Below are 92,781 nucleotides of genomic sequence, written 5' to 3' on the forward strand. Positions count from 1 at the left end.
AGTAGAAAAAATGGGATTTGAAAATTTAAAAGACGCTTACACTCATATAGCGAGTTTACCATAGGCGATGAGAGGGGCGATATAATTGAATCATGATATTCCGGATCATAAGGCAACTTTTCCAATAAGTGTTGTGGAGGAATTAACTCAATTAAGCGGGAGACAGATCCGCTATTATGAAGAACAGGGCTTAATTTCACCGAAGAGAAATTTAGGAAACAGAAGGTTATTTTCATTGAATGACATTGAAAGGCTGAAGCAAATAAAAACACTTATCGATAAAGGTATAAATATTGCTGGAATAAAGGCAATGCTTAAAGACTGACTCCCTTAGTTACTTATAAAAATAGCTAAGGGAGTTTTTTACACTGCGAAAAGAATATTGCATTTATCTTTGCTTATTTGTTAAACATATCAAAAATCCCGCCAATTCCACCTTCTCCTTTATTACCGCCATTCTGTGGCAATGCTGCAAATACTTTACTAGCTAAGCGGCTGAAAGGAAGTGATTGTATCCAGACAGTTCCGGGGCCGGATAGTGTCGCGAAAAAGATACCTTCCCCTCCGAAGAGAGCTGTTTTAATTCCACCAACAAATTCAATATTGTAATCAACTGAACCTGTCATCGCTACGAGACAGCCGGTATCCACTTTTAATTTCTCACCAGGTTGCAAAGTTTTTTTATGAATCGTTCCACCTGCATGAACAAATGCCATGCCGTCCCCCTCAAGTTTTTGCATAATGAATCCTTCTCCACCGAAGAAACCTGTACCAATTTTACGCTGGAATTCTACCCCGACAGAAACTCCTTTAGCAGCTGCGAGGAAGGCGTCTTTCTGGCAGATAACTTTCCCGTTTAACTCACTCAAATCCATAGGCACTATTTTACCTGGATATGGTGAAGCAAAGGAAACGTGTTTCTTGCCAATTCCGGTGTTCGTAAAAGTTGTCATAAACAAGCTTTCTCCTGTAATGACTCTTTTTCCTGCGCCTAATAATTTTCCGACTAATCCACCTTGACTTGAGGAGCCATCACCGAAGATTGTTTCCATCTTGATTTCTCCATCCATCATCATTAGACTTCCTGCTTCCGCAATAACGGTTTCCTGTGGGTCCAGCTCTACTTCAACAAACTGCATATCATCCCCGTATAACTTGTAATCGATTTCGTGATTATTCATCTCGTCAACTCCTCATATTATTTACTTACTAATTATACGATATATAACATATGAAGTTTCATTTTTTCAGAAGAATCAGAAAATTCTTGAATATTTATTCATCATATTAAAAAAGAAAAAGCGATTTTTCTTTTTGAAAATCCAATCAAATGAAGAGTATTTAAGTATAATATAGAGAATCAAAAAGAATTTAAAAGAATTTCATAAAATATATTTACAAATTAATAAAATATGATAGTATATACTTGAATTCATTAATAAATGGAGAAATTTAAACATGAAAGGGGATAGTTGACTATGGTAACTTCTTTATACATGGTAACTTTGACTATTCTGCTTACTTTTCTAGTTTTATCTGTCGTGGAAAAAATCTCTTCACGTCGTAAAAAACTAAAAGTAAAGATGAACTTAGATACAAACAGCCAAGTACAACCGGCTATCGTTGAACACCAGTAATTTAATTTGTCGTTAACTAGTCATATGGACGAAGAAAGAGACTAGATTAAATAAACAAACCTCCTGCGCCGCCAGGAGGTTTTTTGTATTAAGTAATAGGTGATTTAGCATTTAAACTTCCAGTACTCCATAATGGAATAAGGCTGTTTTGCGTTTGTATTGAACGAAGCCCAGTTCGTTAAACCGTTCACTTTTCCAGTGATCCTTTAAGACAATCCGTTCTCTGGCAACCCTGCTTGCCTCTTCGATTACATTTATATTCAATGTGTTTTTCACAGTACGGGTCCTGATGGAATTAATACCGTCGGAAGTATTAATTTCTGTACTGAACATTGGATCAAAATAAACGACGTCCACTGAATTAGTGCCGGCATTTCTCAAATAGGCGTAATGCTCTGCTTTTATAACATTAATTCTTCTCATCGCCTGATCAAACCTTTGGATGCCGCTTGAGAATGTAGCTAAACCTTCCTTTGCTAAAAGATATATTAAGGAGCTTCCTTCTATGCCGGAAACAGATCCGGCTGATCCGACTGCTAAGCTTGCGATAATACTGTCAGAAGCCAATCCTAGGGTACAATCAAGCATTGACATGCCTTCCTTTAATTGAGCTGTTTCAATAAAGGGGTCTGTTTCATTTCGTAACATTCTCTTTGCGCGAATCATTGCAAGGTTCGGATGGAAAAAAAGTTTATTATCAGAATTGTCTGGTATTGCCGTCAGTCTCCCCTTTTCAACAATGATCACGTCTTCTTTATACTTATTTCTTAAAGCATTAATGGAAAGTCCACTTCTCTCCATAAAACGAATATTATATGTATTAGCAATATTTTTCGCCCTTGTTATCAACTGGCTGTTAACCCGACCTGCAGTTGTTATAATCAATATTCTCAAATCCTGTCATGGTAATGTATATTCACCTCTATTTTAGCATGGGAAAAGGGTGCAGAATAATGAATAGTGCAAAATAGTGAAAAAGAAGAGAATGGCCGACTGCCATTCTCTTCTTTAATATAGAACCAAAAGTCTCGCTTTAAGCGGCTTTTTCATTTGCAAGTTCATTCTTTTTTGTTTTTAAGAAGAATGATAAGACAAGGCCGACGATTGAAAGAATCGTCGCAAGCCAGAATACGGTAGTATACCCGCTGATTGCCGCATTCCCTGCGACTTGGGCCATTGCCTCCTGTTCGGTTAAGCCCTCCAGTTGTGTCTGATCTGGTTGATAGTTTGCTACAGTAGTTGTCATTAATGAAATTAAAATGGCTGTACCAATTGATGCAGATACCTGTTGCATCGTATTAGCCATGGCAGTTCCGTGCGGATGCCATTCAACAGGTAACTGATTAAGTCCGGCTGTCATGACAGGCATCATAACTAAAGATAAACCAAACATACGGATTGCGTAAATAATAACAAGGTAGCTGAAGGCTGTATCCAGTGAAAGGTTTGTAAAAAGGAACGTAGTAGCTGTTACGATGGTTAATCCGCTTGCAGCCAGCCATTTTGCACCAAATTTATCAAACAGCATACCGGTAATCGGTGACATGATTCCCATAACGATTGCTCCAGGTAATAACATTAATCCGGAATCGAGAGGGCTGAAATCTCTCGTGTTCTGCATATAAAGTGGTAAAATCGTTTCGGCACCGATTAAGGCCATTAGTACAATTGCAGTTATTATAAGTGATAATGAGTAGATTGGATATTTAAACACACGGAATTCCAACATGGGCTTATTCATTTTCATCTGGCGGATAATAAAGAGTGTTAAAATAATTGCTCCAATGATTATAATCGTTAAAGCAGTTCCATTGATCCCGCTTGATACTTCGCCGGGCCCGTGTCCGCCGATACTGCTGAAACCATATAACAATCCTCCGAAACCAAAGGAAGATAGTAAAATGGACAGAATATCAATTTTCGGGAAGGTTTGTTTCGTCACGTTTTTAACATAAATTGCAGCGACGATAATAGCAATAATAACGATTGGAAGTACGACATAGAATAAGCCTCTCCATGAGAAGAATTCTAGTAACCATCCGGAAAGAGTTGGTCCTATAGCTGGTGCAAAGGAAATAACAATACCTGCCATCCCCATAGCGGCACCGCGTTTTTCTACAGGGAAGATCGCAAGCATTACTGTCATCATCAGTGGCAGCATAATTCCGGAACCCGCTGCCTGGATTACTCTTGCCGCTAATAATAATTCGAAGCTGTGTGATATGGAGGCAACGAATGTACCTAAAGCAAAAATACTGAGTGCTGTAATGAATAATTGCCTTGTTGTAAAGCGTTCAATTAAAAAAGCTGAAATGGGAATCATAATTCCGTTTGTTAAAAGGAATGCAGTTGTTAACCATTGTACTTGTGTTTCCAAAATGCCAAAATCCGCCATGATACTTGGTAATGCAGTTGCAAGTAATGTTTCATTCAACAGCCCTACAAAAGCCCCGATTAACATGACTGCAACCATTGGTGCCCGTTTGACTTCTTCAAGATTACTAGTTTGCTGATTCATAGCCTTTCCCCCTGTAACAGCAATTGTTCTAATTGCCATATTTTTATTTTGAGATCTTTGTTTTGCTTTAGAAAATGTAATAATGCCTCGATTAATGTCAGATTAAGATCCTTTTTCTTCCACTCTGATTCTATTAAAGAGATTGTTTCATTATACTTTGTTTTTTCACTGGAATTGCCAATCCTTTTAATCAGTTCTTTGATGTCTTGAAGCAGTTCAGGAATACTTTCTTGTTTTCTGTATTGTATTAAAGGCTCTTCTTCATCAATATGCTGAATGACTGAGTGTAAATGATGGCTGATCCATTTTGCAATGGACGCAGATGGTATGTCTGTTTGTTTATGAATAATTAATTGGAAGATTGATTCTCTCATCATTCCCTCAAGTAAGAGAACAAGATCTGAGACATAGTTCTCTAATTTGTCTCCATATATATGAGAGAATATTTCCCTGTGGTTATTAACAGTTGTCTGATGAAGTTTTTCTATTCGTTCGGTAATCTCCAGATTGGTTTTTGGCGGGAATTCCTTAAAAAGAACATGGAAAAATGACTGGTGCTCAATCCATGCGTTAATTTCTAACTCAATATAAATAGCTAATGAATGTTTGGAGGTTTTTCTGGACCAGTCAAATTCATTCATTCGCTCGATAATTTTGTAATGATATTTTTCAATTAAATCCAGCATTAACGCTAATTTAGAAGAAAAATATTTATAGAAACTTCCTTTAGAGATCTGCACGGCATCCGCTATTTCCTGAACAGATGTTTCATTAAAACCTTGCTCAGCAAACAACTCTAAAGCTGCTTTTGTAATTTCTGTCTTTTTGTGCAAACTTTCACCCCTTCTGACCAATGCGTGCAAAAAAATGACTTATTGGTCATCTGGTTATTTTAAGCTAGTCACAAGTCAATGTCAATACCTTCCAAGGTAAAGATTTTATTAAGATAAAAAATAAAGAGAGTTGCCTGTTTTGGCAACCCTCTATGTTAAATTACAGATTTTTCGAACGAGAAAGCCCATGAAGGGCGTAGTCCGTCCTTAGACATTGGAGTCTCAATTCTTAGTTTGTAATTCAGCAATTTTTATTATTGTATTGACTGCTTTTAACATATTATCGACAGAGATATATTCATACTTACCATGGAAGTTTTCCCCGCCGGTAAAAATATTAGGTGTAGGCAAACCCATGAAGGAAAGCTGTGAACCATCCGTGCCACCTCGGATCGGTTTTACTTCTGGCGTGACACCTGCTTCCTCCATTGCTTCATATGCTAAATCTACAATATGCTTAACTGGTTCAATTTTTTCTGCCATATTGTAGTACTGGTCTTTCATTTCAACTTTTACTATATCGCCATACGAGTTATTGACATCCTCAACAACAGATTTTAAATATTGTTTCTTTTGATCAAACTTTTCTCTGCTGTGGTCACGAATAATGTAATATAATTTTGCTTGCTCGACATCACCTTCCAATGACAAAAGATGATAGAAGCCTTCGTATTCTTCTGTGAGTTCCGGTGCTTGTTGTTCCGGTAACTGTCCGTGTATTTTCATTGCTAATTTAATAGCATGAACCATTTTACCCTTGGCAGTTCCGGGATGAACGTTAGTTCCTTTTATGGTTATTTTTGCTGCTGCAGCATTAAAGCTTTCATATTGCAGTTCACCTAGCGGGCCGCCATCTATTGTATAGGCGAAATCTGCATTAAATGCAGCTACATTGAATTTATGGGGACCGCGGCCTATTTCCTCATCTGGTGTGAAGGCTACCCGAATGTTCCCGTGTGGAATGTCAGGGTTTTGGATTAAATAATCCATTGCTGTTATGATTTCTGCGATTCCAGCCTTATTATCTGCACCAAGTAATGTTGTACCATCTGTTGTAATCAATGTATGGCCGGTGTAGTTAGCTAATTCAGGAAAATCCTTTGGAGACAAAGTGATTTGTCCAGTTTTATTCAGGTTAATGTCACCACCATCGTAATTTTCAACGATTTGGGGGTTCACCCCTTCTCCGGTAAAATCAGTTGCCGTATCTAAGTGGGCTAAAAATCCGATTGTTGGTAATTCCATTTCCGTATTATTTGGCAATGTTGCCATGACATAGGCATTCTCATCAATGGTCACATTTTCCATGCCAATTTGTTTTAGTTCTTCCACTAATAAATGAGCTAATTCCCATTGCCCTTCCGTTGAAGGACACTCGAGGTTTTCTTCATTTGACTGTGTATTGATTTTTACGTAACGAGTGAATCGTTCTATTATTTTTTCCTTCATTATTACTCATTCCTTTATATTATGATGGAAATTACTTATTATAAATAGTATCACATATATTCGAGTTAATACTAAGAGATAGGATAAGGAGATAATCATGACAGATTCTATTCACAGAAGAAAGAGTGAACATATTGAACTCAGCTTATCAGACGAAGCCTTAGGAAAAGGGGTAACCAATGGTTTTGATCATTATCGGTTCTGGCATAATGCACTGCCGGAAATCAGCTTTGAACAAATTGATATCTCTACAACTTTTCTAGATTATAACCTGAAAACTCCATACCTTATAAGTTCGATGACTGGCGGAGCGGAACAGGCAGAAACGATCAACCGTAATTTAGCGATAGCTGCAGCGCAGCAGGGATGGTGTTTTGCCCTTGGATCGACAAGAGTAATGGTAGAAAGTGAGAAATACCGGTCTTCTTTTCAAATAAAGCGTCTGGCACCATCCGTTCCGGTAATAGCTAATATTGGTGCAGTACAGTTAAACTACGGCCTGACAACAGACCAATGTTTGCGTATATTAGAGTGGACAGAAGCAGATGCGTTTGTGTTACATTTAAATACACTTCAGGAGGTGATTCAACCTGAGGGCGATACGGACTTTGCCGATATCCTGCCGAAGATAGAGGAACTTATAAAAGTACTGCCAGTACCTGTTGGAGTGAAAGAGGTCGGTTTTGGTATTGATGGTTCCGTTGCGAAAATGTTAACAAATGCGGGAGCGCGGTTTATTGATGTAGCAGGTGCGGGTGGCACTTCCTGGAGCCAAATTGAAAAGCTGAGATCTAATGAAAAAATAAAAAAGCAAGCTGCAGAAGCTTTTGCCGGTTGGGGAAATCCAACAGCTGATTGCTTAGTTGATGTGAAAAAGGTATTGCCAAATCAACACCTGCTCGCAAGCGGAGGTATAAGAACAGGGATGGACGCAGCCAAAGCAATTGCCCTTGGTGCGAATCATGTCGGGTTTGCACGGGGTGTATTAAAGGATGCAACTAATTCAGCGGAGGCAGTAGTTGAATGGATGAAAATAAGGGAATTGGAACTGAGAATGGCGATGTTCGGAATTGGGGCGAAAGATGTGCCGGCATTGCAAAAAACAAACCGTTTACAAAAAATCTAGACAAAGGATGAGAATAATGGGGGAAAAGTTTGATATAGCAATTATTGGCGGCGGAACTACTGGTCTTTTTGCCGCTTACTATGCAACAATGCGTCAGTTGAAAGTGGTTATAGTGGAAGCTCAGGAACAATTGGGAGGAAAGGTAATGCAGTTCCTGCCCGAAAAGAAGATTTATGATGTTGGAGGGTATCCCGAAATATCAGGAGAAGATTTAGTGAGGCAAATGATACAGCAGGCAGCAAGACATGAACCGAAAATACTAACAGGTGAGTCTGTTAAACAGATAGACAGAGAAAATAATCAATTTCATCTAGTAACAGAAAAAGGGAAGGAGATATTATCGAACACTGTATTACTGGCAACAGGAACGGGTACATTTCATACGAAGAGACCTGAAGAATGGAAGGAGCTTCCTGACTCGGAATTCAAAACGAGTGTTCCTACAACGTTAATGGACAAGGAAGACTATATAGATAAAAAAGTGATTGTAGCATCGAATAGTAAAGTTGGGGTGAACTGGGCTTTGTATCTGAGTGAATTGGCAGAAAGTGTAGCAATAATCAATTCAGAACATTCTTTTTCGCAGGTGAAACAAGAGGAACTCGATCAATTAAGTGATGCAAATATAGATGTTCACTATAATGCTAAGCTGACTGATTTTATGATGGATGATAAGGATCGATTAAAGCAGGTTGCTTTCCTTAATGAAAATGAGGACAAAGTAACAGTACCTGCAGAAAAGCTCCTTACATATTATGGACTCGAATTAGAAGCAGCCCCTTTCGATAAATGGGGGATAGAAACAAGAAAAGGAAGGATTGTGGTTACTCCGGTTATGGCGACAAATGTGGAAGGGATTTTTGCTGCAGGGGATATTGTGCAATATGAGGGGAAAACGACATTAATTGCCACAGGTTATACAGAGGCAATTACTGCCGTTAATCACGCCCATCTATTCATCGATCCAGCGGCAACCGAACAGTTGTATAGTACGGTAATTTATCGATAACATCTTCAGGCCGTTTTCCCATTTGTAATTCCCGGATACTTAAACCAAAATCCATTTGAAGGTGGGGGTAATCTTTAAATTGGGTAAAATCTCCTCCCCAGCTGAAACCGAGTGATTTAGCAATGGATACAACTTCCATCCAGTCACTTTCCCCATTATTATTCCCATCGTATTCCAAATCCCAAATTGCTTCACCGGGGTTTGGCTGGATTGCGAAGTCAATTGCTAGTCCGTAATTGTGATAAGATTCTCCGCCTTTAGCATTGGTAACAACAGTTCCTCCCTCAGATCGACCTCTTGCATAAATTGCATTTTGTTCCTCGACTGACCGGAAGTCATCTGTAATTAGTATGGGGATCCCTTTCTCTTCCGATTTATTAACAAGCTGTTCCATTGCATCCTCAACAACCGGGTGAAGGTCAGTGGGCATCGGTCTATTCGAATATTCCTGATAAGTATTATATAGATGGAGTGTCATACTACCAACCGCAATAATAACTATCAGTATGAAAATTGTCCGAATTTTCATAAATTACTCCTTTGATTTGTAATTGATTCATTTCGTATTCGAAAAATGTATGATAATATTACATTATTGGGGATGTAGCAGCAGAATTTCTCGAAATTTGATACAACCTATTATATATTGTAACACTTTTGGGAAAGAATGAGCGATGCTTCAATTCTTTCAAAAAATAGTTGGGAGGCAAAGTGGAATGGGGAGAGACTTACGTATCAAAAGTCATGTATTTGATGACTCGAAACGTGCACCGAACCGTGCTATGCTTCGTGCAGTAGGTGTAACAGACGAAGATTTTAAAAAACCAATGATTGGGATTGCCAGTACGTGGAGTGAGGTAACACCATGTAACATCCATCTGGATGATCTGGCAATTAACGCAAAAGATGGTGCAAAAGCTGCTGGCGGTGTACCAATGATTTTTAATACGATCACTGTATCGGATGGTATTTCAATGGGTACGTCAGGTATGCGATATTCTTTACCGAGTCGTGACGTCATTGCAGACTCCATTGAAACGGTCGTTGGAGCGGAGAATCTGGATGCATATGTAGCAATTGGCGGCTGTGATAAAAATATACCTGGTTGCCTGATTTCAATAGCTAGATCTGATGTTCCAGCCGTTTTTGTTTATGGCGGAACAATCGCACCAGGTTACCGAAATGGTCAGAAATTGGACATTGTGTCTGTTTTTGAAGGTGTAGGTAAACATAACAATGGGGATATTGATGATGAAGAACTAAGAGGGATAGAGTGCGCAGCATGTCCTGGTGCTGGTTCCTGTGGCGGCATGTACACGGCAAATACGATGGCAACTGCTGTAGAAGCACTTGGTATGAGCTTGCCAGGCAGCTCTTCTAATCCTGCAGAGTCCCCGGAGAAAATTGAAGATTGCCGTAAAGCGGGAGAAGCCGTTTATAAATTATTAGAAGAAGGTATCTATCCAAAAGATATCTTAACAAAAAAAGCATTTGAGAATGCGATCACAGTAGTAATGGCATTAGGTGGTTCCACAAATGCTGTTCTCCATCTGTTAGCAATTGCAAATGCTGCGCAAGTTGATATAACAATGGATGATTTCAATCGCCTGCAGGAAAAAGTTCCTCACTTAGCTGATTTGAAACCAAGTGGCCGATATGTAATGGAAGACTTATTTAAAATTGGCGGTGTTCCTGCCGTGATGCGTTTATTACTTGAAAATGGCTATCTGCATGGAGACTGTTTAACTGTGACAGGTAAAACTATTGCAGAAAATTATGCTGACGCACCTGTATTGGGAGAAGAACAGGATATCATTCGCCCATTCAGTAACCCATATCGTGAAAACGGTCCGCTTGTTGTCCTGAAAGGAAATCTGTCACCAAGTGGTGCTGTTGCGAAAGTGTCTGGTGTGAAAGTAAAACGTCATACAGGCCCTGCGCGAGTATTTAATACAGAAGAAGAAGCGACAGAAGCGGTTATGAACAATGAAATTAAAGAAGGCGATGTGCTTGTAATCCGCTATGTAGGGCCTAAAGGTGGGCCGGGAATGCCGGAAATGCTATCGATCTCTGCCATCCTTGTAGGAAAAGGCTTAGGACAAAAAGTTGCATTGCTCACTGATGGACGTTTCTCCGGAGGTACGCATGGACTGGTTGTTGGACATATTTCGCCGGAAGCACAAGTTGGCGGACCTATCGCACTGTTACAAGAGGGCGATATAGTTACGATCGATTCAGACTTGAAAGAAATTACTATGGATGTTCCGGATGAGGAATTAGAAAAGCGTCGGAAAAACTGGACAGCCCCAGAATTATATAAACGGGGAATCCTTGGTAAATATGCGCATAACGTATCCTGCTCATCCCAGGGTGCGGTAACTGATTTTATTAATCGAAAAGATTTATAAGGAACACTTAGGAAAAGGTTGTCACTTTCGCTCAGAAGACAGCCTTTTCTTTCTTTAATAAAGAAGATGGAAATTACAAATTTTAGGTAATATGAACCATGGTAAAACTAATTCAGATATACAGCAGGAAACGGGCTAAATTGGTACCGGGCGTGGATAACCGAGTATTTCCATCAATGAAAGTCATAAGAAAGTATACCTATCAAACTAAAGCTATGCTATAATGTAACATAGCTTTAATTTGATATTTCAGAAAATTGGGGGAGACAAATAATGAAAAGAAATAGGTTATGGCTATTATTAGCAGCATTTCTTAGTGCAGCAGTTCTTACTGCGTGTGGAACTGGCGAAGAGAACGCGGATGACAGCTCATCATCTGAGGAAAATGCCGGGGGAGAACAAAGTGCAGGAGAAGAAGAAGCTGATTCTGATCAAGTGTATACAATTGGAGCAACACAAATTGAGGAACACCCTTCATTAGATGCAGCATATGAAGGATTTCAGGCGGCAATTAATGATTCTGGGCTAGAAGTTGAATTCAAGTATGAAAGCGCACAGGGTGACCAAAATAATGCAATTACAATTGCGAATAATTTTGTTGCTGACGGTGTTGATCTAATTTTCGCAAACTCAACACCAAGTGCTCAAAGCGCGTTGCAAGCAACGAGTGATATTCCAATTCTATTTACATCTGTAACAGATGCAGTTGAAGCAGGTTTAGTGGAAGCAAATGACCAGCCTGGTGAAAATATTACAGGGGTACTTGATTTACACCCTGATGCAATTACAAGTACGGTTGCATTCATCGAAGAGAATTATCCAGGTGCAACTGTAGGATTGATTTACGATGCAGGTGAAGCAAACTCTGTGGCGCAAATCAATGCAGTAAATGCAGCTATCGAAGGCACTGATTTAAGTACTGCAGAAGCTACAGTTGGGAATTCATCAGAAGTACAGCAAGCAGCTACATCACTTGTAGGTGAAGCGGATGTTATCTATATCGTTACAGATAATACAGTAGTTTCTGCACTGGAATCAGTTATTGGAGTAGCAGAAGAGCAAAGTATCCCGTTAATTGTTGGTGAACCGGACTCAGTGAAACGTGGTGGTTTTGCAGCATATGGCTTCTCATATTATGATATAGGCTACCGCACCGGGGAAATGGCTGTAGAGATATTAAAAGGTGAAAAAACAACAGCAGATTTCCCTGTAGAGATTCCGCCAAATCTAGACTTATACCTAAATAAAGCCGCAGCAGAAGCTCAAGGTGTGGAGTGGAATGATGCCTGGGATGAGGAAGCGGAGCTAGTCGAAACAGAAGAATAAGAGATACAGCCTCGACATTGCTAGATTGGAATGATGTCGAGGTTTTCTCAAAATATGATACTATACTAGAGAAATATAGATTGTAAAAGCCAAGTTTTTTCGAACAGGACAGAAAGGAAGAGAGACATGTGGTTTATTTCCGTATTCGGCGCTTTTGAGGCTGGAATTATATATGCGCTGATGGCTTTAGGGGTCTATCTTTCATTTCGTATTTTAGATTTTCCTGATTTAACAGTAGATGGAAGTTTTGTTACTGGTGGTGCAGTTGCCGCCATTTCAATTGTTAATGGGGTTCCACCAGTTTTAGCTACTTTTTATGCGTTTGTAGCTGGTTTTATAGCTGGTTCGATAACAGGTATTTTGAATACGAAAGGAAAGATCAATCCGCTTTTATCAGGTATATTAATGATGATTGCATTATACTCGATTAATATAAGAATAATGGGTAAATCGAATGTTGCGTTACTAAATGAACCAACAATCTTTAAACAAATAGAAGGATTTTGGGGATCATTAGGTATTGATACTGTGTTAAATAATATGGTTTCAGCTTTAGGAGCAGACAATTTACCTGGAACATGGTCTGTTGTCATTATTATGATTATTATTACATTAGTGATTAAATTTTTAACAGACTATTTCTTAAAAACAGAGGTAGGCCTTGCATTAAGAGCAACAGGAGATAATGAGAAAATGATTCGCAGTTTCTCAGCTAACACTGATATCTTAACCATCATTGGTTTAGGTATTTCTAATGCATTGGTTGCCTTATCCGGCGCACTTATCGCTCAATATGGCGGTTTTACGGATATAGGTATGGGTATTGGTATGATTGTAATTGGTTTAGCATCCGTAATTATTGGGGAAGCACTTTTTGGTACAAAAACGATTGCAAGGACAACTCTCGCTGTAATTGGTGGTGCAATTGTTTATCGAATTGTCTTAGTTCTGGCTCTTAAAGTTGACTTTTTAGAATCCAGTGACACTAAGTTAATTACGGCGGTAATTGTTATTGCAGCACTTATTACACCTAAAATTATCACAGCAAGAAAAGAATCTGTACGCAAGAAAAAGAAGCGGGCAATGCTAGCCAGAGGAGAGGGGGCTAACAATGCTTAACATGAAAGATATTTCAGTCACATTTAATGAAGGTACATTAGATGAGAAGAAAGCATTGCAAAATGTAAATCTGCATCTCGAGAAAGGTGACTTTGTCACTGTTATAGGTAGTAATGGTGCAGGAAAATCTACTTTAATGAATATGATATCCGGATCTCTTAAGCCTGATATCGGTTCTGTTTCTATTAATAATAAAGATGTAACTATTCTGCCAGAGTATAAGCGGTCACGTTACATCGGTCGTGTGTTCCAGGATCCGATGGCAGGAACTGCTCCGACAATGACTATTGAGGAAAATTTAGCAATGGCATATGCGAGAAACAAAAAGCGCACATTAAAAATTGGAGTGAGTAAGAAAAGAAAGGCGACTTTTAAGAACCATCTCGAGACACTTCATCTAGGATTAGAAAACCGGTTAAATGCGAAAGTTGGTTTACTATCAGGTGGGGAGCGTCAGGCATTATCCTTACTAATGGCGACTTTCACGGAACCGAATATTTTGTTATTGGATGAGCATACAGCAGCATTAGACCCTTCAAGAGCAGAACTGATTACTAACTTAACTGGTGAAGTAGTTAATCAATTTGGCTTAACTACATTGATGGTTACCCATAATATGCAGCAGGCGCTGGACTTAGGTAACCGCCTGATTATGATGGATAAAGGGCAAATTATTCTGGAGGTTTCCGGGGAAGAGAAGAAATCTTTAACGATAGAAAAATTGCTTCAGGAATTTCAACGTATTCGTGGACAGCAAATGGATAGTGATAGAGCCGTACTCGGTTGACAGGTGAGACAGTTACTTATTCATAGTAACTGTCTTTTATAAAAGGAAAATAGATAAATGAAATAAAAAGATTCAGAATTTTTCGAATATAATCTAAGGGGATGACAGAAGTGAAATATGGCTTTTCAGAAAGAGTAAAATTTATGAAATCATCTGCTGTTCGGGATATTTTAAAAGTTATTAATCAGGGTAATATCATTTCTTTTGCAGGAGGTTTGCCTGAAGAAAGTTTATTTCCTGTTAAAGCTGTAGACGCAGCATTCCATAAGGCGGTAACAACAAATAATAAAGCTTTGCAATATGGAGAAACAGAAGGTGTAGCTGCATTGAGAGCTGCTTTAGCTGAAAGAATGAGAAAGAAAGGATTGATTAGAGATCCTGATAATATTCTTATTACATCCGGAAGTCAGCAAGCAATTGATCTATTTTCCAGAGTAATGTTTAACAAAGGGGATATCATTCTTACAGAGAATCCAACATACTTAGCAGCACTGCAGGTATTTGAATCATATGAAACAAGAGTAGTTGCAGTTGATTCAGATGATGATGGAATGGTTATCGCTGACTTAGAAGAAAAAATTACGAGACTAAAACCAAAATGCATTTATGTTGTTCCGACATATTCTAACCCTACCGGGAAAGTATGGTCATTAGATCGCCGGGAAAAATTATTAGAGCTTGCTAATAAATATCATGTAGTAATCTTTGAAGATGATCCTTATGGAGAACTTCAATTTGATAAGGAAGCAGCTCCTCCGTCTATTGCTTCACTTGATGAGAATGGTTTAGTGTTGTATACGAGTACTTTTTCTAAAACTGTTGTGCCTGCAATGAGAATTGGCTGGATTGTCGGTCCGCACCAGATAATCCGCATCATGGCACAGGCCAAACAGGCAACAGATTTACACACAAATTCGATTAGTCAGCATGCACTGGTTCATCTTCTGCGAGACTTTGATATTGATGAGCATATTCAAACAATTAGAGATACGTATTATGAGAGAATGCAGGTAATGAAAGAATTACTAGATACAGTAAATCTGGAAGGACTCGAATATATTGAACCAAAGGGTGGAATGTTCTTCTGGGTTACTCTTCCTGAAGAGATAAATGCGACAAAATTACTGGATGAAGCAGTGAAAGCAGGAGTTGCATATGTACCAGGTGCACCATTTTACGTATCGGATGCTGAACAAAACACGATGCGCCTCAATTTTACAAATTCATCACCAGCATTGATAAGAGAGGGAATGGAAAAGTTAGTAAAAGTATTAGAAAAATCAAGATTACAAGTATAAGGGGAAACGAAGAGAGATCTCTCTTCGTTTTCTTTATCCGCCAAATAGCTTTTGCCAGAAATTTTTCTTCTTAGGTTCGCTCTCTGCTGGCTGTTCTTCTTTCAGGAAGATATCTTTTTTATCAACAGCATGGTCCATAGTTAAAACAAGACCGTAATCAGTAGTAGATTCACGATCTGTAACTGAAGTATAGGATACATTTAAACGGTTAGCGAGCTCGCGGTATGGTTTGAAAAAGCGGAAATTCATATCGCCATTCATCAGCATTTGTGCTGTTGGGTATTGGTTGATTGCCCGTTCTAGCTCTGACAATCCTTTTGCTCCGCGGACATCTGATTGCTTTAACACAAGAATTACTCTTTCCCGCAGTGAGCCGAGAAAAGCTCTCCGTTCATCTGGATTGGTTTGCTTTGGACCGTAAATGCCCTCTTGTATATAATCATCTAGTTTATTATTACCCATTCAAGCCACCTCTTTTAATATACTCTCTTTTAGTATATGCCAAAATAAAAAACTCCCCAAGAAAAAAGGGAGTTTTTTGGATAAGAAATGTTATGTCAAACTAAGGGATGGGGGATCCCTTAAATTTACTAATTAATCTTCATCTACTGGATATACACCATTTTCATCATGAACTTCATTACCTGTTAAAGGCGGGTTGAACACACAAACCATACGCATATCTGTTTTTGCGCGTAATAAATGTTCATCATTTTTATCTAATGCATAAAGCGTGTCCTTTGTAATTGGCCACACTTTGTTATCGCTAAGTGTCACTACTTCACCTTCACCTTCAATACAATAAACAGTTTCCAGGTGATTTTTATACCAGATATGTGTTTCAGTACCTGCTTTAATAATAGTATCGTTAACAGAGTACCCCATACCAACATCTTTGTTAATTAGACGGCGGCTGACCCAGTTACCTCCATCTACGTCATGCTCTGTACCTAAAATATCTTGTAATTTTACTACTTTCATGAAATATGTCCTCCTATAGTATGTTTATTATATTAAACTCTAGTTAGATTAGCTGTGTCTAATTAATTAGCAACAGGATCTTTTACTAGATGTTTTACACTTTCTTCAATAATATCCAAGCCTTTCACCAGATCTTCTTTTGGAATATTAAGTGCAGGGAATAGTTTAAATACTTCATCATTTGGTCCAGCAGTTTCCATAATCAGGCCTAATTCAAAGCATTTTGCTGCTACGTTTGCAGCTAAGCCTTCTACTTCTGAAGCAATCCCAACCATAAATCCTCGGCCGCGCACTTCTCCTTTAATTTCCGGATAGTCTGCAACGATTTTTTCAAGTCTGCTGTACATAATTTCAGATTTTTCATGAATTTGTTTCTCAAAAGAATCGTCTTTCCAATAATCGAGAGCTGCAGTTGCTGTTACGAATGCATGGTTATTTCCACGGAAAGTACCATTATGCTCGCCTGGCTTCCAGATATCCAGTTCTGGTTTAATTAATGTTACTGCAAGTGGCAGACCATAGCCGCTTAGTGATTTAGACAGACATACGATATCAGGTTTAATTCCAGCAGCTTCAAAACTGAAGAATGTACCTGTTCGTCCAATACCTGCCTGAACATCATCAATAATTAGTAAAATACCCCAACGGCGACAGATTTCTTCGATTTTTCGCAGCCATTCGAAGCGAGCAGCATTTATACCACCTTCACCTTGTACTGTTTCTACAATCATCGCAGCTGGTATAGCTACACCACTTCCGTTATCTTCTAAGAAACGCTCAAGATAAACGAGTGTATCATGATCGACATAGTTATCATAGGCCATTGTTACAGTATTTTGCAGTGGAATACCTGCACCTTGACGTTTCATAGAGTTACCTGTAACGGAAAGTGAACCAATTGTCATACCATGAAATCCGCCGGTGAAGCTGATTATATCGGTACGTCCAGTTACTTTACGAGCTAGTTTTAGTGCGCTTTCTACAGTATTTGTACCAGTTGGACCAGGGAACATTACTTTATAATCCAATTCACGAGGGTTTAAAATAACATCCTGGAACTTCTGTAAAAATTCTGCTTTTGCAGTAGAGGCCATATCCAGTGAGTGGGTGATTCCATCACTCATGATATAATCTGCAAGCTTCTGTTTCATATGGTCATCATTGTGGCCATAGTTCAGTGCACCTGCTCCAGAAAAGAAGTCCAAATATTCTTTCCCATTTTCATCCCACATTTTATGTTTCTTTGCTTTCGTGAAAACTGTAGGGAAGTTACGGATATAACTTCTTACTACAGACTCGTGCTTATTAATAATATCAATATTTTTAGACATTCAATTTCCTCCTAAATATATAGAAATAATAAGAATTATAACCATCGTTAATTTTCTGTTTCTTATACGGTAAGTTTCAGAATATTCTGACTTCCTAGTGTGCAATAGGGCCAACTATGAACTTTAACTCTTGTTCATGACCTTCACCAGGAAACAAATCTTCTGTGAAGAATTCAGTTGACTGTATTTCAGTATCGAAATCACGTGCCAATTTTTGAAATAATGATTGTGAAGCACGATTAGATGGTGTGATGGTTGCTTCGACGAACGTAACTTCCTGACATGCCTTACTTTCTAAGAGAAAGTGAAGCATTTTAGAAGCAATGCCTTTCCCTCGTTGTGAAGCATCCACTCCCACTTGCCAAATGAAAATGGCATCTTCGTTTTTCGGAGGGATAAACGCGGTGATAAAACCAACCACTTGGTTATTTTGTTTTGCTACAACACAGGTTTCGTTAAAATATTCACTCATCAAAATGTATTTGTAAGAAGAATTTGTATCCAATGTTGATTGGGTTACTAACTCCCACATTGCTGCTCCATCTTCTTTTGAAGGGTGGCTCAGCGTTATTTTCTGATCTGGAGTTTGTTCAAATTGTTTATTAATCACATTTTACTCCTTTCCATTCGGAAAATTTTCCGTAACACAAATAGTACATTTTATATGTTATCGGGTTATGGAGATAATCTCAAATCGCTTATACAGTGATTAAACTGTATTAATCATGGTCTGTTATCCTGAGGTGGATTCATTTAGATTACCTTTATAAATCCTTCCAAATTGTCATGTATTCTTACAAATGAGCAAAATTTGCTCATAAATTCAATCTAACAATACCCCGCTTTCACAAATTAAAAACTTACTTTTAAAAAATAAAAGAAAAAAGAGACCAGCAGAATGGCTGATCTCAAATAGAATTTTATTATTTTTTCAAGTGTGCTGGTACTTCTGTGTTTAATTTCGCAGCAATTCCTTCTGCTAGTTCCGGGTCTACTTTATAAAAGTTTTCCAACTGACGTTCAATAATTCCCTCACGAGTTACTCCACTCATATGGTCAGCAAAGTTCTGAATTAGACGCTCACGTTCTTCATCATTCATTACATCGCGGAATAGAGCGCGTGGCTGAGAATAGTGATCATCACTGTCATAAGAAACACTGTCAGCAAAGCCACTTACTTCAAATGGGCTGATCTTGTTTTCAGGTGTCTCTTTCGGTGTATCTGTAAAACTGTTTGGCTCATAATTTGGAGCACTTCCTCCGTTACCGTCAAAGCGCATTTGCCCGTCACGCTGGTTATTGTTAACAGGTGACTTTGCCTGGTTGATTGGTAATGCTTCATGGTTTGCACCAATACGGTAGCGGTGTGCATCAGAATATGCAAATAAACGTCCTTGCAGCATTTTATCCGGAGATGCTTCGATACCAGGTACAAAGTGTGCTGGTGATAAGGCAGCCTGTTCTACTTCTGCAAAGTAGTTTTCTGGATTACGGTCCAATACCATACGGCCTACTTCAATTAATGGGTAATCTGCGTGTGGCCATACTTTTGTTACATCAAACGGATCATAGCGGTATGTTTTTGCATCTTCAAATGGCATGATCTGAACTTTAAGTGTCCAAGAAGGATAGTTACCTTCCGCGATCGCATTAAATAAGTCTTCGGTATGGTAATCAGGATTTGTTCCAGCGATCTTATCAGCTACTTCCGGATCTAAACCTTGCACCCCTTGATCGGAAATAAAGTGATATTTAACCCATACGGCTTCTCCGTCTTTATTAACCCATTTAAAGGTATGGCTGCCGTAACCGTTCATATGACGAAGAGTTGCAGGGATACCGCGGTCAGAATGCAAATAAGTAATCTGGTGCAGTGATTCTGGTGACAATGACCAGAAATCCCAAACAGCATTTGTGTCTTTTAAGTTAGTTTGCGGGTTCCGTTTTTGAGTATGAATGAAATCAGGGAACTTAATCGCATCACGAATAAAGAAAATTGGCGTATTGTTACCAACTAAATCATAGTTACCTTCTTCCGTATAGAATTTTACTGCAAATCCCCTTGGGTCTCTAACTGTATCTGCTGAACCTAATTCTCCGGCAACAGTTGAGAAACGGATGAACATTGGTGTCTTTTTGCCTACTTCAGATAAGAATGCAGCTTTTGTGTATTTTGATACATCATTTGTCACTTCAAAATATCCGTGTGCACCCGCACCTTTCGCATGAACAACACGCTCTGGTACACGTTCACGGTTAAAATGTGCCAATTTCTCGAGTAAATGCACATCCTGAATTAATGTCGGTCCTCTATGACCAGCAGTTATAGAATTTTGATTATCGCCTACAGGCGCGCCTGATGCTGTAGTTAAGTATTTTTTGTCACTCATTATAAAGCACATCTCCTTCTTATGAATAATTCATATCTTATTATAATACAAATCTAATGAAAATCAATATTTATTTAAAATTATTTTAATGTAAAATTATATAAAAAAAGAGAGGCAGCTATTTTATCCTTTAATTTATGTAAAGAAGGATAAAGATAGTTGCACTCTAAGGATTGGGAAACATCCTAAAAACTTTTGTTGATTGGGGGTAACAAAAGATATGTGTAAAGGGAATGTTTCGTGCACATATGATTTTGTGCTATGCGTTTATTATAACGATAATGAGAATCATTTTCAATAGTTTTGTGAGAAAATGTTAAAAAAATCTCTGATTGAGGTGTATACTGAATAGTGAGGTGATCTTATGGTATTAAATCTGGAACAAGTCAGTCTTAAGAAAGAAGGAAAATGGATACTTAATCAGATAAATTGGAAAATAAATAAAGGTGAGCACTGGGTGTTGCTCGGCTTAAATGGTGCTGGAAAAACAGCATTATTACATATGTTATGTGCTTATTACTTCCCGACTTCAGGAAAAGTAAATGTGGTAGGTAAACAATTTGGACAAGATATATTGGGAGAGAAATTGCGACAGCAAATAGGGATCGTCTCATCCACAATTAAAGGAAAAATTTACGGTACAGATTCCGCGTATCAGGTCGTTTTAAGTGGAGCTTTTGCATCCATCGGTTTGTATGAAGAGCCAACAGATGAAATGAGAGAACAGGCACAGCAAATATTACGGGATCTGGATTGTTTTCATTATGCTAACAGATCTTTTCGCTCACTTTCGCAGGGAGAACAACAACGTGTATTGATTGGCAGGGCATTAATGGGTAACCCTCCATTGTTGATTCTGGATGAACCGACTAATGGCCTCGACTTTATTGCGAAGGAAAAATTGTTAGAGTCTATTGAACGAATTGCTTCTAATGGAGGTCCGACAATAATATATGTTACACATCATGTCGAAGAAATTTTACCAGTATTTAATAAAACTCTGCTATTGAGGGAAGGAACTGTTTTTGCGAAAGGAGATAGTAAGGAGATAATTACAAGTACCAACTTATCCGATTTCTTTGGAATGAAGGTTGAAGTGAATTGGAGTGAAGAAAGGCCTTCATTAAAAAAAGTGAAGTAATAATTATTTTAGGAGAATTACTTATATGTTAAGTCAGCTGAATCAGTTATTACAACGAATTATGCCATTTATAGCTCCGACAAGTGTGGTCATCGGTGTTATGTTTGCACCATATCTTGTTAAGTTAGAAGGATTAGTTATTTATATATTTGCTTTTATGACTTTTGCAGGTAGTCTAAGTTTGAACTTTGTTGCATTGCACCGGGTAATTGCGCATCCTCTGTCAATTATTATCGCGCTGGTTCTTCTTCATTTGGTTATGCCTTTATGGGCATGGATGATTGGGGCTATTACATTTCAAGGAGATATGTTAACAATTACCGGATTTGTGTTAGCGATGATTATTCCAACAGGTATTACCAGTTTCATTTGGGTTTCTATGAACAATGGGAACGTTGCTCTGACATTGTCCATTATACTGATTGATACTATATTGTCTCCATTTATTGTTCCTTTTGCCTTATCACTATTTGTGGGACAGGCAGTGGAACTGGAGGTTTGGGGGATGATGAAAGGGTTACTGATTATGATTGTAATCCCTTCATTGCTTGGCATGATTCTCCATGAGGTAACCAAAGGGAAAGCCCATGAGAAATGGAGTCCCAGACTTGCGCCTTTTTCCAAATTAACCTTAGCACTTGTAATTATGATTAACAGTGCAGCTGTCGGTCCGTATTTACAATCGGTTAATCTTAAGTTAGTTCAAATCGCAGTTTGTATGTTTTTCATTGCGGGAACGGGATACTTCTTAGCATGGTTTATGGCTAAATCCATGAAAAGAGACCAGTCAGATGTTATCTCTTTGACCTTTAGTGGAGGGATGAGAAACATTAGTGCTGGCGCTGTTATTGCTGTTCAGTACTTCCCTGGACCGGTAGCTGTACCTGTTGTCACCGGGATGCTTTTTCAGCAAATATTAGCATCGTTGTACAGTAAGTTTTTGCAAAAAAAGTTAAATTTGAATTAGTCATGAACAGTAGAAACAATAAATAGGATAATAGTAAAAAAGAAAGTAGGTGTTCCAATATGGTTACATGGCTTTCCTTTGTACTATTATCCCTGGCTGCTTTCCGTTTAACAAGATTAATTGTATATGATAAAATTACTGGATTTCTGCGTGCTCCTTTTTTTGAAAGGGAAGAGAAGATCTTCCCTGATGGAGCAGTAGAAGAGGTTATATCCTATAAAGGCACTGGTCTTAGACGATGGGTTGGTGAATTGCTGAGTTGTCACTGGTGTACAGGTATTTGGGTATCCATCATACTTTTTACAGGTCTGCATTTCTTTTCTGCCATTTTTACGCCGATAATTATTATCTTGGCAGTTGCCGCAGTAGCTGCCATTATAGAAGTATTAATATCATATTTTATCTAGTGCGTGCTGTGTCTTTTGTTCTTTTAAAACTGCTGCAGCTGCATGACTTTCTTCTTCTTCCTTTTCTTTGCCGATTAACAGATACATTATTTGAGTTGTCCATCCTGCTAACTCCTTCTTGTTCAATTGTAATGAGAATAGGTAATGAAAATTCAGCATTACTTGGTTTATCTTATGATATAAGCTAAAAAGCGTTCGGGGATTCTTCCATTATTAAATGCTTTTTTATGTTATAATTGGCGGTAAGATCAAGAAAGGATGGAGTAAAGTTATGTGGGTAGTAATAGTGGTATGTATCGCCATCGTCATCGCTGTTTTAGCTTTATCAATTATGACTTTAAATAAAGGTTATGGATATAAACAAACGGTTGACCCATTACCTGAAGATATAATAAATAAGACAGAAGAGGAGAAAACAAGGGACGAGTAAAACACATCCCTTGTTTTTTTCTGGGTGTTATTAGAGTGATTGCTTGTATATGGAAACAGCATCCTGTCTGTTTAGTTTTTTGAAATTTCCAAATTCCGGCCTTGCTATCACTGTTTTATCGGCCATCTCTTCAATAGAATCTTCCGTAATGTTATAGTCACTGAGTGTTGATGGAGCACCAATGCTGTTCCAGAAGTCTCTTAGCTTTTCAATTCCTTCTAATCCAATCTCTTTATCTGATTTGCCCTCTGCATCTACATTAAAGACACGGACTGCCAGTTGTTTAAACCTTGAAACATTCTCATCGATAGAATATTTCATCCAGTTCGGGAATAAAATAGCCAATCCGCCGCCGTGGGGAATGTCGTGTACAGCAGAAACGGCATGCTCTAAATTGTGTGTAGCCCAATCCCCGTGATAACCCATGTTGACCATTCCATTTAATGCCATTGTACCGTTATATAATACTGTTGCACGTAATTCTTCATTTTCCAGATCACCGACTAATTTAGGGGCTGTTTCTACCGTTGTTTGCAGGATTCCTTCAACCATCCGGTCCTGGAGTAATGTATTTTCTTCATGATGAAAATAGTGTTCTAACGCGTGTGACATAATATCCACAATACCGTAAATTGTTTGATCCTCTGGTACAGTTTTGGTAAAAGCAGGGTCAAGGATGGAGAAAGTCGGAAAAGAGTAGGGGCTGCCCCAGCCGTGCTTTTCTTTTGTTTCCCAGTTGGTAATAACAGAACCTGCATTCATTTCAGAACCGGTTGCGGCAAGTGTCAGTATAGTTCCAAACGGAAGTGCGCCAGCTGGAGAAGCTTTTTTAGTGACAATATCCCAAATATCCTCATTTGATTTTGCCCCGACAGCAATCGCTTTGGTACAGTCGATGGTGCTTCCGCCGCCTACTGCAATGATGAAGTCAATATCTTCATTTTTACAAATTTCAATTCCTTTTCTGGCTGTAGTGACACGGGGGTTTGGTTCTACTCCGCTTAATTCAAAGATTTGTTTATTTGACTCGTTTAAAATGTTGATTACTTGATTGTATAGTCCGTTTCTTTTAATACTTCCGCCACCATATACAAGCAAAATGTTCTGGCCGTAATTGTCTAATTCCTGTTTCAGATTGCTCAACTGGCCTTTGCCGAAATATAGTCTTGTGGGATTATGAAATACAAAATTCTGCATTTTGTTACCTCCTTAGAGTGATAAAAGAATTTCTGACTTTTCTTCCATTTTAATATCGCAACAAAGCTAGCTTATGTAAAGTAATTTGTTTTTACTGCTGTCCTTAATAAAAAAGGTACACCTTTTTAATGTTTAATTGTTGGTGCAAAAGGTATAGAATTGGTAGAATGTTAATAGAGACCTTAAATGGTTAAATATTTCCATGAAGGAGTGGATAGAATGAGTAATGTATTATTTACATCGAAAGCAACTGCGAAAGGCGGCCGTGAAGGTCACGTGAAATCAGATGACGGGATTATTGATGTTAATTTAGTCAACCCGGCAGGTGGTGGGGATGGTAAAGGATCCAACCCTGAGCAATTATTTGCAGCCGGTTATTCAGCTTGCTATGACGGTGCTTTAAATTTAATGGCTTCCAAACAGAACAAAGAGATTGATTCTACAATTACGGCAGAGGTAAGCTTGCTGAAGGATGAAGCAGATAATGGTTTTAAAATTGGCGTTGTCTTAAATGTAGAAATCAAAGGAGTTTCACAGGAAGAAGCAGAAGAATTAGCAAAAGCTGCACACGAATTCTGTCCGTACTCAAAAGCTACAAGAGGCAATATAGATGTAGAGTTAAAAACAAAAGCAGTTTAATTGAAAAAGAAGACGCATATCCACAAAGATGTGCGTCTTCTTTGTATTTATTTTACCCGATTTTGAAATAAATCCTGAAATGCGTGAAAGACTTCAATACCTTGATATACTGTTACAGATAATGCTGTTACGGAGAACATTGCTATCATAGCGATTCGAAACCAGATCATTGTATTCCTCCTCTCTTTATTCCTATTTAGGAGAGAGGAATGAAACTAAATAATTTGATTGATAAAATCTCGCGGACAGCTTTTGAAAGAGCTTTGGATAGTGATTGTTCAAATTGTGATAAAAAAATGCTGTAAGAATTAGTACGATAATCGGTATATATATGTCTTTGAATTTGTCAGTGCCATTAGTTGCTGGTTGTATTTCATTATCCTGTATATCTTTTGCAACAATTAATATTATTGTCTGATCTGCTGGTTTGTTATCAACATAATGTGAAGGGATGTAAACTATAAAAAATACTAGTGCTAGGGCGAGTATTTTTTTCATTTTAATGTCCCCCCGATCCAATTTTATGGAAGTGATGTTTAATTATATACCCGAAAATGATAAAAGTAAATATTATAATACATATTTATTACGGCTGGCTCCAATACCAAAGATGATCATCACAATGGTCATCATCAGGATAATTAAGATAGAGGAATTCCATTTTCCGGATAAATCAAACAAAAAGCCGATAAAGATGGGACCTGCTGATGCAAGGAGATACCCGAAAGATTGTGCCATCCCCGAAAGTTCCCCCGCTTGCCGGGCATTCTCTGTCCGCAATCCCAATAAGGCAAGTGCAAGACTGATACTTGCACCAAGCGCAATGCCGATTAAAGTTACCCAGACAGTTGTTATAATAATGGAAGGATTAAAGAAAAGTCCTGTGTATCCAATGAGTGCACATAATCCGAATCCGTAAACTACAGGTTTCTGGTCTTTTAATTTCCCTGCAATAATAGGAGTCAGGAATGTTGCGGGTAAGCTGATTAGCTGCATATATGCGACAAACCACCCGGCTGTCGCTACATCGTATCCTTTTGCTTTTAATATTTCAGCTAACCATGAAATAGTCACATAAAATAAAAAAGACTGTAATCCCATAAATAATGTAACTTGCCATGCAATTCCTGAACGTATTAACTTTTTTCCGCTTGGTTCATACAGCTTTACCTCATGCTGTGCAGGTGAGTTTTTTATTGCAATGAGCCAAATGATAATGCCAATTACTGTAATGATGCTCCAGCTGGCTAATGACAATTTCCATCCAAGGCCATAGTTCACTGTTAACGGTACAGATAAACCTGAGCCAAAGGCAGCAAAGATGGACATAGAGGTTGTGTAAAGTCCTGTCATGAGGCCGATTTTAGCTGGAAAGCTTCCTTTAATTAAACTTGGAAGAATGACATTAATAATTGCAATACCGACACCTGCTAATGTTGTCCCTATGTAAAGAAAAATTATTGGACCAGCAGACCGAATTACTATACCGGAAAGTAAAATAATTAAACCATATAAAAGTGCTCTCTCATTTCCTGCCCTATTTGCGATTCTTGGGGCTATTGGTGACATAAAAGCGAATGCCAGCAAAGGCAGGCTGGTAATTAAACCGACATTCCAATTGTCTAAATTAAGCTCATCACGAATAATGCCGATAATTGGCCCGACAGAAGTTATAGCAGGTCTGAGATTGAAAGCAAGCACAATGATCCCTGTAATGAAAATACTGTACTTCCATTTTTCATTTGTTGGCATATTTTTTGCTCCTTATTTCCTATTTTTGCTTCATCTTATTGTTTAAGATAATTTATTACCCTATACAATAGAAAATTATGTTAAAATAAGTAAGTGGACAAAAGGATGTCACAATGTTATTAAGAATAACATAATCCAACTGCAGAAGGAATATTTTAATAATTTTAGTGAGAGAAGGTTAAAGATGGATAATAAGTTTGTTGCTGAATTGTTGTCATGGTTAAAAGCCTTACTAATCGCGGTAGTCATTGTATTATTATGTCGTCACTTTTTGATTACACCGTCAATTGTTAAAGGAGAATCTATGATGCCTAACCTGGAGGATGGCGACCGTATTATTCTGAGTAAAATAAGTCAGATTGATCGCTTTGACGAGATTGCTTTTGAAGCTCCTGACTCGGAGGACAACTATGTTAAAAGAGTAATAGGCTTCCCAGGGGATACAATTGAAATGAAAGATGATCAGTTAATTATTAATGGTGAACCCCATGAAGAAGAATATCTAAGCGAATATAAAAGTAATTTAGCTGAAGGAGAAAAATTAACACCTGACTTTACTTTATATGAACTGACGGGAGAAGAGGTAGTGCCTGAGGGAACATTTTTCGTATTGGGCGATAATCGCCGAGTTAGTAAAGATAGCAGATCATTTGGTTTTATTTCTGAAGAATCAGTGATTGGTGATGTGAAAATGCGCATTTGGCCATTAGAATCTTTTGGGTTTATCAAGTGATTAACTAGACAACTTTATAAATAAATATGTAAATTTACATACGCAATATCCACTAGGGGTGCCATACTAATGGCTGAGATGAGAATGAGGTTCTCGATCCCTTTGAACCTGAACTGGTTAATACCAGCGGAGGAAAGTGGAACAGGTCGTTATGATATTAATATGTTCATAAAAGCCGTTCCATTATTAATGGGGCGGCTTTTTTTACCAGAATTTTTTCTTAGACTATTAATAGGGAGAGAGATTATATGACAATTAAAAGTGCACTTACTATAGCGGGTACGGACCCTTCAGGGGGTGCTGGAATTCAGGCAGATTTAAAAGCATTTCAGGAGCGGGAAGTATATGGGATGAGTGTGATTACATCGGTTGTTGCTCAAAACACTTTAGGGGTGCAGCAAGTAGAGCATTTATCAATTCCATTCATAGAACAACAATTTGATGCAGTGTGGAACGATATCAAACCGGACGCTGTTAAAACGGGCATGATTGCTACGATTGAAATGATGGAGCTTATCGCTGGGAAGCTAGAAAACACGGATGTTCCTTATGTGATTGATCCTGTTATGGTAGCTAAGAGCGGGCATTCTTTAATGGAAGAAAAATCTCGGGAAGTAATTCGTAATATGCTTATCCCTCTTTCAACTGTAGTTACTCCGAATGTTCCGGAAGCAGAGCTTTTGGTGGGATTTACCATTAAGACACTTGAAGATGCAGAAAAAGCTGCAAAAGTAATTGTCAAAGAGCTTGGGGCAAAGGCGGCTGTTGTGAAAGGTGGTCACCTTGAAGGTGAAGCAAAAGATGTGCTGTATGATGGAAATGACTATACATACTTGACGTCGGAGAGGTTTCCTACTCATCATACCCATGGGACGGGATGTACCTTTTCAGCAGTCATAACAGCAGAATTAGCAAAAGGCAAAACAATTAAGCAGGCTGTAGAAGCTGGCAAAAAATTTATTACAGATGCCATTAAATATTCCCTGAAATTAGGGAATGGAAACGGACCGACAAATCATTGGGGACATCGCCTGCAGGGATTGCCAAATCAGGAGGGGAAATAACATGACGCGTTTTTTAGAAAGAATCAGGACTCAAAAGCCTTTAATTCACAATATAACGAATGTAGTTGTCACTAATTTTACTGCTAATGGTCTATATGCAGCAGGTGCCTCGCCAGTAATGGCCAATGCCAAAGAAGAGGTTGAGGAAATGGCGAGCATAGCAAATGCATTAGTGTTAAATATAGGTACATTATCGTCAGAACAAGTAGAGTCCATGATAATAGCCGGCAAGGCAGCAAATAAAGCAGGAATTCCTGTTGTCCTCGACCCTGTAGGAGTTGGTGCAACTTCTTTTCGAACGGAATCTGCCAGAACTATTCTGGAGCAGGTAAATGTCAGTGCGATCAGGGGGAATGTAGGAGAAATAGCCAATCTGGCGGGGCTGTCTGCTCAAGTAAGAGGTGTCGACTCAATGGGAGAGTTTGACATGGATGAATTACTTTCAATGGCATATAAAAAAATCCAAGTACCGCTGGCTGTTACAGGAGAATTGGATTTTATTACAGACGGCAAAGAAAAAGCAGTTATATCCAATGGGCACCCTTTACTTACGAAAGTTACAGGTGCGGGGTGTTTATTATCCTCAGTTGTTGCCGCTTTTTTAGCTGTAGAAAAAGATGTTTTCCATGCAGTTACTGGTGCTGTTTGTTATTACGGAATTGCAGCAGAAGAAGCTGCTTCAAAAGCGAAGCTGCCTGGGGATTTTCAAATAGAATTGCTGAATCAGCTCTATGCAGTATCAGATGATTTAATTGCAGAAAAATCTAGAAGTGTTCTCGGTAAATTAGGAAGTGATCTTTAGGATGGATAAAGAATTACTTCGTGTCTATTTTATTATGGGAAGCAATAATACGACAAGAGACCCTTTAACGGTTCTGGAGGAAGCACTGCAAGGAGGGATCACTCTTTTCCAATTTCGTGAAAAAGGGAAAAATGCACTTAAAGGGAAGGCGAAGCTGGATCTAGCTATTAAGATGAAACGGCTTTGTCATGCATATAATATTCCTTTCATTGTAAACGATGAAGTAGATTTAGCGCTTGAAGCGAAAGCGGATGGTATTCATATCGGTCAGGATGATGAACCGTTAATTCATGTAAAGAAAAGGTGTCCGGAAAATTGGATTTATGGTGTATCGGCGACAAATGAATTAGAAGCACGTCATGCGGTGCAGGATGGAGCAGATTATATTGGCGTTGGCCCTGTATACGGTACAAATACAAAAGAAGATGCGAAGCAGCCGATTGGGCTGAAAGGAATTGCGGAAATAAGATCAATAGCTGGGGAACTCCCGATTGTAGCCATTGGCGGAATAAAATTGGGTCATGTTTTTAACATAAGAAAAGCAGGAGCTGATGGTGTGTCAGTTATATCAGGAATCAGTCATGCGGAAAAAGTAAGGCAGACTGCAGAACTTTTTTGTAATTACAGTCATTTTACAGCTTCTTATTCGAAAAACACAAAGTAATTCTGCTACACTAGAAGAAAAGGAGGTAAGTGCCTGATGCGTTTAGATGGAAAAAAAGTTATTGCATTGTTAGAAGAAGATTTTGAAGATTTGGAATTATGGTATCCTATCTTACGCCTTCGTGAAGAAGGAGCACAAGTTGATTTAGTGGCAAAGACTGCAAAACACAAGTATATTGGTAAATACGGTGTTCCTGCTGAATCGGATTTTTCCTTTACAGAGGTGAATCCGGATGATTATGATGCCATATTGGTTCCTGGAGGATGGGCTCCGGATAAACTTCGCAGGTATCGTGAAGTGCTTGATATGGTGCGTGCGATGGACAAGGCAAAGAAACCAATTGGGCAAATATGCCATGCAGGCTGGGTGTTAATATCAGCGGGTATTTTAAGAGGCAAGAAAGTAACAAGTACACCAGGTATTAAAGATGATATGACAAATGCTGGCTCATTGTGGTTTGATGAGGCTGTTGTAGTTGATGGGCATGTTGTTTCAAGCAGAAGGCCGCCTGATTTACCACAATATATGAAATCATTTGCGGACATACTGGCAGAAAATTAAAACAATTATATGGTCTTGCGGAAACGCAAGGCTTTTTCTGTTTGTAAGTACAAAAATATGATAAAATCTGGTTAAAGTATGTTTCGTTAAAAAGGAGTACATATATGGATGTTTTATGGTGGATTTTAATTATCTTGGCTTTTGTTTTATCCTTTGTAGGAATTGTTTTCCCAATTATCCCCTCCGTCCTGGTATTGTGGATCGGCTTTATAATGTATCAATTTTTACTAGCTTCAGAAAATATCGGCTGGATCTTTTGGACGGCAATGGGTATCCTCACATTGATCCTTATTGTTGCTGATATTATCGCTAACAGCTACTTTGTCAAGAAGTATGGGGGATCCAAATGGGGAGAGTGGATGGCGGCTGTTGGAGTAATCATCGGTTCGTTTATTATTCCACCTTTTGGTATTATTATTGTTCCATTTTTACTTGTCTTTTTAACAGAAATTATTCAGAAAAAAGGTGCGGATGAAGCACTGAAAGCAGCTTTTGGCTCTTTGCTAGGCTTTTTAAGCGGGACTGTTGCTAAAATAGTGATACAAATTGTCATGATCGTCTGGTTTTTCTTAGCGATAATGTTATAACATCGGGGTGTTGACGAATGGAAAGAGTTTTAACGATTGCAGGAGCGGCTGCCCAGGGTAGTGCAGGTATACAAGCGGACCTGAAGGTATTTCAGGAAAGAAATGTGTATGGGATGACTGCCATAACTGCAACTGTAGCCAATAATTCAAAAACGGAGCAAGGAATCTTTCTGCGATCCATTGAAGAAATTGAAGCCCAATTTTATGCGGCGGTTGAGATGGTGGGAATTGATGCAATAAAGACCGGAATGCTTTTCTCTAAAGAGATAATAGTAAGAGTTGTTAAGTTTTTGGAGGAATATCCGCCGCCGTTATTAGTCGTTGATCCTGTAATGATAGGGAAGATGGGGTCCCAACTTCTGGCAGATGACGCAATTGATAGCCTGATTAAGAAATTAGTACCGAAAGCGACTGTCATAACACCTAACAGGTTTGAAGCAGCCCGTATGCTGGACGATAAAATCCCAGAAACGAAAGAGGAGTTGGAAACATATGCTATAAGACTGTTTGAATTCGGATGCGGTGCGGTTTTAGTTAAAGGCGGAGTGGTTGATGGTATGGCGATTGATGTCCTTTATGATGGTGATACAGTAAATTGGTTTACAGCAGAACCGGTGGATACCATTCATACAAGTGGAGCGGGCTGCAGTTTCGCTGCATGTTTAACAGCTGAATTAGCAAAAGGGGTTATTCTGAATGATGCAGTTCGAACGAGTAAGGAATTCGTTCACCATGCGATTAAGCATAGTCTGGCTTTTGGTAAAAAAGTTGGTTCTGTTCATCACGGAGCATATCGGGAATTTACACATGATATTCATATCAATAAAAAAGAGTGACATTGCGAAGAATGTCACTAAAGTAAAGATAGAACAAATAAGATAGATAAACTTAAATTTTAGTAATGAAAAGGTAGCTGTTATGCTATCTTTTTCATTGCGTTAAAATGTTAAGTTTCATAACATGATATGTTATATTAAATATCATATAGAAAACCTTTAAGAAAATCAAGTGAAAATGAAACATTTCATTAATATTAACCGTATAGCTTATCAGAGGACCAACCATCTGTTACGATAAATAAAGCTTCCTGGACTTTAGAATTGCGTTTTATTTATTAGGATAGAGATTAAATATATTGTTAAAAGGGGTGTGTATAAATGAAACGGACAGTCGAAATTGTATTAACTTTTATAGGTAGTTTCGTTTATTTTATTGGTGCGGTATTTGGCGGTTCATTCATCGCTTTGGAAGGAAATCAGGAACTAATTAACGAAATGATTTCTCAAACGACACAAGACTTACCAGCATCGCAAGTACAGCAAATTGAAGTATTTTATTCTTTCATTGGTGTAGTTGGCTGGATTGTGCTAATCGGTTCAGTTCTTTGTATAATAATCGGGATAGTAGCGATGTTTATGCTTAGAGGGAATAAAATGCCGAAGCCAGCAGGGATTATTTTAATTACTGTAGGAACTATTTCTATATTAGTAACATTTGGTGCAGGTTTTTTTGCAGGTGTTTTTTACATTATTGCAGGAATCATGGGTATTGTCAGAAAAGAAATTCCTCAGTCGACTATTGAGCAGTACTAAAAAATCGAGCGAAATGCTCGATTTTTTCGTAAATCATTTATTTTCTGCTTTTCATACGAAAGTCAATGGTCTCTTTTCGTTCTCCTCATTTTCCTTGTGAACCAAACAATAATGGCTGAAATTATGCCTAGCAGAAATATGATCGGGGCATTACCTGCCAGAAATACAAATATCGCTGATGCGGCTGAGATTAAAATATTAATATTTTGCTTAAACTGATCTGCTGCTTTCTCCCAAGTATTAATCGTTTCCTTTTGAACGGAAGGCAGTTCTGCATATTCCTCGGATATATATATTTCAATCGTTGCATAGGATGACTGGTTTTCTAAATAATTTATTTTTCCGGTTAACTGCTCAATTTCCTCTTGTACTGCAGCTAGGTCAGCTGAAATTGTTAGTAGATCCTCCGTTTTCTCTGCATTTTCCATAAACGAGAGTAAACGTTGCTCGACAACTTTCTTTGACTTCAGTCTTGCGTTTAAATCAACATATTGTTCTGTAACATCCTTCCCTCTGACTGATTTTTCAGTTACCTCCAAATCCCCTTTTTCGAAAATTGTGAGAAAGGATTGAAAACTGGATGAAGGGATCCTAACTATATATGTTCCGTTTCGGTCATTTTCAGATTCATTTCCATAGGTTTCGGATGTGACAATATAGCCATCCGCTTTATTCGTTTCCTCTTCTATAAGTGCTGTGGTTTCTGAATAACTAGATGTTTCTAACTGTAAAGTTGCATGATAAACAATTTTCCTTTCACTTATGCTTGACTGATCATCTTCCTCCTGTGAAGTGTCTGTATATTCTGTTGTTATCTCGTTATCGGAAGTTCCTTCTCCTAAAGTATTATCTGCTGATTCCTCATTTGCTGCTTTGCTGTCTGTTGCTTCACTGGTGGAATCCTCTGTATCTTGATATGAACAAGCTCCTAATCCGGCAATGAAGATACATAATATAATAAGATATCTTTTTTTATTCATGACACTCCCCCTCCTTTTTGATTCATTAGACGTTAGTAAAGAGTTAATGTTACAAAATGGGAGATTTATATTTATTCATTTAATCGTATATTCACCATCTTACGCTTATCTACAGGGTTAAAAAGTAGGGAAATTAGCTTTCTTGAAAAAATATTTAAAAAATTTATGTATTTCTATTGAATTAATATACTGAATAGTGCATAATAATACATAATTAATTATTACAAAATGAACCATCCAATAGATAATAGACTTAAGGAGAGATTTATTAATGAGTAAAGAAAAAGTAGTTCTAGCATACTCCGGGGGACTTGATACGTCCGTAGCAATTAAATGGTTACAAGATGAATACAATTACGATGTGATAGCTGTAGGTTTAGATGTAGGGGAAGGTAAGGATTTAGAATTTGTTAAAAATAAAGCAATTGATGTTGGCGCGATTAAATCATATTCTGTTGATGCCAAACAATTATTTGCGGAAGACTTTGTGTTACCTGCACTTCAGGCAAATGTAATGTATGAAAAGAAATATCCGCTCGTGTCTGCACTTTCACGTCCATTAATTGCAAAAGTGTTAGTAGATATTGCAGAAAAAGAAGGAGCAGTTGCAGTAGCTCACGGCTGTACTGGAAAAGGTAATGATCAGGTGCGTTTTGATGTAGCATTTACTTCATTAAATCCGGATCTTAAAATTGTTGCACCAGTGCGTGAATGGAAAATGACAAGAGATGAAGAAATTAAATATGCAGAAAAGAATGGTATTCCAATTCCGATAGATCTAGACAGTCCTTACAGTGTAGATCAGAACCTTTGGGGCCGTGCAAATGAATGTGGGATTTTGGAAGACCCTTGGGCTGAAGCACCGAAAGATGCTTTTGAATTAACAGTAGATCCTGTTGATGCTCCTGATGATCCTGAAGTAATTGAAATTGAGTTCAAACAAGGAAAGCCTGTTGCGATTAATGGAGAAAAATACCCATTGCACGAATTAATTCTTGAATTAAACGAGATTGCAGGTAAGCATGGTGTCGGAAGAATTGACCATGTTGAAAACCGTCTGGTTGGTATTAAATCCCGTGAAATATATGAGGCACCTGCAGCGATTACCCTAATTAAAGCACACCAGGAAATTGAGTCACTTACTTTGCCAAGGGAAGTAACGAAATTCAAACCTGTAGTGGAACAGCAATTAGAGCAGGCAATTTATGATGGATTATGGTTTACACAATTAACTGATGCATTAAAAGCATTTATTACTGAAACGCAGAAATATGTAAATGGTGTGGCTAAAGTTCAATTATACAAAGGGCAGGCGTTTGTGGTTGGGCGTAAGTCTGACAATTCACTTTATGACTTTAATCTTGCAACATATAACAAAGGTGATGAGTTTGATCATGAAGCAGCTCTTGGTTTTATCAAACTTTGGGGATTGCCAACTAAAGTTCACTCAACAGTGAATAATGTCCATGCTGATAAAGCGAAAATTATGGAGAAAACAAAAATTGATATGAAGGAATCAGTGAAACAATGAAATTATGGGGCGGACGGTTTACAAAACCAACAAATGAACTAGTAGATGAATATACAGCATCCATCAGCTTCGACCAAAAATTAGCACAATATGATATCCAGGGCAGTCTGGCACATGTGGAAATGCTTGCGAAATGTGAGATCATACCAAGAGAAGATGCTGAGACAATTAAAAAGGGACTAAAGGTTGTCGCAGAAAAAATAGCAGCTGGTGAAGCGGAGCTTACTGAAGCAAACGAAGATATTCATATGAATGTTGAAAAACTTCTAATTGATGAGGTAGGAGCTGTTGGTGGTAAATTACACACAGGACGAAGCAGAAATGATCAAGTTGCATTAGATATGCGACTGTATTTAAGAGATTCCATCGTTACATTAGTGGAACTTTTGACAAAATTACAGGAAGCACTGATGGAACAGGCTAATCAGAATCTTGATACCATTTTACCTGGATACACACATCTGCAGAGAGCACAGCCAGTGTTGTTCGCCCATCACATGATGGCATATGTATCAATGTTCGAACGTGATACAGAGCGTCTGAAGGACAGCTTTAAACGTGTCAACCGATCTCCGCTTGGGGCAGGTGCTCTGGCGGGTACCACCTTCCCGATAGACCGTCATTTTGTTGCAGAGCAATTGAATTTTGATGGAGTCGTGGAAAATAGCTTAGATGCAGTAAGCGATCGTGACTTTGTGGTGGAGTTTTTAGCAAATGCTTCGTTAACTATTATGCACATGTCAAGACTAAGTGAAGAGCTTGTTCAATGGTCAAGTGCCGAATTTAACTTTGTGGAGCTAGATGATGCTTTTTGTACCGGCAGCAGTATGATGCCGCAGAAAAAGAATCCAGATGTCGCAGAACTTGTTCGCGGTAAGTCGGGCAGAGTTTACGGACACTTAATCGGTATGCTGACAACACTTAAAGGCCTTCCGATTGCATACAATAAAGATATGCAGGAAGACAAGGAAGGTATGTTTGATACAGTAGAAACATTAAAAGGGGCGTTAGCATTATTTGCCCCAATGATATCTACTATGGAAGTGAAGAAAGATAACATGTATGCGGCTGTTGCAGAAGATTTTTCGAATGCAACTGACTTGGCCGACTACCTTGTTAACAAGGATTTACCTTTCCGTGAAGCCCATGCTGTTGTAGGGCAGGTAGTGCTTCATTGTATTAATAAGAATAAGTATTTATTAGATTTAACGTTAGAAGAATTTAAAAATTTCTCAGAACTAATTGAAGATGATATTTATCATGTACTTTCACCGGAAACAGTAGTGAATGCAAGAGATGTGGCTGGCGGAACAGCGAAAAACCGGGTAGAAGAGCAAATTGAATTAGCAAGCAGCAGACTGGATATAAGCAAGAAATGGATAAAAGAATTTGCTGAAAAAGTAAATGTGTTAACAAAATAAGAAAGTAAATAAACTAAGTCTCTGCCTCCCGCTAGAGGCTTAGTTTTTCTACAAAGAAAATATTACTCCTGAAAAAAGTAACTTTTTTAGAATGAGTTGGAGTGTTTTTTTATCAATATAATGCATAAATATAAATAATATAGTATAATTATAGAAAATAAAGTGGAAATCACAATAAATCCACATATATAAATACAGGAAACATTCTCGGTCTGACAAGGAGGAGAAAGAATGCAACAATCAAAAGGCTATCTTGTTTTAAATACAGGAGATATATTGGAAGGAAACTGGCTAGGAACACCAAATAAAATGGAAGGTGAACTAGTTTTTAATACAGCAATGACAGGATATCAGGAGGTTATGACAGATCCGTCGTATGCAGGGCAGATTGTAACAATGACATACCCGCTGATTGGGAATTACGGCTGGAACGAAATTGACTATGAAAGTGTGAAACCTTCATTAGCCGGCTTTATTGTATCAACACCAAGTGAAAACCCGGAACATTATGAATCAAAAAATACATTAATAGAAATGCTTGAAAAATATGAGATTCCTGCACTTTCAGGGGTAGATACCCGTGCGTTAACAAGAATCATCCGTGAATATGGCGAGGTATACGGTAAGATAACGACAGATCCTGCTGATAAGCCTGTTCATACATTTGTCAATCCAGACATCGTCTCAACTGTTTCTGTAAAAGAAAAAATTGTTTATAAAACGAGTGATCCAGCTAATACACCTACACCGCATGTAGTTGTTATGGATTTCGGATATAAGCATTCGATTGCTCATTCATTATTAGATCTGGGCTGTGATGTAACTGTAGTTCCATATAATACGAGTTACCTTGAAATCCAGGCATTAAACCCTGATGGTGTTTTATTATCAAACGGACCGGGAGACCCAAAAGCACTGGCTGGTCATTCTGAAAATATTAAACACATTTCTGAAAACTTTCCAACAATGGGTATTTGTCTTGGACATCAATTAATTGCATTAGCACATGGTGCCACGACAAAACGTCTGCCATATGGACATCGTGGGAGTAACCATCCGGTTAAAGACTTACAAACAGGGAAAGTAATGATTACCTCGCAAAACCACGGATATGTAGTAGACTATGACTCTGTTAACATGAAAAACTGGTATGTTTCTCATGTGAATGTCAATGACAAATCTGTTGAAGGTTTGAAACATAAAACGAAACCATTAATGTCTGTGCAGTTTCACCCTGAAGCGCATCCGGGCCCAATTGATACACATCAGATATTCGTAGATTTTATTCAGCAGTTTATTACCAAGGGAGAGAAACAGCATGCCTAAGTTAGATCACATAAAAAAAGTACTCGTCATCGGCTCCGGACCAATTGTGATTGGTCAGGCAGCCGAATTTGACTATGCCGGAACGCAAGCATGTCTTGCACTTAAAGAAGAAGGGGTAGAAGTAATTCTTGTAAATAACAATCCCGCAACCATCATGACAGACGAAAATATTGCAGACAAAGTTTACTTAGAACCATTAACCTGTGAATCGATTACTAAAATTATTGAAAAAGAACGTCCTGATGGAATTTTACCAACACTAGGCGGGCAGACAGGATTAAATATGGCAGTTCTTTTAGATGAAGCGGGCGTTTTGGAAAAATACAGTGTCACACTTCTGGGAACTCCTCTTGAGACAATTCAAAAAGGGGAAGACCGTGAAATATTTAAATCAATGATGAAGGATATTAATGAACCAGTTGCGGAAAGTTTATCAACTTCTTCTGTGGAAGATGCTGTCGACTTCGCGACTAAAGTGGGATATCCAATGATTGTTCGGCCTGCCTATACATTAGGCGGCGCAGGTGGCGGTATAGCTGACAATGAAACAGAACTGCGCCGGATTGTAAAAAACGGACTTCATTACAGCCCGATAAATCAGGTTCTTATTGAACAGAGTGTAAAAGGCTGGAAGGAGATAGAATATGAAGTAATGCGGGATTCGAATGATACCTGTATTATCGTTTGTAATATGGAGAACTTTGATCCTGTTGGTGTACACACAGGTGACAGTATTGTAGTAGCACCGTCTCAAACATTAACAGACCGCCAGTATCAAATGCTTCGCACTTCTTCGGTTAAAGTTATCCGTGAATTAGGAGTTATCGGCGGCTGCAACATACAGTTTGCATTAAATCCGGACAATGATGATTATATTATTATTGAGGTAAACCCACGTGTCAGCCGTTCAAGTGCATTAGCATCAAAAGCGACAGGATATCCAATTGCAAGGATTGCTGCGAAAACAGCACTTGGCTATCATTTGGATGAAGTCATCAACCCGATTACAGGGGATACGTATGCAAGCTTCGAACCGGCAATTGATTATATTGCTGCCAAAATTCCACGGTGGCCATTCGACAAATTTACCCAGGCTGATCGTTTGCTAGGTACGCAAATGAAAGCGACAGGTGAAGTTATGGCGCTTGCACGTAACTTTCCTTCCGCGATTAATAAAGCAATACGGTCATTGGAGATTGGTTTAGACTCTCTCCATTTACCAGCAGCTGAGAGATTAACGGAGGAAGAACTGCACCTGGCATTAGATAAGGCGACAGACGAACGGCTATTTATCGTGGCAGAAGCATTACGGCGAGGAATGACCGTAGACCAGATCCACGAAATTACTCAAATAAATAATTATTTCTTATATGAATTGGAAGCAATGATTAAGAGCGAAAACAATATTGCCTCAAAAGACTGGGAGAAGATTGACGTACAAGACTTAAAGGCAGCAAAAGGATTCGGAATTTCTGATATTACATTAGCAAAACTTCTAAAAGTTGATGTAAGTGACATCCAGCAAAAACTGAAGGAGCATCAGCTGGCACCGTCCTATAAGATGGTGGATACATGTGCAGCTGAATTCTCTGCAGAAACACCATACTTCTATAGTTCATGGAATGAATGGGATGAAGTGGAAGCATTAAGTGGCAATAAGCGGATGATTGTTCTAGGATCAGGTCCTATACGTATTGGTCAGGGAGTAGAGTTTGACTATTGCTCTGTTCATGCCGCGAAATCCCTGCAGGGTCAAGGGATTGATGCAGTTGTAATCAATAACAATCCAGAAACAGTAAGTACAGATTTTAACACTGCCGATCACTTATATTTTGAACCTTTGACTGTGGAAGACGTGCTTCATGTGGTGGAGAAAGAAGGAGCTGAAGGAGTATTAGTCCAATTTGGCGGTCAGACAGCGATTAATTTGGCTGATGGTTTGCAAAAGGCAGGAGTGAAGATTGCTGGTACCGCGTTAGAGTCAATTGAAGCAGTGGAAGATCGGGATTTGTTCTATCAGTTATTGCAAAAACTTAATATTCCTCATATTCCTGGCGACACTGTTATGGCAGTTGAGGATGCGAAAGCTGTTGCCGAGAAAATTGGTTATCCCGTTTTATTACGCCCATCTTATGTAATTGGCGGACAGGGAATGGTTATTCTCCACAATGAGAAACAGCTTGTAGAATATTTATCGGATTTACAGGTGAAAGCTCATGATAATCGTATCTTCCCACTATTGATAGACCGGTATATTGAGGGATACGAAGTGGAGATTGACGCCATCTGTGATGGAGAAGATGTTTTAATTCCGGGAATATTTGAGCATGTGGAAAAGGCTGGTGTTCACTCCGGTGACAGTATCGCGATTTTCCCTGCACCCGGTTTAACAAACGAACATAAACAGACAATTGAAACATATGCACAACTGATTTCCAAAGCACTAAACGTAAAAGGAATCATGAATATTCAATTTGTATTAAGTGAAGACCGTCAAACAGTATATGTGTTGGAAGTGAACCCGCGTGCTTCAAGGACTGTGCCAATAGCAAGTAAGGTAACAGGTGTGCAGATGGTTGATCTGGCAACACGCGTTCAAATGGGTGAAGCTTTAAAAGATCAGGGATGGAAGCTGGGACTGCATAAAGAGGTACCATATTATGCTGTGAAAATGCCCGTATTTTCAACGAATAAATTACCTGGTGTTGATCCGGTCCTGGGACCTGAAATGAAATCAACAGGTGAAGCTATCGGTATTGGGACAACAGTAGATCAGGCGATGGCTAAAGCATTTGGCTGGAAAGAGAATAACCTGAAAGCTCTTCGTTCGAGTGATACGATATTCTTGTCCTTAATCAAGGTGGACGAAAAGCTTGTTGAAGTTTTAAAGTCAACAGAAGCCAAAATTGTTACTGATTCAAGAACAAGTGACTTACTAATAAATGCTAATATTGAGGTTCATGATGTTATCAGTGTCGCTCAGGCAGAAGAAAATTGTATGAATGAGCAGTACGCATTTATTGCGGATACAAACCGTACAGGGGAAAAGGATGAGCATGTTTCTTTAAGAGAAGCTGGCTTGAAGTCTGATACGTTATGCTTTACATCCAATGAGACATTAATTGCCTACCTGAATGCAACTAAGCAGGAACAGGAATTTCCTGCGTCCATTCAGACATACCGACGTGACCAGAATATAGAAAATGTAAAGGAGCGTGTCAAAGGGTGAGTTTTAAAGAAAAATTAAAAGGTAAAGATTTACTTACATTAGCGGATTATTCTAAAGCAGAGATCGCATATATACTGGAACTGGCAGATCAAATTAAACAGAAAAGAAAGAATGGTGAAGTTTATCAGCCATTAAAAGGTAAAACATTAGGCATGATCTTTGAAAAATCATCCACTCGTACACGTGTTTCTTTTGAAGCTGGTATATACCAGCTTGGCGGGACAGGGTTGTTTTTAAGCTCTAATGATATTCAAATAGGACGTGGAGAGCCTATCTCTGATACGGCAAAAGTACTGTCAGGTTACCTTGATGGAATTATGATTCGTACTTTTTCCCAAAAGGATGTGGAGGATTTAGCAGAGAATGCTACGATTCCTGTTATTAATGGTTTAACAGACGATTATCATCCGTGCCAGGTATTAGCTGATTTACAAACAATTAAAGAAGCAAAAGGCAAGCTGGAAGGGTTAAAGCTCGCTTATATCGGGGATGGTAATAATATGGCCCATTCATTAATGATCGGATGTGCAAAAATGGGTCTGGATGTTGCTGTTGCAGCACCTGAATCTTATCAGCCGAAACCAGAGATAACTGAACTTGCACAATCTTTTGCTGAAGGAACAGAAGTATTAGTTACAGAAGATCCAGTCGAAGCAGTAAAAAATGCAGATATTATTTATTCTGATGTATGGGCAAGTATGGGACAGGAAGCAGAACAAAAAGCACGGGAAAAAGCATTTGCTGCAACATATCAGGTGAATACAGAGCTGTTTACCCATGCCAAGGACGACGCCATTTTTATGCATTGTCTACCTGCGCACAGAGGAGAAGAAGTAACATCTGAAATTATTGATGGACCACAATCTGTTGTATTCCAGGAAGCGGAAAACAGATTGCATGCACAAAAAGCATTAATGGTTGCATTAATGGGATAATTGGGAAAGCTGGCCTCATTAAATAGAGGCTGGCTTTTTCATGTTTATTGTGAATTAGTAATCGATAAATGGTTCTCAAAACAATTTGCAGTTCATATTTCATTATTGCTATAATAAAGATTAATTGTGCAGAGGTTTTGCACAATAGAATCGTAAAGGATTGGTTACGAAATGGATAAACAACTTATTTTGGAAGAATTACAACGGCTGATCAATAGTGACCTTGTTCTCGTTGATGAATTATTAAAAAATCACACTTACACTAAACTCGGTGGGAAAGCCGATTTTTTTGTGACACCGACAACAATAAATGAAGTACAACAGGTTGTGCGTTATGCAAAAAACCGGAATGTTCCTTTTACATTACTGGGAAATGGATCAAATGTCATTGTTAGAGATGGCGGAATCCGTGGAATTGTATTAAGCTTAAAAAAGTTTAATGAAATTAGAAGAGAAGGAACAAAGGTAATAGCAGAAAGTGGTGCAAGAATAATAGATGCCTCACGTTTTGCGCTGAAAGAGATGCTGACAGGATTGGAATTTGCATGTGGGATTCCCGGAACAGTAGGGGGTGCGCTTTATATGAATGCAGGTGCCTATGGTGGTGAAATAAAAGACTGTTTGGAGTATGCGTTAGTGGTAGACCGGAATGGAGAAGTACTTCAAATTGCAGCAGAGGAGTTTGACTTAGCTTACCGGACGAGTAATATTGCAGAAAAAGGTTATATCGTGCTGGAAGCAGCTTTTCAGTTGGAAAAGGGAGACTATCATGCCATTAAAGCCGTTATGGATGACTTAACATTTAAGCGGGAATCTAAGCAGCCATTGGAATATCCGTCATGCGGCAGTGTGTTTAAGCGTCCGCCTGGTTATTTTGCAGGAAAATTAATTCAGGATAGTGAATTGCAAGGTAAAGGTGTTGGTGGAGCAGAAGTATCCACAAAGCATGCCGGTTTTATTGTGAATAAAGAAAATGCTACAGCTTCGGAATATATTGCTGTTATAGAAATGGTTCAGAAAACTGTCAAAGAAAAATTCGGCATAGAACTGGAGCGGGAAGTAAGAATTCTTGGTGAGGATTAATTATTTAACTGTTGGAAATAGACTATAAATAAAACCGTCATTCATCAAATTTTGGTGAAATGACGGTTTATGTTTTTTGAATGGGTAAAATTATGCTATTATTGTTTTTTAGAGATTAACTGTTTAAAGGCCCGTCTTTATCCTTACTAATTATTAATGTTATACTAATTCAAATAATTTCTAACAAAACAGCTAATAATATGGTTATTCATTTAGAAAAAAATTATTACCTTGTTACTTTGTTGCGTCCGTTAGTAATCATTCGTTATTTTCTATAGGAAAGGGAGAATTTGTAGTGACAGTTGGTAGAAATGATCCGTGTCCATGTGGTAGTGGGAAAAAATACAAGAAATGTTGTATGAATAAGGATCAAGTTGTAGAACTGGAAATGTTTATAGAGGAAAAGTTTTATAAGCAAAAAGAAGCATTAGTAGGGAAATTAAATGAATTTTTGCTTGCATATTTAACCATGAATATTTATGCTCCGCTTGAAGCAGAATTCAATCGGAGAACCGGACATATTTTTGAGAAAAACAGTAAAGGCTTCTTTCTGTTTTGGTTACACTTCTTTTACCGTTATGATAACGGCCTTCGGGGAATAGAATGGTTCCTGGCTGAAGAAGGAAATCGGTTAACGAGTGAAGAAAGAAAAATGACCGAGCGTTGGGCTAAGATGAAACCACAGCTGCTGCAAGTGGTTGACCAGACTGAGAAAATAGTGACTGTTATTGATTGTTATACGAAGCAGTCATTTCAGCTGCCTAAATCTAAAGGTAATATACAGGATGTCCTGCCATGGGTGAGCACGATTGGTTTATTGGAACAAGTGAATGATTCTCATTATTTTAACGGGATCAGGGCCCTTGTAAGTCCGAAAGCCTTAACGAAAGTAAAACAATTGATAGAGAATCTGACGGCAGAAAATAAGATGGATTACGAGCAGGTGATGGTGGAGTATTATCCGGAGATACTCGCTGCATTCCACTCCAATGATTTGGAAAAAAACCATAACGATAAAGAAGTAACTTTGTATCATTATAAGTATGATTTGCTTGATAAACTTTCGGTAGAGAATTATTTCGAGAATGACCCTGATTTTGTAGTGGAACAATCCAAAACAGATAAAAAAAGATTTATATGGCTGAGTGACACGAGCGTATATACTGATAACCAAGTGAATGGTGAAGTGGTTGTTGCGAGAGTAAATGCAACGATAGAAATAAAGGAAGACACTCTTTCTTACTCAAGCTATGATTCAGATATAACGGAGAAATTTCTTCATAAATTGAATACAGTTGAAGAATCTGTCAAATTGCTCGATCAGAGGAATGAGAAGAAAATATTGCCGGATAATTTTGAAATGCAGCAATTAGTTGCAAATCCAGGCAAAGGGGTTCCTGATTATTTCAGTGTATATGCACAGACAATGATCTTAATAAAACCAGATGAACCGCTTCCGGAATATAATAACCAATCATTAAGAGAGTTAGCACAGAATGATAAGGATACAGCAGAAAACTGGTTTAGAAACATGGAATATGAAGTGAACAATGTTGTAGAAGAGCATTTTGGCAATGTAGATATCAGCCCTGATTTCAACACACCTAGAAAAGAACTTGGCTTACCGCTTTCACCTTTCGTAACTGGCGGGAGTGAGAGAGTCTCCCGCATGATAAGGGTAGACATGCCTTCATCCCAAAATGAGAGAATATCTTTGAAAAAGGATTCGCCAGCATATGATATTTTAGGTTTTACCGACAGAATGGTTACCGCTTTTTATGCGGAGGACATTATCGCATTTTATGAAGATAAAACAGCCGGCAAAGCAAAAGCTACAGAACGGAAATACCGGAATACAATTAGAGATATTATTGATGTATTAGAGATTCGGGGAGTTACCAGCTGGGAGCAGTGTGACCTGAAGTTCTTTGAAAGATTGATTACAGAAGATATTGTGAGAATGTACACGTATATAACGAAATCTTATATAAAAGCCATACTGGCTACAATCAAATCACTTGCTAAATGGCTTGCAGAACATAAAAAAGTAATGCTTGAAAAAGAAATTGACCAGCTTGTCAAACAGTATGAACCAACAATGATTAAAATTGCCCAATTATGGGAGTCAGAGACTATTTTCCAGATTCCTGAAGAGACTTTTAGTAAAGAGATACTAATGGAGAAATTAGCTGAATTAGATAAAAATATTACAACACTGAAAAAAGGCCGGTACAAAGTGTTAGAGGTTGAAGGACAAGGGGTCAGTGTGGTTAATATGGACGATAATCTAGAAGAGAAGTTTTCTTTAAATGAAAGTTCTATACCATTGGTAGAAGAAGGAATGGTGTTTGTCACTTACATTGGTAAAAAAGAAACTGAGAATAAATGGGAAAGTGTTTACCTGGAGGCTTTATATTACCATGTAGACTGATATGCTTAATCAAAATAGTAACCGAACAGTGAGCGAATTTTTATTATTCCTCATAGTTCGGTTTTTTTATTTTCGTAAAATAATGTAACTTTCCTTGTGATACAATCGACATATAGAGTAGGTTAGAAAAATTGTAAGAGGAGGAAAAATTGTGCATAAAAAGGTAATCGCTTTAATTACTGCGGGGATCAGTATATCTGTTCTTGCAACGTTCTCACCGGCTGATATTTCTGCTGAAGAACAACAAAGTGACAAAGTTATGGAAGAAACGGGAGGGGAAATACAGTCAATTGACCAGCAAGAAGCTCTGCAAATAGCCGAGGAGTTTTTTGGGGTAAATTTAGCTAATGCTGAATTCTATTATGATCAAAATTGGTATCGTAATAATTTGCCTGTATGGAGTATCAGCTATGAAAAGGAAACTGCAGGAAAAGGTCTGGAATATTTTTATATTACAATTGATGCAGTTAATGGGGACATAGTTAATACAGGCTATGACGTGAATTCGGGTGAAGGTCCTTCTGTTTATCCGCCTGAAATTAGTTGGGAAGATGGAAAGGTCACGGCAGGTAAAATAGTAGATAAGTATTTTTCAAACTGGAAAGATATGATGAAACCTGACTCCTCAACTGAACCTCATAAGCCTGCTTTAAGTGACCAGGCAGTTTACACCTACCGGTATAACCGGGTAATCGATGGAGTAGAACTGCCGAACAATCATGTCGAGGTTAATGTAAGTGGCAACAATGAACTGATTTCTTTTAACAGCACGTGGGATTACCATATTGAATTAGAATCGAACCCTGTAAAGTATACAAAGCAAGAGGCACTTTCACACTTTCAGCAAAAGCTGCCTGTTGATATTCAATACAGTTCATTAAATAGATATTACCGGCCGGCAAATGATGGATCAGGGGAAATGATATTAGAGTATGCATTGAATGAAAATTACCCATATCTGGATGCTTTCACAGGTGAATGGATTAACAGGCGTGGTGAGACAACGAGCCAGGCAGAGGAAATTAATCAAGAGTCAATCGTGAAAAAGCCGCTTGAGCCTAATCGCATGATTCAAAGTATTATGACAGAAGATGAAGCAGAAAAATTCGCAAGGGATGTTGTGAATATACCTGATGATATGGTTGTTGAAAATATTCAATATTTTCAGAACGAAAGCCAGCCGGTTACCTGGGGATTAACGTTCAGCCAAGCCAATGAAGGTGGAAATAATCCTGATGTTAAACGTATAGATTTAAGGATAAATGCAACAACGGGTGAAATTTATAACTATTATGCTGGTGGAATGCAGACTATCGAAGAGATGAATTCGGAAGAGGTAAATATATCTTATGAAGAGGCGAAAAACAGAGCAGAGGAAATTGTAAAAAAATTTGCACCGGAGAAAGCACACAAAGTTTACTTAGAAAATATAGAAAATGGTTACAGGGAAGAGGCTGGGATTTATCATTTCATGTTCCAGCGAAAAGAGAATGGAATACCTGTTAAAGGGGATGCGATAGAAGTAAGAATTTCATCTTCTGATGGCACCCTGCTTGACTTTTATCAAAGCTGGCAAAATAATGTGACATTTCCTTCGTTAGAAAATGTTATTTCAAAAGAATCAGCATTTGAACGTTTTCTGGAAAGATATGAAGTTGATCTAGGCTGGAAAATGATCCAGTCAGAATTTAAGGAAGAGGAAGAAGAACATTACCGAAAGGTCTATTATCTAAATGATTTAAATGTCTTTGATCAGGCTGTATATTTAAATGCGAAAACAGGAAAATGGCACTCCCGTTTAACTGATGAAATTGTAACAGTGAATCCGGAAGCAAACGATATCACTGGATTGCCTGAAGAAGAGGCCTTGAAACTAATGATTGCTTACGGAGCCCTAACGGTAGACGAGAATGGAGATGTGCATCCGGAAAAGACTGTCACAAGAGGTGAAATGGTTAAAATGCTCATGTTAGCAAATAATCCGGATCCTGTATACTATTACGATATGGGTGCAGAATATGCCAACTCTGAAGGGAGTTTCGATGATGTGAGTGCAGGCAATGAGTATTTCTCCTATGTAGAAGAAGCCATTCGCCAGGGATTTCTGGATAAGGACGATGAGAATTTCAAACCTAATCAACTTGTGACAAGACTGGAATTAGCTGAGTTACTAGTTCATGCATTAGAGTACGACAAGATAGCTAACTATGGTGAAATGTTCCAGCATCCTTATGAGGATATTACCACAAAAGAACAATCCGGCTATGTAGCTATTGTACATTACCTTGATATTATGCCAACCGAAAGTAACAAGTTTTTACCTGATCAGCATGTTAGTCGTGCCGAGGCTGCCCAGATCTTTTATCAATATTTAACCGTAAGAGGAACATTGGATTAATTCATTCGAACTGCTGCCTGGAAAATTACCAGGTGGCAGTTTTTTTATGGAATTATTTGCGAGTTTTCTGAAAAATTACTTTATCTGTCGTAGTAAATGTGATAAAATGAGATTACTACGACAGATAAAGTATGTCAGTCGTAGTAATGAATGGGATCAACAGCTGTCTACAATGGAAGGGGGACCAGCTTTTGATAAGCAGTGATGTTATAAGAGGATACAATGATACGATTATTCTTTATTTATTGCTGGAAAAAGAGTCTTACGGCTATGAAATTTCAAAAGAAATCAAAGAATTATCAGAAGAAAAGTATGTCATCAAGGAAACCACTCTGTACTCTGCATTTAATCGACTGATGAAAAATGGCTATATTGAATCTTTTCATAAAGAACAAACTTACGGAAAAAAGCGCACATATTATAAGATTACGGAATCTGGTTTGTTATATTATCAGGAAAAGTGCCGGGAATGGGAGTTAACGAAAGAAGTGATTAATCGATTTATAAAGGAGGAGTTTCTGTAAATGAATACAATTATCAGTTATCTGGATAATATGTTTGCATCATTACCACAGACAGTACAGATGCGGCAATTAAGGGATGAACTATTGGCTAACATGGAAGATAAATACCATGAATTAAAAAGGAAGGGTAAATCAGAAAATGAGGCTATCGGGATTGTAATTTCGGAGTTTGGCAATATTGATGAAATTATCGATGAGTTTGGAATTTCCTATCCTGATGAAAGAACAGAAAAATCTTTATTAACGGAGACAGAGGCTGAAGATTATCTTCATACAACAAGAAAAACAAGCAAATTGATAGGAATGGGCACAGTCTTGTGTATTATGGGTGCTGCGATCCTTGTTCTGATTACCGGCTTGATGGAAAGTGGTTTTCTTACCGGATTAAGTATGGGAACAGGTGTGATTATCGGGTTAATACCGCTATTATTATTTGTCGCAGTTGCTGTTGGTTTGTTTATTTATGCAGGAATGAAGCTGGAAAAATATAAATATATAAGTCTGGGCGGAAATTTTGAATTATCCATTGACTTAAAGAACCAGATTGACAGGGAACAAAGCGAATATCAGCCAGCATATATGAAAGCGATGATAAGTGGGGTGGCAATGATTATCCTCTCACCAGCTGTGCTTTTTGCAATGATTGCATTTAATGGAACGTTAGCTAACTATGGTGTGTTTCTCATGCTGCTAATGGTTTCACTGGCTGTATATTTGTTTGTATATGCCGGTTCCGTTTATGATTCATATAATAAGTTATTAAAGAACAAAAAACAAAAAGCTGCAGGGGAGCAGGACAGTGAAGAGGATCGTATAATTGGTGCAGTTGCAGTGATTATTTGGCCTTTAGCTGTTATTATTTTCCTGATAAGCGGTTTAGTATATGAACAATGGCACATTAACTGGATCGTGTTCCCTATTACAGGACTGTTATTTGCTATGTTTAGCGGTGCTTATTCCATTCTTGTAAGAAAAAATGATTAAAACTCTTTCTTTGCAATTTTCACTTTCTTTCTATATACTATAAACAATTCAATACGTACATGATTCCTTTGGGGCAGGGTGAAATTCCCGACCGACGGTGAGAAAGCATAACTGCTTTTAAGTCCGTGACCCGGAACATTTGAAAAAATGTGAAGGTGGATTTGGTGAGAATCCAAAGCCGACAGTGAAAGTCTGGATGGGAAAAGGAAATGGTAAGGCTATGTTTATTTTTCATGGGGAAAATCAGCACTCGGTATTATGGTGTGCTCTTATTCTGCTATGGAAATTCATATGCTAAAATCAAGTTCTTTACTATGCGAAATATTATTTGCCCTAGGTATTTTATCCTAGGGCTTTTTTCTTTAAAAAGGTGTGGATGATTATGAGAACAAATGAAGAATGGATGGACCTTGCGTTAAACCTTGCGGAGGCAACCATTGGCCAAACGAGCCCGAATCCTTCTGTTGGGGCAGTAGTAGTCAAAAATGGGGAATTGCTTGGAGTTGGTACACATATACGGGCAGGCGGACCACATGCTGAAGTTCATGCAATAGCCCAGGCAGGTGATGAGGCTGAAGGTGCCGATATTTACGTTACATTGGAACCCTGCGCCCATTATGGCAAGACTCCACCGTGTGCCGAATTAATAGTGGAAAAAAGAATCAAAAGAGTGTTTATTGCATGTCTTGACCCTAATCCGAAGGTCGCCGGAAAAGGTGTAGCTATTCTTAAATCAGCCGGAATTGAAGTAGAAACCGGCATTCAGGAAGAGCGGGCATTAAAAATCAACGAGCACTTTTTCCATTTCATGTTGACCAACCGCCCTTTTATCACACTGAAAGCAGCAATGACCCTTGATGGGAAGACAGCAACATCCACAGGTGATAGTAAATGGATTACATCAGCAGAAGCAAGAAATGATGTTCATAAAGAAAGGCATCGTCATGATGCGATATTGGTTGGAAGAAATACGGTGGAATACGATAATCCAAACTTAACAACCCGATTGCCCCAAGGCGGAAAAAATCCAGTGCGGATTATTTTAGATACTAATCTCTCCCTGCAGAGCCATTATGCTGTTTTTAATAACGAAGCACCGACATGGGTTGTTTGCGGAAAAAATGCGGATAAAGAATTATTCAATAAAACCTGCCCGCATGTAAAAGTGCTGCAAATGATAACAAAAAATATTGTCCTTTCTGATTTAATGGAATGGCTGGCAGAGGAAAATATTCAGTCACTTTATGTAGAAGGTGGCGGAACGATTCACCAGGCATTTATTAAAGAAAAAATCTTCGATGAATGTCATTGGTATATTGCACCCAAACTATTAGGAGGACAAGATGCACGTTCTGTAGTCGGAGGCAAGTCACCATTACTAATGAAAGATGCAGAGAATATAGAATTTTCAACATTTAAGCAAATTGGGCCAGATTTAAAAATCATCGCAACAAGAAGGGTGGAACCATAATGTTTACCGGAATTGTGGAGGAGAAAGGCAAAATAGAATCAATTAAACAGTCTAATATGGCTCTGAAACTAAAGATTTTGGGCAAAAAAATGACAGAGGACGTAGCAATAGGGGATAGTATTTCTGTCAATGGTGTTTGTTTAACGGTAACCGACTTTGATTCCGACTGGTTCACTGTTGATGTCATACCGGAAACATTTCGAAGTTCTTCTTTAGCCAGACTAAGGTCCCAATCTGTAGTGAATTTAGAGCGAGCGATGCATGCAAATGGCAGATTTGGCGGCCACTTTGTTTCAGGCCATGTTGATGCAGTCGGAACTATTGAACGAACATGGACAGAAGATAATGCCAAATACTACTATATCAAAGTTCCTGAAACGAGGTATATTACTATGAAAGGATCTATCAGCGTCGATGGTACTTCTCTGACGGTTTTTGGCGTGGATGATCATGGTTTTACCATTTCGTTGATACCGGAGACACAAAAGGCAACTGTCTTGGGGGAGAAAGACCGAGGAGATATTGTAAATGTAGAATATGATATGTTAGCAAAATATATGGAAAGACTGCTGCAGACTTCTGAGAAACTGCCATCAGGATTAACAGAAGATAAATTAAAGCAGTACGGTTTTTAGGAGGTGCGGTTATGAAACATACAGTCGAGGAAGCAATTACGGCATTAAAAAATGGAGAAATCATTATTGTAGTTGATGATGAAGACCGAGAAAATGAGGGTGATTTTGTCGCCTTAGCTGATAAGGTCACACCAGAAGTAATAAATTTCATGGCAAAAGAAGGCAGGGGTCTGATTTGTGTTCCGATGTCCCGCAACTATGCAGAACGTTTCCAGCTGGGAGCAATGGTAGCACAAAATACAGACGACCACGGAACAAACTTTACGGTAAGCATTGATTACCATACAACACATACCGGTATAAGCGCACAGGAAAGAGCATTAACGATAGAGAAACTTGTGGATGATGAAACAACTGCTTTTGAATTCAAACGCCCTGGCCATGTTTTCCCTTTAGTAGCTAAAAATGCCGGTGTATTGGAGCGCACAGGCCATACAGAGGCTGCGATTGATTTAGCTCGTCTGGCGGGGGCTAAGCCTGTTTCCGTTATATGTGAAATTATGAATGAAGACGGCACAATGGCACGGCGTCCTGATTTAGAAAAAATAGCAGAAACACATGATATGCCAATGATTACAATTGGTGAATTAGTGCAATATCGCAAACGTTATGACCAGCTTATCGTGAAAGAAACAGAGATCAATATGCCAACTGCTTATGGAGATTTTAAACTGGTTGCCTATACAGAAAAGTATACAGGTAAAGAGCATGTTGCTTTGTATAAAGGCGATCTAAAGCCAGAAGAACCGACACTCGTCCGTGTGCATTCAGAGTGTTTAACTGGTGATGTCTTTGGTTCCCAACGTTGTGATTGCGGACCTCAGCTTGAAAAGGCGTTACAGGAAATTGAAAAGGCAGGAAAAGGTGTTCTTGTATATATGCGCCAGGAAGGCAGGGGCATTGGTCTTATCAACAAAATGAAAGCATATAAGCTTCAGGAAGAAGGCTATGACACGGTTGAAGCGAATCATCAGCTGGGATTCCCTGATGATTTAAGGGATTATGCAGTTAGTGTTCAGATCTTAAGAGATTTAGGTGTAGGGAAAATTGATCTGTTAACAAATAATCCACGTAAATTATCCAGTATGGAAGAGTACGGCCTTGAGCTTGTTGGGAGGAAAGAAATTGAGATACCTGCCAACAGAAATAATGAAAAATATTTACAAACAAAAGTAGAGAAATTAGATCATTTATTACAGTTGAAACATAATCGAGATGGGGGAGGAATTTAAGATGGGTAAAACATTTGAAGGCAATTTAGTAGGTACAGGGTTAAAGGTAGGAATTGTTGTAGGAAGATTTAATGAGTTTATTACAGGTAAATTATTAAGTGGTGCAGAAGACGCTTTTCGACGCCACGGGTTAGCAGAAAATGATGTGGATATCGCATGGGTACCAGGAGCATTCGAAATTCCATTAGTTGCAAAGAAAATGGCGGAGTCAGGAAAATATGATGCAGTTGTTACACTAGGGACGGTAATCAGAGGCTCTACCCCTCACTTTGACTTTGTTAGCAATGAAGTATCAAAAGGTGTTGCAAGTGTATCGATGGATGCAGGTATTCCGGTAATATTTGGTGTATTAACAACAGATACCATTGAACAGGCAATTGAACGCGCAGGAACAAAAGCTGGTAATAAAGGGGCAGAGGCAGCAGTTTCTGCTATTGAAATGGCGAACTTATTAAGAGAAATAGGATAAAGAAAAAAAGCGTGGGACATAACGACCATGTCCATCACAAAACATGTATATTAGAAAAAAATTACTGCACATAATATGGATACTGTGTAATAAAGTGGTATAACGTTATGTGCTATACTGCCGCTCCGTCCAGCCACTTCGCTTTTATCCCAAGGCATAAGTGCGTATGAAGAATTAATTTATCTTCTTTTACTTAAAAAATTAAAAATTCTCATGAACAATTCATGCTTTAAATGTTCATGAGAATTTTTATATGTTACTACATTCTTCCCTTTCTTACAATTCTTACAACCATTGTAGAGTATTATTCCAGCGTAGGCCGATTGCGGAGACTCCTATGGGAACAGGACGAGCTGAAGATCCACTTGGTGAAGTGGGTTTCTTCACCAAGTTAGCTGAAGCCGTCCCCATGGAAAGCGAAGCAATCGGACGGAGTGGCAGCATTGCACACTAAATAATTCAAGTATTTAGTATGATTGCACATAATATGCTTTTATCCCAGACCCTTTTTCTCCTTTTAATGAACTTTTAGAATCAAGTGGTTTTGAACTTTTTCACTGTATGAGATAATGTCATGCTTTCCTGCTTCATTTGTTTAATTATCTCGGTCATATTTCCTTAATTTCTTCATCCTGTAGGAAGAAGTCGAGAATTGTCCAGCCAATTTACGGAAGTGATAATGAGATAATGATTATGAAGAACAGGAGGTAACACAAAAAAAAGACGCAGTATAAAAACTCCGTCATTTTGCTTATTTATATAGCAAATTTTTAATATCTTCTTCAATATCTTTTGGTGCTGTCTTCGGTGCGTAACGTTTAATTACATTCCCTTGTTCATCAATAAGAAATTTTGTAAAGTTCCATTTCACTTGATCTGAAATGATACCAGGTGCTGCTTTAGTTAATTGTTTAAACAACGGATGGGCATCCTTCCCTCGAACATCAATTTTAGCAAACATCGGAAATGTCACCCCATAGTTTAGCCGGCAGAATTCTTCTGCTTCCACGCTGGATCCCGGTTCCTGATTCATAAATTGGTTGCTTGGAAAACCAAGAATTTGTAATCCGTCCCCACTATATTTTTCATATAGCTCCTGAAGACCATCAAATTGAGGGGTGAACCCGCACTTGCTTGCAGTATTAACAACAATCATTGCTTTAGCCCGATAATCATCAAGCTTCTTTTCTTCTCCCTTGACCGTATCAATTGTAATATCAAATATAGACATATAAATACCTCCCTTTGAGAAAAGGTTAGCATAATCCGATAAGAAAGGATCGTATTTTGCTCAACAACTGCTAGTGGCAGCGGGCAAGTCACCAGGCAATAGATTTTTTCCATTAAAAAAAGGCATGTCCTGTAACATGCCTTCTGATTTATGCTTGAGTAACTCCGTCTTCTTCTGCAATGCGAGCAAGACGTGTTTGGATTTCTTCTTCTGTTAATTCATGTTCTTTAATATATAAGTTGCGAGGATGAACACGGCATTCGTGAGAACAGCCACGCATATATTTGTGCTCATTCTCTTCTGAGCAAAGCATTTGTCTGTTACACTCGGGGTTTGCACAATTTGCATAACGTTCACAAGGCTTCCCATCGAAGTAATCCTTCCCGACAACGACATGCTCTTTTTTGTTAACAGGAACAGAAATACGTTCATCAAAAACGTACAATTGCCCGTCCCATAACTCTCCTTGTACTTCCGGATCTTTACCGTAAGTAACAATACCGCCATGGAGCTGGCCGACATCCTCAAAGCCTTTCTCTTTCATCCATCCGCCGAATTTTTCACAGCGAATCCCGCCTGTACAATACATTAAGACTTTTTTACCTTCTAGTTGTTCGCGGTTTTCTTCAATCCATTCAGGCAGTTCGCGGAAATTATCGATGTCCGGATTGATCGCACCACGGAAATGACCAAGTTCATATTCATAGTCATTTCTTGTATCTAAAATAACCGTATTTTCATCTCTCATTGCTTCATAAAATTCTTTAGGACTCAAGAAGTCAGCGTTCTTCTCGCGAGGGTCTACATTTTCCTCACCTAAACGCAGTGTCACAAGTTCAGGACGGTGACGACAGTGCATCTTTTTGAATGCATGTCCATCTGCTTCATCAATTTTGAATACCATGTCGCTGAATCTTGGGTCATTGTGCATTGTTTCCATATACTTGTTTGTTTGTTCCACTGTTCCGGAAACTGTACCGTTAATACCTTCTTCTGCTACAAGGATACGTCCTTTTAAGCCTAGCTCTTTACAAAAACTTAAGTGTTCCTGAGCATATGTTTCCGGATCGTTGACTGTGACAAACTTGTAATACAATAATACCTGATACTTTTCATTTGTTTCCATTTTTCTACCACCTATCAATTCATATTTGCAAGATATAAATGTTTTAGGTTGGTTTTATTCTTTTATATTCTTGCAAGCATTTATTTTATCATGTTTTTATTTACTTCTCAATCTATTTTGAACAACCTTATGTTAGAAAATTCATATATAATCATTCGAATTTCTGTTGATATATACAAATTTCAAGTTACCATGGGAACCTTCTCAAGACGTATGCTCTCGTTACTATACGAACTTTTTATTTTGGGAAGTTCTATTTAGCTAAGGATAAATTTACATGTATACAAACGAATGTTCTGTGGTATACTTAGAACAGGTGTTCTTGTTTGAGGAGGGTGTAACATTGGATTATTCAGTATATCCCAGACATAATGTCCTTTGTATCGATATGCGGTCATTTTATGCAAGTGTCGAGTGTGTAGATAGAGGAATAGATCCGATGAAGGCGATGCTTGCAGTAGTTGGAGATCCGAATCGGTCAGGCAGTATTGTGTTAGCAGCCTCACCAGCTTTGAAGAAAACTTACCGTGTCAGTAATGTCAGCCGTTTTTTTGAATTACCGGATGACCCTGACATTATTATTGCACCAGCACGGATGGGAATGTATTTAAAAGTCAGTCTTGCCATCACTAAGATGATAAAAACCATTGTTCCAAAAGAAGCGATTCACGTATATTCTGTAGATGAATTATGGGTAACACTTGATGGAACAGAAAGATTATATGGATCTCCCGTTGAAGCTGCTGAAATGATCCAGCAAAGAATATTGGACCAGTTTGGCATCCCTTGTGCAATAGGGATTGGAGAGAATAAATTTTTAGCAAAAGTCGTAATGGATATTCATGCCAAAAAAGCGACAAGTGGAATAGCGGAATGCCGTTATGAAGATATTGAGAAATTGTTATGGCCGATCGAAATAGGGAAAATATGGGGGGTAGGGAGCCGGTTGAGAAAACATTTAAATCGAATGGGAATATTCTCGTTAGGCCAGCTTGCTAATCACCCGCTGGAGCAATTAAAAAAACGGTTTGGAGTAATTGGAGAACAGTTATACTGGCACGCATGGGGAATTGACTTAAGTCCAGTAGAAGGGGATTTCACCAAAGCAGAACAAAAAGGATACGGGCATGGGATCACCTTGTTAAGAGACTATAAAGGAGCAGAAATTCCGACAGTGTTGCTGGAATTATGTGAAGAAGCATGCAGGCGAGCACGGAAAGACGAAATGTATGGCCGGACAATTCATCTGTCGATTGGTTATTCCAAAGAGGTAGGAGGAGGGTTTAGCCGTTCCATGTCCATTGATGCACCGACAAATATAACAATGGCGATGCATCAGGTTTGTATGCAACTGTTTCATACATTTTATGATGGGTACAGTGAAATAAGGCGTGCATCTGTATCATTAACGAATTTAAGTCGAGATGCCGGCATCCAATTATCGTTATTTGAAGACCAGCGTAAAAGTAATATCGGCTATGTAATGGATGCGATTCGTGATAAATACGGCTCGACAGCAATCTTACGGGCAAGCAGTTATACAGAGCAAGGAATCACATTAGAACGGAGTAAAAAGATAGGTGGGCATTATGCATAATGATAGAGGAAGCATTAAATGGGCATCCCTGATGCTGCCCGAGCATGTAAAGATATTAAGAGACATGTGGCAGGAAGACGAAACAGAAGCAAAGAAAGAGATTGATGAACAGCAATTGGAGGAAAATGCACAAATCCTTGCCGAATCTTTTTTCTTAAAGAAAAAAGTGGCAATTACCTACTATAATCAAAATCACTATAAAACTGACCATGTTGCCATCATTCGTATTGATCGTTATAATCAAACCATTCGCGTCGAGAACGCGGACTTAGAACGTATTACCATTCCGTTAGAAAATATTTGGACAGTAGAAAGTTAGCAGGGAAGCGCCATTCTTATAATGACGCTCCCTTTATCAATTTTGTTCAAACCATTTAATCAAAGCCTGTGTTCCGCTATCCTCTTCACCATTTTCTGCTAATTCCTCATATAATTTTAAAGACAGTTCAAGCCCCGGGGTAGTTAAGCCCATATTTTTAGCAGACTGGAGAGCGACCTTCATGTCTTTAATAAAATGTTTAATATAAAACCCTGGTGCATAATCTTTTTTAATCATCCGTGGAGCTAAATTACTTAGTGACCAGCTTCCGGCAGCGCCAGAAGAAATACTTTCCAATACACGAGCTGGATCTAAACCTGCCTTTTTGGCATACATGAGGGCTTCCGAAACACCGAGCATATTAGATGCAATCGTTATTTGATTTGCCATTTTTGTATGTTGCCCTGCACCAGCAGGACCTTGGTGGATAATATTTTCGCCCATACACTTTAAAATAGGAAGCATTTCCTGAAAGTCATCATTTGTCCCGCCAACCATGATCGAAAGCTTTCCGCTTTTTGCCCCAATGTCGCCGCCAGATACAGGGGCGTCCAGTGCCCGAAGTTGTCTTTCCTTTGCTGATTGATGGATCCTTTCTGCCAGTAGCGGATCAGAAGTTGTCATATCAATTAGAAAACTTCCAGGTCTGGCATTTTCAATAACTCCATCCGTATCGAGAAAAACCTGCTCGACATCACTTGGATAACCAACAATCGTAATAATTACTTCCGATTTCTTCGCTAATTGAGCAATACTTTCTTCCCAAATAGCGCCATGGTTTAACAGGTTATCAGCTTTTTCCTTTGTTCTCGTATGGACATGAACCTCATAACCGTGATTGATTAAGTTTTGTGCCATACTGCTGCCCATTACCCCTGTGCCAATAAATCCAATCGTTTTTGACATACACAATCACTCCTTTTAACTTACTTTAGCAAAAATAAAGAAGGGTGTCATTTTGTTTTAATTCTACCTAAATGGGAATAGAGTTGAAAAAGGAGGAAGACAAAATGGACCAAGAGATAATTGATCGATGCAGAAATATTCTTACAGAGAGAAAAGAGGAAATCATCCAAAAAAATGAGGAATCAGCACTAGCTCTTGATGAGGAAGTTGGGGAACTTACCACTTTTAATAACCATCCGGCAGATTTAGGAACAGAATTATATGAACGAGAACGAGATTTTACATTGGAAAGCTACAGGGAGCAGGAGTTAGAAGAAATAAACCGGGCATTAGAGGCAATGGATGAAGGGACATATCATTTATGTGTAGAATGTGGAAAGCAGATCGAGGAAGAACGGCTGCTGGCGGTACCGACAACAAGGTATTGTATTCAACATGCAGAAAGACGGAATTAGAGAGATGGAGATACAGGGGAGATTATTAAAAGAAGGGATGATTCCATAAGTCAACAGTCGACTGTGGAATCGTCTCTTTTATGGTTGAAAGGCTTATCGGGTTCGAATAACAAATTACCATTTTCCCTAAATTAGGAAAATAGAAAAAGTTAAAATTACCCCTATCAAATTAAGTCTGATTCAGACAAAGTTCGATAGGGGTAAAAGCTTACTCACTCACTTGATATTAGATTCCACTCTGCTCACTAAGTGTTAATGTTGTCGTTTGTTCTTCTCCGTCACGATAGAATGTAACCGTCACTTCATCGCCGATATTTGTCTGGCGATACAGATATGACTTAAGGGCAAGCATTGACTCAATCTCTTGATCATTTATTTTGGTTACAACATCATAGCGTTGCAGTCCGGCAACTTCAGCAGGAGAACCAACTTCCACATCCGCAATAACAATGCCGTTTTCAACTGATTCATCTAATCTCAATGTTTCTTGTTTGTGTCTTGCTGGAACAGTTTCCAAATCTACTGCACTAATTCCGATAAATGGGCGCTGGACTTCCTCACCTGTTTCTAATTGTTCAATAATTGGTTTAGCGTCATCGATCGGAATAGCAAAGCCAATTCCTTCAACAGCTTCCAAAGCTATTTTCATTGAGTTAATTCCGATAACTTCGCCTTTGGCATTAATTAACGCACCACCACTGTTACCAGGATTAATAGCTGCATCTGTCTGAATAACTTCTGTAGTCCAGTCAGGCATACCGTCACTATTTAAATCTACATCAACTGCGCGATCAAGCCCGCTGATGATTCCTCTTGTAACAGATCCTGCGAATTCTGTACCCAATGGATTACCGATCGCGATAGCAGTATCTCCAACAGTCAGGTTTTCGGAAGTTCCTAAATTTGCAACAGTTGTTATTTGCTCACTGGAGATGCGCAGTACAGCTAAATCGGTTAAAGCATCTGTCCCTAATACCTGTGCCTGGACATGCTCGCCATTTGTTAAGACAACCTCTACTTCCTGCGCTCCTTCTACAACGTGATTGTTTGTAACGACGTAAGCATAGTCTCCTTCTTTTTTGTAAACCACCCCAGATCCTGTTCCGGCAGCGTCAGAAGACTCCTCCCATAAATTCACTTGCTGTATATTTGAAATACCAACTACTGCATCTGATACATTGCTAATTGCCTCACTTAAAGAATTCGCTTCATCATTCACAACATTTGTTGTTGGAATTACTTCGTCGCTCGATTGAGCAACGTCCTGTGAAGTTTCTTCAGTAACTTGTTCAGTCCCTGCCGTTTGGCTATCCTCATCTAATACGGATAAGAAGATCCCCCCACTAAATAAAGCGACAACTAATCCGCCGGCAACCCCGCTTAACAGCATACCGCCGAGATGTTTATCTTTCTTCTCCTTGTTCTTTTGTTCATTGGAATTGTTGTATGATTGCATATCTCTTTCTTCATTCATTTATGTCCCCATCCTTTCGGTTGTTTATATTTCTGATCTACTTATATTGTAGTCATTACTTACGGAACAATAATGGGATAATTGTAGAAAAATTGTGTAAGATTGCATACCTTTCATTCTCTGCTTAATTTTTTTCTGGAATTATGCGAAAATAAGAATAAATGCAACAATGAAAGGTGGCATTCTATAGATGAATCAGCATATTTACTTAGTAGAAGATGATCCGAATATTCGTAATATTGTACAGGCATATTTGAAAAAGGAAGGATACCAGGTAACACTAACTGAAAGAGCGGAAGAAGCTTGGGACAATGCACAGAGCCAGCAGCCGGATATGTGGATTTTAGATATCATGTTACCAGGTATGGATGGTTATGAATTATGCAAAAAAATCAGGCAGGTAAGTGAAGTGCCGATAATCATTATTTCAGCGAAAGATGAGGAAGTGGACAAGATACTGGGCCTGGAACTTGGAAGTGATGATTATTTAACTAAACCCTTCAGTCCGAGGGAACTGGTTGCACGGGTAAAGCGACTCTTTAAAAGGGCGGAGGCACAGCCGGTCATGAGTAAAACGAAACAGGATGTGCTGGAGATCGACCAGTTAAAAATGGATCAGGCGGCGAGGCAGGTCTTTTGGAAAGATGAAGAGATTGATGTTACTACAAAAGAATTTGATATGCTGGAGATTTTCGCAAAACAGCCGAACCGTGCATTTTCAAGGGAAGAATTACTTACTATTATTTGGGGGGATGATTATTTCGGAAGTGACCGTGCGGTTGATGATTTAGTTAAACGACTGCGGAAAAAGCTTGATGGGCTTCCAGTGGAAACGGTTTGGGGATACGGCTATCGGCTTCATATTGATGAGGAGAAATCATGAAATTACAGTATCAACTAACAATAGCTTTTACAACATTACTCGTCATTATTATGATGATCTCAGGAGTAACTATTTACTCACAGATGCTGCAAATGTTAATCAAAGATGAACAAAGGCAATTGGAAGATAAAGGAGAACTAATAGTAAATTTTATTTTATCCGAAAATCTGAATGATACGTATAATGCAAAAAGGTTACTGGAAATGCTAAAGGCATACAATTTGCAAGTTTTTGCGTATGACGAGAACACAGACCAGATAATATTTACTTCCATCGACATCCAAACATTGGAAAGCTGGGTGGAACGGTATGATATGAATGCCACTAACCAGCCGTTATGGCAAGCTGGTGATGAGAAGTATGTAGTTTCTATTCTTCCTATATATTCGGGATTTTCCACACAGCATCTCGTGCTTTTAACTCCGCTCGATGACTTGCAGGAGGTACGGGAGAGCCTTATAGGCAGGTTAATGCTAATTTTCTTTATCGGCATTGCTGTTGCAGTGCTGCTAAGTCATTATTTAACAACAAAACTTGTTACACCACTTACTAAATTAAGACATCAGTTAAAGAAAATTGAGCGAAGGAAATTTGATGAAATGGAAGAAATTAAAGCAACTGGTGAAATAAAAGAGGTGGAGCAAAGTGTTGTGGAAATGGCGAATGAATTAAATAGTTTTATACAATCACAGCGCCAGTTTTTTCAAAATGCAAGCCACGAATTAAAAACACCATTAATGACCATTCAGGGGTATGCAGAAGGAATTCGGGATGGTATTTTCGAAGGCGAAGATGCAGACAGAGGATTAAATGTAATGGTGGAAGAAATTAAGCGATTGAAGAAAATCATTAATGAAATTATTTTACTGGCTAAACTGGACAGTGAAGCGAATATATATGAAGAAGAAAAAATTGAACTAAAAGAATTCCTTGATCAGGTAATGGCGAGAGCAATTCCAATTGCTAATGAAAAAGGAGTAGAAATTGAATTAAACAGACTGGAAAATCATACGCTAACATTTGATTATGAAAAAATGCTTCAAGCCGTAATGAATATTGTGGCAAATGCTATTAGACACTCACGAACTAAGGTGGAGATTTCTGTTTATGAGAAGAATAAACAGGTATATATAGAAATAAAGGATGATGGGGAAGGTATTGAGGAAGAACTCCTAACGAAATTATTTCACAGGTTTGTTAAGGGTAACAGTGGAGAAACAGGGTTAGGTTTAGCAATAGCGCGTGCCATTGTAGAGCGGTCTGGCGGAACCATTACAGCTAACAATCATGATGATGGCGGGGCAGTTTTTTGTTTGAAATTTGTTAAAAAATGAGAAAAAACTGTAGTATTAATGAACATTTGTGATATAATCAATAAGTTGTTAAACAGTACGTCTTTAAAATTAAGGAGAGAAAATACACATGACGCAATTGAGAGAAGACATCCGCAATATTGCGATTATTGCCCACGTTGACCACGGTAAAACGACACTAGTTGACCAGTTACTTCATCAATCAGGGACATTCCGTGAAAATGAACAAGTTGATGAACGAGCTATGGATTCAAATGATATTGAGAAAGAACGCGGTATTACAATTTTAGCGAAGAATACAGCGATTAACTATAAAGATAAGCATATTAATATTCTCGACACACCAGGGCACGCTGACTTTGGTGGAGAAGTTGAACGTATCATGAAAATGGTAGATGGGGTACTTTTAGTAGTTGATGCATATGAAGGATGTATGCCTCAGACACGGTTTGTATTGAAAAAAGCATTAGAACAAAAACTGCATCCTGTTGTTGTTTTGAATAAAATTGATCGGCCGAATGCACGACCAGGAGAAGTTATTGATGAAGTGCTCGATTTATTTATCGAATTAGGTGCAGATGATGACCAGTTAGAATTCCCGGTTGTTTATGCTTCTGCGTTAAATGGTACATCAAGCTATGAACCGGAAACCCAAGAGGAAACAATGGAACCGATCTTCGAAACGATTATCGAACATATTCCTGCACCTGTTGATAATCAAGAAGAGCCGTTGCAATTTCAAGTCACATTACTTGATTACAATGACTATTTAGGACGTATTGGTGTTGGACGTGTTTTCAGAGGAACAATTAAAGTAGGTCAGCAAGTCTCTTTAATGAAAACCGACGGGTCTGTTAAAAATTTCCGTGTTTCTAAATTATTCGGTTTTATTGGATTGAAACGTGTGGAAATTCAAGAGGCAAAAGCAGGTGACATTATTGCTGTTGCCGGTATGGAGGACATTAACGTTGGTGAAACAGTCTGTCCGACAGAACACCAGGAAGCTTTACCGATTTTACGTATTGATGAACCGACACTTCAAATGACATTTGTTGTAAACAACAGTCCATTTGCCGGAAGAGAAGGAAAGCATATTACATCACGTAAAATTGAAGAGCGTTTGCTATCTCAATTAGAGACAGATGTAAGTTTACGTGTTGATCCAACTTCTTCACCAGATGCATGGATTGTTTCTGGTCGTGGAGAGCTTCACCTTTCTATTTTAGTTGAAAACATGCGCCGTGAAGGATATGAGATTCAATTATCCAAACCGGAAGTAATCATAAAAGAAATTGATGGTGTGAAATGTGAACCTGTTGAACGCGTTCAGATTGATGTGCCTGAAGATTACACAGGTCCTGTTATGGAATCACTTGGTGCTCGTAAAGGTGAAATGATTGATATGGTGAATCACGGAAATGGCCAGGTAAGAATGGAGTTCAAGGTTCCTTCCCGGGGATTAATTGGATATGCGACAGAATTTATGACACAAACAAGAGGGTATGGCATCATTAACCATACATTTGAAGAATATGCACCATTTGCAAAAGGACAAGTTGGCGGTAGACGAGAAGGTGTTCTTGTTTCACTGGAGAATGGGAAAGCTTCCACATATGGAATTATGAACTTAGAAGATCGCGGGATCATTTTCGTCGATCCAGGTACTGAAGTATATGCCGGAATGATTGTTGGCGAGCATAACCGTGAAAATGATTTAACGGTTAATATTACGAAAGAAAAACACCTAACAAACGTAAGGTCAGCAAACAAGGACCAGACATCTACTATTCGTAAAACGCGCAAAATGTCACTGGAAGAAGCGATCCAATATTTAAATGAAGATGAATATTGTGAGGTAACGCCGGAATCCATCCGTTTGCGTAAGAAAATCCTTAACAAAAATGAACGTGAAAAAGCAGCTAAGAAGAAACCAAATTAATATTTACATTTTAAAAACCAGCGGATACTCACACATACCGCTGGTTTTTTCTATCATATTCAAGGGTATTTCTTTAGTATCAGAATGAAAGAAAATAGTCGAAATGAGGAATGTAAATGCGATTTTGGCGACGTTTAAAATTCATCTTTAAATTTCATAAATCAATTCCTTTCTTCAAAGAATTTTTCTTTTCAAAAGATGTAACAATATCGAAAAAATTAGCATCCGTTTTATTGATTGCGGCATATGCTATCTTCCCGTTTGATGCTATTCCGGATTTCCTGCTGTTTTTTGGTATTCTTGATGATATTATGTTAGCAACAATTATTTTGCAACAGATCGTAAAAATGGCTCCACCGTCCATTAAAGATAAATATGATATCAATATAAAATAATGGAAAAGGAGATTTAAGTTATGTTCATTTTAACACTCGGCTTTTCTCTTGCGGTTATTATATTAGTGTTAACGGGTGCTTATAAAGTGTTTGTTCAAAAGAAAAATGTCACACCATTCTATACACCTTTTGAAGAAATAACAGGACAAACAGAGATTGAATTTCATGAAGAACAGGAAGTAATCGCAGAAGATGAGGATCAAGGGGTTAAGAAATAAAGCATTAAGGGGAAAATTATTTTGAAAATCCGAAGACTAGAGCATAATGAAGAGATCCCGTTTGAACTGCTTCTACTGGCAGACCCATCAAAAGATAATGTAATGAATTATGTCCAGCAGGGAGATTGTTATATTACAGAAGCCGATGATCAAATAATTGGTATCTATGTTTTATCAGCAGCTAAACAGGGATCAGTGGAACTGATGAATATTGCAGTTAAAGAAGAAATGCAAGGAAGAGGAATTGGAAAACGATTAGTATTCGATGCTATTAAGAGGGCGAGAAATCAAGGATACAGAAAAATAGAAGTGGGAACAGGAAATTCCAGTATCATGCAACTATATTTCTATCAGAAGGTTGGTTTTCGTATCACAGGCATTGAAAAAGACTTTTTCCTGAGAAATTATGAAGAAGACATCTTTGAAAATGGGATTCAATGTACTGACATGATACGGTTATCGAAAGAATTGAAATAGATGTGTGTGTTTGAAAATTTAAGCATTAATAAAGTGTTTGTCGAATTGATAAAAAATAGTAAGGGTGAATAATGATGATACGAATCGGCTGTCTTCATGCCCATCATTCCAATATTGAGTACATAGAGGGCGAGTTAACTCCATACAACGTCAAAATGGTTCATTTTGTCGATCCAGGATTAATGTATCATATGGATTCCGGTCCGAATGTTCATATAGCAGAAAAAGTGGAACAGCAACTGAATTGGATAGAATCCTGTCAGGTAGATGCAATATTAATTACCTGTACAAATTATATAGCATTATTAGATGAGACAGACTACGAAACAGCAACCCCAATTATTAAAATAGATGAACCATTTTTTGAGCAGATTTGTAAAAATTCTGAACCACAAACATTACTTTTTAGTAATCCTGCAACGGTTAGCGGCACAATGAACAGACTTTTCCAATATGCGGATAAATGGAGCAGAACAGTTAAGGTTGAGGCACGGTTAATCGAAAATAGTTTTCAATTCATTATGAATGGAGAAAAGGATGCTTATAATCATGCGATTGTGAGCTATCTGGAGAAATACAGTGACAGTGAGCATATTTCTGTTGCCCAATTATCCATGGTAAATGGTGCCCGAAAATCCGGAAAAGATGTTTTTCACCCGCTGGATGCATTGATAAAACATGTTGTTCAGCATTTTGAGTTAGACAAACAAGCATAGAAAGTCTTCCTTCCCATGCTTGCATATCTGAATTTATATTTTAAAAAAGGGGTAATCTCTTTACGAATTCTAACAAGAAAAGTTTCAAATAATTTAGATTTCACGCCGCATCGTTTTCAGGACATCAATTTGTGTAGCGCGTCCTGCCGGTTTCAATCCGGAGAGAATGGTAACAATTAAACATATTACTGTTGATATAACAACAAGTGACAATGGTATCGAAGAATACTGAAATCTTTCCGGAAGCTCTTCACCAAGTGCACCACTAATAATTCTAATATACTGATGAATCAAATAGCAAAACTACTTCATCTTTTTTTGAAAGTTAATAATACACTTATGGTAAAATATAATAGATTTATAAATTTTATAGAAAAACAGAAAGGGTATGACGACTGTGCGTATCCGGCTTTTAATTAGTTGCTTGATTGTTTTACTGATCACAGGCTGTTCAAATGAAGTGCCTAATGAAGCTGATCATCAGCTAAAGCAAATTAATGGGGATGAGAAAAATGAAACGGGCAATTTAATCGAATCACTTACACAGGAAATACATTCTATTCACATTGCTGCAGTAGGGGACCTGTTGATTCATGACAGAGTGTATAATGAAGCAAAAACAGATAAAGGATACAATTTTTTGCCAATGTTGGAAGAAGTTCAGCAATATTTAGAGGAACCGGCGATCACTATAGCCAATCAGGAAACAATAACAGGGGGATCAGCTATAGGTTTGTCAAGTTACCCTAAGTTTAACAGCCCGTTGGAATTAGCGGATAATTTAAAAGACGCAGGGATAGATGTTTTAACACTGGCAAATAACCATACATTAGATCGTGGGGAAGTTGCGATTCAAAATGCGATAAGTTATTATGAAAAGATCGGAATGGAATATACAGGGAGTTATAAGAGTAAGGAAGATAAAGAACGAATACGGGTAATTGAAACGGATGAGCAGATATCTGTTGCATTTTTAAGTTACACTTATGGAACGAATGGAATGGAGATTCCAGAAGGAAAGGACTACTTGGTTAACATCATTGATCGTCAGCAAATTAAAAAAGATGTCACTAAAGCTAGGACACTTGCAGATATTGTTATTACAAGTTATCACTTTGGAGATGAGTATGAACGATATCCGAATAATGCCCAGAAAGACTTAGCTCAATTTTCTGCAGATATAGGCGTAGATGTCGTCATTGGCCACCATCCCCATGTATTGCAACCAATTGAATGGATAGAGGGGAATAATGGTGACCGTACATTAGTTGCATATTCATTAGGCAATTTCCTATCTGGGCAGGATCAACTTTATCGTCGTATTGGCGGCATTTTTCAATTTGAAATAGAAAAAACGGTGAAAGGTAATGAGGAATTTGTTCAAGTGCTTCATCCTTCATTTCTTCCAACGTTTGTTAACTATGACTTACTGGATGGCAGGATGAAGAATTTCTCTGTGATTCCGCTTAGTGAAAGATCAGACAGCAAATTGGCCGGAGAAGACGAACTTTTCAATGAAATAGAAGATCACTTGACTATATGGTTACCAGAATTAGAAGTTATAAAAAAGTAGAGGAGAAATTCATTATATGGAATGGAAAAACATTTACCGGGGAATGATTATGGGAGCTAGTGATGTAGTACCAGGGGTGAGTGGGGGAACAATTGCTGTTGTATTGGGCATATATGACCGTTTAATCGAAGCAATTAACGGATTGTTCAGTAAAGACTTTAAAAAGCACTTACTATTTTTGATCCCTTTAGGAGTAGGGATTTTAACAGCAGTGTTTCTACTAGCGGGATTGATTGAATGGCTGTTTGAACACCATCCAGGACCAACCCAATTTGCTTTTCTCGGCTTAATCATTGGTGTTTTGCCTTTTTTATTTAATCAATCTGAGGCGAAGAAGAATTTCAAGGTAAATCATTATGTATTTATACTGATTGGTATGGCGATCGTTGGTTCGATGGTATTCTTCCAGAGTGGTGAACCAGAACCAGTTACGGATTTCACTTCAATGACTTATTTATGGATTTTAGGTTCAGGCTTCATTGCGAGTGCTGCAATGATTTTACCGGGAATCAGCGGATCGTTTTTGCTTTATGTAATTGGATCCTATACCACGATTATCAGTGCAATTAAGGATCTGAATATTACTGTGATCTTGACAGCAGGTGTAGGAATATTACTGGGAATATTATTAATGAGCAAGCTGATCCATTACTTGTTAAAGCATTTTCCATTAGTAACTTATGCTTTTGTAATTGGTATGGTAATTGGATCTGTTTTCGTGATTTTCCCTGGTTGGCCAGCAAACGTAACAGAAACAGTTGTCAGTATTATAACATTCGCTGGTGGATTGCTTTTTGCCTATTTTCTTGGCAGAATTGAATACCGTTAAAACAGAAAATTTGCTAATTGTACAAAACAGTGATAGATTTTTATCAAAAGTCTCACTTTATCAAAACGGTAAAAAGGGGTATGAATAGATGGAAGCAATTAAAACGGAAGAACAATTTAATGAAATTATCCAATCAGATAAACCGGTTATTATTAAATTCTTTGCAGATTGGTGCCCTGATTGTAAACGGATGGACATGTTCATTGGTGACATTTTAGAACAATACAATGAATACAACTGGTATGAAGTAAATAGTGATGAAATCGAAGGTCTAGCACAAAAGTTTGAGGTGATGGGTATCCCAAGCTTGTTAATCTTCCAAAATGGAGAAAAGATTGCCCATCGCCACAGTGCCTATACAAAAACACCAGACGACGTATTAGAATTTCTTCAACAACAATTAGGTTAATGAAAAAGGCTGTCTCATCTGAGGCAGCCTTTTCTGATTAATAAGACTCTCCATCTATTGCAGATATTAGTGCTGTTATTAAGGGAACCTTTTGGACATGTAAAACGTATAAAGAAAAGGAGGGGAAGTTTTGGATACATTACAATTTCAAGATGTTTGTGTAAACATTGGAGAGAACACGATTCTGAAGGATGTCAGCTTCTCGCTGGGAAAAGGGTATATTGTTGCATTAATCGGACATAATGGCGCAGGGAAATCGACGATAATGAAGACAATAATGGGCTGGCAGGAAAAGAGGGATGGCTCCATATCGATTAATAGCATCAATCAGGATGAATCTTTCCTTGCATATAAAAAGCAGATTGCATACATACCGGAAGAACCTTTTTTATTATCGGAATTAACTGCAATGCAGCACTTTCAATTATATGGGCAAAGTTATGGATTGGATGAACAGGAATTAATGGAGAAGGTCGAACATCTGACAAAATTGTTTGAGATTAACGATAAGTTAAACGAATATCCTGAATCATTGTCCAAAGGGATGAGACAGAAGGTACAAACAATTTGTGCATTGTTGCCGGAAGTTGCTTTACTGTTAATTGATGAACCATTTATGGGTTTGGATATCCATGCAGCAAATGATTTAGAAAGGTTAATAAAGAATAAGGCAAATAGCGGGACAAGCATATTACTTACCTCCCATCAGCTGGAAAGAGTGGAGGATCTTGCTGACAAGTATTTAATGCTCCATAAAGGGGAACTTATCGAACATGGTGATATGAAAAGCTTTGAAAAGTTAACGAGGAGGACAACCGAATGAGAAGAACCTGGGAGCTTGTTCGGTTTATCCGTAAAAACAGAAGGAAAAAGAAGAAAAAACTATATAAGCTAGCATTTGGTGTCGCCATTGATCGAACCATTTCCATTTATCTCAGTTTTTTTATCTTTATTGGATTATTTATCATTTATGACGAGCTTAAACAATTACAACCGTGGTTTTTGGAAATGGAAACTACCCTTGGACAATATATACATATTTTTATTGCCGGACTTTTCCTTCGGGCGATCATTCTTTCTTTTTATCATCCCGGAATATTGTTTACAAGTGCAGAATTCAAAATGATAACATTGCCATATTTGAAAAAACATGTATGGCTGATCACTTTTATCGAAACAATTATTAAAAATACCGTCATATTTATATTAATCTTGTTTTCTTTAATATTATTTACACCCATTACGGAAATATTTCTTTTGAAATGGATCGGCTTAGCAATGGTTGTTACGATACTATTAATTTTGCCACAATGGTATTTATTTCAGTTAAACCCATGGAGGAGGGTTTTTGCCTACATTATTGCAATGTTATTTGTCCTTGCAATTCGCTTCTTGTTCTGGTCAGTTTCCTGGTATTTTATTATCGGTACGATTGTATTGCTCATCCTTATTAATTGTTTGTTATGGCAAAAACATTTATCGGTGGTTGACTGGATGCGCGTCATACAGGAAAGTGATACAAAAGTCTGGAATATGTTTTTTGTTAATCAGATGAGTAAAATGGGTATTAAACAAGAGAATAAACCTTTATTGCAACAATTATTCCGTTCAGAAAAAAGGAAAAGGCCTTTTCCCTACCAGCATGATACGATAATATACAGGAAATTGTGGAAAGTAAGTCTTGCTGAAGAAAAGGAACATTTCATTCAGGCAATAACAGTTATAATTCTTTGCCTGGTAGTATTGAGTTTTCAAAATATTTGGCTTCATGGATTTTCCATGATTATATCGGTATTTGGCTTCAATAAGATTACCGCAAGTTACTTTAATGCTGGTTTCAAACAAAAGATAGTACATAGCCTGCCGTGGGATATGGATGTAATGAAACGCGCATTTCTATATAGAATGTACCCAATTTTAGGCTTGGTAAGTACAGTTGCTGCTGGTTTATTAATTTTTCACGGAGGTTTCTCTGTAACCGTAATGGTTCAACTTGTGCAGTATTTAATTACAATATATGTATTATTACATTTAGAACTAGAGATATCTATTAATAAATTGGATCAAAGGCAGTACCATACTCCCTGCCATAACTGGTTAATTGGAATGGTAAGCTATGTAATGATTTTGTTGAGTTTTTTTATACCTTTAGCGTCAATTTATGCATTGTTTTTACTCATTTATTATTTCCATATATGGAAAAAGAAAAAAATGTAAAAACTTTGATTGACGTGATAATTTAGATTCCCTATAATACGTGCATAGAGATAAAGTGGAGAGGATGAAAGGGATGAACGATCGAGCGTTATACTCAAAGAAAAAACAAGACCCTTCGCTTAAATTGTTTGTTGTTTTATCAAAAGCTTATCGAGCGGTTGCTGATCAAGTGGCAGATGATATTAGAAGTTACGGGCTAAATACAACAGATTTTGGTGTATTAGAATTGTTATACCATCAAGGAGAACAGCCATTACAGAAAATTGGCAATAAAATTTTATTAGCAAGTGGCAGCATTACATATGTTGTTGATAAACTGGAGAAAAAAGGCTATGTAAAAAGAACACCATATGATAAAGATCGACGGATAACTTTCGCTTCGATAACTGAAGAGGGTGAAAAGCTCTTAAATGAAATATTCCCTGAACACTGGAAGCAAATTGAAGCAATTACTGCTGGCTTATCTGAAGAGGAAAAGAAGTCGGCGATAGAATTATTGAAAAAGTTAGGGTTGCATGCCAATGAATTGTCACGAAAAAATAATGTTTAAAAAATAATGGATATGGGTATATCTTAGTAGGTATAACGCCGCTAGGAGGGACACCGATGAATCAGCGAGAAGTACAGGTATATATAAGCAGTAATTGTAAAGAATGTGATGATCTACTTCATTTTTTAGATAAAAAAAATGTTAAATATATATCAAAAAACACGTCTAGAAACAAATCATATTTAAAAGAAATACAGGAAGAGAATGTATATGTGACACCTGTCGTTAAGGCATATGGCAACTGGATTTTAGGTTTTCAGGAAGATCAGTTATCTGATGTTTTAGGATTATAAACCAGCACAACCTTCTCTTTTTATGCATAGCCTATAGTAGTATACCATGTGCATAGAAATGGAGGGGTTATGTATGCAAGACTGGAGACCGCATTCAAGGCAACCTTATCAATATCCGAACATGCAACAGCCATATCCACAGCAAAGTGTTCCGATGACGCCATTTCAGTATTATCAAAAGCCTAATTTGCCGTTACCTCATTATCAGCAGAATCAAACAATGACACCACCTTTTGGTAAACAGGCGAATTCATTCATCAGCTATTTTCAGACAAAAGACGGTGAAATGGATTTTGATAAAGTTTTTCAGACAGTTAATCAATTAGCATCGACATATCAGCAAGTATCACCACTGTTTAAAAATGTGAGCAATATTGTAAAGTCATTCAAAGCATAAAATGTCAGTTGTTCATCCTTGTCTTTACGGACAGGGATATTTCTATGGAGTAAGCAATATACGATAAGGGTACACTTTTAGAAAAAGGAGGCGATACAATGCCCGGATGCCTTGTAATACATGGATTCACTGGTGGTCCATATGAAGTATTGCCATTAGCGGAGCATTTAGAAGATGCTACAGACTGGGAGATAGTTACACCAAAACTACCAGGGCATGGCCTGGGATCTGGCCGTGAATTAGATTTATCAACTGTAACGCACAAGGACTGGATAAATAAATGTGAAGAAGAATTCCAGCAATTGCAGAAAAGGCATGACCGGATTTATATTATTGGGTTCTCAATGGGTGGAATGATTTCTGCCTATTTAGCAGCAAAATATGGCTGTGAGAAACTGGTTCTCCTCTCTACATCCCGGAGATACATAAGCATACCGCGGATGACCCTTGATTTGCTTAGTTTCGGCCAGAAAGCTGTAAGAAGAAAATTGAAAACAGATCCACTCTTCCAGCATTATATGGGGAAATACGGATCAGTTCCAGTAAGAGCAACAATGGAATTTTTGAAATGTATGAAATTTACTAAGCCATACTTAAAGGAAATAAATTGTCCAGTTTTTATCGCCCAAGGAATCCAGGATGGAATGGTCCCATTTAAAGCTGTCCATTATTTAGATAAAGAAATCCCTGTCGATGCGCAAATTATCTATTTTCATGATTCAAAACATTTAATATGTTTAGGAGAAGACAAAGATATAGTAATTAATGCAGTGTATCAATTTTTGACAGGTTCTGCTAATAAAAAAGCCTTAGCTGGAAATGGCTAAGGCGTAATGGTTACCTTCATTTTTCTTTTTCTCCTTGTACTGGCGATAAAAAGCAGCAATCCGGAGATTACAATCATTCCCCCGAGCCATTGCGACCATGAGACATGTTCACCAAGTATAAAATATGCGAGAATTGCCGCGCCGACAGGTTCAAAAACAATCCCCATTGAAATGATGGAAGTGCTAACCCATTTTAATGCCCAGTTGAGCAGATTAAGCCCAAAAATAGTAGGGATTATTGCGATGAAAATAAAGATGATCCATTCATCCCCGTTATAGCCAATAAATGAATTTCCAACAATGATATTGTAGATAATTAAAGTGATACTGCCGCTTAAGTACGCGACACACGTATATGTGGTCATCGATAATTTCTTTCTTGCACCTTGTCCCAGCAGGAAGTAGACTGTAATGAACAGAGCTCCTAGCAGTGCAAGGAAATCTCCGTAAAGTGCTTTACTGGAAAGTTGGAAGTCTCCCCAGGCAATAATCATGCTTCCAAATATCGTAATAAGCATGCTGATGACAGTCCCTGAAGAGAATCTCTCTTTGAAAAATAAATATGTGCCGATAAATGCAAATATTGGCTGTAATGTGACGATAACAACTGAACTGGCGACAGATGTATAATTTAATGATTCAAACCAAACAATAAAATGAATGGCTAAGCAGACGCCTGCAATGGCAGTGGTAATCCAGTCTTGACGCTTAAGGTTTTGGAGCTCCGCTCTTTTTATAAAAACAAATGGAAGCATAAGAATTGCTGCAAAAAGTAAACGGTAATTAGCAATAATTGCAGCAGGGACATTAGAAGCTAGTTTCACAAGTATTGCAGCAGATGATACTGCGATAACGCCGATAACAATAGCTAAATACGGATAAAGTCGATTACTTTTCACTTTTTCACCTACCAAAACTAAACTGATTTATTGTTAGTATACAGTATTTATAAGAATTTAAAAAAAATTAGCATGTAAACTTTATTAATATTTGAAAATGAGGAAAATTTTATATAGAATTAAACAGAAGAGTGTGTTATGATATAATAATCCATTGATTGGTCATTTATAAGCCTCTTCCGGATGAATGTGGAGGAAGGCTTTTTTCATTGCAACATCCCATAAATAATAATTGTGTTATTCACACAATTACTTTCACAAATTCGCCACACAGTGAAAACTTCTGTTAGATAACATGGCTTGTCGGCAAGTATTAGCAGTAAGCCTTAGTTCCGTTATACTATCTTCCAATTAATATATACTTTTTGATAGTGTAGAGATTACTGATAAATCAGGATGATTAGGATAATTTATATCTTCCTTTAAAAACCTTTATATTTTCCGATAGGATCAATGAAAAATTGGGTAAACTAACTATAAAATGAAAAAATGATAATAGATGAGATTTTCAGAAAAAAAGGAGTAGAACATAATAGTGACAAATTTTAATGAATTAGGTATTTCAGCATCAATTATGAAAGCATTAGAGAAAATGGGATTTGAAGAGGCGACACCTATTCAGGCTCAAACAATCCCGTTAGGTATTCAGGGCAAGGACGTTATCGGACAAGCACAAACAGGGACTGGGAAAACTGCTGCATTCGGTATTCCAATGCTTGAACAGATTGATAATAATGACCGTAAAATCCAAGGTTTAGTTGTTGCACCAACTCGGGAGCTTGCTATTCAAGTATCAGAAGAGTTGCACAAATTAGGGAAAATTAAGGGTGTAAAAACTTTACCTGTTTATGGCGGACAGCATATGGAACGTCAAATCAGGGCATTAAAAGACCGCCCGCATATTGTTGTAGCAACACCTGGACGTTTACTTGATCATTTGCGTCGTCGTACAATTCGTGTAGATGATGTGAAAATTGCTGTCCTTGATGAAGCTGATGAAATGTTAAACATGGGATTTATTGATGATATCCGTGACATTTTAAAGGCAATTCCGGATGAACGACAAACATTATTATTCTCTGCAACCATGCCTAAGGAAATACGTAATATTGCAGCTACATTAATGAAAGACCCGGAAGAAGTAAAAGTAAAATCTAAAGAAATGACTGTATCAAATATTGATCAGTATTTTATTGAAGTGCATGAAAAACAGAAATTCGATACATTAACCAACTTATTAGATGTTCATGTACCTGAACTTGCAATTATTTTCGGACGTACGAAGAAGCGTGTTGATGAGTTAACCGAAGGTTTGCAGGCGCGCGGCTTCAGAGCTGAAGGTATTCATGGGGATTTAACGCAAGGAAAGCGTACATCTGTATTGAATAAATTTAAATTCGGCCGAATCGAAATTTTAGTTGCAACAGATGTAGCTGCCCGTGGATTAGATATTTCTGGGGTAACACATGTGTACAATTTCGATATTCCGCAGGATCCGGAAAGTTATGTACACCGGATTGGACGTACAGGCCGTGCTGGTAAAATGGGAGAAGCTATTTCATTCATTACACCAAGAGAGACACCACATTTACACTTAATTGAAAAAACAACCAAAAGTAAAATGAAGAGAATGACTCCACCTAGCTTTGATGAAGCTAAACGTGGACAACAGCAATTGACTGTACAAAAATTAGTTAGAACAATTGAGAAGAAAGAATTGGCTGATTATCGTGAGACAGCTAATGAATTACTGGAAGAATATGATTCTGTAACGATCGTATCTGCAGCGTTAAAGATGTTAACGAAAGAACGACGTCAGACTCCGGTTACGTTAAGTTCTGTACAGCCTGTTAGTGTTAAACAGGCAATGAAGAACAAGAGCGGCGGAAAGAAAAACTTCCGAAATGATAACAAACGCGGTGGATTTAACGGACGCAAAGGGAAACAAGGCGGACGCAACCGTAAATTCCAAAACAAACGATCAAACAATAATAAACAAGGACGTTAAAAAAAACCGGGATCCCCGGTTTTTTTTATATTATAATTATTCCGATAATAGATATTATTGGAATTGCATAAATAGTTGCAAGGCCAATGAAAATAGTTGTCCTAATCAGGTTTTTCTCTGTGCTGGATATTTTCTCCCTTGGTACCTCCTGGTTAACTGACCAAATCTGGGCTATAGCGAAAATCATGACACCAATAATTATAATGAAGGCAATTAATTTAGAAGCAAATGTAACAGTGCTGTCTTCCATCGTCGCAAAACCTAAAACGATAAGGAGAATAGGTATTGCTTCTACGAGTGCCACGAAGATAAAATACTTCGATTGGTCCTTCTGAACACTTTGTAAATCAAAGTTATTTTGCTCAATTCTTTGTATGATTTTTCTCATCAGATGTTTGAAATTAACTAATATTCCTATTCCTGCAATGATTCCTGCAATAGTAAAAGCTAATACTGGTAACATAATAAACCCCCTGAATGATTAAATGAGTGAGGAAAGAATCCCTAATAAAACTAAAACTACAAAAATGATGGTGATTACTGGTTTAATGTATTTACTGTAACGGTATCTTTTCTTATTCCAGCGATTTGGATCAAACCCAATCTCTCCTTCCGGCCTTGGCTTTCTTTTGTTCCGGTAAGGTGAAAAAGGCTTCACATTACGTAAAACAATCGGACCAAGAGCAATACCGGCAATAAATCCAAATAAATGACCGGTAATATTGATGCCGGGATTAATAAACGTCATAACAAGACCAATAATTATAATAATAGTAATCAGTCTTGCGCTGCCTGGATCGATTAATTTTTTCTCAAAGAGTACCATAAATAAATAGAGGCCAAACAACCCGTAGATCGCTCCTGAAGCACCAACATAAGGATTGGGCATGTCTGGTATTGCAACTAATGTCAAGACATTGGCAGCAACCCCTGCGAATAAATAGGAGAACAGGAACTTCCCTTTTCCTAACATTTGTTCAAGTGCGGGAGCGAACAGGACGGTCGAAAATGCGTTAAATAAAATATGTCCTGTACCGGCATGCAGGAAGATGGATGTGAGAAGACGCCAATACTCTCCTTGTAATATTAAATAGTTAAATCCAATTCCGATCTGATAAATGTAATTTCCCAATGATCCGAATAAAATACTAATAAGCCAGATGGCTATTTGAAGACCAACAATTACAGATGTAACCGGGTAAAACCTGAGAAAATCTTTGAAACTCTCTGTTCGAGTAAACATAGAACACTTCCCTCATTGATTATAGATATCTATATATTATCACATTTACCTCAATCATCGGAACTGCTGATCTTAATTTAGCGTATTCCTTCTAATAAAAAAAATGATGCGCTATACTGAAGGAAATAGGGTAAATGAGGGAATAGCTATGATAAAAGGTACTGGAATAGATATTATTGAACTGGATCGTGTGAGTAAATTAATAAGCAGACAACCCAAAATTATTGATAGAGTTTTAACAGTTAGAGAAAAAGAATTGTATGACCATTTCAATACAGAAAAAAGAAAGATAGAGTTTTTTGCCGGAAGATTTGCCGGGAAGGAAGCTTTCTCTAAAGCTGTTGGAACTGGAATCGGTAAATTGAGCTTTCAGGATATCGAAATTTTACCGGATAAAAATGGTGCACCAGTTATTCAATCACATGTGGTGGAAGGGGATAGACTGTTTGTATCCATCTCACACAGTGAAGCATATGCAGTAGCTCAGGTAATAATTGAAGTAGATTCGGCATAATGAGAGAGGTTGTCTCATAATATTTTAGTGCGGGTAGGAGGGAACAAGATGTACATCGTAACCGCGGAGGAAATGTATGAAATTGATCGATATGCGATAGAACATGGGGGGATAGATGGTAAAATCCTTATGGAAAATGCAGGACGAGCCATTGCGGAGCGGATCATAAAGCAGGAAGCAAGCTATCAGTCTGCAGCTGTACTGGCAGGCGGAGGCAATAATGGCGGTGATGGGTTTGTTATTGCGCGATATCTTCAGCAATCAGGTTTTGAGGTGAAAGTATTCCAACTGGTTCCAGATCAGAAATTGACGAGTGAGGCGCTGTATCATAAAAAATTGTTCATCAATCACCATGGTGGTGTGGAAACAGATATTAATGTAGAAATGTTGCGGAAAGATCTTCCATATTACCAGCTTGTCATTGATGCCATTCTCGGTATTGGTGTGAAAGGAGCAATACGTCCTAACATTAAACCTTTCATCTCTCTGCTCAACGAATGTAATCAAAAGATTATTTCTGTGGATATTCCCAGTGGATTGCCGGCGAATGAAAGTGTGCAGATAGATACTGCAGTCAAGGCGGATCACACATATATTGTGGAAGCGCCAAAACAAAGCCTCTTTACCGAATGGGGATTTCCGTATTATGGTGAATGGGAAATTGTTTCTATCGGTGTGCCGAAACAAGCCTATCATCGTAAATCCTTTGCTAGAAGGTGGGAAAGAGATGATGTGATAGCTACATTACGTAAGCGTGACACATTTTCCCATAAAGGGTCACATGGGAAAGGTGTGGTAATTGGCGGGCAACAAATGATGCCTGGTTCCGTGACATTGACAGCAAGTGCTGCCTTAAGGGCTGGAGCAGGGCTGTTGACAGTTGCCACTGTTAAAGATAATATCTCCATTATTGCTCATAAATGTACGGAAGCAATGTACCATGTGCTGGAGGAACAGGATGGAACCATAAAGGAAAATGACGTTACTCCATTCCGTACATTTGATGGGGCTGCGATCGGCATGGGGATGGGACGAGACCCGGTTACAGCGAAATTCACACAGCGATTAATTCACGATCTGGATATCCCGGTGATTGTTGATGCAGATGGATTACATCATCTCAAACCAATACTGAATAAAGTTGGGAAAAGGAATTATCCACTTATTATTACACCACATTACGGGGAAATGGCAATGCTGACAGAATACACGATCGACCGGATTAAACTTTCACCAATGGCGATTGCTAAAGAGTTCGCACGTAAGTATCAGCTGTATGTTGTTTTAAAAGGGAAATTCACCATCATCACTTCGCCGGATGGAAAACAGACGGTTAGTGATACTGGGAATGCCGGATTGGCTAAAGGTGGAACCGGAGATGTGCTGTCAGGTGTCATATTGGCCATGGTCATGCAGCATTCCTCCCATCTGGAAGCCTTATGTAATGCCTGCTATATTCATGGAGCTTCTGCTGATATGAGGGTTAAGACCGGAAGAAATACAGAAATTGATATGCTTGCTTCTGATGTTATTGATGGTCTATCACATGTTTTTCATACATTGTTCTGACGTGTAATTGTTCCCTTTGTCCTCTTACTTGAGACAAAGGAGAGTTGTCGCGATGAAAAAATATATCAGCCTGGTTATTGGACTGTGTTTTGTTATTTTATTAGCAGCTTGTGGAGAAAAGTCAAAAGAAGATGTTGTGAATAAACTAGAAGATATGGCGGAAAAAATGAATGCCTATCAAGCTCAAGCAGTTATGACTTTATCAACAGGGAAAGAAAAACAGGTATATCGCATTGAAGTAGCACATAAGAAGAAGGATTTCTACAGAGTTTTACTGAAGAATGAACAAAATGAAGGCAACAGTCAGATTATCTTACGGAATGAAGAGGGTGTGTTTGTCTTAACGCCTGCACTCAACAAAAGCTTTAAATTTCAAAGTGAATGGCCAGCTAACAACAGTCAGCCATATTTGTTCCAGTCTTTGATAAAAGATGTAGCAGATGATGATGAGGCAGCTTTTACACAGACGGAAAATCATTATGTATTTGAGACAAAAACAAGCTATGAAAGTAATAGCAATCTGCCTTATCAGAAAATATATTTTGACAAAAAAACTTATGCACCTGTTTTAGTAGAAGTAATGGATCATGATAAAAAGACCTTAGTTGAAGTAGAATATGCAGGGTTTGAAATCGACCCGCAACTGCCTGAAGATACGTTTAATATGGAGAAGAATATGACAAGCAGTGTATTGGGAGTGCCGGTTATGGCCCAGGAAGAACTTCCTCAGGAGTTAACTATCTACTATCCAGCTAATCAGCTTGGTGCTGAGTTAGTAGAAGAAAATCAAATGGATACAGAAAACGGTAAGCGGGTATTACTGTCCTATGAAGGAGAGAAGAATTTTACCATCATCCAGGAGTTAGTAACAACATATCCTGCAAGTACTCAATCGCCTGAGATGGTTAATGGTGAACCGGTTGATTTAGGGTTTACTGTCGGGGCTCTTTCACAATCGTCACTTGAATGGCAGTATAACGGGGTGAATTATTACCTGGCAAGTGAACAGCTGACAAAACAAGAATTAATTGAAGTAGCTACATCAATACATGCACAAGCAGAAAAATAATGCGAAAGCAGACTTTTAGAAGGTCTGCTTTTTTTTGTTATAATTCTTTTCTTTACAATGATTATTTTTGATGATGTATAATAAACTAATAGCAATGTAATGAGAGGACTAATTATTTTATGGAGAAGTTTTATCGGGATTCGTGGGTAGAAATTCAATTAGAAAATATTATATATAATATACAACAATTAAAGAAGCGATTGAATAAAGAAACAGAGATATATGCTGTCGTAAAAGCAAATGCGTACGGGCATGGAGATATTGAAGTTGCCCGTTCTGCATTAGCTGCGGGAGCGAAAAGACTTGCGGTAGCGACTCTGGATGAAGCGGTGAGGCTTAGGGAATGTGGTGTAGAAGCGCCCATTCTGGTTATGGGCTGGGTGCGCCCGGAGCATGTATATGCAGCTGCTGATTATGGGATAACAGTTACTTGTTATCAGAAAGAATGGGTGGAAGAGGTTCTTTCACTTTCCTTACCGAAGCCTGTTACTATCCATCTGAAATGGGATACGGGAATGGGAAGAATCGGAATTAGGAAAAAAGAGGAATTACTGGATATTCTCCCATTGCTTAAAAATAAAAATTTCCATCTGGAAGGAATTTTCACTCACTTTGCGACAGCTGACGAAATATCAACCGAGCATTTTGATAACCAGCGTGCTTACTTTGAAGAATTGCTCCACCTCTTCCGAGCTAACTGGGATGGAGAGGTAGTACTCCATACTGGGAATAGTGCGGCAAGCATGCGTTTTCCGGAGAAAATGTTTGACTATGTCCGTTTTGGTATAAGTATGTACGGGTTATACCCTTCAGGTGTAGTTAAAAAGGAGAAGCCAATTAACTTAAAACCTGCCCTGTCTCTTCACAGCAGGCTGATTCATGTGAAGAAAGTGGATAAGGGTACTCCTGTAAGCTATGGTGCCACTTATATAACCGAGCGAGAGGAATGGATAGGAACAGTACCTTTGGGATATGCTGATGGTATAAGAAGGGCATTGCAAGGTGCTGAAGTTTTAGTTAATGGGAAAAGGTGTGAAATTGTCGGACGTATTTGTATGGATCAGTTTATGATCCGCCTGCAGGAACAGGCGGGTGTCGGGGATAAGGTGACATTAATTGGTACTCAACATGAAGAGACAATTGAAATGGATGAGCTTGCTGAGAAATTAAGCACAATAAATTATGAGATTGCCTGTATGATTAGTTCACGAGTGCCGCGAATATATATTGATAAAGTGTGACATAATGAGTCTAGTGTAAAAAAGTTAATAAATTTGTTGAAAATCCCTTTGCAATGCCTTTATTGAATGGTATGATATTAGTGGATTAATATTTTAGGCTTGTCAATGTTGGTGGAGGTGTATGGTTTTGTCCGAAGACTTACAAGAAGTAGCTGTAAGATTACCTAAAAACCTGCTGAATGAGGTGGATGGCTTGATGAAGAGTGAAGATAGTAATTTAAGTGATTTTATTTGTCAAGCAACAAAAACTTACCTGCGTGAAAAGAAAAAGCGCCATATTCAGGAGTCTATGCAAAGAGGCTATATGGAAATGGCAAAAATCAATCTCAATATCGCTTCAGAAGCCTTTCAAGCTGAAGAGGAGGCAGAAATTACCCTTGAGCGCTTAGTGAGCGGCGGGGTGTAGGTTTTGATTGTGAAAAGAGGCGATGTATATTTCGCCGACCTTTCTCCTGTTGTTGGGTCTGAACAGGGCGGTGTAAGACCAGTGCTGGTTTTACAAAATGATATTGGTAACCGCTTTAGCCCAACTGTAATAGTTGCGGCGATTACTGCACAGATACAAAAGGCAAAATTACCGACTCATGTAGAAATTGATGCTAAAAAATATGGATTTGAACGAAATTCTGTTATTTTATTAGAGCAAATACGTACAATTGATAAACAAAGACTCACTGATAAAATAACACATTTAGACAGTGCGATGATGGAGAAGATAGATAAAGGATTAGAAATTAGTTTAGGATTAACTGAGTTCTGATGCTTTATTTTGTATCGAACGTACACAATTTAAAATCACCCATTTCTTTCAACAGATTTGGGTGATTTCTTTTTATATGCAGCAGATAACAGAGTAGGGATAAGTTATTGGAAAATAATTCTTTCGTACTAAAATGAGGAACCGCTGATTGACTTTTTCAAGGTATAAATTACTGATTTAGCCAAATTAATCGTAAAATGTCATAAAATCATGTAGAATTATTATATTGAATAAAATCGAAGAATTAGCGGAGGTAAGTAGAATGCCAGAATCTTTACGTAGAATTGTGGTAGAAAACAGTGATGATATATCCAAAAGCTGGTTGGAGGAAATTGAGAAGAAGAAGGAAGATGATTATACTTCGACAATTTCTAATGAATTATATCAGACAACGAACAGAGAATTTGTTAACGTGATATTTTCTAGCATTAATCGTCAGCGTAATACAACTGCTTTAAATGATTTTTCAGAAAGACTGATCAATTTAGGCTGGCCGTTAAGTTACATTACGGATGGATTGCAGACGTTTCGCCGAGTAACAATTGATTTTATTTTAAGTCAATCTGAAAAAGTGGACTCAGAAAACCTTTCGCGTATTTTAAGTGTAGTGGATGACTGGGTTGAGCCGATTATTAATCAGTTGGTTAACGAGTATTCCGGAAGCTGGGAAAATACCGTATCTCTTCAGCGGCTTGCTTTACAGGAGTTATCAGCACCATTAATTCCTGTGATGGAAAACATTACAATTATGCCTCTGATTGGAACAATTGATACAGAGCGTGCAAAATTAATTATGGAAAATCTTTTAGAAGGTGTAATTAAACATAACTCAGAAGTGGTATTAATCGATATTACAGGAGTCCCGGTTGTTGATACAATGGTGGCACACCATATTATTCAGGCAGCTGAAGCGGTAAGGCTAATTGGTGCAACTTGTATTCTTGTAGGAATTCGACCGGAAATTGCACAGACTATTGTAAATTTAGGAATTGATCTTAGTAAATTCCCAACAAAAAGTTCGTTAAGAAAAGGATTCAATACAGCACTTAAAATAACGAACAGGGAAGTTGTTGAATTGACAAAAGAAAAAGAGAAGGAATTAACAGCTATTTTAGATTCATTAAAATAAGGAGGTGCTTCTAATGAGAATACCAATATTGAAATTGCATAATTACTTATTGGTATCGATCCAAATCGATCTTGATGACCAGACTGCAATTGAATTTCAGGAAGACTTATTAAGTAAAATACATAAGAGCGGGGCGACAGGTGTGGTCATTGATCTAACCTCTGTAGATATTATTGACTCTTTTATTGCAAAGGTACTCGGTGATGTTGTCTCTATGTCAGATTTAATGGGAGCAAAAGTGGTATTAACAGGGATTCAGCCTGCTGTGGCGATGACTTTAATCGATCTGGGTATTCATATGCAAAATGTTCCGACAGCGCTTGATTTAGAGCAAGGATTGATTAAACTTCGCCAGGAATTGGAGGAGTGATTATGTCGAAAACTCAATCCTGTGTGCATATTAAAAAAGAATGGGACATCGTCGGAGCACGACAAATGGGAAGAGAGAAAGCGAAAGAGTTGGGGTTTGGAACAGTTAATCAGGCTAGAATTGCCACTGCTATATCAGAATTAGCCAGAAATATATATCTTTATGCTGGAACCGGAAAAATCTCCTATGAGGTTGTTAATGACATGAACAAGTTAGGGCTGAAGATAATTGCCAGTGATGACGGTCCTGGGATTGCGGATATTAGTAAATCAATGGAGGACGGATTTTCCACATCTGGCGGCCTTGGAGCGGGTTTACCTGGTGTGAAGAGACTGATGGATGATTTTGATATTGAATCCGAAGAGGGTAAAGGAACCACAATTACTGCAATCAAATGGGTTCGGAAATAAGTGATCTAGTTTTGCTTCCTATTAATTATTAAATGAAATAAGTCATTGTAGAACAAGGCGCAGTTAGGAGGTAAGTGAGGTTGGAACCCTTTCATCACAATTTCAATTTAGATAATTACCGAAAGTTATTAAAAAGTTATATTACAACAGAAGATGAAACATCACTATATCAGGCAGAGCTTTTTAGTAAGTTATCAATGCAGCATAATATACTTCCAGAAGAAATTATCAACATCCATATTCAGGCATTGAGAGAGCTTTACCCGGATTTACCTAAAGAAATTGATTCATCTCTTAATTTCCTATTGGAAACAATGATCTCTTATGGCCTGGCTTATCAGGAATTTCAGACATTAAGAGAAAAACAGGGGGAATTGGAATCCGAGATTTCGATTGCGGCAAATATGCAGCAAACACTGTTATCAACGCATAAACCGAAGATAATGGGGCTGGATATTGGCGCTGTAAGTGTCCCTGCTAATATCATGAATGGTGATTACTATCATTTTGTAACAGATGAAAATGGTAATCTCGGGATTGCGATAGCAGACGTAATCGGAAAAGGGATACCAGCAGCACTTGCAATGTCAATGATCAAATACTCTCTGGACAGTTTTCCAGAAACACAGAGAAACCCGAGTGTAATCTTAGAAAATTTAAATAGAGTTGTTGAACGAAATGTCGATACAGGAATGTTTATCACGATGTTTTACGGCCTGTTTCATGCAAAGTCCAATTTACTACAATTTGCGTCTGCGGGTCATGAACCTGGTTTTTATTATTGTGCGAAAGAAGATAAATTTTTTGAGATTAAAACAAAAGGTATCGTACTTGGAGTAACGAATGACACAACTTATGAGCAATTTGAAATTCAAATGGAGCCAGGAGATGTTGTGATACTGCTGACAGATGGGGTTACAGAATGCCGGGTCGGTGATCGGTTCATTGATACGGATGAAATGCTCGAAGTTATCAGGGAATACTTGCACCTGCCAGCACAAGAGGCGGTTGAAAGAGTATTCCGGCATTTTGAAAAATTGCAAGGTTTCCATCTCAGGGATGATTTTACATTGATTTTCCTAAAGAAATGAGTTTACAGTCATTATTAAAGGGTATAGTGTGTTAAGTGACAGATTATTATTTACATAACTAACTATCGTTTTATCATTATAAATTTTAGTAGTGATATTTTAGGAGGTATAGCACGGTGGATTTGAACATTGAAGTAAATGATCAAGGGCTAAGCCAATCAATAAAGTTAGCTGGGGAAATTGATGCATATACAGCACCAAAATTAAAAGAGGCACTGTTGCCTTTAGTAAAAAAGGAAAATGTTACAGTAGTTGTAGACCTGGAACATGTAAATTACATGGATAGTACAGGGTTAGGAGTATTTATCAGTGCACTGAAAGCAACAAAAGAATATGATAGTGAACTTCGACTGGTATCGTTACAAGATCGTGTACGACGTTTGTTTGAGATTACGGGTTTAGAAAATATTATAAATATTGATTCAACTGTACGAGGTGGGAAATAAAATGGAATCCTTTGACTTCATCGAAATGAAAGTGCCAGCAAAACCGGAATATGTAGGAGTAGTAAGATTAAGTACTTCTGGAATAGCGAACCGTATGGGGTTTAGTTATGAAGAAATAGAAGATTTAAAAGTAGCTATATCTGAAGCTATGTCCAATGCAACTACCCATGCGTATGAGGATAAAGAAGGCGGGGAAGTAACGGTTGGTTTTGGTCTTTATGAAGACCGGCTGGAAGTTATGGTGGCAGATCGCGGGGAAAGTTTTGATTTGAAACGGATCAAATCAGAAATCGGCCCATATAAAAATAACCAGTCTGTCGAAGATTTAAGAGAAGGGGGCTTCGGACTTTTTCTCATTGAAGCATTGATGGATAAAGTAGAGATTAAAAATGATTATGGAGTAATTGTATTAATGACTAAATACCTCCGTGAAAATGAGGTGGATATCAATGACGACCAAATCTCAACCACATTATAATCGTGAGGATGAGATTTACCAGTGGATCAGAGACTTTCAATCAAATCCTCATAATAAAGAGATCCAGGAAAAAATCGTCTTGACCTACGAGAAGCTTGTTAAGTCTTTAGCAAGGAAATATGCAAAAAATAGTATGATTTACGAGGATTTAGAACAAGTAGGCATGCTCGGTTTATTAGCAGCGATCAGAAGGTATGATCCGGAGATAGGTAAATCCTTTGAATCATTTGCCATTCCAACGATTATTGGTGAGATAAAACGATTTATCCGCGATAAAACATGGAGTGTACATGTCCCTAGGAGAATTAAGGAACTGGGACCGAAAATAAAGAATTCAATCGATGTGTTAACAACAAGTAACCAAAAGTCCCCTACAGTAAAAGAGATTGCGGAATACCTGGAAGTATCTGAAGAAGAAGTTCTCGAAACGATGGAGATGAGCCAGAGTTATAATGCACTCTCTGTCGACCGTAAGCTCGAAGCCGATTCTGATGGAAGTGAAGTATCTATATTAGATCTTATAGGAAATCAGGATAAAGGCTATGAAGATATTGACAGGCAATTATTGCTTGAGAAAATTTTACCAATGCTAAATGAGAGAGAGCAACAAATTCTTCAATATACGTATTTCGAAAACAAGAGTCAAAAAGAAACTGGTGAATTACTTGGCATATCCCAGATGCACGTATCCAGAATTCAAAGACATGCATTGAAGAAATTACGCGAGGCATTACAAGCTGAAAATATGGAGGCTATGCGCTAATGCATAACAGTCAACAAGTAGAAGTATCGGTTTTTCAAAAAGCAAAACGCGGAAACTACTATTGCGGTGACAGCTATTTTTATGAGGAACAGGGCGGTACTTTTATCTGTGCGTTAGCGGATGGACTTGGCAGTGGAGAATATGCAAAAGAATCTTCTCAAATAGTGGTTGATACGATAAAAGAAAACAGTGATATTCCAATAAAAACACTATTACACAAATGTAATCAGAAATTGATAGGCAAGCGTGGTGTAGTATTAGGAATTCTGCAAATCGACTTAATGAAAATGAAGTACTATTACTCATCGATCGGTAATATCGGTTTAATGACAATTACTCCGAATTCAATTCGAAAGAGAAATATTCCTCAGCCTGGATATCTGAGTGGATATGACCGTCCCTTTAAGGTTTTGACAGGTACAGTTGAACAAGATATGATCTTTATGATGTTTTCAGATGGTATTACAGCAAAGGAAGTGTCTAATCCGCATTTCCTCCATCGTGAAGTACAACATATCACAGATACATTTTCCTATTTATATCAGCAAAAACTAGATGATGATGCAACATTAATTGCAATGAAGTATACTAAGGAAACCTCCTGATTTTATCAGGGGGTTTCTTTTACGAATATAAATAGTTTTGATAAAATAGAAAAGATAGGAAAGAAGGAGGACTAATTGTGCCTGATAATCTACATTTAATAAAATCTGTTGCTGAGAAAACTAAGATAAAAATATCCTCGGTAAAAAGCGTTATAGAACTATTGGAAGAAAGTAATACTGTACCATTTATAGCGAGATACCGGAAAGAACAAACGGGATCTCTGGATGAAGTTCAAATCAGAGAAATTCAGGAAAATTGGAATTATGTGAACGCACTTGCTGACAGGAAAACAGAAGTGATCCGATTAATTGAAGAACAAGGAAAACTAACTGCAGAACTTAAGAGGGAAATCGAAGAAGCGAAACAGCTTCAAAAAGTAGAGGACCTTTATCGGCCATATAAACAAAAACGGCGAACAAGAGCAACTATAGCAAAGGAAAAAGGATTAGAGCCATTAGCGGAACAGATTTTTGAACAAAACGGTAACGATTTATTACAAGGAGCTCATAAGTATCTTTCCGAAGAGCATGAATTACATACAATAGAAGACGTATTAGCTGGTGTTCAGGACATCATTGCAGAATGGATAGCTGATGAGCCGGCGTATAGGGAAAAGATTCGTGAACAGGTTCATCAAAAGGGGATGATTCAGTCATCTGTTAAAAAAGAAGAACTAGATGAAAAGCGTGTCTATGAAATGTATTATGATTACAGTGAATCAGTTCGATCTATTGTAGCCCACCGTATCCTTGCCCTAAACCGCGGGGAAAAGGAAGAGATATTAAAGGTTTCTATAACAGCACCAAATGAAGCAATTTCAACTTACTTGCAAAATCAAGTTATAAAAGGTGGAGTTTCTTCTGATATGAGAGAATTCCTCCAAAATACGATTGAGGATAGTATGAAAAGATTAATTCTGCCATCTGTTGAAAGAGAAGTACGGTCCGCTTTAACAGAGAAGGCGGAGGCCCAAGCAATTGATATTTTTTCAAAAAACTTAAAGAATTTACTGTTACAGCCGCCTTTAAAAGGAAAATATGTGCTTGGGGTTGATCCCGCTTTTCGAACAGGCTGTAAACTTGCTGTCGTTGATGATACAGGTAAAGTAAAACAAGTGGATGTAATGTATCCGACTGCACCAAAAAATGATGTCACGGGCTCGGAAAAAAAGATCATGCAGTATTTATCTGATTATCCAGTCGAGTTAATTGCAATTGGAAATGGAACAGCATCACGGGAAACAGAGCAATTTATTGCAAATACGATTGAAAAGAACAATCTCAATATCGCTTATATTATTGTTAATGAAGCGGGCGCAAGTGTCTATTCCGCGTCGAAACTAGCTAGAGAAGAGTTCCCGGACCTTCAGGTGGAAGAACGCAGTGCAGTTTCCATTGCGAGAAGGGTACAGGATCCTCTGGCAGAACTGGTGAAAATCGATCCTAAATCTATAGGTGTCGGTCAATACCAGCATGATGTAAGTCAGAAACAATTAAATGAATCATTAACTTTTGTGGTAGAAACAGCGGTTAACCAAGTTGGTGTAAATGTAAATACAGCTTCCGCCTCACTTTTACAATATGTATCAGGTTTAAATAAGACTGTTGCAAATAATATTGTTAAATATAGAGATGAATTCGGTAAATTGAAGAGTAGAACTACTTTAAAGAAAATTCCGCGTTTAGGTAATAAAACATATGAACAGAGTATAGGGTTTTTGCGGGTGATTGATGGAGAAGAACCTTTAGACCGGACTCCGATTCACCCTGAGAGTTATACAGCAGTAAAACAATTATTAAAAGAGCTAAATTATACTACGGGTGATCTAGGAACAGAGCAATTAAGGTCCGCACTAAATAATGTAGAGCCAGAACAGCTGGCGGAAAAATTAGATGTAGGTGTTCCGACATTAAAGGATATAATAAAAGCATTAATAAGTCCCAATCGTGATCCCCGGGATGACTTACCGCAACCCTTGTTGAAAAAAAGCGTTCTTTCTATGGAAGACCTTCAAGAAGGTATGGAGTTACAAGGTACTGTGCGGAATGTAGTTGATTTCGGCGTATTTGTAGACATAGGAGTAAAACAGGATGGACTTGTTCATATATCCAAGATGTCACAGCAATTTGTCAAGCACCCAATGGATGTAGCGTCGGTTGGTGATGTGGTAACAGTTTGGGTGGACAAGGTGGACCAGCAGAAACAACGGATCGCTCTAACAATGGTTAAAGAATAAGGAAAGTGGCTTTCAGTAATAAACTTAGCTGAAAGCCGCTAATCTTCAAGCTGGTTGCAGTAGAAAAACCAACACTGGTTAAGTACGCGTATCTGATTTTTATTTTTATGCAAAAAGGCACCGGTAAGTTGCCGTTTTAGCCACGCTGGCACAATAATCCCTCCGCTCCTCTATGGATAAGGTGTTCTGTAATATAATATGTGTTCAAAAGTAAGGTGTGATAAAATGGTTTTACCAAATCAAGAAGAACTAACACTACTAGTTGATAGTATATCTAAAGAGTTCTTTTATAAACCATTTAAGGATCAAGTAGTTTTTAATAACAGACTACGTACTACAGGGGGAAGGTATCTTCCTTCCAAAAGAAAAATCGAATTAAACCCTAAATATGTGACTGAATTAGGTGATGAAGAGTTTATCGGAATAATTAAGCATGAGTTATGCCATTATCATCTCCATATTGAGGGCAAAGGATTTAGGCATCGGGATAAGGAATTCAGAGAACTGTTGAAGAAAACAGGATCTCCTCGATTTTGTAATCCCCTTCCTTCAATGAAAAGTGAATACAAGTATCTATATAAATGTGTGGAATGCTCGCATATCTATCACAGGAAAAGAAGAATAAATCTAAACAAATACAGATGTGGAAGATGTCGGGGGAAACTCGCACAGGATAACTAACAAGTATTTTAACTTTTTTGTACAAATCTATTGACTTAATTATTGAAAATGTGATAAGTTATATTAGCTTCGTTTTTGAGGACATTATCTTCAGTAAACAGATTCCAAAAAAAGTTTTTAAAACATATTGACAATCTAAGCTGGATGTTATACAATGTTTAACGTCGCTGATAAAGTTATTACATTTATTCCACAGTAGCTCAGTGGTAGAGCTATCGGCTGTTAACCGATCGGTCGTAGGTTCGAATCCTACCTGTGGAGCCATGGAGAAGTACTCAAGTGGCTGAAGAGGCGCCCCTGCTAAGGGTGTAGGTCGTGTAAGCGGCGCGAGGGTTCAAATCCCTCCTTCTCCGCCATTATTTATTTTATGAATGGCCCGTTGGTCAAGCGGTTAAGACACCGCCCTTTCACGGCGGTAACACGGGTTCGAATCCCGTACGGGTCACCAAGTTAAATAGAGGTCCGGTAGTTCAGTTGGTTAGAATGCCTGCCTGTCACGCAGGAGGTCGCGGGTTCGAGTCCCGTCCGGACCGCCATTTGTTGGGCTATAGCCAAGCGGTAAGGCAACGGTTTTTGGTTCCGTCATGCGCTGGTTCGAATCCAGCTAGCCCAGCCATTTTTATTGCATTTGTTATATACCGATGAATTCGTCGTTTGAGACGGATTTACTATTCTAATAGTTTGATCGATATTTCACAAATTATTAAAATGCAGATGCGAGCGGAGAGCCATTAGCTCAGTTGGTAGAGCATCTGACTTTTAATCAGAGGGTCGGAGGTTCGAATCCTCCATGGCTCATCACTGCAGTTATGGATTATAACTACTGATGATATGAAATAATAAGATGTAATAGAATATGTAAACACCATGAATCGACATATCTTTAATGACTGATATTGTGCGGTCGTGGCGGAATGGCAGACGCGCTAGGTTGAGGGCCTAGTGGGAGTTAATCCCGTGGAGGTTCAAGTCCTCTCGACCGCATTTTTAAAAAATACAATAAAGTATTGACTTAACCGAGTGCTTTGTGGTATATTAGAATATGTCGCTTAAACAAAGCGCCCGTAGCTCAATTGGATAGAGCGTTTGACTACGGATCAAAAGGTTAGGGGTTCGACTCCTCTCGGGCGCGCCATACCGGGAAGTAGCTCAGCTTGGTAGAGCACTTGGTTTGGGACCAAGGGGTCGCAGGTTCAAATCCTGTCTTCCCGACCAGTCAATATATTAAGAACTTCATAATTTTTATGCGGGTGTAGTTTAGTGGTAAAACCTCAGCCTTCCAAGCTGATGTCGAGAGTTCGATTCTCTTCACCCGCTCCAATAAATGGGCCTGTAGCTCAGCTGGTTAGAGCGCACGCCTGATAAGCGTGAGGTCGGTGGTTCGAGTCCACTCAGGCCCACCATTTATTCCATTGATCATTGAAAACTGAACAAAACAACCAGTATGAAAGAAAAGTAAGAATTAGCTAGCTTATAGAAGCGAGCAGATCAATTCGGCACATTCCATGTGCAAGTTTTATTGAGAGTTTGATCTTGGCTCAGGACGAACGCTGGCGGCGTGCCTAATACATGCAAGTCGAGCGCGGGAAGCTAACTGAATCCTTCGGGAGGACGTTAGTGGAACGAGCGGCGGACGGGTGAGTAACACGTGGGCAACCTGCCTGTAAGACTGGGATAACTCCGGGAAACCGGGGCTAATACCGGATAATACTTCTCCTCACATGAGG

The 92,781-nt window shown here is 38.2% G+C and carries 98 protein-coding genes, 11 tRNA genes, 1 rRNA gene and 2 riboswitches (1 of these 112 running past the window's edge); of the genes, 84 read left to right on the plus strand and 26 right to left on the minus strand.

Translation table 11 applies throughout. The annotated features are described in order from the left end of the window. On the plus strand, positions 1–64 hold the end of the coding sequence (locus tag BMW36_RS05195; protein WP_089739735.1) for an exonuclease domain-containing protein. The gene continues 665 nt to the left of window position 1, outside the view; 64 of the gene's 729 nt are visible here — the last part of the coding sequence; its start codon lies off the left edge, out of view; it ends in the stop codon at positions 62–64. A 21-nt stretch (positions 65–85) separates the two neighbouring features. Then, positions 86–325 carry a MerR family transcriptional regulator gene (locus tag BMW36_RS05200; RefSeq protein ID WP_089739737.1) on the plus strand — a complete coding sequence of 80 codons (240 nt, stop codon included), beginning with the start codon at positions 86–88 and terminating at the stop codon, positions 323–325. Positions 326–398: 73 nt separating this feature from the next. Here BMW36_RS05200 and BMW36_RS05205 read toward each other — a convergent pair whose 3' ends face one another. From BMW36_RS05205 to pepT, 5 genes are all read right to left on the minus strand, one after another. Beyond that, a complete protein-coding gene (locus BMW36_RS05205) occupies positions 399–1,181 on the minus strand; it encodes a TIGR00266 family protein (protein ID WP_089739739.1) in 783 nt (260 codons plus the stop codon). Positions 1,182–1,748: 567 nt separating this feature from the next. After that, a complete protein-coding gene (locus BMW36_RS05210; protein ID WP_089739742.1) occupies positions 1,749–2,522 on the minus strand; it encodes a class I SAM-dependent methyltransferase in 774 nt (257 codons plus the stop codon). Between the two features lie 148 nt (positions 2,523–2,670). Continuing rightward, positions 2,671–4,155: an MDR family MFS transporter gene (locus BMW36_RS05215; RefSeq protein WP_089739744.1), complete on the minus strand. Its 1,485-nt coding sequence runs from the start codon at positions 4,153–4,155 to the stop codon at positions 2,671–2,673. Then, positions 4,152–4,988: a TetR/AcrR family transcriptional regulator gene (locus BMW36_RS05220; RefSeq protein ID WP_175480357.1), complete on the minus strand. Its 837-nt coding sequence runs from the start codon at positions 4,986–4,988 to the stop codon at positions 4,152–4,154. The genes BMW36_RS05215 and BMW36_RS05220 overlap by 4 nt, the downstream gene beginning before the upstream one ends. 222 nt (positions 4,989–5,210) lie before the next feature. Then, complete coding sequence (gene pepT / locus BMW36_RS05225; protein WP_089739749.1) at positions 5,211–6,437, minus strand: peptidase T; 1,227 nt, start codon at positions 6,435–6,437, stop codon at positions 5,211–5,213. A gap of 97 nt (positions 6,438–6,534) precedes the next feature. Here pepT and fni point away from each other — a divergent pair, with 97 nt between their 5' ends. Beyond that, positions 6,535–7,563: a type 2 isopentenyl-diphosphate Delta-isomerase gene (gene fni / locus BMW36_RS05230; RefSeq protein WP_089739750.1), complete on the plus strand. Its 1,029-nt coding sequence runs from the start codon at positions 6,535–6,537 to the stop codon at positions 7,561–7,563. 16 nt (positions 7,564–7,579) lie between these two features. Further along, a complete protein-coding gene (locus tag BMW36_RS05235) occupies positions 7,580–8,572 on the plus strand; it encodes an NAD(P)/FAD-dependent oxidoreductase (protein WP_089739753.1) in 993 nt (330 codons plus the stop codon). Here the strand turns inward: BMW36_RS05235 and BMW36_RS05240 are convergent. Continuing rightward, entirely contained in the window at positions 8,520–9,101 is a 582-nt protein-coding gene (locus BMW36_RS05240) for a M15 family metallopeptidase (RefSeq protein ID WP_089739755.1), read from the minus strand. The genes BMW36_RS05235 and BMW36_RS05240 overlap by 53 nt on opposite strands. 187 nt (positions 9,102–9,288) lie before the next feature. Between BMW36_RS05240 and ilvD the strand changes: the two genes are divergently transcribed. The 5 genes from ilvD (at position 9,289) to BMW36_RS05265 (ending at position 15,510) form a co-directional block, all read left to right on the plus strand. Continuing rightward, positions 9,289–10,980 carry a dihydroxy-acid dehydratase gene (gene ilvD, locus BMW36_RS05245; protein ID WP_089739757.1) on the plus strand — a complete coding sequence of 564 codons (1,692 nt, stop codon included), beginning with the start codon at positions 9,289–9,291 and terminating at the stop codon, positions 10,978–10,980. A 273-nt stretch (positions 10,981–11,253) separates the two neighbouring features. Next, positions 11,254–12,306: an ABC transporter substrate-binding protein gene (locus BMW36_RS05250; RefSeq protein WP_089739759.1), complete on the plus strand. Its 1,053-nt coding sequence runs from the start codon at positions 11,254–11,256 to the stop codon at positions 12,304–12,306. 126 nt (positions 12,307–12,432) lie between these two features. Then, the gene (locus BMW36_RS05255; protein WP_089739761.1) at positions 12,433–13,425 is read left to right on the plus strand and encodes an ABC transporter permease; all 993 of its coding nucleotides are present in this window, start codon (positions 12,433–12,435) and stop codon (positions 13,423–13,425) included. Beyond that, positions 13,418–14,212: an ABC transporter ATP-binding protein gene (locus tag BMW36_RS05260; RefSeq protein WP_089739763.1), complete on the plus strand. Its 795-nt coding sequence runs from the start codon at positions 13,418–13,420 to the stop codon at positions 14,210–14,212. The genes BMW36_RS05255 and BMW36_RS05260 overlap by 8 nt, the downstream gene beginning before the upstream one ends. 110 nt (positions 14,213–14,322) lie before the next feature. Next, positions 14,323–15,510: an aminotransferase-like domain-containing protein gene (locus BMW36_RS05265; RefSeq protein WP_089739765.1), complete on the plus strand. Its 1,188-nt coding sequence runs from the start codon at positions 14,323–14,325 to the stop codon at positions 15,508–15,510. Positions 15,511–15,543: 33 nt separating this feature from the next. On the opposite strand, the gene BMW36_RS05270 is transcribed toward BMW36_RS05265, so the two are convergent. The 5 genes from BMW36_RS05270 to BMW36_RS05290 form a co-directional block, all read right to left on the minus strand. Next, on the minus strand, positions 15,544–15,972 hold the full coding sequence (locus tag BMW36_RS05270) for a YueI family protein (protein ID WP_089739767.1): 429 nt from the start codon (positions 15,970–15,972) through the stop codon (positions 15,544–15,546). A gap of 132 nt (positions 15,973–16,104) precedes the next feature. Then, entirely contained in the window at positions 16,105–16,491 is a 387-nt protein-coding gene (locus BMW36_RS05275) for an ectoine synthase (protein ID WP_089739769.1), read from the minus strand. Between the two features lie 62 nt (positions 16,492–16,553). Then, positions 16,554–17,822 carry a diaminobutyrate--2-oxoglutarate transaminase gene (gene ectB / locus BMW36_RS05280; protein ID WP_089739771.1) on the minus strand — a complete coding sequence of 423 codons (1,269 nt, stop codon included), beginning with the start codon at positions 17,820–17,822 and terminating at the stop codon, positions 16,554–16,556. A gap of 94 nt (positions 17,823–17,916) precedes the next feature. Continuing rightward, positions 17,917–18,429 carry a diaminobutyrate acetyltransferase gene (gene ectA / locus BMW36_RS05285; protein WP_425431924.1) on the minus strand — a complete coding sequence of 171 codons (513 nt, stop codon included), beginning with the start codon at positions 18,427–18,429 and terminating at the stop codon, positions 17,917–17,919. Positions 18,430–18,745: 316 nt separating this feature from the next. Then, the gene (locus BMW36_RS05290) at positions 18,746–20,212 is read right to left on the minus strand and encodes a catalase (RefSeq protein WP_089739773.1); all 1,467 of its coding nucleotides are present in this window, start codon (positions 20,210–20,212) and stop codon (positions 18,746–18,748) included. A gap of 364 nt (positions 20,213–20,576) precedes the next feature. Between BMW36_RS05290 and BMW36_RS05295 the strand changes: the two genes are divergently transcribed. Genes BMW36_RS05295 through BMW36_RS05305 form a run of 3 tightly spaced genes read left to right on the plus strand, consistent with a single transcriptional unit; the run spans position 20,577 to position 22,727 of the window. Then, positions 20,577–21,353 carry an ABC transporter ATP-binding protein gene (locus tag BMW36_RS05295; protein WP_089739775.1) on the plus strand — a complete coding sequence of 259 codons (777 nt, stop codon included), beginning with the start codon at positions 20,577–20,579 and terminating at the stop codon, positions 21,351–21,353. 25 nt (positions 21,354–21,378) lie between these two features. After that, positions 21,379–22,320, plus strand: a complete 942-nt coding sequence (locus BMW36_RS05300) for a bile acid:sodium symporter family protein (RefSeq protein WP_245711593.1) — start codon at positions 21,379–21,381, stop codon at positions 22,318–22,320. A gap of 59 nt (positions 22,321–22,379) precedes the next feature. Next, a complete protein-coding gene (locus tag BMW36_RS05305) occupies positions 22,380–22,727 on the plus strand; it encodes a DUF1360 domain-containing protein (protein WP_089739776.1) in 348 nt (115 codons plus the stop codon). Here BMW36_RS05305 and BMW36_RS20280 read toward each other — a convergent pair. Further along, positions 22,713–22,886: a hypothetical protein gene (locus tag BMW36_RS20280; protein ID WP_175480358.1), complete on the minus strand. Its 174-nt coding sequence runs from the start codon at positions 22,884–22,886 to the stop codon at positions 22,713–22,715. The two genes, BMW36_RS05305 and BMW36_RS20280, sit on opposite strands and share 15 nt — an antisense overlap. A gap of 112 nt (positions 22,887–22,998) precedes the next feature. Between BMW36_RS20280 and ytzI the strand changes: the two genes are divergently transcribed. Next, on the plus strand, positions 22,999–23,157 hold the full coding sequence (gene ytzI / locus BMW36_RS05310; protein WP_089739904.1) for a YtzI protein: 159 nt from the start codon (positions 22,999–23,001) through the stop codon (positions 23,155–23,157). Positions 23,158–23,187: 30 nt separating this feature from the next. Here the strand turns inward: ytzI and BMW36_RS05315 are convergent, their stop codons facing one another. Next, positions 23,188–24,354, minus strand: a complete 1,167-nt coding sequence (locus BMW36_RS05315; protein WP_089739779.1) for an iron-containing alcohol dehydrogenase — start codon at positions 24,352–24,354, stop codon at positions 23,188–23,190. A gap of 219 nt (positions 24,355–24,573) precedes the next feature. Between BMW36_RS05315 and BMW36_RS05320 the strand changes: the two genes are divergently transcribed. Further along, positions 24,574–24,993 (plus strand): organic hydroperoxide resistance protein, encoded by a 420-nt coding sequence (locus BMW36_RS05320; protein WP_089739781.1) that lies wholly within the window; start codon positions 24,574–24,576, stop codon positions 24,991–24,993. 47 nt (positions 24,994–25,040) lie between these two features. Here BMW36_RS05320 and BMW36_RS20720 read toward each other — a convergent pair whose 3' ends face one another. From BMW36_RS20720 to BMW36_RS05330, 3 genes are all read right to left on the minus strand, one after another. Then, positions 25,041–25,163: a hypothetical protein gene (locus BMW36_RS20720; protein WP_281243001.1), complete on the minus strand. Its 123-nt coding sequence runs from the start codon at positions 25,161–25,163 to the stop codon at positions 25,041–25,043. A 22-nt stretch (positions 25,164–25,185) separates the two neighbouring features. Beyond that, positions 25,186–25,491: a hypothetical protein gene (locus BMW36_RS05325; protein WP_089739783.1), complete on the minus strand. Its 306-nt coding sequence runs from the start codon at positions 25,489–25,491 to the stop codon at positions 25,186–25,188. A gap of 72 nt (positions 25,492–25,563) precedes the next feature. Next, positions 25,564–26,745 (minus strand): CynX/NimT family MFS transporter, encoded by a 1,182-nt coding sequence (locus tag BMW36_RS05330; protein ID WP_089739785.1) that lies wholly within the window; start codon positions 26,743–26,745, stop codon positions 25,564–25,566. A 184-nt stretch (positions 26,746–26,929) separates the two neighbouring features. On the opposite strand from BMW36_RS05330, the gene lepB reads away from it, so the two are divergent. From lepB to BMW36_RS05370, 8 genes are all read left to right on the plus strand, one after another. Further along, the gene (gene lepB / locus BMW36_RS05335; RefSeq protein ID WP_089739786.1) at positions 26,930–27,478 is read left to right on the plus strand and encodes a signal peptidase I; all 549 of its coding nucleotides are present in this window, start codon (positions 26,930–26,932) and stop codon (positions 27,476–27,478) included. 44 nt (positions 27,479–27,522) lie between these two features. Beyond that, a riboswitch (TPP riboswitch) is annotated at positions 27,523–27,630 on the plus strand. Between the two features lie 96 nt (positions 27,631–27,726). After that, a complete protein-coding gene (thiD, locus tag BMW36_RS05340; RefSeq protein WP_089739788.1) occupies positions 27,727–28,542 on the plus strand; it encodes a bifunctional hydroxymethylpyrimidine kinase/phosphomethylpyrimidine kinase in 816 nt (271 codons plus the stop codon). A gap of 1 nt (position 28,543) precedes the next feature. Then, a complete protein-coding gene (gene thiM / locus BMW36_RS05345; protein WP_089739791.1) occupies positions 28,544–29,344 on the plus strand; it encodes a hydroxyethylthiazole kinase in 801 nt (266 codons plus the stop codon). 1 nt (position 29,345) lies between these two features. Next, a complete protein-coding gene (gene thiE / locus BMW36_RS05350; RefSeq protein WP_089739793.1) occupies positions 29,346–30,008 on the plus strand; it encodes a thiamine phosphate synthase in 663 nt (220 codons plus the stop codon). Positions 30,009–30,044: 36 nt separating this feature from the next. Next, the gene (locus BMW36_RS05355; protein WP_089739795.1) at positions 30,045–30,569 is read left to right on the plus strand and encodes a type 1 glutamine amidotransferase domain-containing protein; all 525 of its coding nucleotides are present in this window, start codon (positions 30,045–30,047) and stop codon (positions 30,567–30,569) included. Positions 30,570–30,673: 104 nt separating this feature from the next. Continuing rightward, positions 30,674–31,156, plus strand: a complete 483-nt coding sequence (locus BMW36_RS05360) for a DUF456 domain-containing protein (protein WP_089739797.1) — start codon at positions 30,674–30,676, stop codon at positions 31,154–31,156. A gap of 17 nt (positions 31,157–31,173) precedes the next feature. Beyond that, positions 31,174–31,992, plus strand: coding sequence for a bifunctional hydroxymethylpyrimidine kinase/phosphomethylpyrimidine kinase (gene thiD, locus BMW36_RS05365; protein ID WP_089739798.1), 819 nt, complete (start codon positions 31,174–31,176; stop codon positions 31,990–31,992). Positions 31,993–32,313: 321 nt separating this feature from the next. Next, the gene (locus BMW36_RS05370) at positions 32,314–32,748 is read left to right on the plus strand and encodes a DUF4064 domain-containing protein (protein WP_089739800.1); all 435 of its coding nucleotides are present in this window, start codon (positions 32,314–32,316) and stop codon (positions 32,746–32,748) included. A gap of 62 nt (positions 32,749–32,810) precedes the next feature. Here BMW36_RS05370 and BMW36_RS05375 read toward each other — a convergent pair whose 3' ends face one another. Further along, positions 32,811–33,728, minus strand: a complete 918-nt coding sequence (locus BMW36_RS05375) for a DUF4349 domain-containing protein (protein ID WP_089739803.1) — start codon at positions 33,726–33,728, stop codon at positions 32,811–32,813. A 271-nt stretch (positions 33,729–33,999) separates the two neighbouring features. Between BMW36_RS05375 and BMW36_RS05380 the strand changes: the two genes are divergently transcribed. The 14 genes from BMW36_RS05380 to ribH all read left to right on the plus strand — a co-directional run bounded on the left by BMW36_RS05380 (position 34,000) and on the right by ribH (position 53,397). Then, entirely contained in the window at positions 34,000–35,259 is a 1,260-nt protein-coding gene (locus BMW36_RS05380) for an argininosuccinate synthase (RefSeq protein ID WP_089739805.1), read from the plus strand. Beyond that, complete coding sequence (gene argH, locus BMW36_RS05385) at positions 35,256–36,680, plus strand: argininosuccinate lyase (RefSeq protein WP_089739807.1); 1,425 nt, start codon at positions 35,256–35,258, stop codon at positions 36,678–36,680. Before BMW36_RS05380 ends, argH begins: the two co-directional genes overlap by 4 nt. A 231-nt stretch (positions 36,681–36,911) precedes the next feature. Then, a complete protein-coding gene (locus BMW36_RS05390; protein ID WP_089739809.1) occupies positions 36,912–38,006 on the plus strand; it encodes a carbamoyl phosphate synthase small subunit in 1,095 nt (364 codons plus the stop codon). Next, positions 37,999–41,235, plus strand: a complete 3,237-nt coding sequence (gene carB, locus BMW36_RS05395) for a carbamoyl-phosphate synthase (glutamine-hydrolyzing) large subunit (RefSeq protein WP_089739811.1) — start codon at positions 37,999–38,001, stop codon at positions 41,233–41,235. The genes BMW36_RS05390 and carB overlap by 8 nt, the downstream gene beginning before the upstream one ends. Further along, on the plus strand, positions 41,232–42,170 hold the full coding sequence (gene argF, locus BMW36_RS05400) for an ornithine carbamoyltransferase (RefSeq protein ID WP_089739813.1): 939 nt from the start codon (positions 41,232–41,234) through the stop codon (positions 42,168–42,170). The genes carB and argF overlap by 4 nt, the downstream gene beginning before the upstream one ends. A gap of 171 nt (positions 42,171–42,341) precedes the next feature. Then, complete coding sequence (murB, locus tag BMW36_RS05405; protein WP_089739815.1) at positions 42,342–43,253, plus strand: UDP-N-acetylmuramate dehydrogenase; 912 nt, start codon at positions 42,342–42,344, stop codon at positions 43,251–43,253. A gap of 295 nt (positions 43,254–43,548) precedes the next feature. Then, positions 43,549–45,684, plus strand: a complete 2,136-nt coding sequence (locus tag BMW36_RS05410; protein WP_217640949.1) for an SEC-C domain-containing protein — start codon at positions 43,549–43,551, stop codon at positions 45,682–45,684. 151 nt (positions 45,685–45,835) lie between these two features. Then, complete coding sequence (locus BMW36_RS05415) at positions 45,836–48,082, plus strand: S-layer homology domain-containing protein (protein ID WP_089739818.1); 2,247 nt, start codon at positions 45,836–45,838, stop codon at positions 48,080–48,082. Between the two features lie 191 nt (positions 48,083–48,273). Beyond that, the gene (locus BMW36_RS05420; RefSeq protein WP_089739820.1) at positions 48,274–48,606 is read left to right on the plus strand and encodes a PadR family transcriptional regulator; all 333 of its coding nucleotides are present in this window, start codon (positions 48,274–48,276) and stop codon (positions 48,604–48,606) included. Beyond that, positions 48,607–49,590 carry a permease prefix domain 1-containing protein gene (locus tag BMW36_RS05425; protein ID WP_089739822.1) on the plus strand — a complete coding sequence of 328 codons (984 nt, stop codon included), beginning with the start codon at positions 48,607–48,609 and terminating at the stop codon, positions 49,588–49,590. It abuts the gene before it with no gap. Between the two features lie 60 nt (positions 49,591–49,650). Continuing rightward, positions 49,651–49,802: riboswitch (FMN riboswitch) on the plus strand. A gap of 170 nt (positions 49,803–49,972) precedes the next feature. Then, positions 49,973–51,061, plus strand: a complete 1,089-nt coding sequence (ribD, locus tag BMW36_RS05430) for a bifunctional diaminohydroxyphosphoribosylaminopyrimidine deaminase/5-amino-6-(5-phosphoribosylamino)uracil reductase RibD (RefSeq protein WP_089739824.1) — start codon at positions 49,973–49,975, stop codon at positions 51,059–51,061. Beyond that, positions 51,061–51,696: a riboflavin synthase gene (gene ribE / locus BMW36_RS05435; RefSeq protein ID WP_089739826.1), complete on the plus strand. Its 636-nt coding sequence runs from the start codon at positions 51,061–51,063 to the stop codon at positions 51,694–51,696. Before ribD ends, ribE begins: the two co-directional genes overlap by 1 nt. Before the next feature lie 11 nt (positions 51,697–51,707). Then, complete coding sequence (locus BMW36_RS05440; protein ID WP_089739828.1) at positions 51,708–52,928, plus strand: bifunctional 3,4-dihydroxy-2-butanone-4-phosphate synthase/GTP cyclohydrolase II; 1,221 nt, start codon at positions 51,708–51,710, stop codon at positions 52,926–52,928. A gap of 1 nt (position 52,929) precedes the next feature. Then, the gene (gene ribH, locus BMW36_RS05445) at positions 52,930–53,397 is read left to right on the plus strand and encodes a 6,7-dimethyl-8-ribityllumazine synthase (protein WP_089739829.1); all 468 of its coding nucleotides are present in this window, start codon (positions 52,930–52,932) and stop codon (positions 53,395–53,397) included. Positions 53,398–54,148: 751 nt separating this feature from the next. Here the strand turns inward: ribH and BMW36_RS05450 are convergent. Continuing rightward, entirely contained in the window at positions 54,149–54,628 is a 480-nt protein-coding gene (locus BMW36_RS05450; RefSeq protein WP_089739831.1) for a glutathione peroxidase, read from the minus strand. A gap of 148 nt (positions 54,629–54,776) precedes the next feature. Then, on the minus strand, positions 54,777–55,754 hold the full coding sequence (gene trhO, locus BMW36_RS05455; protein WP_089739833.1) for an oxygen-dependent tRNA uridine(34) hydroxylase TrhO: 978 nt from the start codon (positions 55,752–55,754) through the stop codon (positions 54,777–54,779). Positions 55,755–56,097: 343 nt separating this feature from the next. Between trhO and BMW36_RS05460 the strand changes: the two genes are divergently transcribed. Together BMW36_RS05460 and BMW36_RS05465 are read left to right on the plus strand one after the other, a co-directional pair. Next, positions 56,098–57,351 (plus strand): DNA polymerase IV, encoded by a 1,254-nt coding sequence (locus tag BMW36_RS05460; protein WP_089739905.1) that lies wholly within the window; start codon positions 56,098–56,100, stop codon positions 57,349–57,351. After that, positions 57,344–57,670, plus strand: a complete 327-nt coding sequence (locus BMW36_RS05465) for a YolD-like family protein (protein WP_089739835.1) — start codon at positions 57,344–57,346, stop codon at positions 57,668–57,670. The genes BMW36_RS05460 and BMW36_RS05465 overlap by 8 nt, the downstream gene beginning before the upstream one ends. Positions 57,671–57,706: 36 nt before the next feature. Here BMW36_RS05465 and BMW36_RS05470 read toward each other — a convergent pair whose 3' ends face one another. Beyond that, entirely contained in the window at positions 57,707–58,576 is an 870-nt protein-coding gene (locus BMW36_RS05470) for an NAD(P)-dependent oxidoreductase (protein ID WP_089739837.1), read from the minus strand. 104 nt (positions 58,577–58,680) lie between these two features. On the opposite strand from BMW36_RS05470, the gene BMW36_RS05475 reads away from it, so the two are divergent. After that, positions 58,681–59,031 carry a TraR/DksA C4-type zinc finger protein gene (locus BMW36_RS05475; protein ID WP_175480359.1) on the plus strand — a complete coding sequence of 117 codons (351 nt, stop codon included), beginning with the start codon at positions 58,681–58,683 and terminating at the stop codon, positions 59,029–59,031. Between the two features lie 226 nt (positions 59,032–59,257). Here BMW36_RS05475 and BMW36_RS05480 read toward each other — a convergent pair whose 3' ends face one another. Continuing rightward, positions 59,258–60,505, minus strand: a complete 1,248-nt coding sequence (locus tag BMW36_RS05480) for a S1C family serine protease (RefSeq protein ID WP_089739841.1) — start codon at positions 60,503–60,505, stop codon at positions 59,258–59,260. A gap of 190 nt (positions 60,506–60,695) precedes the next feature. Between BMW36_RS05480 and BMW36_RS05485 the strand changes: the two genes are divergently transcribed. The 7 genes from BMW36_RS05485 (at position 60,696) to BMW36_RS05515 (ending at position 66,446) form a co-directional block, all read left to right on the plus strand. Next, entirely contained in the window at positions 60,696–61,388 is a 693-nt protein-coding gene (locus BMW36_RS05485) for a response regulator transcription factor (protein ID WP_089739843.1), read from the plus strand. Continuing rightward, the gene (locus tag BMW36_RS05490; protein WP_089739845.1) at positions 61,385–62,722 is read left to right on the plus strand and encodes a sensor histidine kinase; all 1,338 of its coding nucleotides are present in this window, start codon (positions 61,385–61,387) and stop codon (positions 62,720–62,722) included. Before BMW36_RS05485 ends, BMW36_RS05490 begins: the two co-directional genes overlap by 4 nt. A gap of 88 nt (positions 62,723–62,810) precedes the next feature. Then, entirely contained in the window at positions 62,811–64,640 is a 1,830-nt protein-coding gene (gene typA / locus BMW36_RS05495; RefSeq protein WP_089739847.1) for a translational GTPase TypA, read from the plus strand. A 116-nt stretch (positions 64,641–64,756) separates the two neighbouring features. After that, the gene (locus tag BMW36_RS05500; protein WP_089739849.1) at positions 64,757–65,035 is read left to right on the plus strand and encodes a YkvA family protein; all 279 of its coding nucleotides are present in this window, start codon (positions 64,757–64,759) and stop codon (positions 65,033–65,035) included. A 20-nt stretch (positions 65,036–65,055) separates the two neighbouring features. Next, positions 65,056–65,253, plus strand: a complete 198-nt coding sequence (locus tag BMW36_RS05505) for a DUF3951 domain-containing protein (RefSeq protein WP_089739851.1) — start codon at positions 65,056–65,058, stop codon at positions 65,251–65,253. A gap of 21 nt (positions 65,254–65,274) precedes the next feature. Continuing rightward, a complete protein-coding gene (locus BMW36_RS05510) occupies positions 65,275–65,730 on the plus strand; it encodes a GNAT family N-acetyltransferase (protein ID WP_089739853.1) in 456 nt (151 codons plus the stop codon). Between the two features lie 71 nt (positions 65,731–65,801). Further along, positions 65,802–66,446, plus strand: a complete 645-nt coding sequence (locus BMW36_RS05515) for a hypothetical protein (protein ID WP_089739855.1) — start codon at positions 65,802–65,804, stop codon at positions 66,444–66,446. Between the two features lie 93 nt (positions 66,447–66,539). Here BMW36_RS05515 and BMW36_RS05520 read toward each other — a convergent pair whose 3' ends face one another. After that, positions 66,540–66,740, minus strand: a complete 201-nt coding sequence (locus BMW36_RS05520) for an ABC transporter permease family protein (RefSeq protein ID WP_089739857.1) — start codon at positions 66,738–66,740, stop codon at positions 66,540–66,542. Positions 66,741–66,843: 103 nt separating this feature from the next. Between BMW36_RS05520 and BMW36_RS05525 the strand changes: the two genes are divergently transcribed. From BMW36_RS05525 to BMW36_RS05565, 9 genes are all read left to right on the plus strand, one after another. Continuing rightward, on the plus strand, positions 66,844–68,019 hold the full coding sequence (locus BMW36_RS05525) for a CapA family protein (RefSeq protein WP_245711594.1): 1,176 nt from the start codon (positions 66,844–66,846) through the stop codon (positions 68,017–68,019). Positions 68,020–68,035: 16 nt separating this feature from the next. Next, entirely contained in the window at positions 68,036–68,848 is an 813-nt protein-coding gene (locus tag BMW36_RS05530) for a DUF368 domain-containing protein (RefSeq protein WP_089739861.1), read from the plus strand. An 88-nt stretch (positions 68,849–68,936) separates the two neighbouring features. Continuing rightward, on the plus strand, positions 68,937–69,257 hold the full coding sequence (locus BMW36_RS05535; RefSeq protein ID WP_089739863.1) for a thioredoxin family protein: 321 nt from the start codon (positions 68,937–68,939) through the stop codon (positions 69,255–69,257). 130 nt (positions 69,258–69,387) lie between these two features. Beyond that, on the plus strand, positions 69,388–70,080 hold the full coding sequence (locus tag BMW36_RS05540; protein ID WP_089739865.1) for an ABC transporter ATP-binding protein: 693 nt from the start codon (positions 69,388–69,390) through the stop codon (positions 70,078–70,080). Continuing rightward, a complete protein-coding gene (locus BMW36_RS05545) occupies positions 70,077–71,474 on the plus strand; it encodes a hypothetical protein (RefSeq protein WP_089739866.1) in 1,398 nt (465 codons plus the stop codon). Before BMW36_RS05540 ends, BMW36_RS05545 begins: the two co-directional genes overlap by 4 nt. A 73-nt stretch (positions 71,475–71,547) precedes the next feature. Then, positions 71,548–72,024, plus strand: a complete 477-nt coding sequence (locus BMW36_RS05550; protein WP_089739867.1) for a MarR family winged helix-turn-helix transcriptional regulator — start codon at positions 71,548–71,550, stop codon at positions 72,022–72,024. A gap of 56 nt (positions 72,025–72,080) precedes the next feature. Next, a complete protein-coding gene (locus BMW36_RS05555) occupies positions 72,081–72,317 on the plus strand; it encodes a glutaredoxin family protein (protein WP_089739868.1) in 237 nt (78 codons plus the stop codon). Positions 72,318–72,390: 73 nt separating this feature from the next. Further along, positions 72,391–72,714 carry a YppG family protein gene (locus tag BMW36_RS05560; protein ID WP_175480360.1) on the plus strand — a complete coding sequence of 108 codons (324 nt, stop codon included), beginning with the start codon at positions 72,391–72,393 and terminating at the stop codon, positions 72,712–72,714. Between the two features lie 98 nt (positions 72,715–72,812). After that, on the plus strand, positions 72,813–73,541 hold the full coding sequence (locus BMW36_RS05565) for an alpha/beta hydrolase (RefSeq protein ID WP_089739870.1): 729 nt from the start codon (positions 72,813–72,815) through the stop codon (positions 73,539–73,541). On the opposite strand, the gene BMW36_RS05570 is transcribed toward BMW36_RS05565, so the two are convergent. After that, entirely contained in the window at positions 73,538–74,440 is a 903-nt protein-coding gene (locus BMW36_RS05570) for a DMT family transporter (protein WP_089739871.1), read from the minus strand. The genes BMW36_RS05565 and BMW36_RS05570 overlap by 4 nt on opposite strands. Positions 74,441–74,975: 535 nt before the next feature. On the opposite strand from BMW36_RS05570, the gene cshA reads away from it, so the two are divergent. After that, positions 74,976–76,448 (plus strand): degradosome RNA helicase CshA, encoded by a 1,473-nt coding sequence (cshA, locus tag BMW36_RS05575; RefSeq protein WP_089739872.1) that lies wholly within the window; start codon positions 74,976–74,978, stop codon positions 76,446–76,448. 25 nt (positions 76,449–76,473) lie between these two features. Here the strand turns inward: cshA and BMW36_RS05580 are convergent, their stop codons facing one another. Then, complete coding sequence (locus BMW36_RS05580; RefSeq protein WP_089739873.1) at positions 76,474–76,911, minus strand: hypothetical protein; 438 nt, start codon at positions 76,909–76,911, stop codon at positions 76,474–76,476. Positions 76,912–76,929: 18 nt separating this feature from the next. Further along, entirely contained in the window at positions 76,930–77,691 is a 762-nt protein-coding gene (locus BMW36_RS05585) for a rhomboid family intramembrane serine protease (RefSeq protein WP_089739874.1), read from the minus strand. A 148-nt stretch (positions 77,692–77,839) separates the two neighbouring features. Here BMW36_RS05585 and acpS point away from each other — a divergent pair, with 148 nt between their 5' ends. The 15 genes from acpS (at position 77,840) to BMW36_RS05660 (ending at position 90,373) form a co-directional block, all read left to right on the plus strand. Next, on the plus strand, positions 77,840–78,205 hold the full coding sequence (acpS, locus tag BMW36_RS05590) for a holo-ACP synthase (RefSeq protein ID WP_089739875.1): 366 nt from the start codon (positions 77,840–77,842) through the stop codon (positions 78,203–78,205). Positions 78,206–78,253: 48 nt separating this feature from the next. Next, complete coding sequence (locus BMW36_RS05595; RefSeq protein WP_089739876.1) at positions 78,254–79,774, plus strand: NAD(P)H-hydrate dehydratase; 1,521 nt, start codon at positions 78,254–78,256, stop codon at positions 79,772–79,774. 52 nt (positions 79,775–79,826) lie between these two features. Next, positions 79,827–80,843: a LolA family protein gene (locus tag BMW36_RS05600; RefSeq protein WP_089739877.1), complete on the plus strand. Its 1,017-nt coding sequence runs from the start codon at positions 79,827–79,829 to the stop codon at positions 80,841–80,843. A gap of 119 nt (positions 80,844–80,962) precedes the next feature. Next, a complete protein-coding gene (gene alr / locus BMW36_RS05605) occupies positions 80,963–82,084 on the plus strand; it encodes an alanine racemase (RefSeq protein ID WP_089739878.1) in 1,122 nt (373 codons plus the stop codon). Positions 82,085–82,205: 121 nt separating this feature from the next. Beyond that, complete coding sequence (locus BMW36_RS05610) at positions 82,206–82,490, plus strand: CopG family ribbon-helix-helix protein (protein WP_089739879.1); 285 nt, start codon at positions 82,206–82,208, stop codon at positions 82,488–82,490. Positions 82,491–82,493: 3 nt separating this feature from the next. Next, positions 82,494–82,844 carry a type II toxin-antitoxin system PemK/MazF family toxin gene (locus BMW36_RS05615; protein WP_089739880.1) on the plus strand — a complete coding sequence of 117 codons (351 nt, stop codon included), beginning with the start codon at positions 82,494–82,496 and terminating at the stop codon, positions 82,842–82,844. Between the two features lie 262 nt (positions 82,845–83,106). After that, positions 83,107–83,973, plus strand: coding sequence for an RsbT co-antagonist protein RsbRA (locus tag BMW36_RS05620; RefSeq protein WP_089739881.1), 867 nt, complete (start codon positions 83,107–83,109; stop codon positions 83,971–83,973). Positions 83,974–83,986: 13 nt separating this feature from the next. After that, complete coding sequence (locus tag BMW36_RS05625) at positions 83,987–84,343, plus strand: STAS domain-containing protein (protein ID WP_089739882.1); 357 nt, start codon at positions 83,987–83,989, stop codon at positions 84,341–84,343. Between the two features lie 2 nt (positions 84,344–84,345). After that, positions 84,346–84,753: an anti-sigma regulatory factor gene (locus tag BMW36_RS05630; protein ID WP_089739883.1), complete on the plus strand. Its 408-nt coding sequence runs from the start codon at positions 84,346–84,348 to the stop codon at positions 84,751–84,753. Between the two features lie 80 nt (positions 84,754–84,833). After that, positions 84,834–85,844 (plus strand): PP2C family protein-serine/threonine phosphatase, encoded by a 1,011-nt coding sequence (locus BMW36_RS05635; RefSeq protein WP_089739884.1) that lies wholly within the window; start codon positions 84,834–84,836, stop codon positions 85,842–85,844. 116 nt (positions 85,845–85,960) lie between these two features. Beyond that, positions 85,961–86,290 (plus strand): STAS domain-containing protein, encoded by a 330-nt coding sequence (locus BMW36_RS05640; protein WP_089739885.1) that lies wholly within the window; start codon positions 85,961–85,963, stop codon positions 86,288–86,290. 1 nt (position 86,291) lies between these two features. Next, positions 86,292–86,768, plus strand: a complete 477-nt coding sequence (rsbW, locus tag BMW36_RS05645; RefSeq protein WP_089739886.1) for an anti-sigma B factor RsbW — start codon at positions 86,292–86,294, stop codon at positions 86,766–86,768. Then, complete coding sequence (sigB, locus tag BMW36_RS05650; RefSeq protein ID WP_089739887.1) at positions 86,740–87,531, plus strand: RNA polymerase sigma factor SigB; 792 nt, start codon at positions 86,740–86,742, stop codon at positions 87,529–87,531. The genes rsbW and sigB overlap by 29 nt, the downstream gene beginning before the upstream one ends. Beyond that, positions 87,531–88,136 carry a SpoIIE family protein phosphatase gene (locus tag BMW36_RS05655; protein ID WP_089739888.1) on the plus strand — a complete coding sequence of 202 codons (606 nt, stop codon included), beginning with the start codon at positions 87,531–87,533 and terminating at the stop codon, positions 88,134–88,136. Before sigB ends, BMW36_RS05655 begins: the two co-directional genes overlap by 1 nt. A gap of 77 nt (positions 88,137–88,213) precedes the next feature. Then, positions 88,214–90,373: a Tex family protein gene (locus BMW36_RS05660; protein WP_175480361.1), complete on the plus strand. Its 2,160-nt coding sequence runs from the start codon at positions 88,214–88,216 to the stop codon at positions 90,371–90,373. Positions 90,374–90,411: 38 nt separating this feature from the next. Here the strand turns inward: BMW36_RS05660 and cmpA are convergent, their stop codons facing one another. After that, positions 90,412–90,525, minus strand: a complete 114-nt coding sequence (gene cmpA / locus BMW36_RS05665) for a cortex morphogenetic protein CmpA (RefSeq protein ID WP_089739890.1) — start codon at positions 90,523–90,525, stop codon at positions 90,412–90,414. A gap of 73 nt (positions 90,526–90,598) precedes the next feature. Between cmpA and BMW36_RS05670 the strand changes: the two genes are divergently transcribed. The 13 genes from BMW36_RS05670 to BMW36_RS05730 all read left to right on the plus strand — a co-directional run. After that, entirely contained in the window at positions 90,599–91,054 is a 456-nt protein-coding gene (locus BMW36_RS05670) for a SprT family protein (RefSeq protein ID WP_089739891.1), read from the plus strand. Positions 91,055–91,243: 189 nt separating this feature from the next. Next, a tRNA-Asn gene (locus tag BMW36_RS05675) sits at positions 91,244–91,318 on the plus strand. A 1-nt stretch (position 91,319) separates the two neighbouring features. Beyond that, positions 91,320–91,410: transfer RNA gene (locus tag BMW36_RS05680), tRNA-Ser, on the plus strand. Between the two features lie 17 nt (positions 91,411–91,427). Continuing rightward, positions 91,428–91,502: transfer RNA gene (locus BMW36_RS05685), tRNA-Glu, on the plus strand. An 11-nt stretch (positions 91,503–91,513) separates the two neighbouring features. Next, positions 91,514–91,590 (plus strand) — tRNA-Asp (locus BMW36_RS05690). A gap of 5 nt (positions 91,591–91,595) precedes the next feature. After that, positions 91,596–91,670, plus strand: a tRNA-Gln gene (locus BMW36_RS05695). 109 nt (positions 91,671–91,779) lie between these two features. Then, positions 91,780–91,852: transfer RNA gene (locus BMW36_RS05700), tRNA-Lys, on the plus strand. A 102-nt stretch (positions 91,853–91,954) separates the two neighbouring features. After that, a tRNA-Leu gene (locus tag BMW36_RS05705) sits at positions 91,955–92,038 on the plus strand. Positions 92,039–92,112: 74 nt separating this feature from the next. Next, positions 92,113–92,189, plus strand: a tRNA-Arg gene (locus tag BMW36_RS05710). A 3-nt stretch (positions 92,190–92,192) separates the two neighbouring features. Then, positions 92,193–92,269 (plus strand) — tRNA-Pro (locus BMW36_RS05715). Between the two features lie 31 nt (positions 92,270–92,300). Then, positions 92,301–92,374: transfer RNA gene (locus tag BMW36_RS05720), tRNA-Gly, on the plus strand. A gap of 6 nt (positions 92,375–92,380) precedes the next feature. Then, positions 92,381–92,457, plus strand: a tRNA-Ile gene (locus BMW36_RS05725). A gap of 112 nt (positions 92,458–92,569) precedes the next feature. Beyond that, a 16S ribosomal RNA gene (locus BMW36_RS05730) occupies positions 92,570–92,781 on the plus strand; the annotation flags it as partial.

Source organism: Gracilibacillus ureilyticus, from assembly GCF_900111195.1.
GTDB lineage: Bacteria > Bacillota > Bacilli > Bacillales > Amphibacillaceae > Gracilibacillus > Gracilibacillus ureilyticus.

Excerpts from the sequence above, each read along its gene's own strand:
- BMW36_RS05205 (WP_089739739.1), bottom strand. The coding sequence starts at position 1,181 with ATGAATAATCACGAAATCGATTACAAGTTATACGGGGATGATATGCAG.
- BMW36_RS05215 (WP_089739744.1), bottom strand. The coding sequence starts at position 4,155 with ATGAATCAGCAAACTAGTAATCTTGAAGAAGTCAAACGGGCACCAATG.
- pepT (WP_089739749.1), bottom strand. The coding sequence starts at position 6,437 with ATGAAGGAAAAAATAATAGAACGATTCACTCGTTACGTAAAAATCAAT.
- fni (WP_089739750.1), top strand. The coding sequence starts at position 6,535 with ATGACAGATTCTATTCACAGAAGAAAGAGTGAACATATTGAACTCAGC.
- BMW36_RS05235 (WP_089739753.1), top strand. The coding sequence starts at position 7,580 with ATGGGGGAAAAGTTTGATATAGCAATTATTGGCGGCGGAACTACTGGT.
- BMW36_RS05240 (WP_089739755.1), bottom strand. The coding sequence starts at position 9,101 with ATGAAAATTCGGACAATTTTCATACTGATAGTTATTATTGCGGTTGGT.
- ilvD (WP_089739757.1), top strand. The coding sequence starts at position 9,289 with ATGGGGAGAGACTTACGTATCAAAAGTCATGTATTTGATGACTCGAAA.
- BMW36_RS05250 (WP_089739759.1), top strand. The coding sequence starts at position 11,254 with ATGAAAAGAAATAGGTTATGGCTATTATTAGCAGCATTTCTTAGTGCA.
- BMW36_RS05255 (WP_089739761.1), top strand. The coding sequence starts at position 12,433 with ATGTGGTTTATTTCCGTATTCGGCGCTTTTGAGGCTGGAATTATATAT.
- BMW36_RS05260 (WP_089739763.1), top strand. The coding sequence starts at position 13,418 with ATGCTTAACATGAAAGATATTTCAGTCACATTTAATGAAGGTACATTA.
- BMW36_RS05270 (WP_089739767.1), bottom strand. The coding sequence starts at position 15,972 with ATGGGTAATAATAAACTAGATGATTATATACAAGAGGGCATTTACGGT.
- BMW36_RS05275 (WP_089739769.1), bottom strand. The coding sequence starts at position 16,491 with ATGAAAGTAGTAAAATTACAAGATATTTTAGGTACAGAGCATGACGTA.
- ectB (WP_089739771.1), bottom strand. The coding sequence starts at position 17,822 with ATGTCTAAAAATATTGATATTATTAATAAGCACGAGTCTGTAGTAAGA.
- BMW36_RS05290 (WP_089739773.1), bottom strand. The coding sequence starts at position 20,212 with ATGAGTGACAAAAAATACTTAACTACAGCATCAGGCGCGCCTGTAGGC.
- BMW36_RS05295 (WP_089739775.1), top strand. The coding sequence starts at position 20,577 with ATGGTATTAAATCTGGAACAAGTCAGTCTTAAGAAAGAAGGAAAATGG.
- BMW36_RS05300 (WP_245711593.1), top strand. The coding sequence starts at position 21,379 with ATGTTAAGTCAGCTGAATCAGTTATTACAACGAATTATGCCATTTATA.
- BMW36_RS05305 (WP_089739776.1), top strand. The coding sequence starts at position 22,380 with ATGGTTACATGGCTTTCCTTTGTACTATTATCCCTGGCTGCTTTCCGT.
- BMW36_RS20280 (WP_175480358.1), bottom strand. The coding sequence starts at position 22,886 with ATGCTGAATTTTCATTACCTATTCTCATTACAATTGAACAAGAAGGAG.
- ytzI (WP_089739904.1), top strand. The coding sequence starts at position 22,999 with ATGTGGGTAGTAATAGTGGTATGTATCGCCATCGTCATCGCTGTTTTA.
- BMW36_RS05315 (WP_089739779.1), bottom strand. The coding sequence starts at position 24,354 with ATGCAGAATTTTGTATTTCATAATCCCACAAGACTATATTTCGGCAAA.
- BMW36_RS05320 (WP_089739781.1), top strand. The coding sequence starts at position 24,574 with ATGAGTAATGTATTATTTACATCGAAAGCAACTGCGAAAGGCGGCCGT.
- BMW36_RS20720 (WP_281243001.1), bottom strand. The coding sequence starts at position 25,163 with ATGATCTGGTTTCGAATCGCTATGATAGCAATGTTCTCCGTAACAGCA.
- BMW36_RS05325 (WP_089739783.1), bottom strand. The coding sequence starts at position 25,491 with ATGAAAAAAATACTCGCCCTAGCACTAGTATTTTTTATAGTTTACATC.
- BMW36_RS05330 (WP_089739785.1), bottom strand. The coding sequence starts at position 26,745 with ATGCCAACAAATGAAAAATGGAAGTACAGTATTTTCATTACAGGGATC.
- lepB (WP_089739786.1), top strand. The coding sequence starts at position 26,930 with ATGGATAATAAGTTTGTTGCTGAATTGTTGTCATGGTTAAAAGCCTTA.
- thiD (WP_089739788.1), top strand. The coding sequence starts at position 27,727 with ATGACAATTAAAAGTGCACTTACTATAGCGGGTACGGACCCTTCAGGG.
- thiM (WP_089739791.1), top strand. The coding sequence starts at position 28,544 with ATGACGCGTTTTTTAGAAAGAATCAGGACTCAAAAGCCTTTAATTCAC.
- thiE (WP_089739793.1), top strand. The coding sequence starts at position 29,346 with ATGGATAAAGAATTACTTCGTGTCTATTTTATTATGGGAAGCAATAAT.
- BMW36_RS05355 (WP_089739795.1), top strand. The coding sequence starts at position 30,045 with ATGCGTTTAGATGGAAAAAAAGTTATTGCATTGTTAGAAGAAGATTTT.
- BMW36_RS05360 (WP_089739797.1), top strand. The coding sequence starts at position 30,674 with ATGGATGTTTTATGGTGGATTTTAATTATCTTGGCTTTTGTTTTATCC.
- thiD (WP_089739798.1), top strand. The coding sequence starts at position 31,174 with ATGGAAAGAGTTTTAACGATTGCAGGAGCGGCTGCCCAGGGTAGTGCA.
- BMW36_RS05370 (WP_089739800.1), top strand. The coding sequence starts at position 32,314 with ATGAAACGGACAGTCGAAATTGTATTAACTTTTATAGGTAGTTTCGTT.
- BMW36_RS05375 (WP_089739803.1), bottom strand. The coding sequence starts at position 33,728 with ATGAATAAAAAAAGATATCTTATTATATTATGTATCTTCATTGCCGGA.
- BMW36_RS05380 (WP_089739805.1), top strand. The coding sequence starts at position 34,000 with ATGAGTAAAGAAAAAGTAGTTCTAGCATACTCCGGGGGACTTGATACG.
- argH (WP_089739807.1), top strand. The coding sequence starts at position 35,256 with ATGAAATTATGGGGCGGACGGTTTACAAAACCAACAAATGAACTAGTA.
- BMW36_RS05390 (WP_089739809.1), top strand. The coding sequence starts at position 36,912 with ATGCAACAATCAAAAGGCTATCTTGTTTTAAATACAGGAGATATATTG.
- carB (WP_089739811.1), top strand. The coding sequence starts at position 37,999 with ATGCCTAAGTTAGATCACATAAAAAAAGTACTCGTCATCGGCTCCGGA.
- murB (WP_089739815.1), top strand. The coding sequence starts at position 42,342 with ATGGATAAACAACTTATTTTGGAAGAATTACAACGGCTGATCAATAGT.
- BMW36_RS05425 (WP_089739822.1), top strand. The coding sequence starts at position 48,607 with ATGAATACAATTATCAGTTATCTGGATAATATGTTTGCATCATTACCA.
- ribD (WP_089739824.1), top strand. The coding sequence starts at position 49,973 with ATGAGAACAAATGAAGAATGGATGGACCTTGCGTTAAACCTTGCGGAG.
- ribE (WP_089739826.1), top strand. The coding sequence starts at position 51,061 with ATGTTTACCGGAATTGTGGAGGAGAAAGGCAAAATAGAATCAATTAAA.
- BMW36_RS05440 (WP_089739828.1), top strand. The coding sequence starts at position 51,708 with ATGAAACATACAGTCGAGGAAGCAATTACGGCATTAAAAAATGGAGAA.
- ribH (WP_089739829.1), top strand. The coding sequence starts at position 52,930 with ATGGGTAAAACATTTGAAGGCAATTTAGTAGGTACAGGGTTAAAGGTA.
- BMW36_RS05450 (WP_089739831.1), bottom strand. The coding sequence starts at position 54,628 with ATGTCTATATTTGATATTACAATTGATACGGTCAAGGGAGAAGAAAAG.
- trhO (WP_089739833.1), bottom strand. The coding sequence starts at position 55,754 with ATGGAAACAAATGAAAAGTATCAGGTATTATTGTATTACAAGTTTGTC.
- BMW36_RS05465 (WP_089739835.1), top strand. The coding sequence starts at position 57,344 with ATGCATAATGATAGAGGAAGCATTAAATGGGCATCCCTGATGCTGCCC.
- BMW36_RS05470 (WP_089739837.1), bottom strand. The coding sequence starts at position 58,576 with ATGTCAAAAACGATTGGATTTATTGGCACAGGGGTAATGGGCAGCAGT.
- BMW36_RS05475 (WP_175480359.1), top strand. The coding sequence starts at position 58,681 with ATGGACCAAGAGATAATTGATCGATGCAGAAATATTCTTACAGAGAGA.
- BMW36_RS05480 (WP_089739841.1), bottom strand. The coding sequence starts at position 60,505 with ATGAATGAAGAAAGAGATATGCAATCATACAACAATTCCAATGAACAA.
- BMW36_RS05485 (WP_089739843.1), top strand. The coding sequence starts at position 60,696 with ATGAATCAGCATATTTACTTAGTAGAAGATGATCCGAATATTCGTAAT.
- BMW36_RS05490 (WP_089739845.1), top strand. The coding sequence starts at position 61,385 with ATGAAATTACAGTATCAACTAACAATAGCTTTTACAACATTACTCGTC.
- typA (WP_089739847.1), top strand. The coding sequence starts at position 62,811 with ATGACGCAATTGAGAGAAGACATCCGCAATATTGCGATTATTGCCCAC.
- BMW36_RS05500 (WP_089739849.1), top strand. The coding sequence starts at position 64,757 with ATGCGATTTTGGCGACGTTTAAAATTCATCTTTAAATTTCATAAATCA.
- BMW36_RS05505 (WP_089739851.1), top strand. The coding sequence starts at position 65,056 with ATGTTCATTTTAACACTCGGCTTTTCTCTTGCGGTTATTATATTAGTG.
- BMW36_RS05515 (WP_089739855.1), top strand. The coding sequence starts at position 65,802 with ATGATGATACGAATCGGCTGTCTTCATGCCCATCATTCCAATATTGAG.
- BMW36_RS05530 (WP_089739861.1), top strand. The coding sequence starts at position 68,036 with ATGGAATGGAAAAACATTTACCGGGGAATGATTATGGGAGCTAGTGAT.
- BMW36_RS05535 (WP_089739863.1), top strand. The coding sequence starts at position 68,937 with ATGGAAGCAATTAAAACGGAAGAACAATTTAATGAAATTATCCAATCA.
- BMW36_RS05545 (WP_089739866.1), top strand. The coding sequence starts at position 70,077 with ATGAGAAGAACCTGGGAGCTTGTTCGGTTTATCCGTAAAAACAGAAGG.
- BMW36_RS05550 (WP_089739867.1), top strand. The coding sequence starts at position 71,548 with ATGAACGATCGAGCGTTATACTCAAAGAAAAAACAAGACCCTTCGCTT.
- BMW36_RS05555 (WP_089739868.1), top strand. The coding sequence starts at position 72,081 with ATGAATCAGCGAGAAGTACAGGTATATATAAGCAGTAATTGTAAAGAA.
- BMW36_RS05560 (WP_175480360.1), top strand. The coding sequence starts at position 72,391 with ATGCAAGACTGGAGACCGCATTCAAGGCAACCTTATCAATATCCGAAC.
- BMW36_RS05565 (WP_089739870.1), top strand. The coding sequence starts at position 72,813 with ATGCCCGGATGCCTTGTAATACATGGATTCACTGGTGGTCCATATGAA.
- BMW36_RS05580 (WP_089739873.1), bottom strand. The coding sequence starts at position 76,911 with ATGTTACCAGTATTAGCTTTTACTATTGCAGGAATCATTGCAGGAATA.
- BMW36_RS05585 (WP_089739874.1), bottom strand. The coding sequence starts at position 77,691 with ATGTTTACTCGAACAGAGAGTTTCAAAGATTTTCTCAGGTTTTACCCG.
- acpS (WP_089739875.1), top strand. The coding sequence starts at position 77,840 with ATGATAAAAGGTACTGGAATAGATATTATTGAACTGGATCGTGTGAGT.
- BMW36_RS05595 (WP_089739876.1), top strand. The coding sequence starts at position 78,254 with ATGTACATCGTAACCGCGGAGGAAATGTATGAAATTGATCGATATGCG.
- BMW36_RS05600 (WP_089739877.1), top strand. The coding sequence starts at position 79,827 with ATGAAAAAATATATCAGCCTGGTTATTGGACTGTGTTTTGTTATTTTA.
- alr (WP_089739878.1), top strand. The coding sequence starts at position 80,963 with ATGGAGAAGTTTTATCGGGATTCGTGGGTAGAAATTCAATTAGAAAAT.
- BMW36_RS05610 (WP_089739879.1), top strand. The coding sequence starts at position 82,206 with ATGGTTTTGTCCGAAGACTTACAAGAAGTAGCTGTAAGATTACCTAAA.
- BMW36_RS05620 (WP_089739881.1), top strand. The coding sequence starts at position 83,107 with ATGCCAGAATCTTTACGTAGAATTGTGGTAGAAAACAGTGATGATATA.
- BMW36_RS05625 (WP_089739882.1), top strand. The coding sequence starts at position 83,987 with ATGAGAATACCAATATTGAAATTGCATAATTACTTATTGGTATCGATC.
- BMW36_RS05630 (WP_089739883.1), top strand. The coding sequence starts at position 84,346 with ATGTCGAAAACTCAATCCTGTGTGCATATTAAAAAAGAATGGGACATC.
- rsbW (WP_089739886.1), top strand. The coding sequence starts at position 86,292 with ATGGAATCCTTTGACTTCATCGAAATGAAAGTGCCAGCAAAACCGGAA.
- sigB (WP_089739887.1), top strand. The coding sequence starts at position 86,740 with ATGACGACCAAATCTCAACCACATTATAATCGTGAGGATGAGATTTAC.
- BMW36_RS05655 (WP_089739888.1), top strand. The coding sequence starts at position 87,531 with ATGCATAACAGTCAACAAGTAGAAGTATCGGTTTTTCAAAAAGCAAAA.
- BMW36_RS05670 (WP_089739891.1), top strand. The coding sequence starts at position 90,599 with ATGGTTTTACCAAATCAAGAAGAACTAACACTACTAGTTGATAGTATA.